Source organism: Mesorhizobium sp. B2-3-11, from assembly GCF_006442215.1.
GTDB classification, from domain to species: domain Bacteria; phylum Pseudomonadota; class Alphaproteobacteria; order Rhizobiales; family Rhizobiaceae; genus Mesorhizobium; species Mesorhizobium salmacidum.
In genome coordinates this window covers 110,216-222,945 of the sequence record NZ_VFVS01000007.1, presented here as the reverse complement: position 1 = coordinate 222,945, position 112,730 = coordinate 110,216, and the positions used below count along the sequence as shown (strand labels likewise).

Genomic DNA, 112,730 nt, shown 5'->3' with positions numbered 1-112,730 from the left:
TCGGCATGGCGCCACGGTAGATGGCGCGCCAGTCGGCCAGCGTCGCATCGCCGGGCTTCAGCGTCAGTTCTGTCATTGTCCTCTCCAGATGCGGGCATGCAGCGGGTTGAAGCCCATACGGTAGACGAGTTCGGCGGGGCGCTCGATGTCCCAGATCGCCAGGTCGGCGGATTTGCCCGGTTCCAGCGTGCCGGTCTCTTCGAGCAGGCCCAGCGCACGCGCGGCTTCGCGGGTGACGCCGGCAAAACATTCGTCGACCGTCATGCCGAACAGGGTCGCCGCCATGTTCATGGTCAGAAGCAGCGAGGTCAGCGGCGAAGTGCCGGGATTGTTGTCGGTGGCCACCGACATTTTGACGCCAAGCTGGCGGAACAGGGCGATCGGCGGCTTCTTGGTCTCGCGGATGAAGTAGTAGGCGCCGGGCAGGATCGTCGCCACTGTCCCCGCCTTGGCCATCGCCATGGCGCCCGCCTCGTCGGTGTATTCGAGATGATCGGCTGACAATGCACCATAGCGGGCGGCGAATTCAGCGCCATGCAGGTTGGACAGCTGGTCGGCGTGGAGTTTTACGGGCAAGCCAGCCGCCTGGGCGACATCGAAAACGCGCGCCATCTGCTCCGGCGAAAAGGCGATGCCTTCACAGAACCCGTCGACGGCATCGGCCAAGCCTTCCTCGACAACGCCGGGAAGGATCGTTTTGGCGACGAGATCAATGAAAGCATCCTTGTCGCCCTTGGCTTCGGGCGGCAGCGCGTGGGCGCCAAGGAAGGTCGTGCGGATGGTCACCGGCCGCTCATCGGCCAACCGACGGGCCGCGCGCAGCGATTTCTTCTCGTTTTCAAGATCGAGACCATAGCCCGACTTTATTTCCACGGTGGTGACGCCTTCGGCCATCAGCGCATCGAGGCGCGGCAGCGTCTGGGCAACCAGGTCGCCCTCACTGGCAGCACGCAAGGATTTGACCGACGAGACGATGCCGCCGCCGGCCCTGGCGACTTCCTCATAGGTGGCGCCGGCCAGCCGCATCTCGAACTCGTTGGCGCGGTTCCCGGCGTGGACGAGATGGGTGTGGCAGTCGATCAGGCCGGGCGTGATCCAGCGGCCATCGCAATCGATGATCTCGCCCTGGGCAAACGCCGACGGCATCTCGGATTGCGAACCCGCATAGACAATGCGGCCATCGCGCGCGGCGAGCGCGCCTTGCTCGACGATACCCAGTCCGGCAGAATTTTCAGCCATGGTTGCCAGACGCGCGTTGCGCCACAGGCGAAGCCCCCCTGCCGGGTTTTTGCTCTCTACGGCCATCATCTTTTCCGTTTCAAATCGGTGGCGATTATGTATATACATATTGAGACGCACTGCAAGTGTCATCATCGCACACGAGACCGGGAAGCGGAGAGAAAAGTGACCGATATCTTTGCGGAACAGGCGCTTCTTCCCAACGGCTGGCACGACAATGTGCGGATCACTTTCGCCAATGGGCGCATTGCGGCCGTAGAGCCTGGGAGCACCGCGTCTCCTGGTGACGAACGCCATGCCGTTCTCCTTCCCGGCATGGCCAATCTGCACAGCCACGCCTTCCAACGCGGCATGGCAGGGCTCGCCGAGTTGCGCGGCCACTCCGCCGACAGTTTCTGGAGCTGGCGCGAGGTGATGTACCGCTTCGCGCTGTGGATGACTCCCGACCAGGTCGAGGCGGTGGCGGCGCAGCTCTACGTCGAAATGCTAGAGGCCGGTTTTTCGCGCGTCGGCGAATTTCATTATCTGCACCATGACCGTGATGGACAACCCTATGCCAACCCAGCCGAGATGGCCGAGCGCATCGCTGCCGCGGCCGGCGAAACGGGTATCGGCCTGACGCTGTTGCCTGTGTTTTACGCACATTCCTCCTTCGGTGGTGCCGCGCCAAACGAGGGCCAGCGCCGATTCATCAACGATGTGAATCGGTTCGCCCGGCTTGTTGAGAAAAGCCGGGAATCTGTTCGCTCTTTGAATCAAGCGATTGTCGGCGTTGCCCCGCACAGTCTACGGGCCGCGACGCCTGAAGAACTCACGGCGATTGCGGCCATGGCGCCAAACGGACCAATCCACATCCATGTCGCCGAGCAGGTGAAAGAAGTCGAAGACTGCCTTGCCTGGTCCGGCGCGCGTCCGGTCGAATTTCTGCTTGGGGCTGCCGATGTCGACCAGCGCTGGTGCCTGATCCATGCCACCCACATGACCGATGCTGAAACCATCGGCATGGCCAGGAGCGGCGCCATTGCCGGCCTTTGCCCGATCACGGAGGCCAATCTCGGCGACGGCACCTTTGCCGCGCCTTTGTTCAGGGAGCATGGCGGCCGCTTCGGTGTCGGCTCCGATTCCAACGTGCTGATCGGCCTGCCCGACGAATTGCGCCAGCTCGAATATTCGCAGCGCCTCGCGCACCGCGCCCGCAATGTGCTGGCCGTGGCCGGCGGCTCGACCGGCCGCGCGCTGTACGACGCAGCGCTTGACGGCGGCAGCGTCGCGCTTGGCGCCGGCGCATCGCAAATCGCGCCTGGTGCATCCGCCGATCTCGTCTCGCTCGACGCCGGCAACCCCTCGCTGGCCGGCAAAACCGGCGATGCAATCCTCGACGCCTGGATTTTCGCCAATGGCAGCAAGGTCGATTGTGTCTGGGTGCATGGCAAGAAACAGGTCAGTGATGGCAGACATGCCAAGCGCGAGGCCATCGCCGAACGGTTTCGCGGCGTGATGACAGCGCTTTCCGAGGGTTCACCCAGATGAGCATGGCTGAACCGACGGAGATAGACGACAGCGAGACCGTCTCGCTGCATCAGCGCATCCTTTCCGATATCCGGGAAAGAATTCTTTCCGGCACCTGGGTGCCCGGCCACCGTATCCCGTTCGAACATGAGCTGACCGCCGAATACCAATGCTCACGCATGACGGTGAACAAGGCTCTGTCCCAGTTGGCCAAGGCAGGTTTGATCGAACGCCGCCGCCGGTCGGGCAGCTTTGTCCGCCAGCCGCAATCGCAGGCAGCCGTGCTGGAACTTCACGACATCAGGATCGAAGTCGAGGCGCTCGGCCTGCCCTATCGCTACAAGCGGCTGGAACGCCTGAAGCGGCGCAGCAATGGGGAGGACAGGACGTTGCTCGAACTGTCCGCCGCAGGTCCAGTGCTATGGCTCGAAGGTCTTCATTTTGCCGGCGAACGGCCATTCGCGCTCGAGCAACGTCTGATCAATCTTTCGGCGGTTTCGGAAGCCGGGGACGAAGAGTTTCTGGAAATCGCTGCCGGGCCTTGGTTGATCGACCGCGTGCCGTGGAGCGAGGCCGAGCATCGGATACGCGCCATGAGCGCTGACGACGCCATCGCCGATGCGCTCGACATCGATCCCGGGGCACCTTGCCTAGTGGTCGAACGCCGCACCTGGAGTGCCGAGCACCCGGTCACCCACGTGCGCTTCATCTATCCGGCGGAAAGCCATACGCTGGTAGCAAGGTTCACGCCGTCGCAGGGGTGAGTGATCTCCCCCTCGTCGTGGGGGAGATCGGCAGTTCTGACGTCGCGCCTTTACAGCGCCGCGGTGATAATAATCTCGACCAGATATTCCGGGCCGGCGAGCTTTGCTTCGCCGGTGGCGCGGGCGGGCGTGTGGCCCTGCGGCACCCACTTGTCCCATTCGGTATTCATCTCGGCGAAGGTGCCCATGTCGGCCAGCCAGATGATCGCCTGGACGATCTTGGTCTTGTCGGTGCCGGCCTTGGCCAGCAATTCATCGATGGTCGCCAGAATATCGCGGGTCTGCGCGGCGACGTTGCCGCCGGGTTCGCCGACCTGGCCGGCCAGGTAGACGGTGTTGCCGTGGATGACGATCTGGCTCATGCGCGGGCCAACATCGATGCGACGAATGCTCATTGCGAGTTCCTTCCGTTGTGGTCGCGCCTCTTTAGAGTCGCCGTCCGCTTCGGGCAAGGCCGGCTGAACCGAAACCGCTTGAGCCAATCGCTCCATCCAGGGCCAGGCGCCTACACGGCGAGTTGACCACCGCGACGCAATTCCGCCGGATTGGCTTGTTGACTAATGTAATAACATCACATATCCAAACGGCCGCACCTTAGCCGGATTTGGTTTCCCACGGAACGATATGACCCAGACCTGCCTGACATTCCGTGACCTGACGTTGGGCTACAACAGCCATCCCGCGATCCATCACCTCGATGGCGCGATCCGCAAGGGCTCGCTGACGGCCGTGGTTGGTGCCAACGGCTCTGGCAAGTCGACGCTGATGAAGGGTATTGTCGGGGTGCTGAAGCCGATGGCAGGCGAGGTCATTCGCGCGCCGGGCGTGCGGGCGGCCTACCTGCCGCAGCAATCGGAACTCGATCGCTCCTTTCCCGCCCGCGTTGTCGATCTGGTCTCGCTCGGCCTGTGGCCGAAGCGCGGCATGCTTGGCCGCTATACCGGGGAAGATCGTGAGGCCGTCAGCCAGGCTTTGATGGCCGTCGGCCTCGGCGGCTTCGAGAAGCGGCCGATCGACACGCTGTCGGGTGGCCAGTTGCAGCGCACGCTGTTTGCCCGCGTGCTGTTGCAGGATGCCGACCTGATCCTGCTCGACGAACCGTTCAACGCCGTCGACGCCAAGACGGTCGGTGACCTCATTGCCTTGATCAAGCGTTGGCACGGCGAAGAGCGCACCATCATGGTGGTGGTCCATGATCTCGATCTGGTGCGCCAGAATTTTCCCGAAACACTGCTGCTTGCCCGTCAGCCGGTTGCCTGGGGCGAGACCCGGGAGACGCTGAAACCGGAGAACCTGCTGCGCGCGCGCCGCTTCCACGAAGCCTGGGAAGAGAACGCGCCCTGGTGCGAGCCTGACGAGCACGCTCATGACCATGGTCATCATGGCCACGACCACGATCGTCACCACGGCGCCGGACCGAGGGCTGCCTGATGGACGCGCTCTACAGTCTTTTCATCGCCCCTTTCGCCGATTTCGGCTTCATGCAGCGGGCGCTGTTCGGCTCGCTGATGCTGTCGCTCGGCGCCTGCCCGATCGGCGTCTTCCTGATGCTGCGGCGCATGAGCCTGTCGGGTGACGCCATGGCGCATGCCATCCTGCCGGGCGCGGCCGCGGGTTTCCTGTTCTACGGGCTGGAAATCCTGCCGATGACCATTGGCGGCCTGATCGCCGGCATCATCGTGGCGCTCGGCGCCGGTGCCGTGTCGCGCTTCACCATCCAGCGCGAGGACGCCTCGATGGCGGCCTTCTACCTGATTTCGCTCGCCATCGGCGTGCTGATGGTGTCGATCCGCGGCTCCAGCGTGGACCTCATGCATGTGCTGTTCGGCACGGTGCTGGCGCTCAACAACGAGGCTTTGACGCTGATTGGCGGCATCGTCGCGGTGACGCTGGTCAGCCTTGCCATCTTCTGGCGGGCGCTGGTGGCCGAATGCCTCGACCCGCTGTTCCTGCGTTCGGTCAGCCGCATGGGCAGCCCGGTGCATTTCATCTTCCTCGGTCTCGTCGTGCTCAACCTCGTCGGCGGCTTCCAGGCGCTCGGAACTTTGCTTTCCGTCGGATTGATGATGCTGCCGGCGGCAGCCGCGCGCTTCTGGACGACGCGCGTCGAACCGATGTGCGTGCTGGCCGTACTGATCGGCTTTGCCTCCTGCATCGCCGGACTGCTCCTGTCCTATCATGCGTCGCTGCCATCCGGCCCTGCCATCATCCTGTCGGCCGGCGTCGTCTATTTCGCCTCGATCCTGTTTGGCACGCGCGGCATCCTGCGCGCCCGCATCATCCATCACCGTCACAGAACGGCCTGATCCCCCGCCCTAAAAGGAGACCCGCTTATGCTCAAATCGATCCGTGCCGCCCTGACGATGAGCGTTATAACATTTGCCGCCTTCAGCGCGTCATCGGCTTTCGCCGCACCGCTGAAAGTGGTCGCCAGCTTCACAGTCATTGCGGATTTCGCCAAGAATGTCGGCGGCGACCGCATCGCGATCACCACGATCGTCGGCCCAGACGGCGACGCCCATGTCTACGAGCCGAGCCCTGCCGACGCGGTGGCCATGGCCAAGGCCGATATCGTGCTGGTCAACGGCCTGCACTTCGAAGGTTTCCTGCAGCGCCTGGTCGATGCCAGCGCCACCAAGGCCTCCATTGTCACCTTGACCAAGGGCGTGACGCCGATCGACTTCAAACCTGAATTCGCCGACGCCGATGCGGCCGAGGGTGCCGGCACCGGCGGCGGCAAGACCGTCGCCGATCCGCACGCCTTCCAGTCGATCGCCAATGCCAAGATTTATGTGAAGAACATCGCCGAGGCCTTCTGCGCGGCCGACAGCGACGGCTGTGTCAGCTACCAGACCAATGCCGCCGCCTACACCAGGAAGCTCGATGCTCTGGAAGGCGAAGTGAAGGCGGCGATCCAGTCGATCCCCGAGGCAAAGCGCGTCGTCATCACCTCGCATGACGCCTTCGGCTATTTCGAACACGAATACGGCCTGACCTTCCTCGCTCCGCAAGGCATCTCGACCGATTCCGAACCGTCGGCCGCCGATGTCGCCAAGCTGGTCGAGCAGGTGAAGCAGGACAAGGCCGCGGCCATCTTCGTCGAGAACATCACCAACCCGCGCCTGATCGAGCAGATCGCCAGCGAGACCGGTATCAAGGTCGGCGGCACGCTCTACTCGGACGCGCTGTCGCAGCCCGACGGCCCGGGCTCGACCTATATCGACATGATGCGCAACAACATCCGTCAGATTAAAGGCGCCATTCTAGGCAGCTGAATTTGATCCGCACCCAACCGGGCCGTATCGGCTTGGTTGGATTTTCTGGCGCGCCATGTCTATTTGGCAGAGAATTCCGTCGATGCGGATTGCCGTGCCCACCGGGCAATGGCAAGACTGCCGCCAAACCAGATTGCGAGGATATGAGCCATGGAATATCGCCAGATCAGCGAGGACTATTCGGTCTCGGGTCAGATCCAGCCCGAAGATGTCGCCACCATCAAGGAAGCCGGCTTCAAGAGCGTGATCTGCAACCGGCCGGACGATGAGCAGCCCGGCCAACCTTCGGCGGACACGCTCAAGGCAACGGTCGAAGCCGCTGGCCTCGCCTTCCGCTACATCCCGGTGATCAGCGGCCAGATGACCGCCGAGAATGTCGAGGACCAGGCAGAGGCGCTCGACGAGCTCCAAGGCCCGGTGTTTGCTTATTGCCGGTCCGGCGCGCGCTGCACCAATCTGTTCCTGGCGATACAGCAGTCGAAGGGTTAAATCGGCAGCGCCCCGGTTTCCTTCAGCGTCTCCAGCACGATCGCCGTCTTCACATGCTGCACGGATTCATGCGGCAGGAGTACGCCGTTGACGAACTCCGACAACGATTTGAGGTCTGGCGTCACGACCTTCAGGATGTAATCCATCTCGCCGGTCAGCGCGTGCGCCTCCTGCACTTCCGGCAGGCGCGCCACCAATTCGCCGAAGCGCCGCGCATTGTCGCGGTTGTGGGTGGCCAGCGTCACTGAAATGACATTGACCAGCGAGAAGCCGAGCCTGTCGCGGTCGAGCACGGCGCGATAGCCCTTGATATAGCCATCCTCCTCCAGCCGCTGCCGGCGGCGCGAGCATTGCGATGCCGACAGGTTCACCCTTTCGGAAAGGTCGTTGTTGGTGAGCCGCGCGTCGCCCTGCAAGAGCGCCATTATCTTGCAGTCAAACTGATCAATACGCCCATTGTCCATGGTTTTCTCCCATATTATGCATGCTTCACGCATGACATCACCATTTCAAGCGTTTGAATGCAAGCACCATGCACAAGCCTCGCGCTATGATGGCGTTGGATGGCCTTTTAGGCCAAGCAGCTTCCGGAGGAATTATCATGGGTCCCTTCCCACACGACGCCCCGCCCGCCACGATCAGCAAGGACAACCCTGCCGGCACCGATGGCTTCGAGTTCGTCGAATTCGCGCATCCGGAGCCCAAGAAGCTAGCCGAACTGTTCACCCGCATGGGTTATATGGCGGTAGCCAGGCATCGCACGAAGGACATCACCGTCTGGCGCCAGGGCGACATCAACTATGTCGTCAATGCCGAGCCCGGCTCGCACGCGATGAAGTTCGCCGACAAGCACGGCCCTTGCGCGGCCTCGATGGCCTGGCGGGTGGTTGATGCCAAACATGCTTTCGAGCATGCGGTGTCGAAGGGCGCCACGCCTTATGAAGGCGACGACAAGGCACTCGACGTGCCGGCCATATCAGGCATCGGCGGTTCGCTGCTCTATTTCATCGAGGCCTATGGCAAAAAGGGCTCGGCCTATGACGCCGAGTTCCAATGGCTGGGCGAACGCGACCCGCGACCGCAGGGCGTCGGCTTCTATTACCTCGACCACCTGACCCACAACGTCTATCGCGGCCAGATGGACAAATGGTGGGACTTCTATCGCAATCTGTTCGGTTTCAAGCAGATCCATTTCTTCGACATCGACGGCAGGATTACCGGCCTGGTCAGCCGCGCCATCACCTCGCCCTGCGGCAAGATCCGCATTCCATTGAATGAGTCCAAGGACGAGACCAGCCAGATCGCCGAATACCTGAAGAAGTACAATGGCGAAGGCATCCAGCACGTCGCTGTCGGCACGGACGACATCTACGCCGCCACCGACAAGCTCGCCGAGAACGGGCTGAAATTCATGCCCGGCCCGCCTGAGACCTATTACGACATGTCTTATGACCGCGTGAACGGCCATGACGAGCCGATCGAGCGGATGAAGAAACACGGCATCCTGATCGACGGCGAAGGCGTGGTCGATGGCGGCACGACCAAGATCCTTCTGCAAATCTTCTCGAAGACCGTTATCGGGCCGATCTTTTTCGAGTTCATCCAGCGCAAGGGCGACGAAGGCTTTGGCGAAGGCAATTTCCGAGCGCTGTTCGAATCGATCGAGCAGGACCAGATCAAGCGCGGCGTCATCAAGGTTGACGGCAAGGCGGCGTAAAAGTGAAAGCTCGTTAGCAGTTCGATCAGCGTTGACCTAAGTTCCGGCCATAAGAGGTCGATCTGTGAACGTCTCCACAACTGCAGCCAGAGCCAAACTGTCGGAACTAGTGAGACGCGCGAAAGCTGGCGAGGAGATCGTGCTCACGCGGCGCGGGAAGGCCGTGACGCGTCTCTTGCCACCGCCGGTGAAGGAAGACCTTTTGCCACGCATCGGCGCTTTGAAGGGCAAATTCGTATCGCCGATGATTTTGACGCCCTCGGCCCTGAATGGGCCGAGTATTCGAGATGACGGCTAGAGCCCCAGCCGCCCGACCTCTTTCTCCCTCAGCTTCATATCATAATCGAGCAGAAACTCGTCCAACTGGGGCGGCGCGACCGAGCTACCCGAGAGCATGGCGTGGACCTGGCCGCGATGATGGATGTCGTGCAGGAAGACGTGCGCCAGGATATCGCCAATGCGTTCTGGGATCATGCCGTCCTCGCGCCGGTCGGTGATGACGCGGCGATCGAGATCGGTCTCCGACAGGCCATCGCAGAAGGCGATCAGCCGCCGGTCGGCCGCCAGCTGAGCCACGCAAAGCTCCGGCGCAGCAGCGAAAGGCGCGAAGTCATCATAGGCAGCGGCACCGACGCCGCCTTCTTCGAGAAAATCGAGATAGAGCTGATCGACCGCGAGGACATGGTTGAGCGTCGCCTTGATCGACGGGAAAAAGCTGGTGCGCTCGGCCTCGAACTCACCGGGCTTCAGCGCAAGCACGGCGCGATAGAGCCGGTCGTTCGACCACAAATTGTTGCGCGCCATGCGGCGAAGATGCTCGAGCAGGGTCATTCTTCCTCCTTGCGCTCACCGCTCGTATTTCTCCACCGTCTGCTCGATGGCGCCGAAAATCGAGGCTCCAGTCTTTGACTTCATCTCGATGCGCACCGTGTCGCCGAAGCGCAGGAACGGCGTCTTTGGTTCGCCTGACGCAATCGTCTCGATCATGCGCAGTTCGGCGATGCAGGAATAGCCGGCGCCGCCCGCCGAGACTGGCTTGCCCGGGCCGCCGTCGAGTTTGTTGGATACCGTACCCGAACCAATGATGGTGCCTGATACCAGTGGCCTTGTGCGGGCGGCATGAGCGATCAGGGCCGGGAAATCGAAGGTCATGTCGGTACCGGCATTGGCGCGGCCGAACGGCTTGCCGTTGATGTCGGCGAGCAGCGGCAGGCTGACCTTGCCGCCATCCCAGGCGTCGCCCAGCTCATCCGGCGTCACCGCGACCGGAGAGAAGGCGGAGGACGGTTTCGATTGGAAGAAGCCGAACCCCTTGGCGAGTTCCGACCCGGTGAGCGCGCGTAGCGTGACATCGTTGACCAGCATGACTAGCCGGATCGCGGCGCGTGCCTGATCGAGGCTGGCGCCCATCGGCACGTCGTCGATGATGACGGCAATTTCGGCCTCCATGTCGATGCCGAAGGCTTCATCCGCCATGCGGATCGGATCACGTGGCGCAACAAAGGAGTCCGAGCCGCCCTGGTAGATCAGCGGGTCGGTCCAGAAACTCGCCGGCATTTCGACGCCACGCGCTTTCCGCACCAGTTCGACATGGTTCACATAGGCGGAGCCGTCGGCCCATTGATAGGCGCGCGGCAGCGGCGAATGCGCATCGTGTTCGTGGAAGCGAGCTGCCGGCATCGCATTGTTCTCCAGCGATTCCGCGATTGTCGCGAGATGCGGCGAGATCCTGCGCCAGTCGTCGAGTGCCGCCTGCAGCGTGCGTGCCAGGAACGAGGCGTCGGTGTATTGCGTCAGGTCGCGCGAAACGACGACGAGTTTCCCGTCGCGCGTTCCGTCCTTCAGCGTGGCAAGCTTCATGTGGTTCCCTCTCCTTGCGCAGCTTTCTCGCTGCTTAGCTCCACAACAAGGCCGTCACGGGCAATCGTCAAGTCGCCGGCCCATGTTTTCCTGACGGCGGCAACCCAGTCCTCCTCGCCGATCCCGACATCATCGGCCGGAATGAGGTGGTTGAGCACCAGCCTTTTGACGCCGGCATCGCTGGCGATACGGCCTGCCTCCTCGGCAAAGCTGTGGCTGGCGAGCAGATGTTCCCTGAGCCGAGCGCCATTGCCGGTCCTGGCAACCAGCCGCTCGATGCCCTCCTCCAGCATGGCTTCATGGACGAGGATATCGGCACTTTCGGCGAAATCGGCGAGCGGTGGGAAGAGGGCCGTGTCGGCCGAGAACACCACGCTTTTTGCGCCATGCTCGAAGCGGAGGGCAAAGCAGTCGGTCACTGGTGGGTGGTCGACGCGCAGCGCCGTCACCTTCAGGCCGCGTTGCTCGACCACAGGGCCCTCGCCGAATTCGTCGATCGAAACCAACTCGCGAATATCGGGCCGGCCCTCATCTACGACGCGGATCTCGATGTCGAATTCCATCGCCTGACAAAAGCGCCGCCAATAGTGCCCGACCCCAGGCGGGCCGAACACGGTGACCGGCGTCGCCAAGCCAGCCATCCAGGCGGTGTGGATCAGCGGCCCCAGCTCCAACACATGGTCGGAATGCAGGTGCGTGATGAAGATCAGGTCGAGCGCCTTCAGGCTGATGCCGGCATCGACCAGGCCGCGCGTCACGCCAAGCCCGCAGTCGACGACGATCGCTCGCCCGCCGATCTCGAGCAGCGACGAACTCGGCCACGGTCCGCCCGGCCGCAGCGCCGGACCGCCTTTCGAGCCCAACAACACCAACCGATCCGGCATTGACTTGCCGCTCAAGACCAGTCGCCCTCGGGCGTGCCATTGAAGCGTTTCTTCAGGTCAGCCCAGCAGTCGATGTAATTGTCCTGCCGGGTTTCGAGTTCGGCGCCGTAGCGGGTCAGCATCTGCGGAAAGCGGGTCTCGAACATGAAAGCCATGGTGTTGTCGAGCTTGACCGGTTTCAGGTCGGCGCGCGAGGCTTTTTCGAAGCCAGGCGCATCCGGGCCATGGGCCAGCATCAGATTGTGCAGGCTAATGCCGCCGGGCACGAAGCCTTCTTCCTTGGCATCGTACTGGCCGTGGATCAGCCCCATGAACTCGCTCATGATGTTGCGGTGATACCAGGGCGGCCGAAACGTATTCTCGGCCACCAGCCAGCGCGGCGGGAAGATGACGAAATCGATATTGGCGGTCCCTTCCTCGCCGCTCGGCGCGGTGAGCACGGTGAAGATCGACGGGTCGGGATGGTCGAACAGCAGCGCGCCGACCGGCGAAAAGGTCGCCAGATCATATTTGTAGGGGGCGTAGTTGCCGTGCCATGCCACCACGTCGAGCGGCGAATGGCCGATCTCGGTGACGTGGAAATTGCCGCACCATTTCACGATCAGCCGGCACGGCGTTTCCTTCTCCTCGAACCACGCGCATGGCGTCTTGAAATCGCGCGGATTGGCCAGGCAATTGGCGCCGATCGGGCCGCGGTCAGGCAGCGTCAGCTTGGCGCCGTAGTTCTCGCAGACATAGCCGCGCACTTCGGTGTCGACCAATTCGACCTTGAAGACGAGGCCGCGCGGCAGCACGCAGATTTCGCCCGGCCGAAGCTCGATGACACCCATCTCGGTGACCAAGCGCAAGCTGCCCACCTGCGGCACGACAAGCAGTTCACCGTCGGCGTTGAAGAGATGGTCGTCGACCATCGAGCGATTGGCGACATAGACATGGGCTGCCATGCCGGTCTGCCCGAGCACGTCACCGGCTGTGGTGATGGTGCGCATGCCCTGGATGAAATCGGTCGGCTCGTTCGGCATCGGCACCGGATTCCAGCGGTACTGGCCAAGCGCCAGCTCGTGATCGCCGACATTGGGGGCAGTCTTCCACAGCGGATAGCTGGCGGCCCTGAACCGGCCCGTGTGCCTGACGCTCGGACGGATGCGATAGAGCCAGGAGCGCTCATTGGTGCCGCGCGGCGCGGTGAAGGGCGAACCGGAAAGCTGTTCGGCATAGAGGCCGTAGGCCGGCCGCTGCGGCGAGTTGCGTCCCTGCGGCAGCGAGCCGGGCAGTGTCTCGGTCTCAAAATCGTTGCCGAAGCCCGGCATGTAGGAAAAGGCCATCGCTTCCTCCCGGATTGACCAAACTTGTTTCATTTGTAACCATTGAAAATGTAACTATCAATCTTCCGTTTTTCCGGATGCGGACAATGGACATTCTCGAACTCGAAAGCTTCCTGCCCTACCGGCTGTATCGCCTCGCCGATGCCATCAGCCGCGAATTCTCGACGGTCTATAAGGACCGCCATGGCCTGACCCGGCCCGAATGGCGCACGTTATCGGGGTTGGGACAGCGCGGCACGATGACCGCGACGGAACTTGGCGAACAATCGGCCATGCACAAGACCAAGGTTTCGCGGGCGGTAGCCGAGTTGGAACGCCGGCGCTGGCTGGTGCGGACGCCTGACGAGAACGACCGCCGCGTCGAGCACCTGACACTGACGAAGGCCGGGCTCGCTGCCTATCGCGAGATGGTGCCGCTGGCGAAGGCGTTTGAGAGAGAGTTGCTGGCGAAGTTTGGCGTGGACGCACGTGCGGCGATTATGAGCGGGATGGCGGCACTGGAGATGGCGTTGGAAGGAAAATAGAGTTGATAGGCTGGCAGGACAGAGGGGGCGCGAAGGAACTCCACGTCTCTGTCGACGCGTCTCACCAGTCCATCACCACCTTGCCCGAACTGCCGCTCCTCATCGCATCGAACCCAAACTGGAAATCATCGACGCCGATGCGATGCGTGATTAGGCCGGTCACATCGAGCGGGCCCTGCACCAGGGCGATCATCTTGTACCAGGTCTCGAACATTTCGCGGCCATAGATGCCCTTCAAGTGCAGCATCTTGAAGATGACCTTGTTCCAGTCGATCTCGAAGCCGGTCGGCGCTATGCCGAGGATGGCGATCTTGCCGCCATTGTTCATGGTATCGATCATGTCGCGGAAGGCGGGCGCGGCGCCCGACATTTCGAGACCGACGTCGAATCCCTCGGTCATGCCGAGCACCGGCATAACATCGCGCAGCTTTTCCTTCGAGGCATCGACGACATGCTGGACGCCGAGCTTTTTCGCCAGCGCCAGCCGCACCGGGTTGATGTCGGTGATGACGACCTTGCGCGCGCCGACGCACTGCGCGACCAATGCGCCCATGATGCCGATCGGTCCGGCGCCGGTGACCAACACATCCTCGCCGACCAGATCGAAGGACAGCGCCGTGTGGACGGCATTGCCCAAGGGGTCAAAGATCGCGGCAATCTCGTCCGGAACATCGTCGGGAATCGGCACGACATTGTGCTGCGGGATCGCCAGATATTCGCCGAAGGCGCCAGGACGGTTGACGCCGACGCCGAGCGTGTTGCGGCACAGATGTCCCCTGCCCGCACGACAGTTGCGGCAGTGGCCGCAGACAATGTGGCCCTCGCCCGACACGCGCTGGCCGACCTTGTATTCGGTAACCGCAGCACCAAAGTCGGCGACCGTGCCGACGAATTCATGGCCGGTGACCATCGGCACCGGCACGGTCTTCTGCGCCCACTGGTCCCAGTTGTAGATATGCACGTCGGTGCCGCAGATCGCCGTCTTCTTGACCTTGATCAACACGTCGTTGGGGCCGATCTCCGGCACCGGCACCTCTTCCATCCAGATGCCCGGCTCGGCCTTGGCCTTCACCAGCGCCTTCATCATGTTCGACATTCTTTTGTCCCTTGAATCTCTTGATCCGGAATCGCTTTTCGGCGCCGGCCGTTCAGGAAATCACACCCAATTCCCTACCGACCGCACCGAATGCCTCCACCGCGCGGTCGATATCAGCGCTGGAATGCGCCGCCGACATTTGGGTGCGGATGCGCGCCTGGCCTTTCGGCACGACCGGGAACGAAAAGCCGATGACATAGATGCCACGCTTCAGCATGCGCGCGGCCATTTCCTGCGCCAGCGTCGCATCACCGAGCATCACCGGTATGATCGGATGATCGGCGCCTGCCAGCGTGAAGCCAAGCTTACGCATCTGGGACCGGAACCGCGCCGCATTGGCATATAGGCGCTCGCGCAAGGCATCGCCATTGCGGATCAGGTCGAACACCTTGATCGAGGCACCGGCGATCGCCGGCATCAGCGTGTTGGAAAAGAGATAGGGCCGCGAGCGCTGGCGCAGCCAGTCGACGACCTGGCTTTTGCCAGAGGTATATCCGCCGGAAGCGCCGCCGAGCGCCTTGCCGAGCGTGCCGGTGATAATGTCCACCCTACCCTCGACGCCGCAATGTTCGGCCGAGCCGCGGCCGTTTGCACCGACGAAACCAACTGCATGGCTGTCGTCGACCATCACCATCGCGTCGTATTTCTCGGCGAGATCGCAGACACCTCGGAGATTGGCGATGATGCCGTCCATGGAAAACACGCCGTCGGTGGCGATCAGCCGGAAGCGGCAATCCTTCGCTTCCTGCAATCGCGCCTCGAGATCGGCCATGTCGTTATTGGCGTAGCGGAAGCGTTTGGCCTTCGACAGCCTGACACCATCGATGATCGAGGCGTGGTTCAACGCATCCGAGATAACAGCATCCTCTTCGCCAAGCAGCGTCTCGAACAGGCCGCCATTGGCGTCGAAGCAGGAGCCGTAGAGGATGGTGTCCTCCAGGCTGAGGAAGGATGAAATTGTCGCCTCGAGTTGTTTATGTTCCTCTTGGGTGCCGCAGATGAAGCGCACCGAGGCCATGCCGTAGCCGTAGCGATCGAGCGCCTGCGTGGCCGCCGCGCGCAGGTCCGCGCTGTCGGCAAGGCCGAGATAATTGTTGGCGCAGAAATTCAATACTTTCTCGCCGCCGACCTCGATTTCGGCCGACTGCATCGAGGAAATCACCCGCTCGGACTTGTAAAGGCCGGCGGATTTCAGCCCTGCAAGCTCGCTGTCGATATGGGAGAGAAATGCTGCGGTCATGATCAGGCCTCGTTTGACGTGGGCAGACTGTCGTCCCGCCGGCGCAAAAAATCCATCGCAAAAGCGACCGGATCAGGTGGCCGGGCAGCATCAGCCGGGATGCAATGGACATTGCTCAAGTGACAGCCCGGGAACGCATGGACTGACGAATGCTCAAATGCGGGCTTGCGGCGAAAGAGCCCGATAACCATTTCGCGATTTCTCCCCGCCTCCCCCTTGCCGGCCGGCCGTCGACTTCCGGTCCTGTTAACGTTTGCAGTTCAATGGTGCTCATACAGAAATCCGTTGGCGAGAGGACCGCCCCCGAACATGTCTCAGCAGCCGGTGCAAACCGTTTCAGGCAAGCTCATACTGCTGATCAAAGCTGGCTACTGGCTGGCGCTGCTGATCATTGCCGCCATGGTGGCGGCCTCCTTCGTCCTGCTGCAGCAGACGATGGCCACGCAGCAGCACAACAACACGCTGCTCGACATCGTCGGCACGCAAAAAACGTTATCGCAGCGCATCGTTTTCCTTGCCAGCGCAACGGGCGCCGCCTCGCGCGACAAGCAGCCAGCGCTGGTTAGCGCGCTGAAGCAGGCCACGGCTGAGTTCGAGACAAGTTATGATCTGCTGCTCAAGCAGACAGGCGCGGATCCGCAATCGCCTGCCAAGCTCGATCCGAAGTCGATCGAGAGCGTGCTTTTCGCCAAACCCTTCCATCTCGACTATTTCTCGGTTGGCCTGATCGCCAATGGCGATCGGCTGGTCTCGGCCTTTGAATCGCAACTCAACCAGCTCGACAATGGGGGCTACAAGGGCGGCGCCGAACGAGTCAACCTCGATGCCTCGGTCGCCAATGCCACGCTGTCGGGCTATGCCGCGCTCGGCCAGCGTATCAGTGCGGATGCCGACGAGCGCTCCGAGAAGCTGCTCACCCTCCATCGCACGCTGTTCTACGCCACCCTCGGTGTCATCCTGCTGGTGGCGCTGTTCATCTTCAGGCCGATGTCCAACGCGATCCTGCGCAAGACACGTGAACTGGTCGATGCGCGCAATTCGATGGCCTTCATCGCGGTGCATGACGGCCTCACTGGCCTGCACAACCGCACCTTCCTGACCGACCATTTCGAGACGCTGATCAAGGGCGCGCATCGCCGGCGCGAACGCCTGGCCGTGGTCCAGCTCGACCTCGACCGCTTCAAGCAGATCAACGATACGCTGGGCCACGCTGCCGGCGACTATGTCCTGGTGGTGACCGCACAGCGCATGCGCGATTCCTGCCGGGCGTCGGATCTGTGCGCGCGGCTTGGTGGCGACGAATTCGTGATGATCCTCAACGGAGCCGGCAACACCGAGGACATCAACATGCTGGCACGGCGCATCCTGGTGCACATCAATGAGCCCATCGTGTTCCAGGGCACCACCATCCTTCCGGGCGCCAGCGGCGGCATCGCCGTCTACCCGATCGATGCCGACAATGCGCAAGACCTGCTCGTCCATGCCGATCTGGCGCTTTACTCCGCCAAAAAAATGGGTGGCGGCAACTTCTCGTTCTTCTCAGAGGAACTGCGTCGCGAGCTCGACTACCGCAAGCAGCTCGAACACGACATCAAGGTCGCCATTTCCGAAAAGGCGTTCCAGGTCTATTTCCAGCCGCAGGTCTCGCTGACCGACGGCACCATCAGCGGCATCGAAGCGCTCGTGCGATGGAACCATGCCGAGCGCGGCATGATCTCGCCGGGCGAGTTCATTCCGGTCGCTGAGAAATGCGGCTTCATGCCGGAGATCGGCCGCATCGTGATCAGCAAGGCGATCAACGAGGCCGCTGAATGGAACCGTGCCGGGATTGCCTTCGGGCGGCTTGCCGTCAATGTCTCGGGCACCGAGTTGCGCGAGCACGATTTCGATGCGTTTCTGTTCGAGACGTTGGAGAAGGCCGGACTACCGCCACAGAAACTGTCGCTGGAAATCGTCGAATCCGTCATTCTCGACGACGAGAAGACAGGCATCGCGGCGAAGCTGCGCCACATCAGGGCGGCCGGCGTCCATCTGGAGCTCGACGATTTCGGCACCGGCTATGCTTCGCTCAGCCACGTCAATCCCAACGAGATCGACCGGCTCAAGATCGACCGCCGCTTCGTCCAGAACATCCATGAGAATGGAGACAACTCCAAGATCGTGCGCGCCATCACGGAGCTTGCCCGGGGGTTGGGCATCTCCATCGTCGCCGAGGGCGCCGAAACCGAGGCGGAACTCGATTCGCTGATGGCAATCGGCTGCGACCAGGTGCAAGGCTATTCGATCGCTTTTCCGATGCCGCATGACAAGGCGCTTGAATGGCTGACCGCCCGCATGCCGAAGAAAGCCAGGCTGACGGTATTGCAGGGAAGCCTGGCGTAGGTGGAGCCCGGCCAGCCTTGACAAGTAGCCGCGAAAATGGCGGCCTGCCCTGATCGCAACGGGATAGCGGCCGCATGACATTCCTTCGGCTTGCCCTGGCAGCCATGTTGATGCCGGCGTTGCCGGCCTATGGCGCGCATCGCACCATCTATCTCACCTTCGACGACGGTCCGCTGAACGGCACGAGCAACATCCTCGATGTCTTGGAGGCGGCGCAGGTGCCGGCAACGCTGTTCATGGTCGGCATGCATGCCGAAGCCAGTGCGTCCAACAAGGCGTTGGTACGCCGCGCCAAGGCGATGCCGCTGGTGACGATCGGCAACCACAGCTACAGTCACGCCTACAATCACTACCGGCACTTCTATGGCGATACGGTAGGCGTGGTTGCCGACATGCTCATGGCCAATGCCGTATTGGGCCTGAAGCCGGCGGTGCACGCCCGCCTGCCGGGACGCGATGTGTTCCGGCTGCCTTCGATGTCGAAGAACGACAATTCGCTTGGACAGGCGCAAGCCGGGCGTGAGGATCCCGACTATGAGTTTGTCGCGGCGTCCGGCTTTTATCTCTATGGCTGGGATCACGAGTGGTGCACAAGGACAGCGGCGAGCCGGTGCAGAGCGTCGACCATCTGGTCAGCGAGATCGATCACTTGTTCGGCTACGGCCATTTCGCCAAACCGGGCAAGTTGATCCTGCTCATGCACGACGAGATGTTTCAGGACGGCTTTGACGGCAAGACGCAATTGACCAAGCTGATCACCGCATTGAAACTGCGCCACTATGCGTTTGGAATAATCAAGAGCTATGACGACTGAGCCATCAGGTCGGCACTGCTAGCTCCCCACATTCTCCCGCAACGCCGCGAGCACCTGTGCAAACTCAGCCAGACGCTCATCGGACAGTCCGGTGCGAAGCCGCTTGTCGAAGACGAGCGCGGCTTGCCGCAACGTCTCGAACAGCGCTTCTCCCGCCTCCGTCAATTCCACCATGTGAACCCGTCGGTTGACGGGGTCGCGCCGCCGCGTCAGCAGGCCCTGCACCTCCATCGCATTGAGATGATGGGTCAGCGTCGCACCCTGGATGCCGATCATGCCGGCAAGTTCGCGTTGATTGGCAAGCTCGCTCGACTTGACCGACAGCAGCGTGAGCCAGACCGGCAAGGTCCCCCCCGCTTCAACCAAGGCAGCGTCGAAGGCCTGGGTAACAAGCTTGGCGGTGCGGCCGAGATTCATGCCGACCGGCGGGCGTTCAAACGGTGTCATGATCTGACAGTAGAGCAAGCAATGGAAACGTGAAACTCGGCTTCATGATTGACATCTAACCGTTAGATATCTAACTTTGTCTTATTGATGGCATCGCGACATGGTTGCGGCGCGCAGGCGGCGGGCGAATGAGAGGAATGCGGTCATGCAATATGTTTATATCGTCGTCATCGGCCTGCACGTCATGGCCGGCGTCTTCTGGGCCGGCACGACCATCGCGGTTGCCCGCGATCCGGACATCCGGGCAGAGCGGTTCTTCCGGCCGCAAATGGGCGCGGCCGGTTTGGCTTTCCTGACCGGTTTGCTGCTCTGGTATTTCTTTCATGAGGGTGCTTTCGGCTCGATGGAGAAGGTACTGGCGCTCGGCATTTTGACGGCGCTGATCGCCGCTGGCGTGCAAGGCGCGCTTGTGGGCTCCTCCAGCAGGCAGCTAGCCGGCGCCGATGCCGCAACCCAAACAGAGCTGCGCGCAAAGATGACCAGGGGCGAACGCATCGCCGGCGGGCTGCTGGTCATCACCGTGCTTTGCATGGCGACCGCCAAGATGTTTTAGAATCGCACGGCCGGTGAAAGCCGACCATGCGCGGCGCGCAAAGGACCAGAGCGGTAGGTGGCTCTCCTTGCAAAGGCCGTTGCGCGCCATCTGGTCGTGATCAAATCCTGATCCCGAACCTTATGCCGTCATAGATGGCGGCGTGGATGTTGCGCGAGGCGACCGCATCCCCGATGCGGAACACGACGAAACCACCTTCCGAATTGCGTGATGGGAAGATATCGCCGCCGCTCACCAGCCGCTCATAATCGATCGCGCCGCCATTCCTCGACAGCGGCTTTAGCGACAGATAGAGGTCGTCAAGCGGCGCCGTGCCGTGCTCGACCACCACCTGGTCGACCCTGCGCTCCCCGCGCCAGCCATCGGCAAAATCCGAAGCGAGTTCCGCGACCAATTGATTGCCCTCGCGCCGCACAGAGCGCAGGCGTGTGTTGATGGTGATGGTGACGCCCCTTTCCTGGAAGGCGCGCATGTACGGCACGTGGTTCATGCCGCCCATTTCGGGGGCGAAGAACCGCTCTGGCGAAACCAGTTCCAATTTCGAGCCGCCGTTGGCAATCAGTTCGGCCGCGCCCATGCCCTGATGGCCGCCATTATCGTCAAAGAGAAGAACATTCTCGGCCGGCTTGACGCTGCCGGCCATGATATCCCAGCTCGAGATGACGAGATTGTCGCCGGAGGCCAGCGGCGGGTTCTGCGGCAGGCCGCCGGTGGCGACGACCACCACGTCAGGGCCCAGGGCCAGGACGTCGTCCTGCTCGGCCCAGGTGTCGTAGCGGATCTCGACGCCGAGCCGTTCGAGCTCGGCCAGACGCCAGTCGATGATGCCGATCAACTCCTTGCGGCGTGGGTTCTGGGTCGCCAGGCGGACCTGGCCACCCGCTTGTGATGATGCTTCCAGGATCGTGACCTGATGGCCGCGCTCGGCCGCGACGCGCGCCGCCTCCAGTCCGCCGGCGCCGGCGCCGACGACCACGACTTTCCGCCTAGGCCCTTCCGTCTTGGCAATGATATGTGGGATATCCGCCTCGCGGCCGGTCGCCGCATTGTGGACGCACAGCGCCTCGCCGCCTTCGTAGATGCGATCCAGACAATAGGTGGCGCCGACACAGGGACGGATCTCGTGCTCGCGGCCCTCCATCACCTTCCTGATGATGTGCGGATCGGCGATGTGGGCGCGGGTCATGCCGACCATGTCGAGCTTGCCGGTGGCGATCGCATGGCGCGCGGTGGCGACATCGGAAATGCGCGCCGCGTGGAAGGTCGGGAATTTCGTCGCCGCCCTCACCTCGCCGGCGAAATCGAGATGCGGCGAAGACCGCATGCCGGTCACCGGGATCACCTTTGTGAGCGCCGCATCGGTCTCGATCGAACCACGGATGATGTTGAGGAAATCGACCTTGCCGGAGCCGGCCAGCCGCCTGGCGATCTCGACGCCCTCCTCCTTCGACAGGCCTTTCTCGAAATCCTCGTCGGCGACCATGCGGATGCCGACGACGAATTTCTCGCCGACCGCCGCTCGCACCGCATCAAGCACCATGTTGGTGAAGCGCAGGCGATTGTCGAGCGAACCGCCATATTCGTCACCGCGATGATTGGTGGCAGGCGACCAGAAGCCGTCCATCAGATGGCCGTAGGATTCGAACTCGATGCCGTCGAGCCCGGCTGCCTGGCAGCGCTGGGCCGCCGATGCATAGTCGGCGACGATGCGCTCGATATCCCACTCCTCGATACTCTTGGGGAAAGCACGATGCGCCGGCTCGCGCACCGGCGAGGCTGACAGCACCGGCAGCCAGTCGGCCTTGTTCCAGCCGGTGCGGCGGCCAAGATGGGTGATCTGGATCATCACCTTGCAATCGTGCTCGTGGCAGGCGTCAGCGAGTTCGGCCAGCCACGGCACGATGCGGTCGTCATAGACATGCAAATTGCCGAAGGCGGCTGGGCTGTCGCGCGAAACGATGGCCGAGCCTGCGGTCATGGTCAGCGCCATGCCGCCCTTGGCCTTTTCGGCATGGTAGAGCCGATAGCGCTGCTTCGGCATGCCGTCCTCCGAGTAGGCCGGCTCGTGGCTGGTCGACATCACCCGATTCTTCAGCGTCAAATGCTTGAGCTGGTAAGGTTGGAGAAGCGGGTCGTTGCTGATCATCGTCTTCCTGCCGTTTTAATTTGTGCTAATGAGCGGCAAATCCAAGGAAACCGCTTATGATCGATACCAAAACCCTCACCCAGCTCGGCACGCACGTCGAGACGCCACAGAGCCCCGAAGCTGCGGTCCTGGAAACCGTGCCGTTTTCTCGCGGCGACGGACCGCCGGCGATCGTGCGCTTCACCTGCCCGGAATTCACCTCGCTCTGCCCGGTGACCGGACAGCCGGATTTCGCTCATATCGTCATCGACTACGCACCCGATGCCGCCCTGGTGGAATCGAAGTCGCTGAAGCTGTTCATGACCTCGTTTCGCAACCATGGCGCTTTCCATGAAGACTGTACGGTGATGATCGGACGTCGCATCGTGGCCGCGACCAAGCCGCTCTGGTTGCGCATAGGCGGCTATTGGTATCCACGCGGCGGCATTCCGATCGACGTGTTCTGGCAAACCGGCTCTCCGCCGGAAGGCGCCTGGCTGCCGGACACCGGCGTCGCCCCCTATCGCGGGCGCGGCTAGTTCGGCCATCATTCGCACTGGTACTGGCTTAACGCCCATTCGCCGGTCACCGACAAAAGGTCCGATATCTTCCATTCGCCGCCGACCTTCTTGAATTTCCATTCGAGGCGGTGCGGGTTGCCGCCGACGACGAAGGCGACGATGACCTTGGCCTGATCGCCATTGATCGCTTCGAGCGTCTTCAGGCTTTTGTCGATCTCGGCCTTGTCGTAGTCCGCATTGTCGAGCGCCATGTTGGGGTCCAGGCACTCGCCCTGCCCGGATTTGCGCAAGGCATCGCTCTTGTCGAGCACGGTTTTAGCCGGGTCGGTGAAATGGCCGCGCTGGGCCGGATCGACCTCCAGGCCGACCTGATCGTAAAACGGCCGCACCACCGCTGTCGGCGATCCCGGCTGGATGGGGGCGGCAGGCTCGCTCGGCGGCCATGCGACGGGCGGCGTCGCCGGCTCCGCGGCTTCGCCAGGCGCGGTTGCCGGCGGTGTCCGGCCGTCATCAGGCGCGGTCCCAGCAGGCGCATTTGCCGGCGGCCCGCCCAACAGGCCCTGAGCGGATGCGCCGTTCAAGCCAGCCGCCAGCAGGCACATGGCCGACAATGACAGGAGCGCGCGACCGGCCATTGCTTCACTCCGGATCTTGGCCCGCCATGCATTCGAGCTGGCTCAGCGTCCAGTCGCTGGTCTTCGATGCAATGTCCGATATCTTCCATTTGCCGTCGACCTTCTTCAGCGACCAGTGCATTTCGCGCGGCGCATCGTCTCCTTCCGGAAAAAGACTGAAGTTCGCCACCACTTGCGCCGTGTCGCCATCCACCGTCTCAGACAGCTTCAGTGTCTTGGAAAAGGTCTTTTGGTCGAAATCCTGCGCATCGAGGCCGGGGTCGAAGTCGATACAGGCGACCTGGTCCGGATTCTTCTTGGTCGCCTGGTCGTTGAGGTCGAACAGTTTCGTCACCGGCTCGGTGAAGCGATCGCGGTATTGTGCGTCGGCCTCGAACTTGACCTGCGGGACATAGAAGAACTTCACGGCGTCGGAAGCCGGACCGGCCACGGCGGCGGCGGGCAAGGCTATCGAAAGGGCGGCAAGGAGCACTGTCAGTCTCATGCAGAATCTCCGGCTTTTCATGGCTTGAAGCAACCAATACCACGCATCCTGCATATCGGCTTTTTTGCGGTTCATGAAGCCCGCCTGCGCACGCATCACGGCTGAAGCGGGTCATCTCGACGGGACGTGCAGGCGAAGCTTGCATTCAGAGGCCGAGCGCTGCCTTGCGTCCGTCATGGATGGCGAATGCCACCTGCCTGGAAGCGGTACAATCACCGATCGAAGTGTGGGCAATCTTGCGCCTTTCGAGTTCAATGGAAAGCATGTTGGCGGCCATATTCGTCGTGGCGAAGACCAGCGCATCGGCTTCGATCTCCTGCTCGGTTTCATCGAGCAGCGAAGCGACCCTGGCCATCCTGCCATCCCAGTGAACGACGGCGCTCTCGGTCACAAACCGCACCTTCAGCTTGGCGAGCGCCCGCCGCAGCGGCGCGTCGACGGCCATTCGCTGAAGCTCTTTGCCAACCAGGGCGTCCGGTGTCACAAGCGTCACATTGTGACCGTCCTCGGCGAGTTTCCAGGCGGTGCCGCAGCCTTTCCAATTGCCGCCATCGTCCAGCAACAGAACATTTTTTCCCGGCCTCGCCTCACGGGCCATCACCGCTTCGGCCGAGAGCGCCGGCCCGCCGCCTGGAATGCTGTCCCACTGTGGCAAGGCGCGCTGGAAAGCGCCGTCTGGCGGCATCGAGCCGGTCGCGACGATGACGTGATCCGCGCCTTCGCGCTCGACATCGTCGGCTTCGACATACTGCCCGTAGCGGATGTCGACCTGAAGCTGGCCGAGCTGGCGCTCGTACCAGTCGATCAGATCCAGAATCTGGGCACGGCGCGGCTGCAGTCCCGCAAGACGGAACTGCCCCCCAAGGCGGTCGGATGCCTCGGCCAGTGTCACCCGGTGTCCGCGCTCGGCCGCGGCGCGCGCCACTTCGAGCCCGGCCGGGCCGCCGCCGACGACCAGCACGCGCTTCGGCTGGGCGGCCGGAGCGAAGCGATCTCCGCCCCACTCCCATTCCCGCCCCGCGGATGGATTGATGACGCAGCTGATCCAGTAATCACGGCTGCGCCGGCCCCAGCACATCTGGTTGCACGACAGGCAGCCGCGAATGTCCTGCGGCCGTCCGGCGGCGGCCTTTGCCGCAAGGTGCGGATCGGCGATCTGCCCGCGCACGATGGAAACGAGATCGGCGCGGCCTTCGCTCAACACGCTCTCGGCGTTCTCGGCGGTGCGGATATGGCTCTCGGCGGTGATCAGCGCATGACGCACGGTGGATTTGAGCACGGACGCCAGGTCGGCACCGAGCTTTTCGGGATAAACAAAGGTCGGCATGATCTTGTAGAAGTCGAAGTAGGAACCCGTTCCGCAAGTCACATAGTCGATCAAGGTATCGCGGTCGTGGAGGTCGATTATCTCGGCCAGCGCTTCGCGCTTCAGCGCCACTTCGACTTCCGGCTCATCACTGATCGCAAGACCGATGATGAAATCATCGCCGCATTCCCGGCGAATCCTGGTCATTACCTCACGGCTCATCCGGGTGCGATTTTCAAGGCTGCCGCCCCATCGGTCGTCGCGGCGGTTCGACCAGGGTGTCCAGAACTGGTCCAGCATCGAATGGTACGCCGCCCAGACCTCGACGCCGTCGAAGCCGGCCTCGCGGCAACGGCGCGCCGCCTGGACAAAGCCGTCGATCGTTTCTTCAATCTCGGCTTCGTACATCCGATGCGAACCGTCGGAATCGTGGTAGCTCGGCAGGCCGGAAGGCGACCAACCGGGGTGAAACGAGTTGTCCGCGTCCGCGTGCTGGCCGACGTGGTAGAGCTGCTGGATGGCGACGGCGCCGTTGCCGCGAATTGCCTCCGTCACCTTGCGAAAATGCGGGATGACGCGGTCATCGGACGGGCTGAAGTTGCCACGGGTAAGCACGGCGGCCTGATGCACGGGCATTGGCTCGACCACGATTATGCCGGCGCCGCCGATGGCGCGTTCCGCGTAATAGCCGACATGCCGCGCGGTCGGCAGCCCCTCCACCGCCATGTTGGCGGTATGGGCTCCGAATACGATCCTGTTGCGTAACGTCTTGCCGCGCAGAGTGGCCGACGTGAACAGCCGGTTGAAGACCCGCCCAGACATGCACCGCTCCTTCAAAGCTTTGGCGGCGGCACCCAGGCGCCAGCGCTCGCAACCAAAGTCGATTCTTGCCGGAAAGCCGGCACCTCGGGGGTGCCGGCTTTGCCGCGATCCTTGAAGCTAGGCGTCCAGCCAGACGTTCTGGAGATCCATTTCGAAGGTCTGGTGGACGCCGTAGTTCTTCACCTTCTTGTTCGTATGGCTGTAGAGCTTCTGCCAGAACGGCTGGATGATGACGCCGGAGTCCTGCAGGATCTGCTCGACATCCTTCATCACCTCCTTGCGCTTGGCGACGTCGATCAGCGAGAGCGCCTGCTTGAGCTTGGCGTCGAAATCGGGATTGGAATAAGCCGATTCATTCCACGCCTCGCCGGTGCGATAGCCCAGCGCCAGCACCTGGACGCCGAGCGGGCGCATGTACCAGATGGTCATCGAATAGGGATATTTCGTCCAGTCATTCCAGAAGGTCGAGCCAGGCAGCACGGTGCGCTTGACCTTGATACCGGCGTCGCGCAGCTGGCCGGCGATCGCATCTCCGGTGTTCTTCTGCCAGTCGTCCTCGATGGTGATCAGCTCGTGCTCGAAGTCGGCTTGGCCGGCGTCCGCCATCAGCTTCTTGGCGCCCGCGGCATCGCGCTCCTTCTTGGGCAGGGCATAATATTCGGGATGGATCGGGCTGACATGGTGGTTCTCGCCGACCGTGCCCCGGCCATTATAGCCGAGTTGCAGCACCGCGTTGTTGTCGACCGCCATCTGCAGGGCATTGCGAACGCGCTGGTCGTCATAAGGCTTGTGCGTGATGTTGGTGCGGGCAACCAGCGTGGTGGCGGTCGCCACCTCTGATTTCTGCAGCCCCATCTTGTCGAGTATGTCGATGAAGTCGGCGGGCGACTCGAAGTTGAGGTCGATTTCACCGGAATCGAATGCATTGACCGTGGCGTTGAAGTCGGTGCCGTAATCGATGAACTCGACGCTGTCGAGCGGGGCTTCGCCACCCCACCACTTGCCGTTCTCGCGGCGCTTGACCACCGCCTTCTGGCCGACGTCGTAAGAGACCAGCTCGAACGCTCCCGTGCCGATCGGCTTCTTGATCGGATCGGCGCCATCGGCATCGAAATTCCGGTGCACGATAAGGGCGGGGTAATCGGTGAAGTTCGGAATGAGCGAAATGTCGGGCTCGCTGAGCTTCAGCTTGACCGTATTGTCGTCGACCTTGGTGATGGCACCGTCCCTGGCCTTGCCGGTCTTGGCATCGATCAGCGCACCGACGCGCGCCGCCATCGAGTTGCCGGCGACGCCCTTCTCGCACCAGCGCGTCACATTGTGCACCACGTCATCGGCGTTGAAGGCATCGCCATTGTTCCAGGTGACGCCCTTGCGCACATGCAGCGTGTATTCGGTGGCGTCGTCGTTGATGTCCCAGCTTTCGAGCAGCACCGGCTCGAAGGTGAATTGTCTGGTGTAGCGAACCAACGGCTCCAGCCAGCTGCGCGAGATGTTGGCCAGTTCCACCCAGTCGTAAGTGCGCGGATCCTTCTGCGCCTTCACCGCCATCGAGACGTGCAGCGTCCCGCCCTTCTTCGGCTCCTCGGCCAGAGCTTGCGTCGGCGCGGCGAGGCCGATCATGCCATAGGCAAACGCCGTCGATGCACCAAGCGCGCTGGCCAGCGCCAGGAACTCGCGCCGGTCCATGCGGCCCGCCCGCGCCTCCGTTGCCATCGCTTCGATGGCCTGCGGCACACGATCGCCATTACTTTTGAAAACCGTCATGTCACTCTCCCCTTGTTGTTCCCGTCAGGTCTTTGTCTGTTGTTTTTCAACTAACGCTGTCGGGCAATTTTTCCTCGCGCCGCGCGATCAGATCCTTGAGGCCGTCGGCGATGCCTTCGTCGAGTTTCGGCTCCTCATAATCGGCGAGCATGTTGCGCGCCTTCTCGCGGCCGCGCGTATCGTGGTCCTTCGCCCCTTCCGCCTTCCATTGTTCGTAGGAGTTGAAATCCATGATGCTCGGCATGAAGAAAGCCTTCTCGAAATGCTCGAGCGTGTGCTGGGTACCGAGGAAATGGCCTTGCGGCCCGACCTCGCGGATCGCCGCCATCGCCTCCTTGAAATCGTCGAAAGGCAGGCCGCCCGCGTATTTGTACCAGCCGACGAGCTGTTCGCAGTCGGTGGCGAATTTCGAGTAACCACAGGTGAGACCTGCTTCCAGCCAGCCGGCCGAATGCCAGATGTAGTTGGCGCCGGCAAGGATGGCGGCATGCATCAGCATGTTCGCCTCGTAGCCGGCCTGGGCATCGTTGAGCTTCGAGCCGACATGGAAGCCTGACGTGCGCCAGGGCAGTTTGTATTTCCGCGCCAGCGCACCCATCAGATACATCATCTGGGCGGCCTCCGGCGTGCCGCCCATCGGAGCGCCGGTCTTCATGTCGACCGTGACCATGAACTGGCCGTAGATCTGGGGTGAACCCGGGCGGATGAGCTGGGTGAAGGCCACCCCGGCAAGCGCCTCGGCGTTGACCTGCGCAACCGCGCCGACGGCCGACGCCGAGGTCGAGGCGCCGCAGAGCGCGAAGGGCGCCAGGATCAGCGGCTGATTGTGGCGCGCATACACCCTCATGGCGTCCAGCATGGTGGCGTCCCAGACCAGCGGCGAATTGCAGTTGGTGATTGCAACCAGCACCGGATTGTCGCGGACGAATTCCTCGCCGAACACGATGCCGGCCATCGCCATCGTATCTTCCGCCCGCTCCTTGGACGTCACAATGCCCATGAACGGTTTGTCGGAATATTTCAGCGCCGAATGGATGATGTGCAGGTGCCGCTTGGGCACGGCAATTTCCATTGGCTCGCAGATGATCGAACTCGACGAGTGCAGCGCCGGCGCCATGTAGGCGAGCTTGTGGAAATTGTTCAGGTCGGCAAGCGTGCCGTAGCGCCTGTTATTGTCGAGGTCGCGCACATAGGGCGCGCCATACATCGGCACGAAGATCGAGTTCTTGCCGCCGACGCGCACCGTGCGCTGGGGATTGCGCGCGTTGAGCGTGAACTCGGAGGGAACCTTGGAGACGAGTTCCATCAGCAGCGCGCGATCGATGCGGACCCGCGTTTCCCGGACATCGGCACCGGCCGCCTTCCACAAGGCGATGGCCTCGTCGTCGCGGAATTCGCAGCCGACCTCTTCCAGGATCGAAAGCGACTCCTCGTGGATCAGTTCCACCGCCTCATCCGGAACCATCTGGTACACCGGGATCTGACGAACCAGGGTTGGGAACGAGGCGATTGGTGCCCCCCGAAGCGCCTTGCGCCCGAGACGGCCACCGCCACGGCGATGGGTCGGTTCGGTCAATTCAGCGGCGGGTGCGTTCATGAGACCTCCTGGCGTCCGTTCCAGCCAAGTTAGCGAGGCGAAACATGGCTGTGACGCTGGAAAATCCTGATCTCTTGTATAAGCTGTGCTTATGCGAAGCCTGCGCCACCTCCTGCCGTCCGCCGGCAGCCTGATCGTCTTCGAGGCGGCGGGCCGGCTGTCGAGCTTCACCGCCGCCGGGCGGGAGCTTGGCATGACGCAGGCGGCCGTCTCCTATGCGGTGCGCGGGCTGGAAGAACAGCTCGGCGCCAAGCTGTTCCAGCGCCGCCACCGGCAAGTCAGCCTGACGGAAGCCGGCGAGCGGTTCCATGCCGACGTCTCGCTGGGCTTGTCGCATATCCGCAAATCCGCCGAGGATCTGCGCCTGCAGGCGACCGGTGGCCATGTGACGCTTGCCGCCTCGACCGCTTTTGGCTCCTTCTGGATGATGCCGCGCCTGCAGCAGTTCCGCGACGAATTGCCGGGCATCGACCTGCGCATCCAGACCGCCGACCGTGATCTCGACATCATCGCCGAAGGTATCCCGCTGGCGGTGCGCGGCGGCGAGCCCAGGGAATGGCCGGACTACCACTCGCTGCCGCTCGCCGATGAGGAGATCTTCCCCGTCGCCGGAACCAGCTACTTGGCCAAGTTCGGCATGCCGGGAACCGTCGAGGAACTGGCCACGCACCGTCTCATTCACCTCGAGGAGCCGTATCGTGAAGCGGCAAGCTGGGACGAATGGTTTCAGTCGGCCGGCGGCAGCCTCAGCAATACCGCGCGAGGCCTGCGCATCAATGATTATGGCCTGGTGATCCAGGGGGTCATGGAGGGGCAAGGCATTGCGCTGGGCTGGCGGCACCTTGCCGAGCGGCTGCTGGCGACGGGCCTGCTGGTACCGGTGACAAACCACGTGCTCAAGACCGGCAAGGCCTTCTATGTCGTGTGGCCGAAGAACCGCGAGCTCTCGGACAATGCCCGCAAGGTAAGAGACTGGCTGGTCGCGCAGGCGTAAAGTAGCCTCGCACGCACCGACCGAATCCGTGTAAGATCTGATCATGCCCATCCGACAGCTTTCCGAAACGATGATCAACCAGATCGCCGCCGGCGAAGTCATCGAGCGTCCGGCGAGCGTGGTCAAGGAACTGGTCGAGAACGCGCTCGACGCCGGTGCGAGCAAGGTAGAGGTCGTCACGTCGGGCGGCGGGCTGAACCTTATCCGCGTCACCGACGACGGCTCCGGCATTCCGGAGCAGGAGTTGGCGCTGGCGATCGCGCGTCACTGCACGTCCAAGCTTGCCGAGGACATCCACGACATCCGCTCGCTTGGTTTTCGCGGCGAGGCGTTGCCGTCGATCGGCTCGGTGTCGCGGCTGTCGATCCGCTCGCGCACGGCTTCGGGCGACAGCGCCGCCGAGATCGGTATCGAGGGCGGCCGCGTCCTGCCCATCAGGCCGGCTGCAGCCAATCGCGGCACCACCGTCGAGGTGCGCGACCTGTTCTTCGCCACGCCGGCACGGCTGAAATTCATGAAAGGCGAACGCGCCGAAAGCTCGGCCATCAGCGACGTGGTCAAGCGCATCGCCATCGCCTTCCCCACAGTGCGTTTCACCCTGGCCGGGTCCGACCGCACGACGCTGGAACTGCCGGCGACCGAGGACAGCGCGGAAGGCAGCCTGCGCCGGATCGCGCAGGTGATGGGCGCCGACTTTCCCGACAATTCCATTGCAATCGACGCGATGCGCGAAGGCGTGCATCTGACCGGCCATGTGTCGATCCCGTCCTTCACCCGCGCCAACGCGCTGCAGCAATACGCCTATATCAATGGCAGGCCGGTGCGCGACAAGCTGATCGCCGGCGCCATTCGCGGCGCCTTCGCCGATGTCCTGCCGCGCGACCGCCACGCCGTGACCGTGCTGTTCCTTTCGCTCGATCCGGCCATCGTCGACGTCAACGTCCATCCGGCCAAAGCCGATGTCCGCTTCCGTGATCCGGGCCTCGTGCGCGGCCTGATCGTCGGCGCGATCCGGCAGGCGTTGGCCGATGCCGGCATCCGCTCCGCCACCACGGGTGCCGCAGGCATGATGGCTGCGTTCCGTCCGGGCGCCGCACCGTATGACCACGGCGGCCCGACAAATGGCCATCGCAGCTACGAAGCAGCTTTCCGCGCGTCCGGCCCCGCGGGTTTCGATCCTTCGCGCTCACCGCAGCGGCCGCTCGATATGCAATTCGCAGGAGCAGCTTTTGAACGCGGCAACGCAAGAACCGGCGGCTTCGGTGAACCCGACCAGGGGGCATTCGATGCCGGCCCGCTCGCCAGCGCCGATGCGCGCGCCGGGCAGAATGAGGCAACCGAGACGCTGCTCGGCGCGGTGCTGGGTGCCGCGCGCGCCCAGGTGCACGAGAACTACATCGTCGCCCAGACCAGGGATTCGCTCGTCATCGTCGACCAGCACGCGGCGCATGAGCGGCTGGTCTATGAAGCGCTGAAGAACGCCCTCCACTCGCGGCCAGTGCCCTCGCAGATGCTGCTTCTGCCCGAGATCATCGACTTGCCGGAAGAGGACGCCGAGAGGCTCGCCATGCATTCCGAAACGCTCGCCCGCTTCGGCCTCGGCATCGAGCGTTTCGGCCCGGGCGCGGTTGCCGTGCGCGAGACGCCGTCGATGCTGGGCGAGACCAATGTCCAGCAATTGGTGCGCGACCTCGCCGACGAGATCGCCGACAACGACACGGTCGAGACGCTCAAAGGTCGGCTGGACAAGATCGCGGCGACCATGGCCTGCCACGGCTCCGTGCGCTCCGGCCGGCTGCTCAAGGCCGAGGAGATGAACGCGCTGCTGCGCCAGATGGAGGCGACGCCGGGCTCAGGCACCTGCAATCATGGCCGCCCCACCTATATCGAGCTGAAGCTGGCGGATATCGAAAGGCTGTTCGGGCGGCGGTGAACCGGCCCCAACGGGCCAGCTCTCATTTCCTCTGCTGATATTTCCTTGTCCGTGAATTGAAGACGTAATCGACCGCGGTTCCGGCGCCGCCGCCTTGAAAATTCACGGAAATGATGTCCTTGCCTTGTTCCACCCATTTCTGGACGTTCATGTAGATGGTCGTCATCAGCATACCGGCACTGCAAACGTCGTCATCGGCGAAGGTAATTTCCTGGACAACCTTGCGGCTGCTCTTTTTGATGACCTGCACTTTTTCCATGCAAAGGCCGGCGCTGGTATTCGTGTAGATTCCCGAAAACCTGTCGGTGGCTGTCTGCGCCCAAAAGGGAATCGCGACAGTGCCGTCGATCTTTGCCTCGCCGGTGTCATCCAGGCTCGCTATTTTCTTGAGGGTGACGGGATATCGGTCCGTGCCTTTGCTCCAGCTTCCTGTCACAGCGTTTCCCTTGAGATCGAGGGAGAATGGGCACCTTGCAGCGTTGATGGGGGGACTCTGATAAAATTCCTCGTCGTTTGAAAACTCGCAAAGCACGAACCTGGTGCCGCTGACCGTGCCATACAGCGCAATCGGGATTTGCTTCGCGTCGTAGAAGTAGCTTCCATCGACCTTCGGCGCGCTGCCTAAGCTGTCATATGTCTGGATGGAGAAATGGATAGGAGATGCCCCGAGGAAACCCTCGTAGTTTTCCACGTGGTACCAACCCGCAACGGCTTTTGCGTTGAGCAGCAACAAGCAAACGACCGTTGAGATAAAACGTCTTCCCATCCCAACCCCGCTGCGCTCCGCGACGGCAATCCGCCAAGACTGCGTGACAGTTGCCTTGCGTCGCGGCAGCCGTCAACTGAAATCCGTGGTTCCTGATAAGTCAGGGAAAGATCGCAACCTTTTGAATTAGCGTTTCAAATTCACCACGATAACGCCGCCGAGCGCCAGCGCGCCGCCGAGAATGCCGAGCAGCGTCGGCACCTCGCCCAGCCAGAAGAAGCCGATCAGTGCCGACATCGGCGACACCAGGTACAAGAAGTTCGAGGCACGCGCCGCCGGCAGACGCGACAGCGCAGTCGCCCAGGCCGCATAAGCGATCAGGCTCGGCACGATGCCGAGATAGATGACGGCGCCGAGGCCGGCGGTGTTCGCGACCGCGGCCTGCTGCAGAGCAGCGGGCAGGAAGGGCGCCAGGCAGAGCGCGCCGAGCACCATGTTGGACGCCGCGATGGTCAGCGGATTGTGGCGGGCAAACAGCGGCTTCTGGACGATGGTGTTGACGGCCGAGCAGAGTGCCGAGCCAAGCACCAGCAGCGCGCCGGCATTGAAATGAAGGCCATGCCCGTCGGCGATGGCGATGATGCCGATGCCGGCGAAGGAAATGACGGTACCGATCCAGGCCAGGCCGGAGAAGCGCTCGCCAAGCAGCGCCATCGCCATGATGGCGGTGAAGATGGGGCTGACATTGATGATGAAGCCGGCTGCTCCGGCAGAGACGGTCAACTCGCCGAAATTGAGCATCGCCGTGTAGAGCGCGACGAAAATGGCGCCGCCGAAGGCGAAGCGCCAGAAATCGCCGATCCTGGGCAGCGCCGGACGCTTGACGGCAAGGAAGATGGCAGCCGGCACGGCGGCTATGGCAAAGCGTAGGGCGCCAAGCTCCAACGGCTGGAAAGCGGCGAGCCCGGCCCGGATCGCCGGGAAGGCAGAGGCCCAGCCGATCACTGTCAGTGCCACGGCGATGGCGGCCGTGGTGTCCATCCGCTGTGTCGAATTCAACGTGCCTGTGGTTGCGCTCATCTCACTGCCCTCGGATTCTTCGGTCTCGGCAGCAGAAAACGCCCTTTCAGGTCAATTGACAAACGACCAAATCAAGGGTCACCTGTGAGCATGGATCACAGCTCGAACAGTATGCTGCCGCTGGAGACATTGCGCGCCTTCGACGCGGCGGCCCGGACGGGAAGCTTTTCGGCCGCCGCTGAAAAACTCAACCTCACCCATGGCGCCGTCAGCCGGCAGATCGCCAAGCTCGAGGACTGGCTTGGCCTGAAGGTTTTCGAACGCGGCGCGCGCGGCGTGTCGCTGACCAACGAAGGCAATCGCCTGCATCTCAGGACCACCGAAGCCTTCGCGCTGATATCGGTCAATTCGGATCGGTGGGTGGAGCCGCGCGGCACCGCCGTGGTGCGCCTGGCCTCCATTCCATCGGTGAGCGGCTTGTGGCTGATGCCGCGCATGGCAACGCTGGAAAACGACCCTACCCGCCTGCGCATCGTGCTCGACGTCGACAACCGCCAGGCCGATCTCGCCGACGAAGGCATCGATCTGTCGGTCCGCTGCGGTCGCGGCCGCATTCCGGGCCGCGTCTCGGTGCAACTGTTCGAAGAACATCTCTTCCCGATCGCCTCGCCGGGCCTTGCAAGAGAGATCGGCGCTGGCGACCCGGCCCGGTTGCTCAAATTCCCGCTGATCAACGATTCCGACGCTTCGGGCTGGCGCGCCTGGTTCGCCGCGCAGGACATGGATTACCGGCCGCGCCCGCAAGACCGCCGCTTCGAAGACTACAATCTGGTGCTCGATGCCGCAGCCCATGGCCTCGGCATCGCGCTGGCGCGGCCGCCGCTCACCGAGCACCAGATAGAATCGGGGCGCCTCGTCGCCGTCGACGATCGCACCGCGCTCAATCCCGTTTCCTACTGGCTGGATCGTCCGGTCGGCCGACCGCGCGCGGCCGCCGCCGATCTCGCCAGGCGCATTGCCGAACAGGCCGGGCTTGCTGCGGCAAGGCTGGAAGCTTTCCTGCAGGATGACGATTAGGCTGCGACACGTCTCGGAGACAATGCGTGGCGGTCCCCTGTCGGAAATCGCGTGATACCTGCTTAACGGAACAGAAAAAGCACAATCATGGTAGTCGCGGCCGAGACGATGGCCGTCACGATCGATATCGTCCACAGCGACGACGGAGCTGACTCGGATCGTGGAGCATGGCCCGCCGGTCGGATGGAGGCGCCGCGCGGTTGCGGCGCGTTGGCGTTGGCCGCGACCAGCACCGCGGCGGAAGCGACCGCGGGCGAAAATGTGGACGAGGCCGAGGCCGGCGCCAGTTTGGGTGTGCTGTCGGTGACCGTTATCTGCGGCGGGGCGAAGCCGCGCGAAGCCTGATCGGTGTCCGTCCCTGTCCCACCCGTCGAGGCTCGTGGCGGCGCATGGTGGGTGGCGGCGTCAAGTTCCATGACGGCCCGGTAAGCATCCTCGATCTCGGAGGATGACAGGCGTTGCGACGTCTGAGCGGCCGGTCGCGGCAGCGAGCCTTGCAGCGCCTGGGCGGCGAACTGCGCCGATTGCACCATCGCGGGCGCCGGCGGCTGGACGAGCGCCTTGACCAGCGCCGCGGTCGCCGGGTCGGCCTTGAGGGAAGGCACCGGCTGGGGCGTGAGTGCTTCTTTCAGCAAAGACGGCATGCTTGCATTGGCGATGTCCATGACGCTTCCTGACAACCATTGTGCCGAAGGGCAATATTACATGAGCATTGCGCCAAGCTTGACCTTGCCCACGATTTATGGCGATTGAATCCCAATGAACTCAAGTACCACCGCATGATGAACCGTTTCGAAGGCCCGGGCGGCAAGGAAGCCCGCATCCGCTACCTCGATGGCGATTTCCAGGTCACCAGCCCCGGCTCGTTCGTGCGCTGCGCCGTGACGGGCGAAAACATCCCACTGGACGAGCTGAAATACTGGAGCGTTGCCAGGCAGGAGCCCTACGTGAACGCGAGCGCATCGCTGCGCCGCGAAATCGAGGTGCATCCGGAACTGCGCAAGCGGGGTTAGCCTCTCAGCTTACGCTGGCGCCAGGCATCGAGCGTTTCCTCGATGATGCGCTCGGGAACGTGATCAAGCTCGAAAATCGTGTCGATTTCCAGCACGTCGAGACGGTCGAGAAAATCCTGCGGGGCGCCATGGCGCAACCGGGCGGCGTCCTTGGCGGTGGTGATCAGGCCAAGGCCTTCGGCCCGCGCCGTCGCGGCCAGTTCGGCGAGCTCGTCCTCGGCGTAGAAGTGATGGTCCGGAAAGGGCCTGGACAGGATCACTTCGCCGCCGGCCTCGCGCACCGTGTCGAAAAACTTTTCGGGATGACCGATGCCGGCAAAGGCCAGAAAGCGCTTTCCGGCAAGCCCCGCCTCGCTGCTCGGCTCCGTGTGGGCCTCGAAGATCGGCCGGCCGGCACGCGCTGCCCGGCGGACCACGGCATCGGCGGCGGTGCCCTCGCCCATCTTCAGCAGCCCGCTGGTGAAGACCAGCTGGTCGACGATTTTGGCCCTGAGCGGACCGCCCGGGATGACGCGGCCATTGCCGATCCCATAACGGGCATCGACCACGACCAGCGCATAATCGATGTGAATGCGCGCGCTCTGGAAGCCGTCGTCCATGATCAGGAAATCACAGCTGTGCTTTTCCAGCAGCAGCCGGGCGCCGGCGGCACGGTTCGGCGTCACTGCAACCGGGGCATGTTCAGCCAACAGAAGCGGCTCGTCGCCGACGTGCTTGGCGCTGTCATGACTGATATCGACGACATGCGGTTCGGCGAAGGAACCGCCATGGCCGCGCGACAGGAAACCGGGCTTCAGCCGCATGCGCTTGGCCTGTTGGGCGAGCGCGATCGCCACCGGCGTCTTGCCGGTGCCGCCAACGGTAAAATTGCCGACGCACAGAACCGGCGCCTGGATCTTCTCGCGTCGGGCCCGCCGCATGCCGCGACCGGCGACCAGCGCATAGACAGCCGACAGCGGCGATAGCGCCAAGACTTTCCAGTCCGGCTCTTCCCACCAGAATGGTGGTGCTTCCGAGGCCACGCTAACGCCCGTTCGCGCCCTTCAGGCGCGCCTTGACCACCAGCGGCTGGATATAGGGTTCGAGCGATTTGAGTGTGCGTGCCAGTGCGCCGCGCATCTCATCGACAGTCGCGATTCCCGCCGCCATCATCTCGTGGCGAGCCACTTCGTTAGTCAGGAGGAAATTGACGGCGCCAGCCAGCATGTCGCGGTCGCGCACCAGCTTGGCGCCGCCGCTGTCGAGCAGGCGTTGATAGGCCTCGCGAAAATTCTGCACGTTGCGACCGGCGAGAACCGCCGTGTCGAGCATGGCCGGCTCGAGCGGGTTCTGGCCGCCTTCGGAGGTCAGCGAACGGCCGACGAAAGCGATTTCGGTCAGGCGGAGATAAAGCCCCATTTCGCCGATCGTATCGCCAAGCAGGATATCGGTGTCGGGACCGATACGGTCACCCTTGCTGCGCCGCGCGACCTTCAGTCCCATGCCGGAAATCTGCGCGGCAAGGGCTTCGGCCCGATCGGGATGGCGCGGGACGACGATTGTCAAAAGGCCGTGGTGACGCTTGTGCAGCGTCGCGTGGACTTCCGCGGCGACCACTTCCTCGCCATCATGGGTCGAGATCGCCGCCCAGGTCGGGCGAGCGCCGATCTGCCGCTGCAAAGTGGCAAGCGCCCGTTGGTCGACCGGCGGCGGGTTGGTGTCGACCTTGAGATTGCCCGACACCGTGACCGGCCGGGCGCCGAGCGCTCGAAAACGCTCGCCGTCGACGTCGGACTGGGCAACGACATGGGCCAGATTCTCGAACAACGCCTCGGCGATGTTGGCCCGCTTCTTCCACGAGGTGAACGAGCGATCGGAAAGCCGGCCATTGACCAGCACCTGCGGCACGTGGCGCGCACCGAGTTCGAGGATGGTCATCGGCCAGATCTCGGATTCGGCGATGATCGCCAGATCAGGTTTCCAGTGATCGAGGAAGCGGCTGACCGCCGGCTTCAGATCGAGCGGCACATATTGGTGGATGATGCGGTCGCCGAGCCGCTCGTCCACGACCTGGGCGGAGGTCACCGTGCCGGTCGTCAGCACGATGTTGACGCCATAGTCGAGGATGCTTTCGACCAGCGGCACGACGGCCAAGGTCTCGCCGACGCTCGCGGCATGGATCCAGATCACCGGCCCCTCGGGGCGCGGGCGGCCGGCGACGCCATAGCGCTCGCGCCTTCGGTTGCGGTCTTCCTTGCCGCGCGAGGTGCGCCAGGCGACGTAAGGCCCGACCAGGGGATAGGCGGCTGCGCCGGCAAAACGGTATGCCGACAGCATGGTGCGTGCCCAGCGGCCGCTCACCGCGGACCATCCACGAGACGGTAGGCCTCGGCGGTCGCGGCGTTGAGGGCGGCCGTCACTTCCTGGCGCTTGCGCTCCATTTCGGCATCGTCGGCATCCGCCGCCACAAAGATCGGCGTGCCGATGGTCACGGCGGAGCGGCCGAAGGGCAGGTTGATGGTGGTTTTGTCCCAGCTCTTTTCCAGCACCTTGCGGCGGCTGGTGGCGATGGCGACGGGCAGCAGCGGCCGGCCGGAGAGGCGAGCCAAAAGAACGATACCGAGCCCTGCATCGCGAGGGGTACCGTGGGGAATGTCTGCGATCATGGCGACGTTCTTGCCTGCGGTGAGCGACTTTTTGAGGGCGATGAGGGCCTTGGCCCCGCCCTTGTCGAGATGCCTGGCATTCTCGCGCCCGCCCGAACCGCGCACTGCCTCGATGCCGAATTTCTCCAGCATCAGGGCGTTGAGTTCGGCATCGGCGCTGCGCGACACCATGGCGACCAGCGGCTTGCGCTTGGGGTAATAGGCCGGCGTCAAAAGATGCTGGCCATGCCACAGAGCAATGATCCCCGGCTCGAACTCGGCATAGGCGCCGCCCGCAAAGCGGGCCGATCCGGCGACCAGGGGGCTGGTCAGGCGAACCAGCCGCACGAACTGCGCGAGCAGGCTGGCAATGGCGTTCTTGACGAATCGGGATTGCGCGAGCGGCTCGCGAATCCTGCGCCAGAAGGCCTTGGTCGTGCGGCTGCCGCCCCTGCCCGTGGGCGCGGCCTCGCTGGCTGGCTCTTTCGCCAGATCACGCTCCATCGAAGTCAACCGGCGGCCTTGCTATCGGGATCCAGCAGACGGTGCAGATGAACGACGAAATAACGCATATGGGCATTGTCCACGCTGGCTTGTGCCTTGGCTTTCCACGCGGTGTGCGCGGATTGATAGTCGGGATAGACACCAACGATGTCCAGCGCGTCGAGATCGCGGAACTCGGTGCCGCCAAGCTTCTTGAGTTCGCCGCCGAACACCAGATGCAAAAGCTGTTTCTTTCCGTCTTCCGCGGCCATGTCGGTCCTTCACATATCGTGAGTTTGTCACAGGTCTAGACCAAAGCCGCCGACTTTGGAACCTTCGAAAATGCTTTCAGCCATCCAGCCCGGCGATGACATCGACAAGCACCGCCAGCAGGTCCCCGCTGCCGGCGGCGAGCGCGCCGTGACGGATCACCTCGCCGGCATAGAGCGGCGCCCGGCCATTCGGGTCGAGCAGCTGGCCGCCCGCTTCGCGCAGGATGAGATCGGCGGCGGCAATGTCCCAGTCATGCGCGTTCGGCTTGACGAACGTTGCGTCGAGCGTCCCGTTGGCGATCATCGCCAGGCGGTAGGCGAGCGAGGGGATGTAGGGTGCCCGCTGCAGCCGCTTCTGCCAGCCGGCAGGCACCATGTCGATCAACTGCTTCAACCCTGAAATTTCAGCCTTGTCCTCAGGCTTGCGTACCGCGATGCGCTTGTCGTTGCGGAAGGCGCCCTGGCCGGGTAGCGCCCAGTAAGTCTCATCCATCGCCGGACATTCGAGCACGCCGGCGAGCGTGCGGCCAAGCTCAACGACGGCAACGCTGACGCACCAAGTGGGCTGGCCTTCGAGGAAGCCGCGCGTCCCGTCGATCGGGTCGACAACGAAGGTGCGGCGCGCCGAAAGCCGTGCCGGATCGTCGGTCGTCTCTTCCGACAGCCAGCCATAATCCGGCCGTGCCGCAAGCAGCGTCTGGCGCAGATACGCATCGGCGGCATGATCGGCTTCACTGACCGGCGAGGTACCGCCCTTCATCCAGACCTGCGGATTGTTGCCGAAGTAGCGCATGGCGATAAGACCGGCCTCGCGGGCGGCGTCGCGCAGCAGCGGCAGGTCCTGATCGGCACCGGCAGTGGTCAGGTCATGCTCCGGCAAGGGTCATGCCTTCGATCAGGAGTGTCGGGGCGGCAGTACCGAAATTGCGGTCGAGGTCATTCGCCGGCACCATGTTGAGGAACATCGTCTTCAGGTTCGAGGCGATGGTGACTTCGGCGACCGGATAGGCAAGAGCGCCATTTTCGATCCAGAAGCCGGAGGCGCCGCGGCTGTATTCGCCGGTGAGCATGTCGACGCCCTGGCCAAACACTTCGGTGACGTAGAAGCCGGTCTTGAGCGAGCCGATCAGGTCTTCCGGCGAGCGCTCGCCCGCCTCGATGGCAAGGTTCGTCGACGACGGCGAGACGGAGGAGCCGCCGCGTGCGCCACGACCGTTGGTGACGAGGCCGAGTTCCCGGGCCACCGATGTCGACAGGAACCAGTGGTTGAGGACACCCTTTTCTATCATCAGGAGCTTCTCGCCCTCAATGCCTTCGCCATCGAATGGGCGCGAGGCCTGGCCACGGCGCCGCAACGGGTCGTCGGTGACGGTGATGGCGGCAGCGGCCACCTGCTTGCCCATCATGTCGCGCAGGAACGAGGTCTTGCGGGCGACGGAAGCGCCGTTGATGGCGCCGGCGATATGGCCGGCAATGCCGCGCGCGACGCGCGGGTCGAACACCACGTCGACCGGTCCGGTCGCCGCCTTGCGCGCGCCAAGGCGGCGCACCGCCCGTTCACCGGCCTTGCGGCCGATGTCCTCGGGTGAGTCGAGATCGGCAAAATGCTGGCGCGAGGAGAATTCATAGTCGCGCTCCATGCCGGTGCCCTCGCCGGCGATCACGCTGGCCGAGCGCGCAAAGCGCGAGCCGACATAGTGGCCGAGAAAACCGTGCGAGGTGGCCAGAACCAGCCCGCCAAGCCCGGCGCTGGCATTGCTGCCGGACGAATTGGTCACGCCCTTGACGGCGAGAGCCGCCGCTTCGGCCGCAAGCGCGGCTTCTTTCAACTGGTCGGCCGACACTTCGGTCGCGTCGAACAGGTCCAGATCGCGCGTCTGCCTGGCGAGCAGCGCAGGGTCGGCAAGACCCTGGTAGGGATCCTCGGGAGACACCTTGGCCATGGCGACGGCACGCTCGGCAAGCGCCTTCGGATCGGACGCGGCGGTCGCCGATACGCTGGCCACACGCTGGCCGACGAAGACCCGCAGCGAAACATCGTCGCCCTCGGAAGCCTCGGTGTTTTCGACCTTGCCAAGCCGCACCGAGACGCCGGTCGAGCGGCCACGCACCGCGACGGCGTCCGCGGCATCGGCGCCGGCGCGTTTAGCGGCCTCGACCAGGGCCGCGACGCGGTCCGTCAATTTCGCGGCGTCCAGCTTGTCGGCCATGCACTTGATCCTGTTTCTTCAGCCTGTCCGGAAGGCAGGTGCTGCCGCACCATCTATTGTTCCAATGCCGCTTGTGCAATGGCAGAAGGGCAATCAGGATGTCGCGACCAACCGCCATCGAAGCGCCCGCAAAGAGCGGACGGCGCGGTTTTTGCCTATCTGGAGCCTTCGCCATGACGCCTTTCCATCTTGCCTTTCCGGTTCGTGATCTCGATGAAACCCGAACTTTCTATGGCGAGGTGCTGGGGTGCGCGATCGGCCGCTCGTCAGCGACCTGGGTCGATTTCGACCTTTACGGTCACCAGATGTCAGCGCATTTGCGCCCCGCGCAAGCCGCCAGTGACGGCAAGGTCGACGGTATCACCGTGCCGATCCCGCATTTTGGCGCTGTGCTCTTGATGGACGACTGGCAGCGCCTTGCCACTCGGCTGGAAGCGCGCGACGACATAGACTGGCTGGAGCGGCCAATGGTGCGTTTCAAGGGGGAGCCCGGCGAACAGGCGACATTGTTTATCCGCGACCCCTCTGGCAACGCCTTGGAATTCAAGGGCTTTCGCTCGCTCGAGCAGGTTTTCGCGCATTGAAGTCAGAGGGGCAGCAGCCTGTCGCTCAAGATGCCGCGACCGGCGTCCAGATCACGTCCTCGATCTTGTGAGCGCCGGTCGCCAGCATCACCAGCCGGTCGAAGCCGAGCGCAATGCCGCTGGCCTGCGGCATGATGGCAAGGGCGGCGAGAAAATCCTCGTCCAGCGGGTAGCGCTCGCCATAGACGCGCTCTTTCTCGTCCATCTCGATGATGAAGCGCCGGCGCTGCTCGGCCGCGTCGGTCAACTCGCCAAAGCCGTTGGCGAGCTCGACGCCGCAGCAATAGAGCTCGAAACGTTCGGCGACGCGTGGATCTCCGGGGCCCGGCCGGGCGAGTGCCGCCTCGGCGACCGGATATTCGCACAGGATGGTCGCCCGCCCCTGCCCGAGAAGCGGCTCGATCTTTTCCACCATCACGCGGCTGAACAAATCCGCCCAACTGTCGTCGGGCGCGGTGCGCAAGCCGGCCTGGATCAGTGCGGCATGAAGCGCGTCCCGGTCCGTGCCGCCATTGACGGCGACCGTGGCCAGCAGATCGATGCCGGCATGGCGGCTGAAGGCATCCGCCACGGTCAACCGCTCCGGTTCGGCAAACGGATCGCAGTCGCGGCCCCGGAAAGAAAAGCGCGCGGCTCCTGCCCTCGTCGCGGCCAACGCCAGCAGCGCGGCGCAATCGCGCATCAGCCTCTCATAGGTCTCGCCCACCCGGTACCATTCGAGCATGGTGAATTCGGGATGATGCAAGGGGCCGCGCTCACGGTTGCGATAGACCGGACCCAGGCTGAAAATGCGCTGTTCGCCTGCAGCGAGCAGCTTCTTGCAGGCGAATTCCGGCGAGGTGTGGAGATAAAGCGGCGATCGGACGCCATCCGGCCCGACCGCCTCCGTCGCGAAAGCCGCCAGATGCGCCTCGTTGCCGGGCGAGACCTGCAGCGCGGCCGTCTCCACCTCGATGAAGTCGTTGCGGGCGAACCAGTCGCGCAAGGCAGCCGTCAGCCCGTTGCGCAGCATCAGGCGCGGACGGCGGTCGGCATGGACATGCGGCGTCCACCAGGGCGACGCGGCGGTCATGAGCGGATTGAAGGCATGCAGGTTCCCCCCATGTCAGTTCGCCCCATGTCAGTTCGCCCCATGTCAGATCGCCCCAGGCCAGTTCGCCCGGGCCAGTTCGCATTGGGGGGCTGGCGGTTCGCGCCAAGATGCGCTAGGCCCCCATCCAGCGCCGCATAAGCCGGCAAACGCCAGTCAAACCTCGCAGGATTTAAAACCGTGGTGAAAGTCATCGCCAGTTCGCTCCGCAAAGGCAATGTCGTCGACAAGGACGGCAAGCTTTATGTGATCCTCTTTGCCGAAAACATCCACCCAGGCAAGGGGACGCCGGTGACGCAGCTCGACATGCGCCGCATCGGCGACGGGGTGAAGGTTTCGGAGCGCTACCGCACCACCGAACAGGTGGAGCGCGCCTATGTCGAGGAGCGTGAGCACACCTTCCTCTACGCCGACGGCGAAGGCTATCACTTCATGAACCCGGAAACCTACGACCAGGTGGCGGTGTCGGAAGCCGTGGTCGGTGACGCGGCGCCCTATCTGAAGGAAGGCATGCCGGTGCAGGTGTCACAGTTCAACGGCATCGCGATCTCCCTGGTGCTACCGCAGCGCGCCACCTTCGAAGTGGTCGAGACCGAGCCGACGACCAAGGGCCAGACGGCATCGTCCTCCTACAAGCCGGCCGTGCTCTCCAACGGCGTGCGCACCACCGTGCCGCCCCACATCGCGCCCGGCACCCGCGTGGTGGTGATGACGGCCGATGGGTCCTATGTGGAGCGGGCGAAGGACTGAGGGGCAGTTTTTGATCAGGTACGGGCGGCCGGCGTTTTCTCAGACCCCTTTTTGCGCCGATTGATTGCTTTGCTTGAAAGTATCTCTGTTGTTCTCGGAACGGGACGGCTGGGATGGATTTATTCCCTGCCGGTTATCAAGGTTTGGCGTTTGCCTTGCGGCCGTTTCTCAAAGACGACAATGCTGTCATAGACACAGATCGAGTCCGTTGAATTGGTGAACGCGTTCGCCGGCAACGCGCCGCGCGAGTGGTGTGCGTTTATCTCGTCGAGCTTCCCCTTGGCGAATTCCATGAACGAACCTGGCCTGCGGAGTCCACCGCCGTAGGCGTCCCAATAACTCGTATGCGTGTCCTCGACCAAGTAGACGCCGTTCGGCTGCACGTGTTGGTAAAGATGCTCGAATGTCGCGATGACGTGATCCATCATATGGCTGCCGTCATCGACCACAATGTCGATAGGTCCATATTTCTCGACTATGCGATCGAGGAGTTCAGGGTCGTCCTGGCTGCCAATGAAAACCTCAACCTGCTCCGACTCGTGCACCTTGCAGGCTGGGTCGATATCGATCCCGACAATTCGCGCGCCCTCGCCGAAATAGGCTCGCCACATTTCGAGCGATCCTCCTTTGTACACGCCGACTTCAACGACGACTGGCTTTCTATTTCTGAATCGCTCGAAGTGGCGTTCGTAAATGTCGAAATAGTGCAGCCATTTGTATATTTCCTTGCCGCTGTTGTTCAAAAAATACTGATGCAAGAACCCGCCCATCGTAGCCTCCTCAGCTTCGCAATCCGCCGGCTGTAGAAATTTTGATTGTGGTTGCCCTCTCCCTTTGCCGCCGAGGTTCGCCTTGAGCCGCGCAAACACCGGCTCCCATTCATTTGCAACAAGGCAAAGCGCTTCGCCAAAGTTTGCCTCGATCTCGGCAAACTCCATGTTTGCAAAACGTCTACCCGCTTCGATGATCCATGAACGATCGTATCCACCACTGCCAAAGCCGGATATTACGGTGAGCCCGGTCCAGGGCGTGGCAATGGTGAACACGTCGAGTTCTGGGCGCATCGCCTTGAGTGCCGGAACCAGCTTCCAGACATCGCCGGTGTGGAATTGCGTCGTCGGCGGAACCTTTTGCGTCGCTTCGTCCAGGGCGGCAGTGTCGTGCACGAGCAGAACCGAGCCGGCATCGCAGTAGCGCTCGAGGTTCGCAAAATCGCGCAACACCTGATCGAACGTGTGCAAGCCGTCGATGAACCCGACACCAACCGGACGGCCGGCGAGCAGCGCACCCGCTCCGCCGCGATCAAAAAAGGCGTCACTCGTCTCTGGAAAAATGTGCGTTTGCGCACTGAGCGCCACGGTGGCGCGTGGATTGGGATCGATGCCTATTGCAAGAGTTGGAGCCTTGACCTTGGAAAGCGATACGCCGTCATAGACCCCTATCTCCACCACGACAGCGGGCTTCAACTCTGCGTAAAGACGCTCCAGCCAGTCGTAGTAGAAAGGCCCCGACATCCGCATGCTGGCGAGGCCGATATGGGCGCCAGTGCTATTGGCGGCTTGCGCCAATGCGTTGCGGTATTGAACCTCAGCCGTTTCGTTCTCGCCGACGACACGGTGCGCATCGCCGATCGCCGTAAAATACGCGGCATCTCGATCCGGACTCCGCCGCGAAAGAATGCCGGCGGATGCAAGGAGGCGGGACCCTGCAAGCTCGGCGGGTGCATGGCTGCTTGCCATGCGGACGATGTCCGCCGCCGCGTTGTAATTCCCGATCTCGAACTGGGCCTTGGCCACGCCGACCAGTGCCGCAGCTGCCGGGTGCGTCGGCACGGGCTCCTCGGGTGGTTTCAATTGCGCTCTGAGGCCCGCGGCCACGGCAGGGCCGACGCCGTGTGGAGTTGCGATCATGGCGCGGGCAAGGTGCGGCACAAGTGCTGGAGGCAACGATCCCACGAACGCTGAGGGGATGTGAAAGATAAAGTCCCCTGCTCCCCGCAAGGCGTCCCTTTCAGCCTTCCAGATTGCCCAGTTCTTGGACTGTTGCTCGAGGGGCGCGTTGGTGGATATCCCTCCGTGCAACTGGTGAAATGTAGCCTCTCCGAGCGTGAGGATGAGTTGTGCCTGCGGCAGCGCCATCGCGCGTTCGAGCGTGTCGAGATTGACGAGGCCGCCTCCAGGATGGTTGAAGCGCTCGTCCATGCCATTGATGGCATGCCAATTCTCGCGATTCAAAAAGAGAGCATTCGCTTCGGCCAATGGCGAGAACCACGGATCGATCGACGACTCATCCATCGTCCCGACCTCGAACAGCCGATACCCATCTTCCGGCCACCGGATCGATTGCAAAAGCGAATCTTCGATGGCCTTTGTGTAGCCGTTCGTCGGCGCATTTGCCTGGATATCGCTTCCAAGATACCAGCCCGGCGCAGCCACGACCGCCGTTGGGGCCATGTCCAGGCCGATGCCGGCGAAACGCACAAATCCCGGCGTCACAATGCGCGCGCCGTCGATCATGACGCCGATCTTGTCACCCTTCGCCTCTCTTATCCCACGATTGACGGCAGCCGCGGGCGAGGGAGACGCGTCATCGATGCGCAGCACGCGAAAATTCGGCCCATATTCTCTGATCAGACTCTCACTCACGGCAGGTGAGGATCCGTTGTCGACGACGATGACCTCGTAATCGTTCGTGGTCACACCTTGCTGGTAGGGCGTAGCTAGCGAAAGTAAGGTTCTAGGCAGTTCAGTAGGGATGTTGAAGACGACAACGACAATGGAGATGCAGTTCTGTTTCATCGCGTTTCCGTAGGCTGGTTGCCGGCAATTAGCTTCTGCCACCAACAACCGGTCCAATCTATGTCGTGTATCGTCGCTCCGATACGGTGACGCGCGCGGTAATCCTCAACCGCCTGCCGGCAAGGCGGAAGCGCAAAGTCGTCGATGATCGCGAAACCGCCCGGCGACAGCCTTGGATAAAGCGCCTCAAGGCTGTCCATGGTCGATTCATACATGTCGCCGTCCAGTCGAATCAGGGCGAATGGACCAGCTTCCAGGCCAGGCAAGGTGTCGCCGAACAAGCCTTTGACGAAGACCACCTGGTCATCCAGGAGATCGTAAGCAGCGAAGTTGGATTCCACCTGAGCCTGGTCGATCGCCAACTGGCGATATTCGTGCAGCGTGTCTCCCCTGTCGGCCGGATAGTTTTCGGCGTCCGGCTGTGGTAAACCGTCAAAGGAGTCGGCGACATAGACTTTCCTGTCGGTGACCTCGTTGGCGGCCAGCACCCCCTTCATGAGAATACAGCAGCCACCGCGCCAGACCCCGGTCTCAATGAAATCCCCAGGCACGTTCTCATCGATGACCCTTTGGACGAGGTCTCGCACATTCGACAAGCGCTTGATGCCTGCCATCGAATGAGCAACCGTCGGCCAATCGCGACCCTGGAGGCGATCCTCGCGATTGAAGGGGGTCGACTCTCCCATTTTCGCGGGATCGATCACCTGCGAACCGGAGCCATAAATTGTGTTGGCAATGATCTTGATCAGGAGATCTGTGTAGAGACGGTTCATGGTCGATCTTTCGAGGCATCAAGGTTTTGAATCGAAACATGCTGTTGCGGATATCGAGCCAAAGAGCAAGGGAACGACCGACATTGTGGGGCACCCGACCAAACGGCGCTGGGCCACCTCAGGGTTTCCGTAGCTAGAGCCAGGTCACCGAAGCTCCCGGAACCAACTCACTCGGCCGCCGGTTTCCTGCTCTTGCGTTTGCCGGCTCGCTCTTCGACCGCCTTTTCCACCTCGCGCTTCAGCTTATCCTTGATGTCGGCCGTCTCGTTCATCAAGGCATCGATCTTCAGGAAATCGAGCACCCGGTATTTGGACACCGCCGGACGGACCAGTATATCGGGCTGGCACTGTTTCAGCTTGTTGGCGATGATCGACTGCATCATCAGCTGCGTGGCGCCGAACATCAGGTCGACGGAGGTCGGCTGTTTTCGGTCGGCCTCTTCCGGCGCGCCGACCACGTCGACGCCGATGATGATGTCGGCATCCTTCTCGATCAGATCGAACGGCACGGGGTTGTAGATGCCGCCGTCGATCAGCAGTCTGCCGTCACGCATCACCGGGCGGAAGACGGCGGGGATGGCGGCCGAGGCGGCAAGGGCCGAGTGCAGGTCGCCATCGTCGAACACGGCGAGCTTGTGGCCGAAATAGTCCGTCGCTGTCACCTTCAGCGGGATTTTCAATTCGGCGAAGGTTTCGGGAATGGCTTCGGGCAAAAAGGCCTTGAGGATGCGCTCGACATTGAACTGGCTGACCCGGATGCCATTTTGCATGGCTTCCGCGATCGTGCCTGGCCGCGCCCGCCACATGCGGCTCGCCACCTGGGCGCGCCGACCGAGGATCGAGCGGGCGTAGTCTTGCATGTCCTTGCCGGTCATGCCCGAGGCCATGCCGGCGCCCATGACGGCGCCGATCGAGGAGCCGGCTATCGCCACCGGCTTGATGCCGAGCTCGTTCAGAGCCTCGATGACATGGATATGCGCCAACCCGCGCGCGCCGCCGCCACCGAAAGCTATGCCGAAAGTCGGGCTCATCCCTTGCCGGCTCCCGCCAGCGGCGGTCCGACCACCATGATGGTCGGCTCGGCGGTCAGCAGCTTCTTCGCCGCCGCCTTGACCTGATCGAGCGTCACCGCGTTGATATAGCCGGTACGGCGCTGCATGTAGTCGATGCCGAGATCGTCGAGCTGCAACTCGACCAGCGTCGCGGCGATGGCACTCGACGAATCCAGATTGCTGATGGCATAGGCGCCGATCAGATATTTCTTGGTCGCCGCCAGTTCGGCCTCCGTCGGGCCGTCCTGCGCTAACCGCTTGACGACGTCGCGTACGATGCCGAGCGTCTCGGCGGCGCGGTCGGAACGCGTTCCGGTCGTGACGATCAGCGCGTCGGCGTGGTCCTGGTTTACTAGCGAGGAATTGACGCTGTAGGCCAGCCCGCGCTTTTCGCGCACCTCCTGGAACAGGCGCGAGGTAAAAGTGCCGCCGCCAAGGATTTCATTCATCAGCGCGGTCGGGAAGAAATCCGCCGACTTGCGCTTCACGCCGGGCCAGGCGAGCTGCAGCGAGGTCTGCGGCAGGTCGTAATTGACCTCGATATGCTGCGCCAGCCTGGGCTCGATATCGGCGACAGGGGCGAGCGTCTGGTTCTGCGGCAGATCGCCGAACACCATGTCGAGCTTCTTCTTCAGCGTCTCGGCGTCGATGGCGCCGACCACGGCGACATGCAGGCCGCCCCGCCCGAACACCGCCTTGTGCAGAGCCTTGAGATCGGCTTGGGTGATGGCGGCGATGCTCTGCCTGGTGCCCTGATCGGAGCGCGAATAGGGGTGGTCGCCATACACGGCGCGCGCCCATCGGTTCTGTGCCACCGTCTCCGGGTCGTTCTCGTTGGCGATGATGCCGGACAGGATCTGGGCGCGGATGCGGTCGATCGGCGCCTGGTCGAAGCGCGGCTCGTTGACCGCCAGCCGCAACAGGTCGAAGGCTTCGTCGCGCTGTTCGGCCAGCAGACGCATGGAGCCGTAAATGCCATCGCGGGTCGCGTCGAAGCTCATTTCGGCGCCGGCATCGTCGAGCTTGATCTGGAAGGCTTCCGAATCGAGCGGGCCAGCGCCCTCGTCGAACAGGCCGGTCATCAGATTGGCCAGGCCTTCCTTCCCCACCGGATCTTGAGTCGAGCCGCCGCCGAAGGCGAAACGGACGGCGACGATCGGCACGGAATAGTCCTCCACCAGCCAGGCCGTGACGCCCTTCGGCGAGGTGACGGACTGGATCTCCATGGCGTGGGCGGCAAGCGCCGGCAGGATCAGGAAGAGGATGGAGAGGAATAGGGTGACAAGTGGCGCGAGGAAGCGAGCCTCCTTCCCTTCTCCCCTTGTTGTGGGAGAAGGTGGCCGAGCGAAGCTCGGTCGGATGAGGGGTGCTCCAGCTTGCCGCCCGCGCTCCGTCCAAGACCCCTCAACCGTCTCGGCGCTACGCGCCGATCCACCTTCTCCCACAGGGAGAGAAGGGAAGACATGGTGGTGCTGGCTCATCATCAATTCCCCGCCTGTTGCTGCGGCAAGAGATAACCGGTGGTCGAGCGGGCCAGCACCAGATAGCGCGCGGCAACGGCCTTGACCTCGTCGGTGGTGACCTTGCGGATGCGGTCCGGCCATTGCTGCACGTCCTGGACATTGCCGCCGGTGGCGAGTGTCGAACCATAGATGTTGGCCATGGAGTCCTGCTTGTCGCGGGCAAAGATCATTGACCTGACATAGCGGTCCTTGGCTTTTTCGAGCTCATCCGGGGTCACGCCGTCGCTGGCGATGCGCGCCACCTCGGCATCGACCGCGACTTCGACGTCGGCCAGCTTGGCGTCGCCGCGCGGCGAGCCGTAGACGGTGAAATTGGTGTCGTCGAGCATGGTGCCCTGGAAATACGCGCCGGCGCTGGAAGCGATGCCCTGCTTGATGACGAGCGCCTGATAAAGCCGGCTGCGGTTGCCGCCGCCAAGGATCTCGGCGAGCAGATCGAGCGCTTCGGCCTCGCCAGGCTTGGCGGTGTGATAGGAGGGCACGACCCATTGTGTCGAGAAACTCGGCACGCTGACGCGGGCGTCGGAGAGCGTCACGGTGCGCCTGGTGTTCTGCTCCGGCTCGACCGGGCGGACGCGCGGCGGCAGATCCGGCCCGCGGGCAACCTTGCCATAGGTCTTTTCGGCCAGCGCCTTCACCGTTTCCGGTTGGATGTCGCCGGCCACGATCAGCACGACGTTGTTGGGCCGGTAATATTTATTGTAGAAGGCGACGGCGTCGGTGCGGTTCAGCTGTTCCATCTCCTGCATCCAGCCAATAACCGGAATGCGATAGGGCTGGTTCTGCCACAGTGTGGCATCGACTTCCTCGTCGAGCACGGCCTGCGGATTGTTGTCGATGCGCGAGCGGCGCTCCTCCAGGATCACATCGCGCTCGGTCTTGATGACGTCGTCGGTGAGGATGAGGTTGCGCATGCGGTCAGCCTCGAAGCTCATCATCAGTTCGAGATCCGACGGCGCCACCGTCTCGTGGAAAGCGGTGTAGTCGTAGGAGGTGAAGGCGTTGTTGGAGCCGCCAATGTCGGAGACGGCGCGGTCGAACTCGCCGGCTTCGTGATGGGCCGTCGCCTTGAACATCAGATGCTCGAAGAAATGAGCGATGCCGGATTTGCCCGGCGGCTCGTCGGCGCTGCCGATCTTGTACCAGACCATATGGGTGACGATCGGCGCGCGATGGTCGGGAATCACGACCACTTCCATGCCGTTGTCGAGCAGGAAGTCCGTGACTTTGAACTCGGCCGGCACAGTGTCTGGCAATACGGCGTTGTCCGCCAGGACAGGGTCGGTCATGAACAAAGCCAGCGACGTCGCCAGCAGCGTTGGCCTCAGCCACTCAGTCCTGGATGTCATCGATGGCTCCGGTTTCATGCAGCGACGATAGGCAAGGCGCTGGCGACAAGCAAAGTGATTTGTTGGTCATGTTGCCGGCAAAGGCGGCGGCAAAGAGGCCACTGCTGAAAGAGGCCTGTCAGGCAGCCTCGATGAAGCGGATGACAGTCTCGCCGTAGCTGCGCTCATCAAGCACGGAAAAGCCCGGGCCTGGCTCGAAGGGAACCGACGCCGTCTCCTCGACCACGCAGAGCGCCCCGGGGCGCAGCCAGCCGCCGGCCATGGCCGACCGCAGAGCGCGCTCGCCAAGGCCCTTGCCATAGGGCGGATCGGCAAAGACGAGACCGAACGGCGCCAGCGTGCCCGCCTCGCCAAGGCCCGTTGCATCGCGGCGGAAGATCTTGGTGCGTCCGGTCAGGCCGAAGGCCTCGACGTTGTCGCGGATCAGGCCACGGCCTTCGGCCGATTCCTCGATGAAGACGCCATAGGATGCGCCGCGCGACAGGGCCTCCAGACCAAGCGCGCCGGTGCCGGCGAACAGGTCGAGCACGCGCGCGCGCTCCAGTTGCCCGGCAAAGCGATGCGCCAGAACGTTGAAGACGGCCTCGCGGGTGCGGTCGGTCGTCGGGCGGATGGCGCCGCTGCGGGGCGTCGCCAACGGACGCCCGCGAAACTCACCGCCGACGATTCTCATCTTGTCCGAGGACCCTTGGGGCCGCGCGGCCGCTCACCGCCACCGGCGCCTCCTGGACGCTCGCCACGCGGCTTGCCGAATGGCCTTGCGTCGCCTGGTTTGCCGGCGGGCTTGCCGTAAGACGGCTTGAACGAGGCCTTGCGCGCCTTGGCCTCGGCCGCCTTGGCCGCATCGGCCTCCGCCCTGCCCTTGCCGATCGGCCGGGCTCCCGGTGCCATCCAGACATTAGCCTTGCGCTGGCCTGGCGGCTCGATCGGCCGCTGCTCGCGTTCGGATTTCTTGCCGCCGCCACGAGGCTTGTCACCGAAACCGCCGCGCGGCTTATCGCCAAAGCCGCCGCGCTCCGGTCGCGGACCGCGATCGCCGAAGCTCTTTTCTGGTCTCTCGCCCCTGTCCGGGCTCGTCGACAGTTTGCCGAGCGCCTCGTCGCGGCTGCCTTCCCGGCGTTTGCGGTTCTTGATCAGCCCGCCCTCGCCGATCGGCCGCCGCTCGCCGTCTCTCGTAAATTTCGGCCGTTCCGGCTCGGCCTCACGGACTTCGGTACGCCGGACCGGCTGGTTGGAAAACGGTTTTGTTATCTCCGCATCGAAATTGGCACCGGATTCCTCGACCAGGCGCTCGCCAAGCTGGTCGCGCAGCACCCGGCCCTTGATTTCCAGCACGTGACCTTCGGCGAGGTCCTCGAGCTGGAACGGACCATAGGAGATGCGGATCAGCCGCGTGACGTCGAGGCCGAGCGCGCCGAGAATGTTCTTGACCTCACGGTTTTTGCCCTCGCGCAGGCCGATCGTCAGCCAGGCGTTGGAGCCCTGCTCGCGATCAAGGCTGGCTTCGATGGCGCCGTAGAAGACGCCGTCGACGGCAATGCCTTCGCGCAGGCCGGCAAGCGCGCTTTCCTCGACCTTGCCGTGGACACGCACACGGTAGCGGCGCAGCCAGCCGGTGGCCGGCAGTTCTAGTACGCGCGACAGGCCGCCATCATTGGTCAGCAGCAGCAGGCCTTCGGTGTTGATATCGAGCCGGCCGATGGTCATCAGCCGCGGCAGTTCGGCCGGCAGCACGTCGAAGACGGTCTTGCGGCCTTCGGGGTCGCGGTTGGTGGTGACGACGCCGGCCGGCTTGTGGAACAGGAATAGGCGCGTGCGTTCGATCGGCGGGATTTCCATTCCGTCGAGATGGATGATGTCATTGGGCATGACGTTGAACGCCGGCGAGGCCAGCACCCGACCATTGACCTTGACGCGGCCGGCGGCGATCAACTCCTCGGCGTCGCGGCGCGAGGCGAGCCCGGCACGTGCCAGACGCTTGGCGATGCGCTCGCCGGCTTCTTCCGTTGCTTCGGTTGTTCGCGGACGTGGCTTGAAGCCGCCGACCGATGCGCCCTGTGGCCGGTCTCCGAAATCACGTTTGGGTCTGTCGCCTCCAAAGTCTCGCTTTGGACGGTCGGCAAAATCCCGCTTCGGACGATCTGCGAAATCACGCTTGGGACGATCGAAGCGCTTTTCGCCGCCCTCCGCCGAGGCAGAAACCGGACGGTCGCCACGTGGCGCGTAGGGCTTGCGCGGCCCTTCGCGCTTTTCATACGGCTTGCGTTCGCCTTCCGCCGCCATCGGCCGGTCGCCGCGTGGCGCGTAGGGCTTGCGCGGCCCTTCGCGCTTTTCATACGGCTTGCGTTCGCCCTCGGCCGCCATCGGGCGGTCGCCACGTGGCGCGTAGGGCTTGCCTTCGGGGCGCGGTCCCTTGCGGAACGGCTTGTCGCCGCTCTTGAAGTCGCGCTTCGGGCGCTCGCCTTCAGCGGCGGCCGGCCGGTCGCCGCGTGGGGCATAGGGCTTTTTCGCACCAAAGGACGGCTTCCCGCCCTTGCTGGCGTCGTGGCCACGTGACCCTGCCGATTTCGGGCCACTCCTGCCTGGGCCGCCTTTGCGCGGAGATTTCTTGTCGCTGTCGTCCATGTGGCCTTTGTCCGTTTGCGCTGCTACAGCGTGGCGCATCCGTTCGGCGCGCAACGAACGCTGTAGCATTTTTGATTTGGCGCATGATCATTCCCGAAAATCGAGTCCGATTTTCAGGTTGATGCGCTCCATAACAGGATCACCGCCGGGTGGCGAGGATATAATGGGAAGGCAAACCGCTTGAAGAGGCCGGATTTCATGGCGCTGGCGCTAAAAGAGGCCGAAGCGGCAGCCTTGCGCGGCGAAGTGCCGGTCGGCGCGGTCATTGCCAATGGCGGCACGGTCATTGCCAGTGCCGGCAACCGCACGCGCGAGCTTGCCGACCCGACGGCGCACGCCGAAATGCTGGTTATCCGTGAAGCCTGCGGCAAACTCTCGAGCGAGCGGCTCACCGGCCACGATCTCTATGTGACGCTGGAGCCCTGCGCCATGTGCGCCGGGGCAATCTCATTCGCCAGGCTGCGCCGTCTCTATTTCGGTGCCGCAGACGAAAAGGGCGGCGCCGTGGTCAACGGTGTGCGCTTCTTCGCTGCACCGACCTGCCACCACACGCCCGACATCTATCCGGGCATGGCCGAGACCGAAGCAGGCCTGCTGCTGAAGGATTTTTTCAGGGGACGTCGAGACTGAGCCAAAGCCGCCGCAAGATCAGCGGCGCGACTGTTCCTACAGCGACGGCAACCAGTCGAACCAGCCGCCCTTCTTGCCCTCGGCCTTTGCCTTGAGGCGGCGCTCCTTCTTGTACTCGTCTTCGCCGAGTTCATTCTGGGGCGCGGCACCGGAGGCGGTGCGGTAGGCCAATGGCGGCTCGCTAAGGTATTTGCGCGTGTTCGGATCGCCCTGCTTGCTGTCGGCAAGGCGGCGTTGGATCTCCGCAGCGCGGCCCTTGTCGGAATCGGCGGGTTTCCACGCCGGCGGATGGCTTGAGCCGGACTCTTCCATTGCCTTCTTCACCGAAGCGGGATCCGTCTGCACATCATCGACGATCTCCGACTGGTAGGCCGGATCGTTCTGGTGGGCGGTGGCGTCGGCGCGCAGACGCGCGCGGCGCTGCTCGGGCGATTCGGGCCACCCGGCGTTTGCCGTCTGGATGCTTTCCTGGGGGGCAGGCAGCGCTTCCTTCTGGCCGGGTGCCGGCTTCACCAGGGTGGGACGCGGCTTGTAGTCGATCGGGTCCTTGCGCTTCGGCGCGAAGGAAACGGCGCCTGTAAGATCGCCGGCCAGCTGTTCGGCGGCGGTCTTGTCGGTGCCATAGGTCGGAGAGCCCATGCAGCCGGATAAAGCGAGGCCCGAAGCGACAAGCGGCGCCAACAGCGCAAGGCGCGCATTATATCTCTCGGTCATGCCAAAAAGTCCCACTCTAGACAGCCTCTCGATCGCACCGGCTTTGTATCCGGCCCCCATCATGCAAGCACTTGCGACGGAAATCCGGCGACAATTTGTCTTCCGGAGTTTCGCGTGTTTACCTCAACCACTCGTCAAGGGCAACGCATGGGCGGATTTGTACCGCCCGGCGTTCTATTTGCGCACTTCTTTGATCTGATGCCGGTCGTTTAAACCGCCACGCACTTTCGGGCGACAGGAACTGGCTTGATCTGGTCCCTGTCGTTTGTCCCAAAACCGCTACGCACTTTTGGGCGACAGGAACTAAAGCCTTCCCAGCGCCTTCAACTCGTGCAGCACGGCTGCGTCACGTGCCGAAACATCCGGGAAGTCCGGATCCTGCCCGACATCGGCCGTGTAGCGCCAGGAACGGGCGCATTTGACCAGCCCTCGGTCCTCGGCTTTCTCGACCACCACGGCGACGCCCTTGACATCGTCGAGGGCAAAGGCGGTTTGCGGCGCCTGGCCACGGGCAATGACGAGATCACTGGTGATCGCCATTTCAGCCATGTCGACGTCCGATATCGCCGCCTCGAGCGCCGCGTCGTTGATTGTGACCACCGGTATAGCCTCCAGCGAGGAGCCGATCACCTTCTGGGCACGGGCGATCTCGAGTGCGCCGGTGACGACCCGGCGCACCTGCCTGACCTTGCGCCACTTCTCCGCCAGCGCCTCGTTCTTCCAATTCGCCGGGATTTGCGGGAACTGGTCGAGATGCACCGAGACCGCGTCGGGATGACGGTCGAGCCAGGCCTCTTCCATGGTGAAGGGCAGCATCGGCGCCAGCCATTTCACCAGGCAGTCGAAGAGATGGCGTACCACCTGGACCGAGGCCTTGCGCTTCACGCTCGACGGGCCGTCGCAGTAGAGCGCGTCCTTGCGGATATCGAAATAGAAGGCCGACAGCTCGACCACCATGAAGTCGAGCAGAGCTCGCGTGATGCGCTTGAACTCGAAGGCGTCGTAGCCCTGGCGCACCACCTCGTCGAGCTCTGCCAACCGGTGCAGCATCAGCTGCTCCAGCTCCGGCATCGTCTCCAGGGGAACGACCTCACCATCGTCATGGGCGAGCGTGCCCAGCATCCAGCGGATGGTGTTGCGCAGCTTGCGATAGGCGTCGATGTTGGTCTGCAGCACGTTCTTGCCGAGCCGCTGGTCTTCCCAATAGTCCGTCGTCACCACCCAGAGCCGCAGGATGTCGGCACCGGACTGCTTGATCACATCCTGCGGCACGACCGTGTTGCCGAGCGATTTCGACATCTTGCGGCCATCCTCGTCCATGGTGAAGCCATGGGTGACGACGGTGTCGTAAGGCGCCCTGCCCCTGGTGCCGCAGCTTTCGAGCAGCGAGGAGTGGAACCAGCCGCGATGCTGGTCGGAGCCTTCGAGATAGACGTCGGCCGGCCACTTCAGGTCGGGCCGGTCCTCCAGGGTGAAGACATGTGTCGAGCCCGAATCGAACCAGACGTCGAGAATGTCCGTCACCTGCTTCCATTTGGAGGCATCGTGATTGCCGAGGAAGCGCTCGCTGGCACCGGGCGCGAACCAGGCGTCGGCGCCCTCCGCCTCGAAGGCGTCCATGATGCGCTGGTTGACCGCCTCGTCCTTCAGCACATTGCCATACTCGTCGGCAAAGACGGCGATCGGCACGCCCCAGGCACGCTGGCGCGACAGCACCCAGTCGGGGCGTTCCTCGATCATGGCGCGGATGCGGTTCTGGCCGGCGGCCGGGACAAAGCGAGTCTCGTCGATCGCCTTCAGAGCGCGGCCACGCAGCGTGGTGCCGTCGCCGAGATCCTTGTCCATGTAGACGAACCATTGCGGCGTGTTGCGGAAGATGACCGGCTTCTTCGAACGCCATGAATGCGGGTAGCTGTGCTTCAGCCGACCGCGCGCGAACAGCGCGTTGCGCTTGATCAGCTCGTCGATGACCGCCTGGTTGGCATTGCCCTTCTTGCCGTTGTCGTCGATGACGCGCGCCGGTCCGCCTTCGCGGTCCGGGCCGAAGCCCGGCGCGTCCTTGGTGAAGAAGCCGCCGTCGTCGACGGCAAACGGGATTTCAGTATCGATGCCGCGTTGACGCAGCGCGGGCGCGGCATCCATCCAGGCATCAAAGTCCTCCCGGCCATGACCGGGAGCCGTGTGCACGAAGCCCGTGCCGGCCTCGTCGGTGACATGGTCGCCGGCAATCATCGGAACCGGGAATTCGTAGCCGCCACCGAGACCCTTGAAGGGATGCGAAAGCACAAGATTTCCAAGCTGTTCGGCGCTGACGCCGTGAAGGCGCTTCAAGATGATCTTGGCTTTGGCCTGGCTTTCCTCGGCCAGCGCATCGGCAAAGATCAGCTTCTCGCCTGGCTGCGGGCCAAATGCGTTCTCGGCCGCCGTCACCTCGTAGAGGCCGTAGCCGACGCGCGGCGAATAGCTGACGGCGCGATTGCCAGGGATGGTCCATGGCGTCGTCGTCCAGATGACGACATGGGCATCCAGCAGGTCAAGCGACCGCCCGCTCAGGTCCGGATCGAGCTCCGCCGGCAGCCCGTCCACGACACTGGCGACGACGAGATTGGCCACCGGAAACTTCGCCCAGATCGTGTCGGACTCGTAATCCTGGTACTCGATCTCGGCCTCGGCGAGCGCCGTGCGCTCAACGACGCTCCACATCACCGGCTTCGAACCGCGGTAGAGCTGGCCGGACATGGCGAATTTCAGCAATTCGCCTGCGATGCGCGACTCGGCGTGGAAGGCCATCGTCGTATAAGGGTTCTTGAAGTCGCCGACGACGCCAAGCCGCTGGAACTCGCCACCTTGCACGGAGATCCAGTGCGCGGCGAATTCACGGCATTCCTGGCGGAATTCGTTGACCGGCACCTCGTCCTTGTTCTTGCCCTTGGCGCGGTACTGCTCCTCGATCTTCCATTCGATGGGCAGACCGTGACAATCCCAGCCGGGCACATAGTTCGAGTCAAAGCCGCGCATCTGGAACGAGCGGGTGATGACATCCTTGAGGATCTTGTTCAGCGCGTGGCCGATGTGGATGTTGCCGTTGGCGTAGGGCGGACCGTCATGCAGCACGTATTTCGTGCGGCCCGCCGCGCTCTCGCGCAGCTTGCGGTAGAGGTCCATGTCCTGCCAGCGCTTGACCAGCACCGGCTCCTTCTCGGGCAAGCCGGCGCGCATCGGAAATTCCGTCTGCGGCAGGTAAAGGGTCTTCGAATAGTCGATCGTTGATTGGTTTTCGTCGTTCATTGGTCTGCCATGTGCATGCCGGGCCACGTGGCTTGCGGCGAATTCTACTTTAGACGCATGCCGTTTTCCCAAACCGGGCCACTTGTGGGCGACATGCTTTGATGATCTGGAAAAGCGCGAGAGGCCGCGCGCGATATTCCCGGCGGCTCCTACAGCCTTCAGGCTGCTGGGAACACCGGGCTGGTAATTCGTATCGTCGGCGCGTGAAGGCGCGAAAAGCTCGTCATTGCTGGGCTTTTAGCGGAGAAGAGCGCAGGAATAAAGCCTCTCCTTCGATTCACTTACATCTTGAAGTCGAAGCGATAGGTGGTCGACACGCCGACCATGAACTGGTTGCGGTCGCCGCGCTCCTTGACCAGGCTGGAATCGGCGGCCGGACCCTCGAGGCGCGAATATTCGCCAAACAGGCTGGCGGTCATCGGATCGGTCACCTTCCAGGTCACGGCGCCGCCGAGGCCGACGGATTTCAGGCCGCCGCCGGGATTGTACTGGCTCAGCCCCGAGGCCACGGCTTCCTGTGCGTTGACGCCATAATAGGCATCGAAATAGTTCGCCGAGGCAAAAGACACGCGCGGACCGCCCGAAATCCTGACGGTTGGCGTCACGTCGTAGAAAGCATCGGCGGCGATGTCGGCGACAAAGCCGTTATGGGCACGAATGCCATGCCGCAATTCGGCACGCGCCCGCATCCAGTCCGTCGGATAGAATTCGAAAAAGCCGCCGACCTCGCCGCCCCAGCGGACCGGGTCCAAGCCCCTGAGTTCGTCGGCATCGCCATCGTCGCGCGAGAACAGGAACTTGCCGGTCAGGCCTGCGCGGACGCTGCCATCGTCGATGAGCGCCAGCGAAATGTTGTCGTTGCGCGAGGTGAAGCGAGCAGCAGGGCCGGCCTTGCCCAGCGAAATGATGGGCTGGGCGCTCAGCATGTACTTCTTGCCGCCCTCGAAATTGGGCGCCACCAGGCCGGTCGCGCCGACCGTCAGATACCAGTCGCCGGACAGCCAGCCGAAAGCGCCATCACCGGCTTCGGCCGCGCCTGACGTCGCCAGCACGACGGTAGCCAAGGCTATAGAAATCTTCCCGACCTGACTCATGGCCACTCCACTAACACGTCAAAGCTGTCCTGCCGCGGCAGCTTTGACGAGGCTTTGGTAAAATTTGATTTAAGGACGAGACATCCAGCGCGTGTTGCTTGCACCATCGCGCCCGCCATCGGCTGGACGCGGGTCGGCGCCGAGGGTAACCTCCCTTGCATTCTGGCGGTCTTCAATGGAGGTGGCGACATGACCTTGGACGGCGATACATTGAAGAACGTGATCGGCCAGACGCGCGACAAATGGGGCTGGTTTGTCGGGCTGGGCGTGGTGCTGCTGGTCCTCGGCGGCATTGCCTTCGGCAATCTGTTCATCGCCACGGTGGCTTCCGTCTATGTCGTGGGATGGCTGATGCTGGTGGCCGGCATCATCGAGATCATGCACGCTTTCGGGGTCAAGACCTGGGGCCGCTTCTTGTATTGGCTGCTCAGCGGACTGCTCTATGCGGTCGCCGGATTCTTCGCTTTCGACAATCCGCTGCTGGCCTCAGCGGTGCTGACCTTCCTGCTGGCCGTCGCGCTCGTCGCTTCGGGCGCCCTGCGGGCCTGGGTCGGCTATAGCCACCGTCCGGAGCGGGGCTGGGGCTGGATTGTCGCGGCTGGCGTCATCAGCGTACTTGCCGGCCTGATCATCGCCATGGGGTGGCCGGTCAACAGTCTGTGGGTGCTCGGACTGTTCCTGGCGATCGACCTGATCTTCCAGGGCTGGACCTTCATCGCCGTCGGTCTTGCGCTAAAGAAATAGGAAACTCGTTCCCCTTCAGAATGCCACAGCGGCGTCCAGACCGGACAGCGGCTTGACGCCGCTAAGCAACGCGCGTGCCTCGGCTTCATCGCGCTTCATCTGCACCACCAGTGCATCGAGCCCGTCGAACTTGATCTCGCTGCGCAGGAAGCCGAAGAACGACACTCCGCAGATTTCGCCATAGAGATCGCCGGAAAAATCGAAGACGAAGGTTTCCAGGAGTGGCGCGCCATTGTCGTCGACGGTCGGGCGGCGGCCAAAACTGGCGACGCCGTCGTGCAGCGTACCGTCCTCGCGCCGGAAGCGAACGGCGTAGATACCTTCCTTGAGCGTGGCTTCCGCGGGAAGCCTCATGTTGGCTGTGGGAAAGCCGAGCGTTCGCCCGAGCTGTTGGCCGCCGACGACCTCGTTTTCCACCGTGAAGCGATAGCCAAGCAGACCGGCTGCCCCGGCCACCCCGCCCTCGCAAAGCAAGGCACGGATGCGGCTCGACGAAACCACCTCGGCGCCTTCGTCGCGAAAGGCGTCGACGAGGGTGACACCGAAGCCATGGCGCTCGCCAGCAGCCATCAGATAGGCCGGCCCGCCCTGGCGGTCCTTGCCGAAATGGAAATCGAAACCGGTCACGGCGTGGCTGATGCCCAGCGTCCTCTCCAGCACGTCGGTGACGAAGGCTTCCGCCGACAGCGAGGCGAAGTCGCGCGTGAAAGGCTGCTCGACGAGCGCGGCAAAGCCCAGAAGCGACAGGAGCCGCGCCTTCATCGGCGGCGGCGTCAGCACGAAAAGCGGCAAATCAGGCCTGAAAACCGTTCGGGGATGCGGTTCGAAGGTCAGCACCAGGGCCGGCACGCCGCGCCGCGTGGCCTCCGCCAATGCCCGTTCGAGCACGGCCTGATGGCCGCGGTGGACGCCATCGAAATTGCCGATCGCCACGACGCCGCCTCGCAGATAGGCGGGCAGCGGCACGGTTGTCGTAAGATGCTGGAACGCGACCATTGTCACCTACTGCAGTCTTGCGATGACGGCCACCGGACGATAGCCGTGCCGTTCCAGGAAGAGCCCGAGCCTGGCCGGATCCGGCCGGGAGGGATCGCCATAGTCGCGGGCATGAATGCCGCCGGAGACATAGAGGACGTCGAAACCATTGTCGGCCGCGCCCTTGACGTCGGTAAACATCCCGTCGCCGATGGCCAGTATTTGCGGACGCCCGACCGGCCGGCCGAGGATCTCGGCCACCTCCTTCATCGCGACCTCGTAGATTGGCGCATAGGGTTTTCCGGCGATCAGCGTGCGACCGCCGAGCTGCGCGTAGTCACGCGCGAGTGCACCGGCGCACCAGATGATCCGTTCGCCGCGTTCAACCATGATATCGGGATTGGCGCAGATGAACGGCAGGTTCCTGGCCCGCAACCGGCGCAGCAGTTCCGTATAGTCCTCGGGTTTTTCGATCTCGTCGTCGAACAACCCGGTGCATACGACGCCGGCGGCCTCGAATTCCTCGACGAGTTCGACATCGAGACCATCATAAAGGGTCAAATCGCGGTCGGCGCCGATGTGGAAGACTTTGCGAGGGCCCTCCGCGATCAGATCACGGGTCACGTCACCCGAGGTCACCACACGGTCATAGGCCGACGGCGGAACGCCGATCACGCTCATCTGCGCCACGACGTCGGCGCTGCGGCGCGGCGAATTGGTGATCAGAACGACAGGAGTGCCGGCCGCCCTTGCCGCCACCAACGCGGCCGCGGCCGCCGGAAAATGCCATTCGCCATTGTGCACCACGCCCCATACGTCGCACAGAATTGCCGAATAGGCTTTCGAGACGTCTTCGAGCGAGCCGACGATTTCAGGCGAATCCGCCATGCCGTTTCCTTCAGTATGATCGTTGCGGGTGCGGCGGCCGACGGTTCGCCGCAGCCGGTTCGAATTATCCGAACCGGCCCATGCTGTCACCAGCTTTCGCCCGCATCGGCACGAATTGCCGCGCAACCGGCGGCTTTGATTGGTTAGCGGTTGGTGAAGCGCCGACCAAGCAATAGAGCGGTTTCCCAAACCCGTCCTTCAGCGTTTTGTGGAAAGCTGGCGCTGACCGAGAATCCGTCGGCGGGGGCCGCTCCAAGCATGTTTGAAATCTGGCGTCAGTTCCGCCGCGACAGGCGTGGCAATTATGCGCTTATGACGGCTGTGGCGATGGTACCGCTGATGGGCGGCCTGGCAATCGCGGTCGACTACACGGAAATGAACCGTGAAAAGCAGATGCTGATGAACGCGCTCGACGCCGCCAACTTCGCCACCGCCCGCCGGCTGACGGAAGGCGCGACCGACGACCAGTTGAGAGCCTATGCGCTCGATTTCTTCAATGCCAATTTGAACGATATCGATCCCGCGAGCACGACGCTCAACGTCACCTTGCCGAGTAACAGCAGCAGCGGCGGCGGCGGCCTGCTGACGATGACCGCCCAGCTCAACTACAAACCCTATTTCTACCCCGCCTTCGCCCAACTCGTCGGCAAATCGGCGACCGATGCGAACCAGAGGCTCAGCTTCAACGTCACCTCGCAGGTGCAGTTGAAGAACACGCTGGAAGTTGCCATGGTGCTCGACAATTCCGGATCGATGACCACGCTCGGTACGGGCTCGGGGCAAAAGCGCATCGATCTTCTCAAGACTGCTTCCAAGCAGCTGGTCGACACACTGGCCCAGCAGGCGGTCATGATCAAGCAGGTCGACAAGCCGGTGCAATTCGGCCTCGTGCCTTTTGCCGCCTCGGTCAATGTCGGCCCCGGGAATGGCAATGCTTCGTGGATGGACACCGAGGGGCTTTCGCCGGTCTCGAATGAGAATTTCGACTGGTCGACGCTGAACGCCGCCAACAAATACGCCCAGCGGACCAACGGCATCTGGTACAAGCGCGGAACTGGCTGGGGAACCGAGGACGGCCAGATGCTGACCCGGTTCTCGCTCTACCGCGACATGAAGGTCGTCACCAACCACGAGCGTGTCGTCAACAGCAAACGGGTCGTGTGCGACCAATACAATTCGAACAACACCTGCAAAAGCAGCCACGACGAATATGACTATATCGATTCCTATGGTCCGTTCGCCAGTTGGCAGGGCTGCGTCGAGGCCCCGGCCCTACCCTTACAATATAAACGACGCCACGCCGTCCGGCGGCTCGGCCAACACCGGCATCGGTGTCGGCGATCCGGCAACGATGTTCGTGCCCATGTTCGCCCCCGACGAACCGGGCAATCATTGGAAGCTCACTCAAGACCCCGACGAGGCCGCGCCGGTAACTTATGGTGCCGTCAACAGCTGGTGGAACGACGATCCGTCGAGCAGCAGCGGCCAACCCCGGCTGCGCAACATGGCCAAGTACTTCCAGCCGCGGCCGATCGATGCGCCGGCGCTGCCCGCCGGCAACGGACCGAATTACAGCTGCACCACCAACCCGATCACGCCGCTGACCGATGTCAGCGTCGCCGAAGGGGTCACCTCGATCAAGGCGGCGATCGACCTGATGCAGCCGAATGGCGGCACCAATGTTCCCGAGGGCATGGCCTGGGGCTGGCGGGTGGTTTCGAGCGGAGAGCCGTTCACGCAAGGGCGCCCGGAAACGGAAAGAGGCAACGACAAGGTGGTGATCGTGCTAACCGACGGCGCCAACACCTATTATACGCCTTCGTCGCTGGGCTACTCGGATCCCGCCAATTCGAAATCGACCTATGCGTCCTACGGCTATCTCAACCCCGGATACAACGGCACCTCGGTCGGCCGCCTGTTCATGGGCACATCGAGCGCCATCGGTCAGCTAGACTATTCGAACGGCAATTACACCAACGCGCTCAACGAGCAGATGGCCACGCTGTGCAACAACGCCAAGACAGCCAACATCATGGTGATGACGGTGGCGCTCGACTTGTCGATGACCAAGGCCAGCGACAAGCTGGCCATCGATGCGCTGAAATCCTGCTCGTCGGAGTCGCGCTTTCGCAAGGATGCCACGGATCCGAGCAAACCGGCGAAGCTGTTCTGGAATGCGACCGGCGCCAGCCTGGCAAACGATTTCAAGGAAATCGGCAACGAGCTGTCGAACCTGCGCGTGGTCGGCTAACCCGGGATCATCCCTCTGGCGCAACGCCTGGCGCCGTCAAGCTCTTGCAGCCACTTGTCGGGATAGGCACAGATTGGCCGCTCACGAGATCGCGAATCCATCGCGGCATGCTGGGGAACGAACAATGCCCGATACCGCCAACCACCTCGCCTTCGCGCTGGTCTGCCTCGGCATGGTGCTGACGCCAGGCCCGAACATGATCTACCTGATCTCCCGCTCGCTCTCGCAAGGGCCGAAGGCCGGACTGATCTCGCTTGGCGGCGTTGCGGTCGGCTTCTTGTTCTACGTGCTGTCGGCCGCGTTCGGCATCACGGCGCTGCTGCTCGCCGTGCCCTATGCCTATGACGTATTGCGCTTTGCCGGCGTGCTTTATCTCCTGTGGTTGGCCTGGCAGGCGGTGAAACCCGGCGGACGCTCGCCGTTCCAGGTGCGCGACCTTCCGAAGGACCGGCCGCGCAAGCTGTTCGCCATGGGATTGATGACCAATCTGCTCAATCCCAAGGTGGCCGTTCTCTACCTGTCGCTGCTGCCGCAATTCATCAGCCCCGGCAAGGGCCATGTCCTGTCACAGCTTCTGGTGCTGGGCGTGACGCAGATATCGATCAGCCTCAGCGTCAATGCCGTCATCGCGCTGACGGCCGGCTCGATCGCCACCTTCCTCGCCGGACGCCCGCTGTGGCTGGTGATCCAGCGCTGGATGATGGGAACCGTGCTGACGGCACTCGCGCTGAAGATGGCGACCGACGCGCAGCGCTGAGTGCTCACATCGGACGGCGCGGGGGCCGGATATGGGCCGGTTCGACCACCTTTCGGTAGAGGTGCCAGGTCGCGTGACCGAGGATCGGCATGACGATGGCCAGTCCGGCAAACAGCGGGATAGAGCCGATCACCAGCAGCACCGCGACGATCAGACCCCAGAGCGCCATCTGCAGCGGATTTGTCATGACCGCGCGCGCCGAGGTCTCTATTGCCGAAACGGCGCCGACATCGCGATCAAGCAAAAGCGGGAAGGCAACGACCGTGGTCGCCAGCACAACCACCGCGAAGACCAAGCCGGCCGCGTTGCCGAGAAGGATCAGCGTCCAGCCCTTGCTGGTCGTCAGCACATCGCGCAGGAAGGCCCCGACCGAAGCGGGCGGCTCGCCGCCAAAAAGGCTGGTGTAAATCGACTGCGCCGTGAACAGCCACAACAGGAACAGGGCGACCAGCATGATGCCGATGACCGCTATCGAGGGTAGCGCCGATGAGCGGCGGACATCGAGTGCGTGCCGCCAGTTGGTGTTCATGCCGAGCTCGCGCCGGCGGCTGATCTCATACAGTCCGAGTGCGGCGAACGGGCCGACCAGGGCAAAGCCCGACATCAAGGGGTAGACGAGCTGGATGGCGTTGGAGCCGGACGTCCACTGCGTCAGGACAAGGCCGACGATCGGATAGATCAGGCACAGGAACACGTAATGCGAGGGCTTGGCCCAGAAGTCCTCGGCGCCAAGCCTGAGCGCGCCCCAGAGGTCTGTCGTGGAAATGCGGCGGACCGCGGGTTGCACATGCATTCCGCGCGCGTCCGCCATGACATGAAAGCCGGCCATAACCTACCTCCGTTTTTCTCGGGGGGCGGTCACCGCCTAGGGTGGCCGCCCGTAGCTGCCACTTCAACAACGCTGGCATCATATCCGATCTTCCCGGAATTGTCGCCGCGTCCTTCGTTTGGAGAACCACTGACTTCATCTTAAAATCTATGCATTTTAGTTATTGCTTAAATTACTCGTAGAGACCCCCGGGCGTATCACCTGAGCTTTACAAACCTTGGCGAGGGACGATGTTCACATTGAAGGGCTTCTGGTCTTCGGAGCGCGGAAATTTTGCCATGGCGACTGCCATAGCGATGCTGCCGATAATGGCTGTCGTCGCTGGCACCCTCGATCTGACGGGCACGAGCGACGACGCGGCGCAATTGCAGAACTCGCTGGACGCGGCTGGGCTTGCCGTCGGCACAAAGTACCTGCCCAGCATGAGCGCGAGCGATGTCCAGGGGCTTGGGCTGACATTCTTTGCTGCCAATATGAACGTCGCCGACCAGCAGGAATATTCAGACAGCATTACCGCCTTTTCGGCCACCGCCAGCGGCGACCCGAGCGCCTATTACATCTCGCTTTCGTCAGGCATAAACCGTCCGAGCTTCATCAATGGCGCTGCCCCCTGGCCGGCTCACAGATCGGCGACGGTCAAGATGCACCCGGGCGCGCAGGCCTGCGTGCTGGCGCTCGATCCGCATGCGTCGTCCGCGGTAAGCCTGCAAGGCTCGACCGATGTCGCCATGAGCAACTGCGTGATCGCGGCAAACTCGGACGCGTCCGATGCCGTCAGCAGAGGCGGTTCCGCGCAGGTTTCGGCGGGCTGCGTCTCGACCGTCGGCGGTACTTCCGGGCTTTCACCGCCCAGTGCCAATCTCACCTGCGGCGCGCCGCTCGAACATCAATATGCGTCTTTCGATCCCCTGGCCGATATCGTGCCTCCCCCCTATACATTCTGCATGCCGGTCCCGAACGGCAAAACCTACACGCTGTCGCCCGGCACCTATTGCGACAAGACATTGTCGGGAAACATCACGCTCAGCCCGGGCGTCTACATCTTGCGCGGCGTCACCCTGAAGCCGGGCGGGAACGGCAGCCTGAGCGGCCAGGGCGTGACCATATTCCTCGTGGAGGGAGCACAGATCATCATAAATGCCAATGAAACGGTGAACCTTTCTCCGCCAACCAGCGGGCCTTACGCCGGCATCACCATCTTCCAGAGCCGTGGGAACATTTCAGCATTGACCCTGAATGGCGGTGCAAATTCCGTGATCAGCGGATTCGTCTATGCGCCTGACGCGGCCGTTTCGTTCGCCGGCAACTCGGATATGAGCGGTCAGGGCGATTGCCTGAGGCTTGTTGGCTTGACCGTGCAGATGACAGGCAACTCATCCATCAAGACCGACTGCACGGCCGTATTCGGAAATCGCGAGATGTACGCCAGCCGCCGCATCACGCTTGTGAGATAGCCGCTAACTGCCGCTTCAATTCGAAAATTTCACCGCCCTGCCCGGCAAAAGCCATGATCGCGATCGAGTCAGGCCTGCATGACCATTTCGAGAATCGATTGCGACCGGACCGCGGACTTGAACAGGCGCACCTGGCTCAAGGCGGCCGGCCTAGCGGCATTGCTCGGGCTTGCCGCCTGCAGCACCGTCTCGCTGCCGACCGCGCAAGGCGCCGGGGTTTCCTCCTCGGCAACCGGCACGCTGGCGAGCCTGCGTGTCACGGCTGGGCTCGGACCGCTGGTCCCCGATACACAGCTGGAGCAAGCAGCACTGCAGCAGGCCGGCTATATGGCGCGGCGTGAAAACATGAGCCACACGACCGGCTGGGGCAAGGATTTCGCCTCGCGCATGAGGGACAATGGTGTACACGGTGCGGCGGCCGAGAACATCGCGGCCGGCCGCTTCGACCAACAGAAGCTGTTCGATATCTGGATGCATTCGCAGGGACACCGGCGCAACATGCTCGATCCGGACTTCAGCCGCTTCGGGCTTGCCTATGTCCGTGACGGCCGCGACCCCAACCTGCGCTACTGGTCGCTGGTGCTCGGGAAATAAGGGCTCCAGCCTATTTCGTCGTTGCCTTGAATTTTGCCATCAGGTAGGGACCGGAGCGCACCGGGCCGTATTTCGGCGGCTCGCCGTCTGCAAGGCAGGCATCCAGCACCTTGATCTCGGCATCCCAGTTCGGCTGGTGGAAGAAGGCCATGGACTGGCGCCTGTCCCGGCCGCCCGCGGCTGGATTGACGACACGATGCACGGTGGACACCCAGCGGTCGTTGGTCCAGCGCGCCATCAGGTCTCCGATGTTGATGACGAAGGCTCCCGCGATCGGCGGCACCTCCGTCCATTCTCCGTCCGGCGTGACGATCTGAAGGCCGCGCGACCCGGCCTGCGGCAGCAGAATGGTCAGGCTGCCATAGTCAGTGTGGGCGCCGGCTCGGATCTGGCCGGGCTTCGGCGCGACATGCTGCTCGGGATAATTGAGCGCCCTCAGCGCGCTGATCGGCGCATCGAGATAAGTGTCGAAATAAGTCTCGGGCAAGCCGAGCGCGGTGGCGAAGACGCGCATGATCCGCAGCGCCAAATCCTCCAGTGCGGCGTAGTAGCCTTTCCAGGCATGGATGAAACCGTCCGGTGCTTCAGGCCAGATCGTCTCGGCATAGCAGAAGGCGAGTGCCTCGGGATCAGACATGCCCGGTGGCACACTGAGCGGTCCGCCGTTGAAGCTCTCCTTGAGGTCCGGCGGCGTGTCGACGTTACGGGACTTGGCCAGCGCTTCGAGTTCGGGGCCGAGATAGCCGTAGGGATAGCCCTTATAGGGCGCCTTGGAGCGCTGCTTCTGTTCCGGCGGCAGGTCGAAGAAGGCGCGGGCTTTCGACCAGGCGGCGTCGATCACCGCCTGCGAAATGCCGTGGTTCTTGACCGCCAGGAAGCCCGTATCGCGGCAGATGCGATCGACCTCGGCGCCGCGCGCGGCCTTCTCCTCAGGGCTCGCTTTCTCGAATTGCCCGAGATCGAATACCGGAAATGTCGGGTTCTGCATCGTCTTTGCACTCGTCCGTCAACTTGCGAAACGATGCCGGCTTGCCCGGCAACCGGCTAGGACCAACCGATGTGGCAGTGTAGTCCATATCGAAGGCAGGCGATGTGCTTGCCGTCGGCCTAGTCCATATGGGCGGCAGGCGCGCCGCCGCCAGCCGGCGCGGTCTTCGGCTTGCGCAGCAGGAAGACGAACGGAATGGCGACCAGCGTCATCACCATCAGGATTTTGAAGTCGTTGACGTAGGAGATCATCATCGCCTGGAGATTGACCATGCGGTCGACCTGCGACAGCGCCGTCGGATCGCCGCCGGCGGCCGCCGGCGAGACCGCCCAGAGATTGGGATTGAACGGGTTGATGAAGGCTGAGAGCTCGGCATGATTGACCTGCGTGTTGCGCACCAGCAGCACCGTCACGACCGATACGCCGATCGACGAGCCAAGGTTGCGCACCAGGCTGAACAACGAGGTTGCATCGGTGCGGTAACGGGCGTCGAGCGTGGCGAAGGCAACCGTCGACAGCGGCACGAACACCATTCCCATTCCCAGGCCCTGGATCACGCCGGAGCTGATGATCAGCCAGTTATCCATCTGCGGCGAGAAGCTGGCCATGGTGTAGAGCGAATGCGCGGTCAGGAGGAAACCGATGACGACGAGAATCCTGGCATCGATCTTGCCCATGATGCGCCCGACGACGAGCATGGAAATCATGGTGCCGACGCCGCGCGGCCCGATGACGATGCCGATGGTGACGGTCGGATAGCCGAAGATGGTCGACAGCATCGGCGGCAGCAGCGACATCGAGGCCAGGATCAGCACGCCCATGACGAAGATGAACGCCAGCCCGGTGACGAAATTGCGATCGAGGAAAATCTTCGGATCGATGAAGGGATGTTCCGACGTCACGGTGTGAATGATGAACACCCAGAAGCCGGTAATCGAAAGGCCAAGCTCGATCCAGATCTCGACCGAGGAAAACCAGTCGACCTCGCCACCGCGATCAAGCATCAGCTGCAGGGCGCCAACGCCGAGCGATATCATGGCAAAGCCGAAGAAATCGAAGCTACGCACCCGCCGGGCAACGGCCGGCAGATAGGCGGCCATGCCCAGGAAGGCGAGGATGCCGACCGGCAGGTTGATGAAGAACACCCAGCGCCAGTTGAAATTCTCGGTCAGCCAACCGCCAAGCGTGGGGCCGAGGATCGGTCCCAGCATGATGCCGGCGCCCCATATGGCCATCGCCTGGCCATGGCGCTCCTTGGGATTGATGTCGAGCAGGAAAGTCTGCGACAGCGGCACGATCGCGGCGCCAAACACACCTTGCATCAGCCGGAAAAGCACGATCGTTTCCAGGCTCCACGCCAGGCCGCACAACATCGAGAAGATGGTGAAGCCGACCACCGCCGTCAGGAACAATTCCTTGCGGCCGAAACGGTCGGCGAGCCAGCCGGTGACAGGCGTCATAATGGCGGCGGCGACGATGTAGGAGGTCAGCACCCAGTTGATGTTGTCGGGCGAGGCGCCGAGGTCGCCGGTCATGGTCGGCAGCGCAACGTTGGCGATCGTGGTGTCGAGCGCCTGCATGATCGTCGCCAGCATGAGCGCGACGGTGATCAAGCCACGATGCGGCACTTCTTTGAATGGTTCGGACGTGCTCATGGCGTAGAACTTCCAGAAGGTACTGAAACATGTACAACGGGTTTCCGGGCGGCAAAGCCTGCCGTTGAGAGGCCTTCATCGCGGTGGGACGCGATTATCGATGTGGGGGTTACATCGACTAAAAGTCTCTGATGAGCGGATGCATGCCGCCCGGAAACCTGAGGACCGACGGGTCCGTGTCGAAGACTTCAGCTTCGGCCTGACCGCGACGCGGCTCTGCCCAAACGCTGATCCTTCCCACCCCCCATCAGTCCAATCCTGCAACTCGCTTCCCCACCTGGTCCCCGCGGGCTTCCGCTGACTTACTGCGCGGGCTCGCCGGCCGTGGCGTGGCCGAAGATCGACGGCCAGCCACGTGCCACGCCGGTGTCGACGGTGACGGAGGCGCTCATGCCGGTACGCAGCGCCATCTTGGCATCGGGATCGGTCAGTTCCAGGCGTACAGGAATACGCTGGGTGACCTTGACCCAGTTGCCCGTGGCGTTCTGGGCCGGCAGCAGCGAGAAGTCCGCGCCGGTGCCGGCACCGATAGCCTTGACGGTCGCCTCGAAGGTCCTGCCCGGATAGGTATCGACCACGATCTCCGCCTTCTGACCCGGCTTCATGTTGGTCAGTTGGGTTTCCTTGAAATTGGCGTCGATCCAGGTATCGCCGGTCTCGACCAGCGCAAACAACGGTGTGCCGGAGCCGACATACTGGCCGACCTTGAAGGACGCGGCTTGATAGACAAGACCATCGGCGGGCGCCTTCACCGTGGTCTGTGCCAGGTCATAGGCAGCCTTGTCGCGCGCGGCGAGTGCCGACATCACGGTCGGATGCTTGTCTGTCTCGATATCGGGATTGCCGCCAAGCGCCGCCTTGGCGCTGACGATGCCCTGTTCGGCAACGGCGAGCTGCTGCTTGGCCTTGTCGAGATCATTCCTGGCTTCATCCAGCGAAGACTTGGCATTGATCCCTTTCTGGGCAAGATCGGCGGCGCGGTCATATTGCGACTGCGCATAGGCAACTTCGCTGCTGGCGGATTTCTCCTGCGCCATCGCCTGGCCGTAGGCGGCGCGCAACTGCTCGACATTGAGGCGCGCGGCAGCCACAGCGGCATCGGCCTGGGCAAGCGCGATGCGGTAGGGCTCTGGATCGATGGCGAACAGGAGATCGCCCTGCTTCACCGTCTGATTGTCCGATATGGCGACCTGGACGATACGACCAGCAGTGTCGGAGGCGATCGACACCTTGGCCTGCTGCAGATTGGCGTTTTCCGTTTCCTGGTAGCGCCCGCCCGTCACCCAGACATAGCCGCCGCCGACGATCAATGCCGCCGGCAAGGCGAACATCAAAAAGAAGCGACCGATGCGGCGCTTCTTCTTCGGCGCCGGCGCCGGCTGCACGAGAGGAGCGACCGCGACAGGGGCAGCCGGCTGGGCCGGCGCTTCCATCTCCACCTTGGGAGCGTTTTCTTCTACTTTAGCTACCGCGTTCATGCTGTCGCACCTTCCGCACTCTTGATCTTTTCAAGCGACGAAGCTTCGCTGTCCGTCAGATTTTGTACGATTACATCCAGCGCCCGGATCAGGACGCGCCGGTCTTCCGGCGAAACGCCGCTGAGCGATTCCTCATAGACTTCGCCAGCAAGGCTCTTGACGTCCGCATAGGCCGCGTTCGCCTTCTCGGTTGGGAATATCATGCGCACGCGCCGGTCCGCCGCGTCGGAGCGGCGTTCGATCCAGCCGCCCTCCTCCATCCGGTCGACCAGGCGTGAGACGCTGATCGGCTCGATTTCGAGCAGTTCGGCGAGCCGCGCCTGTGCAACGCCCGCCTCCTTGGCAACGCGGACCAGAAGCCGCCATTGCGCCGAAGACAGGCCGAGCCCGCTGGCGCGCGCCTCAAAGCGCTTGCGCATCAGGCGCTGCACGTCGTGGATCAAAAATCCCAATCTGTCGATGCCATCTGAAACCATGAGCGGTATATATAATAAGCGTGCTTACTATTCAAGGTGTCAGATCGCGATGAAAGGTGGCAAAAATGCGCATGGCAAGCTTGCAACCCGATCCTGGTTAGCGACAGGTGTACGCATGCCCGTGCGCAACAACGCCCGGAAGGCAACAAGGCGCCGTCTTCAAAGGCGGTTTCGGACAACCATGGTGACAACGAAGAATGCGCCGAGCGAGCTGGTGATGATGCCGATCGGCAGTTCCTGCGGCGGCAGCAGGGTCCGGGCCAGAAGATCGCTTGCCAGCAGGAGCACCGCCCCGAACAGCGCGCAGCTTGCGATCAGGCGCAGATGCAAGGAACCGGCCAGCGGCCGCGACAGATGCGGGATCATCAATCCGACAAAGCCGATGACACCGGCGACCGAGACGAGGATTGCCGTCGAGAAGGCGGCCACGAGAAATGTCGTCCTGCGCATGCGGGCCACCGGCACGCCGAGGCTTTCGGCAGCGCTTTCGCCGGCCAGGAAAGCGTCCAGCTTGCGGTGGTTCCACAGCCCGTAGGCCGCGATCGTGCCAGCGCCCACCGCACTCAGCCACACATTGTCCCAACGCGCCAGCCCGAGCCCGCCCATGGTCCAGAACAGCACCGAATGGGCCGCGCGCTGGTCGCCGGCAAAAACCAGATAATTGGTCAAGGCCGTGAACATGAAGGAGACGGCAAGGCCGGCGAGGATCAGCCGCTCCGGACCTTGCCCCCTCACCCGCGCCACCAGCAAAAGCACGATGGAAGCGGCGAGTATGCCGCCGGTGAACGCAGCCACAGGCAAGGTCCAGATGCCGAAACTGTCGCCGAGGACGGTGATGACGGAAACCGCGCCGGCAGCGGCTCCCGACGACAGGCCGAACAGGAAGGGGTCGGCAAGGTCGTTGCGGGTCACCGTCTGCAAAAGCGCGCCGACGATGCCCAGCCCGCCGCCGACACAGATCGCCAGGATCGTGCGCGGCAGCCGCAGGTCGACGACGATCCTGCCGACCGGACCCGATATCTGAGGTTCATCCAGCCCAATGGAACGGCCCAGTGCGGCGACGACATCGGCTAGAGGTGTCAGCGTCGAGCCGTAGGCGATCGACAGCAGCGCCAGCGCGACGAGCGCCACCGCGCCCGCCGTCATGGCCAGCGTGAAGCCCTTGTGCCCTGAAAGCGCGCCGGATTTGTGCTCCCGGGCGAGAGCCATCAGAACGCTTCCGGATGCATCGCCCTGGCGATCTTGCCGATGGCGTCGATGTTCGCCGGTCCTGGCGTCAGCTCGGCGTAACGAAGCGCCACGAAGCGCTCGTTCCTGACCGCGTCCGTCTCTTTCATCGCCGGGTGCGCCTTCAGGAAATCGAGCAGTTTCCTGTAACCGCCGCCGTCCTGATAATCGAGCAGGATGAGGAATTGCGGATTGCGCGCCGCCACCGTCTCCCAGTCCGCGTTGCCCCAGCTCGTGTCCATGTCGGCCATGATGTTGTCGCCGCCGGCCGCCGATATCATGGCGCTGGGGATGGCGAACTTTCCCGCGGTAAACGGCTTGTCCTCGCCGGAATCGTAAAGGAACACGCGTGTTCCCTTGGCGATGCCGACCCTGGCGATGATATCGGCGAGTTGCGCCTTCCAGCCGGAGACAAGCTTCTCTGCTTCTGCTTCCTTGCCGAAGATCTTGCCCAGCTTTTCGACGTCGCCATAGAGCAGGTCCATGGAGGCGGCCGGGCGGCTCCTGTCGAGATGGACGCAGCTTTCGGTCAGCACCAGCGTCTTGATGCCGTGCGGAGCGAGCGTGTCGGGGGTCACGTCGCCGCCTGGCTTCATGCCGTAGTACCAGCCTGCGAAGAAGAAGTCGGGCTCGACGGCGAGGAGATTCTCCAGCGTCGGATATTTCGGTGCCAGTTCGGGAATGGAACCCTGCTCTGCCTTGAAGTCAGGGCCGACTTTATACCATCCGGTGATACCGGTCAGGCCGACAATCGACGGCTGCAGCTTCAGCGCGAAGACCATCTCGGCCATGTTGAGATCATGGATGACGGCGCGCTTTGGCGGCGCGTCGAAGGTCAGCGGCTTGCCGCAGCTGTCGACGGTCACGGGGAAGGCAAAGGCCGTCGAGGCCAGCAACGAGAAGACTAGGGACAGGGCGAGGCGTTTCACGGACTTTGCTCCTTGGTTGAACCGTGTCGGATAAGGATGGATTTGGTCAGGACGGCGGTGCGGCGCGGTTCGGAAGCTCGAACACCGTCAGTTCGCGGTCCTCGGTGGGATGGCGCAGGCGAAACACGTCGATGCCGAAAATCTCGCGGATCAGCTGTTGCGTCAGCGCCTCGTGCGGCGGCGCCAGCGCATGCAGCCGGGCCTCGTTCATCACCGCCACCTTGGTGGCGAAGGGTGCCACCAGCGTCAGATCGTGCAGCACCGCGATCACGGTCATGCCGAAGCCGGCCACCAGTTCGAGCAGTTCCGCGCGGGCGCGCGGATCGAGGTGGTTGGTCGGCTCGTCGAGGAACAGGATTTTGGGCTTCTGCGCGATGGCGCGTGCAAGCTGGGCGCGTTGGCGTTCGCCACCAGACAGCGAGCCGATAGTCCGGTCGAGCAGCGGCAACAGGCCGGTCCGCCGCAGCGCATCCACGACAATGTCGCGTTCCTCGCCGCGGCGCCTCAGGCCGGCATGCGGGACGCGGCCAAGCTCGACATAATCGATCACCGCCAGCCGTGGGTCCGGCTGGTCTGTCTGGCCCACGACGGCGATATGCAGGGCCCGTTCGGCGGGTGAAATCCTGTCCAGGCGTCGCCCGCCAAGCTTCACCTCCCCCGAGCTTGGCCTGAGCATGCCGGACAACATGCGCAGCAGCGTGGTCTTGCCGGCGCCGTTGGGGCCAATGATGGCGAGGCGGTCGCCTGACGTCACCGACAGGCTGACCGCATGGATCAAATGCCGGCCATTCGCCATCGCGCCCAAGTCGCGCGCATCGAGAAGCGGCGCTGTCACCGATTGCCATCCGCCAGCTTGCCGGGTCCCGGGATGCGAGCCAGCGTCTTGCCGGCCAGGCGCGGCGGACGTTGTCCGGAATTGCACCAGCCGTCGGGAAGCGAGGCGTAGAGCCTGGCAAACCGCACGAGATCGGCAGCGTCTGCCTGCGCGTCGATCGACCCGAAGAGATAGGCGGCCTTGCCTTCCGCCTGGAAAGCCGCCGCCAGGGGACGTGCGCAACCCGCCATGCAAGCCACGCCCTCGACCGTGAAACCAAGCGCCACGTCAGGCTGGGCCGAGAGGCGGGAGCGCAACTCGGTGCACAAACCTTCGCCCGACCTGGCGCCGGTCGGCACGTCGCGGCAAAGGGTGCACACGATGATCTGGTGCATAGGCCCGGGGTGAATACGATCGATTGCGCCGTCCAACTTCCCGTCACTTTCAAAACTGGCGACGGAAGGATGTTGGTCGACCGGCCGACAAGACCGATTTCCACGTTTCCTCCCGGCACACCCCGTCCGGTCAACTCAGTGATGGCAGGTCTCCTGGCTCACGGGTCTCTGCGCAATCCTGCCTTCCCAGCCTTGCCGGCCAGTGGCGTTCCGGATCTTGCTCGCCGCTTACAGTTGCGGGGGCAGCCGCGGCCTCGACCCCAAATCGGATCTCACCGCGTTCCCTTTTCACCCCCCGCCTTTCGGCTCGGGGACCATCACGAGTCGCAGCCTAGGCCGCGCGCGGCGGCGAGGCAAGGCGATCGTTTGTTCTGCTATAACATAACCAACAAATGGTCAATCGCTGTCGCGGGCGATCAGTTCCAGCGGCCAGACCTCCCTGATGGTCTCTGGCCCGGCGGCCCCCGCAAAAGCCGGCAGCGACGCCAGCAGCATTTCGGCGAGCCGCCGTCCCATCGGCTGCAGCGCCGGGCGGAAAGCAGTCAGCGCCGGCGAGAAGTAGCGGCAGAGCGGCGTATCGACGATCACGGTCACCGCCATGTCGTGACCGGGCTTGATGCCCATCTCGGCCAGCGCCTTGCAGCCGCCAAGCGCCATTGCGTCATTGTTGAAGATAATGGCGGTCGGCGGGTCCTTGCGGCGCATCACGTGCGGTGTCACTTCGTAGCCACCGGCCTCATTGATGAAGCCGTCGGCAATCAGGCCGGGATCGACGGCGATGCCATGCCGGCGCAAGGCCTTGCGGTAGCCGTCGAGGAACAGATAGCCGAAATTCAGATCGAGCGATGGGCGGATGGCGGCGATTCGGCGATGGCCGCGTGCCACCAGCCGATCGACCGCGTCGGCGCCTGCTTTTTCGAAATCGAGATCGAGCGAGGGGTAGGCCTTGTCGCCGGAGCGGCTGCGGCCGAGCGTGGCGAAGGGGAAGCCGGCCTGGGTCAGATAGTCGATGCGCTCATCCTCGCGCCGCGTCCAGGCCAGCACAACCGCGTCGGCACGGCGCGTCTCGACGACACGCCGCAGGCGCTCCTGCTGATAGTCGCCCGGCGCGCCCATCACCACGATGAGATCCAGCCCGCTTTCGGCGAGCCGGCCCTGCAATCCAGTCAGGAACGGAATGAAGAAAGGCTCGCCGTATTCCTGGTCGCCCGGATGCGGCTGCAGCATGAAGGCGATCGAGTGGGTAGCGCCTTGCCTGAGACTGCGACCGGACTGGTTCGGCGAATAGTTGAGAGCCCTGGCCGCCTCGAGAACGCGCTGGCGTGTGTCGGCATTGACGTCGGCGCGGCCGTTGAGGGCGCGCGACACCGTGCCGATCGAAATGTTCAGGTGACGGGCAAGGTCGTGAATGCTGGACGCCAAGTGACTGTTCTCCCCCTTGCTTGGCTAGCACCGGTGGCCGCCCGGGCCAAGGCGCAACGACGATTTTCATGGGCGGCCGATTGACATTCTACGCCTTCGGGTGTGTTGTCGTAAACGTTTACGGAAAAACGTTTACGGTCACGCCGTGAACGCCGGGACGATCGGCCTGGAGGGGCCGAGAGGAGGAGCGCTGGATGATCGACGCCGTACTGGTCGGCTGCGGAGCGATGAGCAAGGCCTGGCTCGATGCCGCGCGGCAAATCGACGGGCTCGCCATTGTCGGCCTTGTCGATCTCGATGCCGACAGAGCAAAGGCCAGGGCTCGCGAATACGACCTTGGTAGTGCCGTCATCGGCACCAGTCTCGACGCCGTGCTTGACCAGACCCGACCGCAAGCGGTCTTCGATGTGGTGGTTCCCGCCGCCCGGCGCGACGTTGCGTTTTCCGCCTTTGCCCATCATTGCCATCTGCTGACGGAAAAGCCGCTCGCCGATAGCCCGGAGAATGCCCGCGCCATCGTCGAGGCCGCCCGCCAGGCCGGGCGCATCCATGCCGTCGTCCAAAACCGCCGCTATGTCGCCGATGTCAGGCGCATCCGGAGATTTCTGGACTCCGGCGCCATCGGCAAGCCGACCAGCATCCACGCCGACTTTTTCGTCGCACCACATTTCGGCGGTTTTCGCGAGGAGATGGCCCATGTGCTGCTGCTCGACATGGCGATCCACACATTCGACGCCGCCCGTTACATGGTCAATGGCGAGCCGGCCGGCGTCCATTGCCAGGAATGGGAACCGGCCAATTCCTGGTACCGACAGGGCTCGTCGGCCAGCGCGGTCTTCGATCTCGGCGGCGGCAAGGTCTTCACCTATGCGGGCAGTTGGTGCGCGGTCGGCTTCCGCACCAGTTGGGAGGGCAGCTGGCGCATCGTCGCCGAGCGCGGCAGCCTGATCTGGGACGGCCATGAAGGGTTGAAGGCGGAAATGGTAGTGCCGGGCCGCGACGGCATGTTCGACAAAATTCAGCCAATCGAGGTGCCCGCGCTCGATCCCGCCGACCGCGTCGACGGCCATCTCGGTATCATCAGGGATTTCATGCGCGCCATCGAGACCGGCACCGAGCCGGAAACGCGCGGCGCCGACAATATCAAGAGTCTGGCCATGGTCTTTGGAGCCATCGAGAGCGCCGAAACCGGACGCCGCGTGATGATCGCAAAGGAAGCACAATGATGGCAAACCCGCTCCTCGACATCAGGATCGGCACCATGGTGCGGGCCAATCTCGACGACCCGGCCGCCTATATCAAGGCAATCCTGCCGCTCGGCTTCGAGAGCATCCAGCCCTTCTTCTGGCAGACACTGGGCGGCAAGGACCTGCCCCGGCTGGCGGGCCAGATCCGCGAGGCGATCGGCGATGCCGATGTCACGGTATCGTCGCTCGGCGTGTTCGGCAATCCGCTGGAGGGCGGCGATGTCGACCGTGGCGTGCTCCAGGCCTGGGAGACGGTCATCGACAATGCGCATTTGTTCGGCGCCTCGATGGTCTGCGGCTTTACCGGCCGGCTCCGCGGCAAGCCGCTGACAGACAGCCTGCCGCGCTTTCGCGAGGTGTGGGGGCCGCTGGCCAGGCGCGCCGCCGACAAGGGCGTTCGCATCGCCTTCGAGAACTGTGCGATGGACGGCAACTGGGCTGCTGGTGACTGGAACATCGCCCACAATCCGGACGCCTGGGAGCTGATGTTCAACGAGTTGCCTGACGACAATCTCGGCCTCGAATGGGAGCCTTGCCACCAGCTCGTCTATCTGATCGATCCGATGCCGCAGATCCGCAAATGGGCGCCACGCATCTTCCACGTCCATGGCAAGGACGCGACGGTGCGCTGGGACGTCATTCGCGAGCACGGCGTGTTCGGCCGTCTGCCGTTCGTACAGATGCGCACGCCAGGCTTCGGCGACAGTGACTGGACGCGGGTGATCAGCGAATTGCGGCTGGCCGGATACAAGGGAGCGATCGACATCGAAGGCTGGCACGACCCGGTCTATCGCGGCGACCTCGAGATCACGGGGCAGGCACGCGCGCTGGAGTATCTCAAGCTATGCCGGGGAGGTGCGAGCTACCTGCCAAATCCGGCGTGAGGACCGGTCGGCGGGAGGAGCCGGCCGCAAGTGGTACTGCCAAAGCAATCGTTCAAAGGCCCCTCGGCTGACGAGGGAAACAATGGGAGGAACGTGCATGAGCATCGCGATCAGAACGACACTTCTGCGGACGACCGTGGTGGCGGCCGCCACGGCGCTTACCGCCGCAATCTCCACCTTGCCGGCGCAGGCGCTCGATGGCCAATGGTGCAAGGACGTCCACATCCGCTTCTTCGTCGGCGGCGCCGAGGGCGACGCCTTCGGCACCATCGTCTATAATGGCGCCAAGCAGGCCGCGGCCGATCTCGGGCCGAAGGTCGACTACATCTTCTCGGGCTGGGACATCGAAAAGATGGTGCAGCAATTGCGCGAGGCGGTGGCGGTAAAGCCAAACGGCATTGCCATGATGGGCCATCCCGGCGATTCTGCCATCATGCCGCTCGCTGAACAGGCGCATAAGGACGGCATCAAGATGATGTACCAGAACGTCCCCGTACCGACCGTCGTCGCGGCATTCGGCGGCGGCTATGTCGGCGCCCAGCAGGAGCAGCAGGGCCGCGCACTCGGCGCCGAAGCTTTCAAGCTGGCCAAGCTGAAGGCCGGCGACAAGGCGATCATGATCGGGCCGTTCGACAATGAGAGCCGCGGCGCGCGCGAGCGCGGCACGGTCGCGGCACTGAAGGAGGCCGGCATCGACGTGGTTCAGATCAGTTCGGCGACCGAATGGGCGGCGGATCCCAATCTCGCGATACCGGTGATCACCGCGGCTCTGTTGAACAACCCGGATGTGAAGATGGTTGGTTACCCCGGCGGACAGATGCTCGGCAATGTCCCCACCTACATGCAGGCGGCGGGGCGCAAGCCCGGCGATATCTTCAACTTCGGTTTCGACACCAGCCCGCAGATCGTCGAGGGCTTCAAGGGCGGCTGGGTGCAGCTGACGGCCGACCAACAGCCATTCCTGCAGGGCTATCTGCCGATCCTCAGCCTGTGCCAGCAGGTGGTGCTGGGTCTGGCGCCGATGAATGTCGACACCGGCGCCGGTTTCGTCACGCCCGAAAATTACGAGATCGTCGCAGAACTCGCCAAGCAGGCGCTGCGCTGACCTCCCAAGCCGTCGGCCGGGATCAGGCCCCGGCCGGGGGGACCGCTGGCGAGAAAGCTGGTGCGAGACAATCAAGCGAGGATCCGATGGCCGAACGTCTCATAGAACTGCGCGACATCGCTAAGTCCTACGGCCACGTCTATGCATTGGGCGGGGTCAATCTCAGCGTCGACCGCGGCGAGGTGGTCGGCCTCATCGGCGACAACGGCGCCGGCAAGTCGACGCTGATCAAGATCCTCTCCGGCGTGGTCCAGCCGACCAGCGGAGAGATCCTCATCCGCGGCAAGCCGGTGACCGGATGGAGTGCGGCACGTTCGCGCGAGGCCGGCATCGAAACGGTGTTCCAGGACCGGGCGCTGGCGGTGCAGCAGACGATCGTGCGCAACATCTTCATGGGCCGCGAACTCACCGGTTTTCTTGGCTGGCTGAAGGTCAGCAAGGAAATCGAGGAGGCGAGTCGGCTGATGCGCGAGATCGGCTTCACCTCGAAAGTATTCACGCCGCACTCGATCGTCGGCCAGCTATCGGGCGGCGAGCGCCAGGGCGTGGCCATCGCGCGCGCCATCTACAAGCAGGCTGAACTGATCGTCCTCGACGAGCCGACCACGGCGCTGTCTCTGACCGAGACCGCCAAGGTCTTCCATTTCGTGCGCCAGGTGCGGGCGAGCGGCCGCTCGATCCTGTTTATCGGCCACAACATCCATCATGTCTTCGACATCGCCGATCGCTTCGTGGTGCTGGACCGCGGCAAGGTCGCGCTCACCGCCGACCGGAGCGAGGTCAAGTCGGCCGAAGACCTCATCAATTTCATGGAAGACGTCGCGCATCCGGGCGGGTTGGCCGGACTGCACGACACCGGCGACGCGGAGCAGAGAGCACGATGAGCAAGACCATGGAGCCCGATCTGCACGAGCCGGCGGCCGGCATTTCCCGCCAAGGCAGTTCCCAGAACGAGTGGAAGCACCCGTCCGATCACTGGATGCGCGGCTTCATCCTTGACAACCGTGCATCGCTTGGCACGCTCGGCGTGTTCATCGTCATGATGGCGGTGTTCATGATCGCCAACCCGACCGTCTTCACCACCTGGTATCTCTACAGCTCCGTACTGACGACGCTGCCGGTGGCGCTTTTCGTGGTGGTACCGCTGGTCTTTGTCGTCACCTGCGGGGAGATCGACCTGTCGTTTCCCGCGACGATGGGTTTTGCGTCGTGGGTCTTCGCGCTGGTCGTCCAGGCCGGCTACGATCCGTTCCTCGGCATCATTGCGGCGATCGTCACCGGCATGCTGCTCGGCTTCCTCGTCGGGTCGCTGGTCGTCTATGGCGGGCTGTCCTCGCTCATCGCTACGCTCGGCATGAATTTCCTGCTGCGTGGCCTGATCCAGATCATCAACGAGGGCAAGTCGCTGGCGCTAACCGGGCTTGCAGACAGCTGGGCCTACAGGATCTTCTCCAGCCAGTTCTTGGGCATTCCGGTGCAGATCTTCTGGGCCATCGCCTTCGTCGTGCTGTCGGCGATGCTCTACAACCGCCACCGCTTCGGCGCGCAGGTGAAGGTGGTCGGTGACAATCCCGACAGTGCCCAGCAGATGGGCATCGACGTCAAGCGCGTGCGGGTGAAGGTGTTCGTCTTCGTCGGCATCGGGGCCGCGATCGCCGGCACGTTCTCCGTGATGATCAACTTCACCTGGTGGCCAACCGCCGGCGACGGTTATCTCTTGCCGGTGCTGGCCTCGGTGTTCGTCGGCGGCACGCCCACCTGGGGTGGCATCGGCACCGTGGCCGGCGGCGCGATCGGCGCCGTCACGGTGTCGTTTATCCAAACCGGCGTCGTGGCGGCTGGGCTCAGCGGCTTCTACGTCCAGTTCTTCAACGGGCTGATCATCATCCTTTCGCTGCTTGGCCACAAATGGAACCAGGCGCGCTACCGTTGAACCAGTCTGCTCTTTGAACCAGTCGGCCTTCAAGGCAATTTTCCGGCTATCCGAGCCACCAATAGACGATAGGCCACGCGGACGAGACCGCGCGGCCCGATCGCCCATTTGCGCCATGCGCAATTTCGATCAAACTGGCGCGGCAACGAGGCGCCAGAGTGAGGACGCCACATGCGAGGAACCCATGAACCCGACCGAGAAAGCGCTATGGTTTGTCGAAAGCCATCTGCCGGAAGCTGTTACGCTCGACGACATCGCCCAAAGCAGCGGCGTGTCGCGCTTTCATGTGACGCGCGCCTTCGGCGCCGCCACTGGCCGCTCTGTCATGGGTTACATGCGCTCGCGCCGGCTGACCGAGGCGGCGCGCAGGCTCGCCGGCGGGGCGCCCGACATCCTGTGCGTCGCGCTCGACGCCGGCTACAACTCGCATGAGGCTTTCACCCGTGCCTTCCGCGACCAGTTCGGCACCACGCCGGAACTGGTGCGCGCGCAAGGTTCGACCAAGACCCTTGATCTCGTGGAGCCTATCCTGATGGACCACACCCTGCTCGCCAGCCTCGAACCACCGCGCTTCGAGACCAGCCGCCCCTTCCTCATCGCCGGCTTCGGCGAGCGCTACAGCTGCGAATCGAGCGCCGGCATTCCGATGCAGTGGCAGCGTTTCAGCCCCTACATCGGCAACATACCCGGCGAAGTCGCCGGCGTTTTCTATGGTGTCTGCCTCAATGGCGACGATGCCGGCAATTTCGACTATGTCGTCGGCGTCGAAGTGCGCGACTTCGCGGATCTGCCGAAGGAATTCTACCGGGTGCGGGTTCCGGCGCAGAAATACGCCGTTTTCACGCATCGCGAGCACATCTCGACCATCCGGCGTACGATCAACACGATCTGGAACAGCTGGCTGCCGGCCTCCGGCCACGAAATCGCCGACGCGCCGGAATTCGAGCGCTATGGGCCCGAATTCGATGCACGCACAGGTAATGGCGGGCTGGAGATCTGGGTGCCGGTCAAGGCATGACGCGCCGCTACAGCTCCAGATCCCAGTTCTGTCCAACCAGATCCTTGCCGAAGGAATGGTGAGGCTCTTCCTCGATCAGCTTGAAACCGGCCGCCTGGTAGATGTGCCGGGCCGCGGTCAAAATGTCATTGGTCCATAGGGTCAGCGTCTTGTATCCCCTGGCGCGGGCAAAGCCGATGCACTCGTCGACCAAGCGCTTGCCGATGCCGAGGCCGCGCGCCAAAGGTTCGACATAGAGCAGCCGCAGCTTGGCCACCTGGTCCGACTTGCGCACGACGAAGACCGAGCCGACGACCTCGCCTTCCCGCTCGGCGATCCAGCCTCGCTCCCATTTCGGATCGAAGGATTTCACGAAATTTGCGAGGATTTCGGCGACCAGCGCCTCATAGGTTTCGTCCCAGCCATAGTCCTGCGCGTAGAGCATCCCTTGCCGGCGGATGATCCAGCCAATGTCGCCGACCTGCAACGGCCGCAGCAGATAAGGGATTTTCGGCTCGCCACTGTCATCCAGCAGACGCTGCACCGTGCGCATGGAATTGACCAGCCGGTCCTGCTCCGACGCGGGCAGCCGATCGAGCAGCGCCGCGACCTGGTCGTGCGAATCCTTGTTCAGCGGTGCGAACGCGTTCCTGCCCGCCGGCGTCAGCGCGATCGACGATTGCCGCGCGTCCGAAACCAGGGTGACCCTGGAGATGAGATGAAGGCGCTCGAACTTCTTCAGCAAACGGCTGACATAGCCGGCGTCGAGGCCGAGATCGCGCCCGAGGTCGGTCGCGGTCAGTCCGTCACGATGCGTCAACTCGTAGAGCACGCGCGCCTCGGTCAGCGAGAAGGCGCTCTTCAGCAGCCCTTCGTCGAGCAGTCCGATCTGACGGGTATAGAAGCGGTTGAAGGCCCGCACCGCATCGATCAGGTTTTTGCTGGGTGCAGCCTTGTCGGGTTGATGGTGGATTGTCATCGAGTCATCTCCTGCTGGCACAGGATCAAACATTTACTTGACTAAGTCAACTATCAGGAGATGGCCCGGACACTTACATCATCGGCAGCACCGGCCAGCGGTCGACGATCCTGCCACCGGAAAGCACCGCGATCGGCCCGAGCTGCTGCAGCACGGCTTCGCTCTGCGTCGGTCGCAGGAACGCGTAGTCGCCCGGCCTGACGGCGGCCGCGGCGGGCAAGCCCATGAATTGCTGATTGGAGGACAGGCCAAGCAGGCCGTTCGTCGTCAGGCCTTCGGGAAACACCGGTTCGGCCATCCATTTGCCGCCATAGAGATAGCAGCCCTTGCGCGGAAACCGGCCGAGCGCCTGGAGCAGACGCGAGACCGCAGGTGGGCCGGGCAGCATTGGCTCGACCACTTTCAGGATCGGCGTCGCGATGAAGGCCGCCGGCCGGAAGCCATCGAGGCCTGGCGTGTCGAAATCGCCGGGCAGCACGAAGGCCGACCCGATCGACACTTCATTGGCAGCGCCGCCATGATGAAGCAGCGCGGTCTTGCTGCCACCGATGTTCAAGATGTGGCGCTGGTCCATACCGAGGCGCGCGATGAAAGCGGCGGCCCGTTGCGAGGCTTGCGCCAACGCCTTGGCCGGCCCGCCGAACAGGGCGGGTATGTGCGGCGCATGCGCCTCATAGGCCATGACGCCTTCGCAGCGCAGCCCTTTGTGGGCCGGCAGCGCCTTCAGCGCCCGCGACAGAGCCTCCGGTTCGGCAAAGCCGCCGCGGTGCAGTCCGACATCGATTTCGAAAACAATGCGCAGCTCGACGCCGAGTTCGTCAGCGAGCGCGCCATACTCAGCCAATCTCTCCTGTGTGTCGATCAGCCAAGATACTCGCGACCAGACTGCATCGGCTCTGGAAAGCGCGGCCTTTGCCGCGCCGACCGGCATCGGTTTGCCGTACAGCAGATCCGCATCCGCAAACGCGCTCAGCACCGCCTCGCTGATCGGCGGATGGAAGGTCATGAAGCGTTGGGTTCCAAGCGCCTTGCCGACATGGGAGAGCAGCGGCAGGCAAGCGAGCGACTTGTCGACCAGTCGTACGGCAAGGCTGGCATCAAGCCTCTCCTTCACCAGGGCGATGTTGCCATCCAGCCGGTCGAGGTCGAGCAGCAGGCAGGGTTGGAGGATGCCCGCCTGCTTCAGCGCATCCGAAAGCGTGGCGAAATAAGCCTTCATCGCTAGATGCCAAAAGGACTGAGTTCGATGCCGAACAGGTCGGCCATGTAGGGCGAGACGAAACGGTCCTGCGGATCGATGTCGCGGCGCACCGCCATCGCATCGTCCCAGCGCGGATAGAGCTTTTTCAGGTCGGCCGCTTTCAGGCTGTGCATCTTGCCCCAGTGCGGCCTGCCGCCATGTCTGCGGAAGATCGGCTCGGCCGCACGCATGAACGGCAGCGGATCGTTCGCCGCGTCATGATGGATGGCGATGGAACAGGTGAGCCTTTTGTGAAAGGGCGAGAGCCAGAATTCGTCTGAGGCCACCGACCGCACCTCCATCGGAAAATAGACTTCCGGAAAATGCTTCTCGGTCAGTTCGATGATCTCGGCCAGCGCCTTCGGCCCCTCCTCGAAGGGAAGGTGATATTCCATTTCGTTGAACCTGGTCTGCCGGTCGCTGGCATAGACGTTGAACCAGTCCTGCACATAATCCTCGGCCGGCACCTTGGCGACGGCGCCGATGATCAGCCGGCGGCGCAGCGCCGGCAGCCAGGCAAGCCCGGTGCGCAAGCGGCGCAGCGTGCGCAACGAGCCTTCATCATCGTCGGTCGGGCGCACCGTCGTGGCTTCGGCGCTGAAGTCGCTGGCGATGAACTGGGCGTAGCCGGAGAAGGGAATGTAATAGAATTCAGCCGAACGATGCGCGGCCATCATCGTCTCGAAATCGCGCAGCATGTCGACGATCGGCAGCACCCATTTGCGGCGGCGCAGCCGGTAGCTCGCGATGTTGTTCAGCGTCACTTCGCTGAGCACACCGAAGGCACCGAGGGCGACGCCGATGGCATGGATCGTCTCCTGATCCCCTTCCCGCTTGAATTCGCGGACCTTGCCAAGCCCGTCGACGATCTGCACCGTTTCCAGCTGCGTGTGATAGGCACCGAGCGTCGGCCCCGAGCCATGGGTAGCCGTGCCCAGCGCGCCGCCTATGGCCTGGCGGTCGATGTCGCCCATGTTGGGCAGGCCCTGGCCGATGCCTTGCAGGATGTGCATGAGCGAACCAAGCCGCGTCCCTGCCCGTACGCGCGCCTGATGTTTTTTCGCATCATGCGAGACTAGCCCTTCCAGCTTCTCCAGCGACAGGATGGTGCCTTGCGATTTCACCAGCGGCGTGAAGGAGTGACCGGCGCCGACGACGCGGACCGGGCCGGGTGCGGTGCGAATGAGATCGCAGAGTTCGCCGGGGTCGGCGGGGCTGGCAAGCAGCCGCGGCTCGGCGGTGACAAAGCCCGACCAGTTGCTCCAGCTGTTCGACATGGTGCTCACGCAACAATCCGGCGACGCCGCGCCACGAGGACAAACAGACCGAGCAGCGCCACGCTGGCGACGGCGCTTGCGGCGGCGAATTCCGGAACCGGGCGAAAATCCTTGCCGTCGATGAGCAGCGACGCCGCGACCGGCCCGATCGCAAGGCCGAAAAGCTGGGCAGCCGGTATCAGCAGCACGGCGGTGCGTGTCTCGTCGGCGGTGATCGCCAGCCGGATCTGGTAGGGCACGATGAAGAGCAGGATAAAACCCATGACCAGGGCAGCGACCCAGAATGTCGTGAGGCCAGGTCCACTGGCAAGCACGAGCGAGGCGACGAGCGCGACGATGCCGATCGCCACGATGGCAACGCGATAATCGATGCGCGCCTCGAACACGGTCGCCGTCATCGCGCCCAGAACCTGCGCCGCGAGGCTGGCCGAGACGATCAGGCCGATGGTGCGGCCATCGATGCCGAATTGGGCGCCGAGCGGCTCCAGAAAGGCCCAGACGGCGCCGAAGAACATGAAGTAGCAGAAGACCGACAAGAGCGCGGTGACCGAAGGAACCGTCAGCACATTGGCGAGGTCCTCTTCCTTCGGCAGGTCGGCATAGTCGGCGGGGACAATAAAGGCGACGACGAGCGACAGGACGCAGACGATCGCGAGAACGAGGAAGCCCCCCGCCGATCCGGCGGCGGGGATGACATAGAGCGCCAGCAGCAGGGCAAGAGCGCATTGCGCCAGCGTCTGCATGGTGACGAAATAGCCGCCGATGCGTTCGGCGCGCCGCGAACGGGCGATCAGTTCGGTGGCGACCGCGACAAGGCCGCCTTCGGCAAGACCGGCCAGCGCGCGCGCCGCCATCAGCGTGTTGGCCCCGGCGGCATAGGCCGTCCAGACATTCGCCACCGCCAGCAGCAGCAGGAGGACCGCGCCTTTCCAGCGCATATTGCGGGCGGAAAGCAGCATCGCGACGCTCGCCGAGCCAATAGCGATGGCGATCATCTCGGCTGTGGCGACCAGTGCCAGTTCGTCGCCGCTGACATGGCCCTCGGTGTAGAGGGCACCAAGCAGGACGGGCTGCAGGCCTAGGATGAGCAGGCCGACCGACCCGATCCACAAGGCCGAGGCAAGCTGCCCGCCGGTCGGATTGCCAACCAGCCAGTCGCCATCGCCCTGAAGACCGGTACTTGTCGAAGTCAAAGGCGCCTCCCCAACGTCCTTGCCGCGCGGCAGAAAAGCTGACACTCTGTCAGCATTCAGAACCTGATACTTGATCATATTTCTTGTCAACCGGAATTTGGGAACCCGTGCGAAAGATCGGCGCATGACGGAAGCAAGTCGAACGGCCACCGAGCCAAGGCGCAGGCCCAAGCAGGAGCGCAGCCGCGAGCGCATCGACGCCATCCTGTCGACGACCATGCGGCTGATCGGCGAGAAGGGCATCGATGCCGTCACCATGAAGGAGGTCGGCATGCTGGCGGGCGGGCCGATCGCCACCGTCTATCACTACTTCCCCAACAAGTCGGCGATCCTGGCGATGCTTTATGAGCGGTTTTCGGAGGTCAGCCGGGCGCGCCTGGCGGCGATCATCGCCGATGTGCGCGAAGCCAAGGACGTCATCGTCGCGGCCGACCGGCTGCTTGACGACTATCTCAGCCGTGTCGCCGGCGATCCGGCCATCCAGGATCTGCAGAACGCCATCCAGGCCGACAAGGCGCTCAAGAATCTCGACATCGCCGAAACCCGGCATCAGGCCAAGATGTTCTGCGACCATGTCATCGCCTTGCTCGAGCCGGAGAAGCACGAGCAGTTCGAACGCATGGTCCTGCTGATCTTCCAGCTCGCCGGCGGCGTCGTGCGCCTGGCGCTTGCGCAAGGCGAAGCGGAAAGCCGGCGCACGATCGAGGATTACCGGTCGATCATCCACACCCAGTTGCGGTTGTTTCTCTAACCAATGCCGACCGGAGACTATCTCGCCCGGCGGATGAGGCCTTCGAAACCGTCGGCCAGATCGGCAGCGCCGGCCGCGAACATCTTCACCAGATTTTGCGGACGACCGGGAGTCTTGTTGGCATCGAGGAGGATGGCCCTGCCTTCATGCATGACGAAATCGAATTTCCCGTAGTCGAAGCCGAGTTCACGCCGCCGCTCGCGCAGTTCGTCGGGAACCGGGACAGGTTCGCGTCGGATCGTTTCCGATGCCTTGACCAGGCTGTTGGGCGAGACGTAGCGGGTGCAGCGTTCGCGCTCTCCGCAAAACACCCAGAAACGAACGGCAAAGCCGTCGGGCTCCGGTTCCGGAATGAACTTTTCCACGACGAGATCATCGCAGTCGAAGACGCCATCTGGAACGTCGCCGAGAGTTCCATGGACTTCATAGGACCGCAGGGCCGGCAGATGCGGAAAAGGCAGCGACTTGCCGGCACGCGCTGATCGCCGATTGAGGAAAGTCTCCGGAAGGCCTCGATTGTTGAGGTTGCTCTTGACGATGACGGGGCCTTGCCAGGTGTCCCCCTCGCCTATCAGCGCTCCGCTGATCCGTCGTTTCGATATGTCTCCCGCCCCTACATTGAGGCAGAATGGGAAACTCCTGGCATAAGAGAGATAGTCTGCCGGCATTATCGTTGCATCGACATGCAGAACCGCGATATCGGCATTGTATGTTTTCGACAGGCCTTGTTGAATCCGCACCGAATGGCCGCGCCTTTTCAGGTTCTCCAGAACATCGAAAAGCAAATAGGGGCTGCCCCTGCGCAACATAAGATTGCGCTTGCCAAGGAACCGGTCATGCTCATGCGTTATGACAGTGACCCGCGCCACGGCTATCCCCCTTTGGCTTCCATGCCCGCTTCTATTAAGCGGCTCTAATCAGGCGATGCCAGACCTTCCTGAGCTCCGACGGGTTTGAATGACGAATCATTGGGACAATTATCATCGGCACTGGAAGCTCCTGGACGCCCCGCTGCGGCCAACTCCGGAAACCGTCGGCATATTCGATCGCGAACTTGACCTCGGGAACGCCGATGTCCTCCTCCTCGGCGTAACCCCCGAACTGGCAAGCCTGGGCAGGTCTATCTTGGCGATCGATCAATCGGCAACCATGATTTCCGGCGTATGGGCCGGCGACAGCGTCTCGCGAAGGGCGATGGCCGGCAACTGGCTTGACCTACCCGTCGAGCGGGCAAGTTTCGACGCCGTCATCGGCGACGGATGCCTGTCGGCCGTCGATTCCAAAGTCGCGCGCGGTTCGCTGTTCGGCGAAATCGCAAGGGTGCTGAAACCTGGCAGGCATGCGGCGATCCGCGTTTTCGCGCGGCCGGAAGCAGCGGATGACCTGTGCCGCATCGAAGCGCTGGTCCTGGCTGGCGGGGTCGAGAATTTCCACGCGCTCAAATGGCGGATCGCAATGGCGTGCACGACCGACGACTGCGACAACACCGTCAGTGTGCAGGCAATCCGTACGGCATTCGACGAGCTGTTTCCGGATCGGGAAGCCCTTGCCGCACGCACGGGATGGAGCATGGCATCCATCGACACAATCGACGTCTATGCGGGCTCCGAAACGAGGTACAGTTTCGCGACACTAGCCATGCTGGAGGACGAGGCAGGTGCCTGGTTCGACCAGGTGCGTGTCGTGCCAAGCGGCAGCTATCCCCTGGCGGAGCGTTGCCCGCTTCTGGTGCTCGGTTCGGCCAGGCTTCGATAAGTTCATCGCCATCGTGCCAAGAGGCGTCCGCGTGCCTTGACTCTCGCAGGTCGGCGGCCTATTTCAGCGCCACGTTAGCACTCGCTATTGGTGAGTGCTAACCACGTGTCCGGCACCGCCGGACGGAGGAACTGTTCTCACCGTTCTCATTCGAGGAAGAAAAAATGGCAAAGTCGAAGTTCCGCCCGCTTCATGACCGCGTGGTCGTTCGCCGGGTCGAATCCGAATCCAAGACCGCCGGCGGGATCATCATCCCGGATACGGCAAAGGAAAAGCCGCAGGAAGGCGAGATCATCGCCGTCGGTTCCGGCGCTCGTGACGAAGCTGGCAAGCTGGTCCCGCTGGACGTCAAGGCCGGCGACCGCATCCTGTTCGGCAAGTGGTCGGGCACCGAAGTCAAGCTCAATGGCGAAGACCTTCTGATCATGAAGGAATCCGACATCATGGGCATCATCGGCTGATCATCGGCCTCATCTTCAACTTGAATTTTTCGGGCTCTATCCGAGCCCCTGCCAGGAGCTAAAACATGGCTGCCAAAGACGTAAAATTCTCCCGTGACGCCCGCGAGCGCATGCTGCGCGGCGTCAACATCCTCGCCGACGCGGTGAAGGTCACGCTCGGCCCCAAGGGCCGCAACGTCGTCATCGACAAGTCGTTCGGCGCCCCGCGCATCACCAAGGACGGCGTCACCGTCGCCAAGGAAATCGAGCTTGAAGACAAGTTCGAGAACATGGGCGCGCAGATGGTCCGCGAAGTTGCTTCGAAGACCAACGACATCGCCGGCGACGGCACCACGACCGCGACCGTTCTGGCGCAGTCGATCGTCCAGGAAGGCCACAAGTCGGTTGCCGCCGGCATGAACCCGATGGACCTGAAGCGCGGCATCGATCTGGCCGTCACCGAAGTGGTCGCTGCTCTCGGCAAGGCCGCCAAGAAGATCAAGACCTCCGAGGAAGTTGCCCAGGTCGGCACGATCTCGGCCAATGGTGACGAGTCGGTCGGCAAGATGATCGCGGAAGCGATGCAGAAGGTCGGCAACGAAGGCGTCATCACGGTTGAGGAAGCCAAGACCGCCGAGACCGAACTCGAGGTCGTCGAAGGCATGCAGTTCGACCGCGGCTATCTCTCGCCCTACTTCGTGACCAATGCCGACAAGATGGTTGCCGAGCTGGAAGACGTCTACATCCTCCTGCACGAGAAGAAGCTCTCGAACCTCCAGGCGATGCTGCCGGTCCTCGAAGCCGTCGTGCAGACCTCGAAGCCGCTGCTCATCATCTCGGAAGATGTCGAAGGCGAGGCGCTCGCCACGCTGGTCGTCAACAAGCTGCGTGGCGGCCTGAAGATCGCCGCCGTCAAGGCGCCGGGCTTCGGTGATCGCCGCAAGGCCATGCTGGAAGACATCGCCATCCTCACCGGTGGCCAGGTCATCTCCGAAGATCTCGGCATCAAGCTCGAGAATGTCGGCCTCAACATGCTCGGCCGCGCCAAGAAGGTGTCGATCTCCAAGGAGAACACCACCATCGTCGACGGCGCCGGCAAGAAGGCCGAGATCCAGGGCCGCGTTGCCCAGATCAAGCAGCAGATCGAGGAGACCACCTCGGACTACGACAAGGAGAAGCTGCAGGAACGTCTGGCGAAGCTCGCCGGCGGCGTTGCGGTGATCCGCGTCGGCGGTGCGACGGAAGTCGAAGTCAAGGAAAAGAAGGACCGCGTCGATGACGCCCTCAACGCGACCCGCGCGGCCGTGGAAGAAGGCATCGTTGCCGGCGGTGGCGTTGCCCTGCTGCGCGCTTCGGCCAACATCAAGGTGACCGGCGTCAACGCCGACCAGGCCGCCGGCATCAACATCGTTCGTCGTGCACTGCAGGCTCCGGCCCGCCAGATCGCGGCCAACGCCGGTGCGGAAGCATCGATCGTCGCCGGCAAAATCCTTGAGAACAAGGGCGCGACCTTCGGCTACAACGCCCAGACCGGCGAATATGGCGATATGATCGTCATGGGTATCGTCGATCCGGTCAAGGTCGTGCGCACGGCCCTCCAGGACGCGGCCTCGGTCGCCGGCCTGCTCGTCACCACCGAAGCCATGATCGCCGAAGCTCCTAAGAAGGACTCGGCTGGCGGCGGCATGCCTGGCGGCATGGGCGGCGGCGGCATGGGCGGCATGGGCGGCATGGACTTCTAATCCAGCCACCTTCGCAAATTTTTCGAAAGGGCGGCCGAGAGGTCGCCCTTTTCTTTGCATGTTGAGGCTGGTGCTCCACCGCGGTCGGTTGGACCCAGCGTCAGACAGCAGTCTCCGCACGCTGCGCCACCTTGCCGACGAGCACGGCCTGTTCGATAAGTGCAGCCACTTCATCAGCCACTGCCAGCAGCGGGGCACGGTCGCGGGTGGCGCGGGCAATCACCATCAGGCCTTCCAGCGAAGATTCGACCAGCAGCGCCAGAGCCTGCGCGCGACGCTCCGGGACCCCTGCCCTGATGAAGGCATCCCGCAGCAAGCCTATCCACTGCTCGAAAGCTGAACGGCAGATCTCTTCGAGGTCGGGCACGTCGTTCGGCGCATCCAGCACGACGGGCGCGATCGGGCAGCCGAGCGAAAACTCGTTGTCCTCCAGCATGCGGGCGACGGACTGGTAAATGTGGTGGACGGCGACCGCCGGATCGCTTTCCGCCGCAAGTTGGGCACCCAGCCGCTCGGTCACGTCGGCCACGCTGGCGCGCGTCACCTCGACGACCAGTTGGTCCTTGCCACCCGGGAAATGGAAATAGAGCGAGCCACGCGGCGCGGCGCTGGCATTCAAAATGTCGTTCAGCGAAGTGCCGTGATAGCCGCGCCGCCGCAAAAGCAGTGCCGTCGCCTCGATCATCCGCGTGCGTGTGTCCGTCGCCATGTCAACCTCTGTCAGGAGTGCGCATTATAGGGCTTGCGCGGAATATGACAATTGGTCTACATAATATGTAAATCGGTCTACATATTTCGGAGGCAGTGATGCAAAAATATCGGCTGGAAGGAGAGGACGGCGGCCTCAACAGAGTGGTGATGCGCGAGGAAGCGGTCCTCCAGCCGGGTCCGCATCAGATCCTGATGCGGGTGCGCGCCACCTCGCTCAATCGCCGTGACACGATGATCCTCAGCGGCGCCTATCCGCTGGCGCCGCGGGCCGGCGTCGTGCCGCTGAGTGACGGCGCCGGCGAAGTGGTGGCCATCGGCGATAGTGTCACCCGCCTTTCCGTCGGCGACCGCGTCACCGGCAGCTATTTCGCGCGCTGGATCGACGGCCGTATCAACGCCGAGCTCATCGACCAGCTCGGCTGCACGCTGGACGGCATGCTCGGTGAATATGCCTTGCTCGACGAGCAATGGGCGGTGCGGCTGCCTGAGCATCTCGACTGGCATGAAGCCGCGACCTTCAGCTGCGCGGGGGTGACGGCCTGGAGCGCTTTGACCGGCTCCGAGGTCCCAAAACCGGGGCAATGGGTGCTGGTTATCGGCTCGGGCGGCGTCGCGCTGTTTGCGCTGCAGTTTGCCAAGCTGATGGGCTGCCGCGTGGCGGCTGTCACCTCACGTGTCGAAAAATCCGGCCGGTTGCGCGCGCTCGGCGCCGACCTCGTCATCGCAACGGCCGCGACGCCGGATTGGGGCACCAAGCTGCGCGAGGCGACGGGCGGCATCGATCTGACCGTCGAGACCGGCGGGCCGGCGACCTTTACGCAATCGCTGATCGCAAGCTCCCTCTACGGACACATCGTACTGCTGACGGTCCAGGACCAGAAGGGCAGATCGGTCGAGATCCCGGCCGCCGTCTACCAGCGCAGTCTTGTCACCATCGGCCGCGTCTTCGTCGGCAGCCGCAGCGGCCTGGAGGCGATGCTCGCCGCCGTCGCCGCGCATCGCTTGAAGCCCGTCATCGACAAGGTCTTCCCGTTTACCGAAGCGCGCGAGGCATATCGGCATTTCATGCAGGGCGACGTGTTCGGCAAGGTCGTTATCGACGGCGCGTGAGCCCCTTATTCATCAACCAAAGGAGAGAGCAATGACAATTCGCGACGCATCGGCCGAATGGCACGGCACACTCAAGGAAGGATCCGGCCGGCTAAGGCTGGGCAGCGGCGTGTTCGAGGGCGCCTACTCGTTCCCGTCCCGCTTCGAGAACGGCCCCGGCACCAATCCGGAGGAACTGATCGCGGCCGCCCACGCCGGCTGCTTCTCGATGGCGCTCACCGCCATTCTCGGCAGCGAAGGTCACATCGCAAGCGATATCCACACGATCGCAAAGGTGCATCTGGGCGCCACCGCAGCCGGGCCGACGATTACCCGCATCGAGCTTGAGACGGAGGCGAACGTCGCCGGTCTCGCCGCCGCCGACTTCGAGCGGCTGGCGCAGTCGGCCAAGGCGGGATGCCTCGTCTCGCGGGCGCTGGCCGGCGTCGCCGCGATCACCCTGAAAGCGAACCTCATAACCCAGTAAGAACGGAAGGAGAAAATCCGATGACCCAGGAATCGATCATCGACATCGCCGCGGCCAACCGATCCGGCGAAACGGCTGAAATCATGCGGCGCTATAACGACGTGTTCCAGCGTCACGACCCGTCGGCTCTCGACGAGCTGGTGGCGCAGGACTGCGTGATCGAGAACACCACGCCGGCGCCGGACGGCGCGCGCCGCGCCGGTAAGGCAGCCTGTGTCGAGCTGTGGTCGGCGATCGCCACCGCACCCGGTACGCGCTTCGACCTCGAAGAGACTTTCGTGGCCGGCGACCGCGCCACGATCCGCTGGCGCTACTGGATGGCCGACGGCAATTCGCTGCGCGGCGTCAACCTGATGCGCGTCGCGGGCGGGCGGATCGTCGAGGCCATGGGTTACGTCAAGGGCTAATGTATGTCGCCGGAAGTGTCCTCGGTCCCGGGACGTGCATAAAATGAGAAGCTTACAGCAGGTCGGGCGAACCCTATTTGCCGCGACATGCTGTAAGCCGCGCGATCACCTGTCCGCCAGTGCCAACTTGGCGCCGAGCATGACGAAGGCGCCGGCAAACGTCCGGCGCATCCAGGTCAGCACCATCGGCCTCGACACGACATGGCTGCGGATCGACGCCGCGAAGATGCCGTAGCCGACGAAGACCACGAAGGTCAAAAGCATGAAGACCGAGCTGAGCTCCAGCATCTTCGACAGCGCGTTGGGCTCGGTGGTGCTGACGAATTGCGGTAGGAAGGCGAAGAAGAAGATCGACAGTTTCGGATTGAGCACATTGACGAGGATGCCGGTGGCGATCACCTTGCCGGCCGAGCGTGGGGCGAGATTGTCCTCGACGCTCAGGCCGCCCTTCTCCTTCAGCGTATTCCAGGCCATGTAGAGCAGATAGGCGACGCCGAGATATTTCAGCGTCTCGAAAGCAACCGCACTGGTGTGCAGCAGCGCCGCCAGACCGGTGATGGCAGCGGCCATATGTGGGATGATGCCGAGCGTGCAGCCGAAGGCGGCAATGATCGAGGCCCGCGCACCGCGCGAAAGTCCGGCGCTCAGCGTGTAGAGAACGCCGGTGCCGGGCGAAGCCACGACGATCAGCGATGTCAATAGAAATTCGATGCTCACGATGATCTCCTCCAGCGCCCTGCCCTGACGCAGCCTAGCCAGCAAGCGGGGTGCGCACAAGCCACGGCATCCGCCGCCAGGAGGCGCGCTAAACGGTGGAAAATCCGAGCGCCCGGCGCGCCATCAGGCACTCGTCATCGCCGGGCATGCAGGCGCGGCAGACATCCGGTCGCATTTCGTAGATAGTGCAAGCGGTGGACTTGCCGACTTCGCCGGACAGGGCCGAACAGCGCACGCCGTCACAGCGCATGCCCGACAGGTCGGCCGCCACGTATTTTTCCGGGATGCGGTCGAGCTGCGCGTCATCCTCGGTCGAAAAGCGCGGCCATTCGGCCGAATAGGAACAGCAGGCGCCGCAGCTCTGGCAATCGAACACAGGAGCGATGCCTGCTTGACACGAAGCCAGGGTGGTCGCGGCTACCACGGCAACCGGCTTCAAAGCAGCAAGATTGCGATCGGCGTCCCCAGGCAAGGCGCTACTTCTTCTTGCCGGTCTTGCTCTTCGGTGCGTCCGCTGGCGACTTGAACAGATCGGTCGCCGCCTCGGCCGCCTTTGGCGCGGCAACCGGCTTGGCCGGCTTTGCGGCGGAAGCCGGCGCTGCCGGCTGGTCCTTGGCGGAGAATTTTATGGCCATGTCAGTCCTCGTCGGCGAAACGCGATGATGGTGCGCGCGGATTGCGCAGGCGGCCGATCAGCGCCGAAACCGCCGTGATGTTCATTTCCTCGGGCGACCAGTTCCTGGCTTCCGCGATGTGATGAGCCGCCAGCTCACGATGCGTGCTGCCGCTATAGGCGGCATCCTGATAGGTCACCCGCTCATGGGTCTTGGCGTCTTCGCGGACATATTCGATGAGGTAGTTCGGGCACTCGGCACGGCCGCGCACGCCGATGCGCACCTGGGCATCGCCATGGGCGCGCTTGCAGCGTTCGAGTTTCTCCAGCACGCGACGGACATATTCGACCGGCTTGTCGAGGGTTTCGACCATGTCGGCGATGGTCGCATCGGCGGCGATCGGCGTTGACGGTACGCGCTTGGTGGCCATCAGCGTTTTCCGGCTCGTTTCGGCAGCAACGCGAGTGCTGCGGCGGCCGCCATCTCGTCGGCCTCTTTCTCCAGCCGCAACTCGCGCAAGCGCGCGGTCTTGGCTTCCCGCGCCTGGCTGACGGCATCGCGCTCGGAATTGATGCGATTGAGCGACATCGACTGAGTTTGCATCTTGCTGAACAGCGACACGGCCGTATCGACGGCTGTCTTCGAATGAGCGGTCAAAATCTTTCTCCTGTCAGGAGCCTGGTGCCGATAGGGCGAGACCGGGTCTTCGGTCGGGACCATGCACAAAGCAATGCGGCAGCGGATTCAAATTGCTGGAGCGTCCCTTAGCACGTTCAGCCCAATGCGCAGCGCATTTTCAGCGGCAACAAGCGGAAAATGAAAAAGGCCAGGCACCGCCTGACCTTCCCTGGGAGCGCCGCGCATCCAACTGGATGCACCAGGCTAGCTCCTGATGGGCAGCACAAACCTTGGAAACTCAGATCCCCATGGCCATGCGCCCGAATTCGCCATTCACCGGTGCCAGTACATCCGTGGTCACCGGGACGGCTGAATTCTTTCTTCAGGCCGCCTTCAACTGGTCGGCGGACATCTTGCCCGACTTGTTGTCGCGGACCATCTCGTAGCCGAGCTTCTGGCCCTCGACGATGTCGCGCATGCCGGCGCGTTCCACGGCCGAGATGTGGACAAAAACGTCGGCGGAGCCGTCGTCAGGCTGAATAAAACCAAAACCCTTGGTGGCGTTGAACCACTTAACTGTGCCGGTGCTCATGACGAACCCTTTCCATGGCAAATATTCGTTCGCCGCCGTGCGGATGCACAACGTCGTTTGTCTCGATTTTTGATGTGGGAAGTTCGTCAAAGGCGCGCCCGAAAGCGCGGATAACAAAAGTCAGTCAAACAAATATCGACAGATTTGTTGTATCCGTGTTTCAGCCGCCTGTCAAATATTGCGCTATCGGCCCGAAATCCGCCAGTTGAAAGCACCTCACGCGGCCCGTCCCGATCCCTGGGTAAAACCGCTTCACGGACAGCCCTATTCGTCGGGACCCGGCTCCGGCCATGTCTCCTCGGCGGCTTCGGCATACCATTGGCGCATGGCCGGTATAGCCAGAACCGCGTCCACATAGGCCCTGGTGTCGGGCGCCAGCTCCCCGCCATAAGTGTCGAAACGGGTGACGACAGGCGCATACATGGCATCGGCCGCACTGAAATGACCGAACAGAAACGGGCCGCCCTTGCCGTGTTTCTCACGGCACTCGCGCCACAGCGCCTCGATGCGGGCACGTTGGGCCTCGCCCTCGGCATCGAGCGGCTTGTGCCCCTTTGGCCGGCGCAAATTCATCGGCCAGCCATAGCGGACTTCGCGAAAACCGGAATGCATCTCGGTCGCCGCCGAACGCGCCAGCGCCCGGGCGCCGATATCGGCCGGCCAGAGCTTTTTCCCAGGAAAAAGGTGGGCGAGATATTCAAGGATGGCAAGGGTTTCCCAGACGATCCTGCCATCGCGATTCAAGGGCTTGTGAACCAGGACGGGCACCTGACCGGTCGGCGAAACTTTCGCCAGATTGGCAAAGGTCTCGGGCGTGCGCAGCCGCACGAATCCTTCTTCGAACGGTATCTCCAGGTACCGCATCGCCACCCAGGGCCTGAGCGACCAGGACGAAAAGCATTTGTTGCCGATATAGAGCGTGAATTCAGACATCTGTCCCCCTTGGCGGTGTTGCTCCTTGCGGACTGCGCCGGCCGGCACCCTAGCCTGCCGGCCCAGCCGCCGAAAGGCACTGTTTGCCGACACAGGGAGCGGCTGCTGGAACCGACTCGGTGCCGGCTCGTTTGCTCAAGCGAACAAGATCCGGGAGATGCGGAAATGGTGAACAAGGATCAGGTCGCCGGCGTGGCCAAGCAGGTGAAAGGATCGGTCAAGCAAGCCGCCGGCAAGGCGACCAGCGACAGGCGGACGCAGGCCGAAGGCGTGGCCGACAAGGCCACAGGCAAGGTACAGAAGGCCTATGGCGACGTGAAGGACAAGGTCAAGAAATCTGTTTGATCGCTGTGGAAGGGCCATATCGAGCGGCCCTTTTCACGTCTTCAGCGATTTGCTGAAGGCGTTGGTGAAAATCACGTCGCCATGATCGTCGCTGGCTTGCCCCAACACGACGTCCAGGCTGTCGTCGGTGACACGTGCCAGAGCGAAGCCGCCCATGTAGGCCGCTTTCGGCTTGAAGAGATCGAGGCCGTCGCATTGATAGATCATCGGCACCTCGTGCTGATGACCATGGAAGACGGCAACGACGTTGTAGCCCTTCAGGGCCGCCAGCAATGCCTGGCGGTCCGCATCGCTCCACCAATGCGGCGCTCCCTTGCCGCCGTCGTCGAATACTCTCTTGACGGTATCCCACCGCTCCATCGAAAAACTGTCCCAGCCATAGTGCTGGAACAGGATGACCGGGCGGCCGTCCGCCGCATAGGTCGCCAGATCCTGCTTGAGCCAAGGCAGGCTGTTGTCGGCGCCGTGGCCGGTGTCGCCGGCGAAACGATGGCTCTGCACCAGATGCAGGCCACCCCAATCCCATGAATAGCAGTCGGTGTCGACGTCGTAGCTGGTGGCCGGCACCGGCGGCTTGAAGAACACGCCGGCGCGGTGATTGACCTCGACATAATCGCGCATTTCGCGCCGGTACCAGTCGACATGATGTGGCGGACCGTTCTGATCGAGGTCATGATTGCCGAGGCCGACATAAACCGGAACATGCACGCGGTCGGGCCCCATGCCTTGCTGATAGCGCTGGCTGAACTGCAGGAGTTGGGTGCCTTCGCTGGGCTCGGTGATCTGGCCGCCGCCGTCGTCGGTGATGTCACCACCGACGGCAAGTCCGAGCGGCGTGCCGATGCGGCTGCCGGCCGACCGCAAGCCCGTGGCGACGCCGTTGATCTCGACCGGCCACTTCTTGTCACCGATGGCGTTCAACGCCGCGACATTGCGCAACAGCGCCGCGTCCGTCTTGCCTTCCTGCTGGCAATTGGGGCTCAAACCGCTCGCCATGCGGCAGGCATGGACATCGGCGACGAACAGGAAGGTGGCGTCGACGGGCTGGATGCGCTGCCCGGTCTGACCGAGCGCCGGGCGTGAAAGCGCACTGGCCGCGGCAAGACCGGCGGCCTGCACCAGAAAACCACGCCGCGACAGCAATAGGGACGAAGGGCGATTCATCATCGGGGAATTTCAGCATGGAGAGCGGGCGGCAGTAAAGTTCAGCGGTTACGAGACGATCAAGCCATTGGCCGAGTAGCAACCGGCTTTCCACGCTCGTCGCGGCATCGGCGGCAAGCTCGGCTGTAGCTTGCCCTCAAGTGCTGCCGAACCGCCGCAGCACTCTGCGACGTCGCCTCGCCCCCGGACCGCCCTGCGATGATGCCGCGTGGGCGGCGCTCCGCTCGAACGCCGCAAGGCAAATGCGCAACGGGCCGGCGTGCTGCTCTGTCTTGGCCAGCGACATGGCGCCGGAATAGGTGGCGACGGCAACCAGCGCAAAATGCTCGGGATCCGTGCCTTGCTCCCTGCCCTCCCGCTGGTCGGCCCTGATCTTGTCGGCGATCGCCTGGCGCCATGCCGCAAAAATACCGGCAAGGGCAATCCGGAATTCGGGATCGGAGAGCGAGAGTTCATGCGCCAGATTGTTGAGCGGGCAGCCGCGTACGAAACCTTGCCGTTCCAGTTCGGCTGCCACGGCTTCGAACACCTGACGCACGCCTTCGCGCGCCGAAGCCGCCTGCCGCACCGGCGCTATCCACGTCTCCTCGACCGCCGCCGCCACGCGTTCGTCGATGACCGCCAGCGCCAATGCCTTCTTGGTCGGAAAATGATGATGCAGCGCGCCACCGCTGACGCCTGCCGCCGTCATGAGGTCGCCCAGGCTGGAAGCATGGTAGCCGCGTGCCTGAAACGCGACTTCCGCGACATCGAGCACTTTCCTGCGCATGCCTTCGGGGTCGTTGAAGCGTTTGCCTCGGGCTCGCCTTGGCCGGATGTTTATCTCTGCTGACATTGCCGAAGGATAGCATGTTGACAAAACAGGGCAACCGGTCTGTTTATAAACAGGATGATCAACCTGTTTTGGAGAACGCCCGATGAAGCCGACCCTGAATGCCATGCCGGAGCCCGCTGCACTCGCCTCGCCGATCGTCGAATTGCGCCAGTACACATTGAAACCCGGCCGGCGCGAAACGTTGATCGAGATCTTCGACACGGAGTTCATCGAAAGCCAGGAAGATGCGGGGATGACGATTATTGGCCAATTCCGCGACCTCGATCGTCCCGACATGTTCGTCTGGATGCGCGGCTTCGACAGCATGGATGCCCGAAAGGATGCTCTCGGCGCATTCTATGACGGCCCTGTATGGGCGGCGCACCGTGATGCCGCCAATGCGACGATGATCGATTCCGACGATGTGTTGCTGCTGCGACCGGCCTGGCCGGACGCCGGCTTCGATCTGTCGGGACCGCGCCGGCCAACGGCGCCCAAAGGCACAAGCGATCGGAATTGGTTGCCTGGCCTGGTTGAGATTTCGATTCATCATTTGCGGCCGGGCACCGGCGCCGACTTCGCCGGGCGTTTCCGGGCGGAGATGGTTATGCGAATTGCCCAGAACGGCGCGCGTCTGCTCGGCGCTTTCCTGACGGAGCCGGCCGCAAATACGTTCCCTCGACTTCCCGTGCGCGCCGGAGAAAACGTCTTCGTCGCCGTTACCGCCTTCCACAACGCCGATGCCAGCCATCGCCTCGCCGTTTCGCCGGCGTGGCGGGCGCTCGGCCAGAGCATGCAAGCCGTCAGCACGAAGCCGGCCGAGACGTTGCGGCTGGTGCCCACGGCTCGATCGCTGTTGAGGTGATCAGCGGCCGGACAACATCCCCGAGATCGCGGAGGCGACAAAGGCCGGATCCTCCCAATGCGGATTGTGACCGCAATTTGGCGCCCAGACGAGACGGGATCCGGTCAGCGCCTCGGCCAAAGCCTGCTGGTGCGCTTCGCCGAAAAGCGGGTCGCAGGCGCCGGCGATGATCAGCGCCCTGGCCCGCACGGTCCGCGCCTCGGCTATTAGGTCCGTGATGCGGACTTCCTCCAGAATGGCGCGCCAGCGGGCCACCGGCATGGCGGAAGCTTCCTTCGCCAGGCCAGCGAGAAACGGCCGCGGCACCGAGGACCGGCAGGCATGCCACCAGTCGTAGAACGGGTCGGCCGGCGATAGCGGGTCGCGCAAATCCTGGATGCCGACCGGCAGCGGATGGTCCGGCGTGAAACCGGGCTTCAGCGTGCTGGCCAGCACGACCAGGCCACCGATGAGGTCCGGCTGCCGCGCGGCCAATGCAATCGCCACCATGCCGCCCAGGGAATGACCGACGACGACAGGCTGGTCCAACCGCAGATGCCGGATCAACCCTGCAATATCCTCGGCGAAATCCGCGACGCGGCAGCCGTCGCCCGCCTGCGAGGCACCATGGCCGCGCAGATCGGGCATGATCAGCCGGCGTCCGGCTAGGTGCGGCGCCAGCAGCGAAAAGCTGCGGCTGGTATCCGTGAAACCATGAACCAGCAACAGCGGCGGCCCGGCGCCGGCGATCTCGACATAGGCCATGTCAAGATCGCCGGCATTGATCCATTGCTTGCGGCCAGCCCAGGCGTCCTGTTCCACTCCGGCAATGGGCAAGGCGTCCGGTGGTCTCACAGGCCGAGCTTTTCCTTGACGGTGGCAAGACCAGGTTTGCCATCGAAAGTCGTGACACCGGCGAGCCAGGCATCGAGGCGGTTCTTGTTCAGCGTGATCGCCTTCAGCGCCCCGTCCTCCGGCTTCATGCCGTCATTGATGAGGTAGCCCATGCCGACATTCTCGAAGTCGATGTCGAAGGCGAGATTCCTGAGGAACTGCGCCACGTTCGGACATTCCTGCAGGTAGCCCTTGCGCACCTGCGTCGTCACCGTCGCGGCGCCGAAATTCGGGCCGAAGAACTTGTCGCCGCCGGTCAGGTACTTGAAGTCATACATGGTGTTCATCGGATGTGGCGCCCAGCCCTGGAAGACGATGAACTGCTTCTCCTTGATCTCGTAACCGACCTCCGACAGCATGCCGGCTTCGCTGGACTCGACCACGTGCCAGCCATCGAGGCCGAAGGCCGGATCGGCGATGGCATCCATCATCAGCTGGTTGGAGCCGGGCTCGATGCCATACATCTTTTTGCCGAACTTGTCGGCGAACTTGTGCAGGTCGGAGACGTCCTTGACCCCTGCCTCCCAGACATAGGTCGGCACGGCGAAGGTGTATTTGGCGCCGACGAGATTGACACGCACATTCTCGATCGAGCCGTCCTTCTTGTAGGGCTCGTAATAAGTGACCATCGCCGGGTCCCAGTAACCCAGGAACAGGTCGAGATCCCGGTTCTTCATGCCTTCGTAGATGACGTTGATGCCGAGCACCTCGCTCTGTGGCTGATAGCCGAGCGCTTGCAGGAGCACGTTGCCCACCCCCGTGGTGAAAGCGAGATCGTTCCAGCCAGGCTCGGCCATGCGGACCGCCCGGCATTGCTCGGGGTCCGCCGCCTGGGCCGCCTGCGAGGCCAAGACCAGCGCGGCAAGACAGGCACCACCTGCAAGGATGCGCAACATTTCCGTTCTCCTCATTGCTCGAATTGACCAATCGGTCTTTTTATTATCCCACTGGTCAATGATTGATCTCGCGGGACGAAAATGTCAACGTGGATTCGTGATGCATGGAACAATCTCGTGAAACTGAAGCGGCTTGGCGACATACGCCGCAAGGAATTGCGGCAGGCGGCCTTCGCGGTTCTGGAGCGCGAAGGCATTGCGGGGGCCACGCTGGAAAAGGTCGCTGCCCATGCCGGCGCCTCCAAAGGCATCGTGCTGCACTATTTCCGTAACAAGCAGGAATTGTTCGAGCACGCGATGCGCGAGGCCAACGCGGTCCTGTGCAATGCGGTGGTCGCAAGGCTTCGCCAGGCACGGACGTCGATGGAACGCCTGGATGCGGTGATCGAGGGCAATTTCGAGGAGCATCTCTTCCTGCCGCCTCTTTGCCATGCCTGGCTTTCGCTCTGTGCCGAGGTGCCGCGCGATGAAAAGCTGGCGCGCATCCAGAAGGTGATCCACGGGCGCATGCGCTCGAACCTGTTATCTGGCCTGCGCGGCCTCGCCTCACCCGGCGAGGCCGACGACATCGCGCTTGGCGTCACGGCCTTCATCGACGGACTTTGGCTTCGCCTTGGCCTGCAGCCGGGCAGCGTCTCGCGCGAACAGGCGATCCGGCAGGTCAAGGGCTATGTCGCCGCGCGGCTGGCAACCCAAAAGCGCTCGACCACCCACGGGTGATTTTGCGGTGGATGGCGGTTACACGGCTGGATGAAGCCTAGGTCCGGGAACCGGTCGTTTCATCGCCGTCGAGATCCCTGAAGCCGAGCGCCTCGACAGCTTCGAGGATCTGATTGCGAATCCAGCGGTGCGGCGGCTCATCGTCATGGCGGGCGTGCCAGTACATCCTGACTTCCGGCACCGCAATCGCGAACGGCGGTTGGTAGATCACGACCGGCAAGCTCTTGACCGCTGCTACCGCGAACTGTCTGGGAACGGCGGCAAGGTGGTTTCCGCTGGCTACCGCCAGTGCGACTGCCTGAAAATGCGGTAAGGCGAGGCTCACCCGGCGCTTCAGCCCGATCTTGTCCAGCGCCGCGTCGGTAGAGCCCGACATCAAACCGTCGATGGAGCGAAGAACATGCGGCAATTCGCAGAAAAGCTCTATCGGCAAAGGCTCGCCGTCCGCGATCCCGGCTTGCTTGATCGCGGTATTGTCCCTCGCGGCAATGATTGCGAATGGCGAATCGAACAGTGGCGTGCTGGAGACCCAGTCGGGAATCTCCAGCGGGCGTTCGAGGGCAGCGTCGATTTCATCGTCCTGGAGCAACCTCGAAACGTCGCCGCGCGCGCTGTCCAGAAAGCGAAACGACACGCCGGGCGCCATCGCCGCGATGCGCGCCGCCAGCGGCGGCATCAGCAGCATGGAGAAGAAATCCGCGCCCATGAAGGTGAAGGTTCGCTCCAACCCGGCAGGATCGAAGTCCTTGCCAGTCTGGAAAACGCGTTCGATCTCGCGCAGTGCCGCGCGCACCGGCTCCGTCAGGCTTTCGGCGCGCGGGGTCGGCACCATGTCGTTGCCGCGCCGCACAAACAGCTGGTCGTTGAGGACATGACGCAGGCGATTGAGCGCCGCGCTCATGGCGGGCTGGCTCAGCCCGATCTGCTCGCCGGCGCGCGTCACGCTTCGTTCACGTAAAAGCGCATCGAGCACCCTGACGAGATTGAGGTCGAGCGCATTTAAATTCATGGCATCAATCCGCCCCATACGATCATTCGATTTCCATCGCCCGCCAATCCTTGGTCAGGTAGCCGCAGACGCCGCTCGGTCGGCACCGCAAGCACAAGGGAGAGCCGTCATGACAATGATCAACAGCACGATCGCAGGCAAGGAACTCTTCTGGTTCAACAACACACTGGTTGCCATTCGGCTCTCCTCGGCGGAGGGCGAGGACGGCATCTGTGTCGTCGAGCACCGCATGCCCCATGGCGATTCTCCGCCGCTGCATGTGCATCGGCACGAGGACGAGGTGTTTCATGTCCTGGAGGGACAGCTGCGCTTTCGGATCGACGGCCACGACCAGATCGCCGGTCCTGGCGAAATCATCATCGCGCCGAAAGGCCTACCGCACACATACAGGGTCGAATCCCAGGACGGCGCGCGCACCTTGACCATCACGGGCGGCTCCGATTTCGAGACGATGCTGCGTCAGACCAGCCGTCCCGCCCAACAGCCGCAATTGCCGCCTCTGTCGGAGCCGACGCCGCAGATGATCGAGGCTCTGGTGCGGATCTGCGCGGAAAATGGCATCGACATTGTCGGTCCGCCCTTGAGTTGAGAACGCGAAACTGCCGATCTCTCCTCCAAGGCTTCCAGTGGGGAGATCGGAAGCATCTTCAACCGATTTGCATCTCAGTCGCACACATTCTCCGCTTGAAGCCCGTTGTGCAACGCGATACGCCGTTGCCGGCTTCGACAGGAGAGACCCAGTGAGCGCTGAAAAAACCAGAACCGAAACCGATACGTTCGGCCCCATCGAGGTTGCCGCCGGCCGGTATTGGGGCGCCCAGGCGCAGCGTTCGCTGGGCAATTTCAAGATCGGCTGGGAAAAGCAGCCGGCTTCGATCGTGCGCGCGCTGGGTATCGTCAAGCGGGCGGCGGCGGAAGCCAATATGGAGCTCAAGCGGCTCGATCCGGTCATCGGCAAGGCAATCATCGAGGCCGCGCAAGAGGTCATCGACGGCAAGCTCAACGACCACTTCCCGCTGGTGGTCTGGCAGACCGGTTCGGGCACGCAGTCCAACATGAACGCCAATGAAGTGATCTCGAATCGCGCGATCGAAATGCTGGGCGGCGTCATGGGCTCGAAAAAGCCGGTGCACCCCAACGACCACGTCAATATGAGCCAGTCGTCGAACGACACCTATCCGACGGCGATGCATATCGCCTGCGCCGAGCGGATCGTGCACGACCTCTTGCCGGCGCTGAAGCACCTGCATAAGGCGCTCGCCGCCAAGAGCCGGGACTTCAATCACATCATCAAGATCGGCCGCACCCATACGCAGGATGCCACGCCACTGACGCTGGGCCAGGAATTCTCCGGCTACGCGGCGCAGGTCGCATCGTCGATCAAACGCATCGAATTGACGCTGCCCGGCCTGCAGGAATTGGCGCAAGGCGGCACTGCCGTCGGCACCGGCCTCAATGCGCCGGTCGGTTTCGCCGAGCGGGTGGCCGATCGTATCGCCGCCATATCAGGCATCGCCTTCGTCACCGCGCCGAACAAGTTCGAAGCGCTGGCGGCGCACGATTCCATGGTGTTCTCGCACGGCGCCATCAACGCGGCGGCGGCGGCACTGTTCAAGATCGCCAACGACATCCGCTTTCTCGGCTCCGGCCCGCGCTCGGGCCTCGGCGAATTGTCGCTGCCGGAAAACGAGCCCGGCTCCTCGATCATGCCGGGCAAGGTCAACCCGACGCAGTGCGAGGCGATGACGCAAGTTTGCGTGCAGGTCTTCGGCAACAATGCGGCACTGACCTTCGCCGGCAGCCAGGGCCATTTCGAGCTCAACGTCTACAATCCGCTGATGGCCTACAACTTCCTCCAGTCGGTGCAGTTGCTGGCCGACGCATCAGTCTCCTTCACCGACAATTGCGTAATCGGCATCGAGGCGCGAGAGGACAACATCAAGGCGGCCCTCGACCGTTCACTGATGCTGGTCACGGCGCTTGCTCCCACCATCGGCTACGACAACGCCGCCAAAATCGCCAAAACCGCGCACAAGAACGGCACGACCTTGCGGGAGGAAGCACTGGCAACCGGGCTGGTCAGCGAGGCCGACTATGACCGCCTGGTGCGGCCGGAGGACATGACGCATCCGGGGTGAAGCGATTCCAGGAAAAGTGCAAAGCGGTTTTCCGTCCGGAATTGCGTCGGACCACGGCTGACATTTTTCGGCGCGAGAATTTACTCCCGCCACCACATCGTCCGACACGAATTTCGCGCCTCCTGCCCGATCACGGAAATGTATGTCCCGTGAACAATGTGTCGCCGCATAGCTGTCTTTGGTGAACAGTCGGCATCGTCTATCTGAGTGGCCATTCAAACCAATCGGAGAGCCACCATGTCCATCAACACTTCCGCCGCCGGCACCGCGTCCAACAGTTCTGTCACCATCCTGCTCGGCCGTATCCTGCTCGCAGTCATTTTCCTGCTTTCCGGATTCGGCAAACTATCCGCCATTTCCGGCACGGCCGCCTATTTCGGTGGCCTCGGCCTGCCGGCACCGACGGCGACAGCCGTCATCGTCGGCCTGATCGAGCTGCTTGGCGGCCTTGCCGTCCTCGTCGGTTTCCAGACCAGGATCGCCGCCTGGGTGCTGGCGATCTTCACAATCGCAACCGGTCTGGTCGCCCACACCGGCTGGGCCGACCAGATGCAGATGATCCAGTTTCTCAAGAACGTCGCCATCACCGGCGGCTTCCTGCTGCTGGCCTCCTCGGGTGCAGGCGCGTATTCGATCGACGCCAGGCGCGGCTAAGGCTTCCCCTACCAAGGGCCCGAAACAAGCGGCGCGGAATTTTCCGCGCTGCTTTTTCGTTGTGTGATCATAGGCGTAGACTGCGATGGTCGCCGGTGACCGTGCCGGCAAGGGAGGGTGCCATGGGTCGCAATGCATTGCTTATGGTTTCGCGGCTGCTGTTTGCCGTGCTGTTCGTGCCGTCCGGCTTCCAGGCGCTCGCCAACGTTGCTGGGACCACCAGCTATTTCTCCGGCCTTGGCCTGCCGCTGCCCGCGCTCGCCGCCTGGGCCACCGGCCTGTTCGAACTGATCGCGGGGCTGCTGATCCTCGTTGGCTTCCAGACACGGATCGTGGCGCTGCTGCTGGCCGCCTTCTGCATCGTGGCGGGCTTCATCGGCCATTACGGCCAAGGCGCCGGCGATGCGACGCTCGCCTTCCTGCATCAGCAGATGCTGATGAAGGACATCGCCATCGCGGGCGGCTTGCTGGCGCTTGCCATGGCCGGCGCTGGCGCATGGTCGGCCGACGGGCGAGGCTTCGGCATCGGCGCCGACGCGACTTGACTATTTGACCGACACGCTCTGCCCGCCCTCGATCGCCAGTTCCAAGCGGCGGTTGGTGATGCGCGCCAGCTGCGCCAGCCGGCCGGCCGGGCGCTCGCCGTAGAGGTCGGAAAGCGAAGCCGGCAGCACCAGCGCCAGCGCGCCGTTGGGGCGACTTTCCCATTTCAGCCTCGGCATGATGCCAGGCATCGCGGCCGTCAGCAGGTAGACGACGCGCATCATCGCCGCCAGCACGCGGGCGCGCTCCAACAGGCGCGGCGGCGCCAGCGCCTTGATTTCGGGCGCCACCAATTCATTGAAGACGCCGTCATGACGGTAGGCGTTGGTCAGCGCCAGATAGGCGCGGCCGGGATGATCGACACCGATGAAGGACGCATGCGCGATGATGTTGAGCGACTGCTTGCCGCGATATTCCGGATGAGCGCGCCAGCCGATATCGGCGAGCAGGCAGGCGGCGTGGCGATAGCGCGCTTCGTCTTCCGTCTCGTCGATGCCGAACGCCTTGAAGGCCTTGCCTGTCCATTCGACCAGATCATGCGCGTGATGGACCGAACGCGAGCGCAAAAGCGCAAGCTCCTCGGCGGCCGAGATCAGCGGATCGGCCTTCTGCTCGGCCGCGTCGAGCAGCGAATAGAGAAAACCTTCGCGCACGCCTTGCGCCGAAACGACAATCCTGGACGGCTGCATCGCCGTCATGATTTCCTGCAGCACGAGAGCGCCGTATGGCAGCAGCGAGCGGCGGTTCTTGGACACGCCCTCGATACCCCTCACCTTTTCGACCTCGCCGCTAGCTACCTGCTTGAGGAAGGTTTGAGCACTTTCGGCCGATATCTCGTAGTGGTGCATGACGCCGAGCGGATAGTTGTTCATCTCCATGTGCAGCCTGGCAAGATTTCGCCAGGTGCCGCCGACAGCGTAAAAAGTCCTGCCCTGCCCACCCTTCAAGAGCTTGGCCCGGGCCAATTCCTGGCGCGCGATCTTCTGCGCCTGGACGAGCGAGTTCTTCGCCATGTCCTGCAGGCGCAGGCCGCCAAGCGGCAGCGTGATGCCGTCGCCGATCGCCTCGCCGTCGATGTCGATAAGCTCCAGGCTGCCGCCGCCAAGGTCGCCGGCAATGCCGTTGGCCGGATGGAAACCGGAGATGACGCCAAGCGCGGAGTAATGCGCTTCCTGGCGGCCGGAGAGCACGCGGATTTCGGTCTTGAGCACATCCTCGGCCCGATGGATGAAATCGGGACCGTTGATCGCCTCGCGGGCGGCGGCGGTCGCCAGCACGTACATGTGTTCGGCACCCGCCTGGTCGGAGAGCGCGCGGAAACGGCGAAACTCCTCCATCGAGCGCGCCACCCCCTCGGGGTCGAGCTTCCCCGTCGACACGATGCCGCGGCCGAGGCCCGCCAGCATCTTTTCGTTGAACAGCGTGGTCGGCGAACGCGCCAGCCCCTCATAGACGACAAGACGGACCGAATTGGACCCGATGTCGATGATGGACAGCGGTCGGCGGTCCTGCAGCCGGCCCTGGGAATTGGACAGCATCAGCTGGCGGCGTTCTTCTTGCGGCGCTTGAACTGCGCGATACGCTTGGGCGCATGCGATTTCAGCGCGTCACCCCGTCCCGACAGGCTCGGATTGGTCATGAAATATTCCTGCGCGTTGAACGGTTCCTCGCCCTCCTCCAGCACCACGCGCCGGGAGGTTCCATCAGCCAATACGTCGAAACTTTGCTGATTGTCCATGATGTTGCCGAGCATGATCTGGCCCAGAATCTGTTCATGCACAGTTGGATTGGTGATCGGCACCATGGTCTCGACGCGGCGGTCGAGATTGCGCGGCATCAGGTCCGCCGAGGAGATGTAGACAATCGCCTCGTCCGAGGGAAGGCCATGGCCGTTGCCGAAGCAATAGATGCGGCTGTGCTCGAGGAACCGGCCGACGATCGACTTGACCCTGATGTTCTCCGACAGGCCCGGCACCTGCGGCCGCAGACAGCATATGCCGCGCACGACAAGGTCGATTTCCACACCGACGCGGCTGGCGTCGTAGAGCGCATCGATGATGATGGGATCGACGAGCGCGTTCATCTTCATCCAGATGCGCGCCGGCCGTCCCTCCAACGCATGGGTGACCTCGTCTGAAATGTGCTTGAGGATGCGGCTTCTCAGCGTGAACGGCGAGATCGCCAGCCGCATTTCGGCGGTCGGCTCGGCATAGCCGGTGATGAAATTGAACAGCTGGGCGACGTCGCGGGCGATCGTCGGATCGGTGGTGAAGAAGGAAAGGTCGGTGTAGATGCGCGCGGTCACCGGATGGTAGTTGCCGGTGCCGAGATGGACGTAGTTGCGCAGCTTGCCGTCCTCGCGCCGCACCACCAGCGACATCTTGGCGTGGGTCTTGAGTTCGAGGAAACCGAACACGACCTGCACGCCGGCGCGTTCGAGATCGCGCGCCCAGCGGATGTTGGCCTCCTCGTCGAAACGGGCCTTGAGCTCGACCAGCGCCGTCACCGACTTGCCGGCCTCGGCCGCGTCGACAAGCGCACGCACGATCGGGCTGTCATTGGAGGTGCGATAGAGCGTCTGCTTGATTGCCACCACTTCGGGGTCAGCCATTGCCTGGCGCAGGAACTGCACCACCACGTCGAACGACTCGTAGGGGTGATGGACGACGATGTCCTTCTCGCGGATGGCGGCAAAACAGTCGCCGCCATGCTCGCGGATGCGCTCGGGAAAGCGCGGATTGTAGGGCGTGAATTTCAGGTCGTCGCGGGGAACGGAGACGATCTCGGATATCTGGCTGAGCGCCAGCGGGCCCGTGAGTACGCTGATGCGGCTCGACGAGACGCCAAGCTCGCCGGCGACGAAATCGCGCAATTCTCCCGGCATCAACATGTCGAATTCGATGCGGATGACCGAACCGCGGCGGCGACGCTTCAGCGCGGTTTCGAACAACCGCACCAGGTCTTCCGATTCTTCCTCGACCTCGATGTCGCTGTCGCGGATGATGCGGAACGTGCCGGAGCCCTTGACCTCGTAGCCTGGGAACAGCTTTCCGATGTAAAGGCCGACCGCCTCCTCCAGCGGAATGAAGCGGACATGGTTCTTGCGGTCCGGCAGGCGGATAAAGCGCTTCAACGCCACCGGCAG

Annotated in this window: 113 protein-coding genes, 1 pseudogene and 1 riboswitch (2 of these 115 running past the window's edge); of the genes and pseudogenes, 45 read left to right on the top strand and 69 right to left on the bottom strand. The window is 63.2% G+C overall.

What is annotated here, in order from left to right; all coding sequences use genetic code 11:
- Nucleotides 1-76, bottom strand: partial view of a histidine ammonia-lyase gene (hutH, locus tag FJ960_RS12705; RefSeq protein WP_140714271.1) — the start only. The gene continues 1,460 nt to the left of window position 1, outside the view; only the first 76 of its 1,536 coding nucleotides appear in the window; it begins with the start codon at nt 74-76; its stop codon lies beyond the left edge, outside the window.
- A complete protein-coding gene (hutI, locus tag FJ960_RS12700; protein WP_140714269.1) occupies nt 73-1,305 on the bottom strand; it encodes an imidazolonepropionase in 1,233 nt (410 codons plus the stop codon). Before hutI ends, hutH begins: the two co-directional genes overlap by 4 nt.
- 99 nt (nt 1,306-1,404) lie before the next feature.
- On the opposite strand from hutI, the gene FJ960_RS12695 reads away from it, so the two are divergent.
- Nucleotides 1,405-2,769 carry a formimidoylglutamate deiminase gene (locus FJ960_RS12695; protein ID WP_140714267.1) on the top strand — a complete coding sequence of 455 codons (1,365 nt, stop codon included), beginning with the start codon at nt 1,405-1,407 and terminating at the stop codon, nt 2,767-2,769.
- Between the two features lie 2 nt (nt 2,770-2,771).
- A complete protein-coding gene (gene hutC, locus FJ960_RS12690) occupies nt 2,772-3,512 on the top strand; it encodes a histidine utilization repressor (RefSeq protein ID WP_140714333.1) in 741 nt (246 codons plus the stop codon).
- A 50-nt stretch (nt 3,513-3,562) separates the two neighbouring features.
- Here hutC and FJ960_RS12685 read toward each other — a convergent pair whose 3' ends face one another.
- The gene (locus FJ960_RS12685) at nt 3,563-3,907 is read right to left on the bottom strand and encodes a RidA family protein (RefSeq protein ID WP_027143113.1); all 345 of its coding nucleotides are present in this window, start codon (nt 3,905-3,907) and stop codon (nt 3,563-3,565) included.
- Nucleotides 3,908-4,136: 229 nt separating this feature from the next.
- On the opposite strand from FJ960_RS12685, the gene aztA reads away from it, so the two are divergent.
- The 4 genes from aztA to FJ960_RS12665 all read left to right on the top strand — a co-directional run bounded on the left by aztA (nt 4,137) and on the right by FJ960_RS12665 (nt 7,276).
- Nucleotides 4,137-4,943 (top strand): zinc ABC transporter ATP-binding protein AztA, encoded by an 807-nt coding sequence (gene aztA / locus FJ960_RS12680; RefSeq protein WP_140714265.1) that lies wholly within the window; start codon nt 4,137-4,139, stop codon nt 4,941-4,943.
- Nucleotides 4,943-5,818, top strand: a complete 876-nt coding sequence (gene aztB, locus FJ960_RS12675) for a zinc ABC transporter permease AztB (RefSeq protein ID WP_140714263.1) — start codon at nt 4,943-4,945, stop codon at nt 5,816-5,818. The genes aztA and aztB overlap by 1 nt, the downstream gene beginning before the upstream one ends.
- Nucleotides 5,819-5,845: 27 nt before the next feature.
- Nucleotides 5,846-6,787, top strand: coding sequence for a zinc ABC transporter substrate-binding protein AztC (gene aztC, locus FJ960_RS12670; RefSeq protein WP_140714261.1), 942 nt, complete (start codon nt 5,846-5,848; stop codon nt 6,785-6,787).
- Nucleotides 6,788-6,937: 150 nt separating this feature from the next.
- Entirely contained in the window at nt 6,938-7,276 is a 339-nt protein-coding gene (locus FJ960_RS12665; RefSeq protein WP_027143117.1) for a TIGR01244 family sulfur transferase, read from the top strand.
- On the opposite strand, the gene FJ960_RS12660 is transcribed toward FJ960_RS12665, so the two are convergent.
- Nucleotides 7,273-7,740: an Lrp/AsnC family transcriptional regulator gene (locus FJ960_RS12660; protein ID WP_140714260.1), complete on the bottom strand. Its 468-nt coding sequence runs from the start codon at nt 7,738-7,740 to the stop codon at nt 7,273-7,275. The genes FJ960_RS12665 and FJ960_RS12660 overlap by 4 nt on opposite strands.
- 137 nt (nt 7,741-7,877) lie before the next feature.
- On the opposite strand from FJ960_RS12660, the gene hppD reads away from it, so the two are divergent.
- On the top strand, nt 7,878-8,993 hold the full coding sequence (gene hppD / locus FJ960_RS12655; RefSeq protein WP_140714258.1) for a 4-hydroxyphenylpyruvate dioxygenase: 1,116 nt from the start codon (nt 7,878-7,880) through the stop codon (nt 8,991-8,993).
- 64 nt (nt 8,994-9,057) lie between these two features.
- Nucleotides 9,058-9,291, top strand: coding sequence for a type II toxin-antitoxin system prevent-host-death family antitoxin (locus FJ960_RS12650; protein ID WP_348642356.1), 234 nt, complete (start codon nt 9,058-9,060; stop codon nt 9,289-9,291).
- Here FJ960_RS12650 and FJ960_RS12645 read toward each other — a convergent pair.
- Genes FJ960_RS12645 through hmgA form a run of 4 tightly spaced genes read right to left on the bottom strand, consistent with a single transcriptional unit; the run spans nt 9,288 to nt 13,062 of the window.
- Nucleotides 9,288-9,824: a DinB family protein gene (locus FJ960_RS12645; RefSeq protein WP_140714256.1), complete on the bottom strand. Its 537-nt coding sequence runs from the start codon at nt 9,822-9,824 to the stop codon at nt 9,288-9,290. The genes FJ960_RS12650 and FJ960_RS12645 overlap by 4 nt on opposite strands.
- Before the next feature lie 15 nt (nt 9,825-9,839).
- Entirely contained in the window at nt 9,840-10,853 is a 1,014-nt protein-coding gene (locus tag FJ960_RS12640; protein WP_140714254.1) for a fumarylacetoacetate hydrolase family protein, read from the bottom strand.
- Nucleotides 10,850-11,737, bottom strand: a complete 888-nt coding sequence (locus FJ960_RS12635; RefSeq protein ID WP_181174221.1) for an MBL fold metallo-hydrolase — start codon at nt 11,735-11,737, stop codon at nt 10,850-10,852. Before FJ960_RS12635 ends, FJ960_RS12640 begins: the two co-directional genes overlap by 4 nt.
- A gap of 11 nt (nt 11,738-11,748) precedes the next feature.
- Complete coding sequence (gene hmgA / locus FJ960_RS12630; protein ID WP_140714250.1) at nt 11,749-13,062, bottom strand: homogentisate 1,2-dioxygenase; 1,314 nt, start codon at nt 13,060-13,062, stop codon at nt 11,749-11,751.
- Between the two features lie 86 nt (nt 13,063-13,148).
- Between hmgA and FJ960_RS12625 the strand changes: the two genes are divergently transcribed.
- Nucleotides 13,149-13,586 carry a MarR family transcriptional regulator gene (locus FJ960_RS12625; RefSeq protein ID WP_181174218.1) on the top strand — a complete coding sequence of 146 codons (438 nt, stop codon included), beginning with the start codon at nt 13,149-13,151 and terminating at the stop codon, nt 13,584-13,586.
- A 61-nt stretch (nt 13,587-13,647) separates the two neighbouring features.
- Here FJ960_RS12625 and tdh read toward each other — a convergent pair whose 3' ends face one another.
- The gene (gene tdh / locus FJ960_RS12620; protein ID WP_140714248.1) at nt 13,648-14,682 is read right to left on the bottom strand and encodes an L-threonine 3-dehydrogenase; all 1,035 of its coding nucleotides are present in this window, start codon (nt 14,680-14,682) and stop codon (nt 13,648-13,650) included.
- A 52-nt stretch (nt 14,683-14,734) separates the two neighbouring features.
- Nucleotides 14,735-15,922 carry a glycine C-acetyltransferase gene (locus FJ960_RS12615; RefSeq protein WP_140714246.1) on the bottom strand — a complete coding sequence of 396 codons (1,188 nt, stop codon included), beginning with the start codon at nt 15,920-15,922 and terminating at the stop codon, nt 14,735-14,737.
- A 309-nt stretch (nt 15,923-16,231) separates the two neighbouring features.
- On the opposite strand from FJ960_RS12615, the gene FJ960_RS12610 reads away from it, so the two are divergent.
- On the top strand, nt 16,232-18,304 hold the full coding sequence (locus FJ960_RS12610) for an EAL domain-containing protein (RefSeq protein ID WP_027143127.1): 2,073 nt from the start codon (nt 16,232-16,234) through the stop codon (nt 18,302-18,304).
- Nucleotides 18,305-18,378: 74 nt separating this feature from the next.
- Entirely contained in the window at nt 18,379-18,993 is a 615-nt protein-coding gene (locus tag FJ960_RS12605; protein WP_246672744.1) for a polysaccharide deacetylase family protein, read from the top strand.
- A 143-nt stretch (nt 18,994-19,136) separates the two neighbouring features.
- Here FJ960_RS12605 and FJ960_RS12600 read toward each other — a convergent pair whose 3' ends face one another.
- Nucleotides 19,137-19,565: a MarR family winged helix-turn-helix transcriptional regulator gene (locus FJ960_RS12600; protein ID WP_140714244.1), complete on the bottom strand. Its 429-nt coding sequence runs from the start codon at nt 19,563-19,565 to the stop codon at nt 19,137-19,139.
- Nucleotides 19,566-19,710: 145 nt separating this feature from the next.
- On the opposite strand from FJ960_RS12600, the gene FJ960_RS12595 reads away from it, so the two are divergent.
- Nucleotides 19,711-20,118, top strand: a complete 408-nt coding sequence (locus FJ960_RS12595) for a hypothetical protein (RefSeq protein ID WP_140507285.1) — start codon at nt 19,711-19,713, stop codon at nt 20,116-20,118.
- Nucleotides 20,119-20,218: 100 nt separating this feature from the next.
- Here the strand turns inward: FJ960_RS12595 and FJ960_RS12590 are convergent, their stop codons facing one another.
- Entirely contained in the window at nt 20,219-22,264 is a 2,046-nt protein-coding gene (locus tag FJ960_RS12590; RefSeq protein ID WP_140714242.1) for an NADH:flavin oxidoreductase, read from the bottom strand.
- Between the two features lie 56 nt (nt 22,265-22,320).
- Here FJ960_RS12590 and queF point away from each other — a divergent pair, with 56 nt between their 5' ends.
- Nucleotides 22,321-22,782 (top strand): preQ(1) synthase, encoded by a 462-nt coding sequence (gene queF, locus FJ960_RS12585; RefSeq protein ID WP_140507287.1) that lies wholly within the window; start codon nt 22,321-22,323, stop codon nt 22,780-22,782.
- 8 nt (nt 22,783-22,790) lie between these two features.
- Here queF and FJ960_RS12580 read toward each other — a convergent pair whose 3' ends face one another.
- From FJ960_RS12580 to FJ960_RS12560, 5 genes are all read right to left on the bottom strand, one after another.
- Nucleotides 22,791-23,399 carry a hypothetical protein gene (locus FJ960_RS12580; protein WP_140714240.1) on the bottom strand — a complete coding sequence of 203 codons (609 nt, stop codon included), beginning with the start codon at nt 23,397-23,399 and terminating at the stop codon, nt 22,791-22,793.
- Between the two features lie 4 nt (nt 23,400-23,403).
- Entirely contained in the window at nt 23,404-23,883 is a 480-nt protein-coding gene (locus FJ960_RS12575) for a DUF3828 domain-containing protein (RefSeq protein ID WP_140714238.1), read from the bottom strand.
- Between the two features lie 145 nt (nt 23,884-24,028).
- Nucleotides 24,029-26,011, bottom strand: a complete 1,983-nt coding sequence (locus FJ960_RS12570; RefSeq protein WP_140714236.1) for an FAD-dependent oxidoreductase — start codon at nt 26,009-26,011, stop codon at nt 24,029-24,031.
- A 117-nt stretch (nt 26,012-26,128) separates the two neighbouring features.
- Entirely contained in the window at nt 26,129-27,778 is a 1,650-nt protein-coding gene (locus tag FJ960_RS12565; protein WP_140714234.1) for an ABC transporter substrate-binding protein, read from the bottom strand.
- A 46-nt stretch (nt 27,779-27,824) separates the two neighbouring features.
- Nucleotides 27,825-29,375 (bottom strand): trimethylamine methyltransferase family protein, encoded by a 1,551-nt coding sequence (locus FJ960_RS12560; protein ID WP_140714232.1) that lies wholly within the window; start codon nt 29,373-29,375, stop codon nt 27,825-27,827.
- A 91-nt stretch (nt 29,376-29,466) separates the two neighbouring features.
- Between FJ960_RS12560 and FJ960_RS12555 the strand changes: the two genes are divergently transcribed.
- Entirely contained in the window at nt 29,467-30,369 is a 903-nt protein-coding gene (locus tag FJ960_RS12555; protein ID WP_140507295.1) for a LysR substrate-binding domain-containing protein, read from the top strand.
- A gap of 43 nt (nt 30,370-30,412) precedes the next feature.
- On the top strand, nt 30,413-32,302 hold the full coding sequence (gene mutL, locus FJ960_RS12550) for a DNA mismatch repair endonuclease MutL (RefSeq protein WP_140714230.1): 1,890 nt from the start codon (nt 30,413-30,415) through the stop codon (nt 32,300-32,302).
- 22 nt (nt 32,303-32,324) lie between these two features.
- On the opposite strand, the gene FJ960_RS12545 is transcribed toward mutL, so the two are convergent.
- Together FJ960_RS12545 and FJ960_RS12540 are read right to left on the bottom strand one after the other, a co-directional pair.
- Nucleotides 32,325-33,035, bottom strand: coding sequence for a hypothetical protein (locus FJ960_RS12545; RefSeq protein ID WP_140714228.1), 711 nt, complete (start codon nt 33,033-33,035; stop codon nt 32,325-32,327).
- 159 nt (nt 33,036-33,194) lie between these two features.
- A complete protein-coding gene (locus tag FJ960_RS12540; RefSeq protein WP_140714226.1) occupies nt 33,195-34,088 on the bottom strand; it encodes a DMT family transporter in 894 nt (297 codons plus the stop codon).
- Between the two features lie 90 nt (nt 34,089-34,178).
- On the opposite strand from FJ960_RS12540, the gene FJ960_RS12535 reads away from it, so the two are divergent.
- Entirely contained in the window at nt 34,179-35,105 is a 927-nt protein-coding gene (locus FJ960_RS12535) for a LysR substrate-binding domain-containing protein (RefSeq protein ID WP_140714223.1), read from the top strand.
- Nucleotides 35,106-35,167: 62 nt separating this feature from the next.
- On the opposite strand, the gene FJ960_RS12530 is transcribed toward FJ960_RS12535, so the two are convergent.
- Nucleotides 35,168-35,770 (bottom strand): hypothetical protein, encoded by a 603-nt coding sequence (locus tag FJ960_RS12530; RefSeq protein WP_140714221.1) that lies wholly within the window; start codon nt 35,768-35,770, stop codon nt 35,168-35,170.
- Between the two features lie 114 nt (nt 35,771-35,884).
- Between FJ960_RS12530 and FJ960_RS12525 the strand changes: the two genes are divergently transcribed.
- Nucleotides 35,885-36,118: a DUF2093 domain-containing protein gene (locus tag FJ960_RS12525; protein WP_027143200.1), complete on the top strand. Its 234-nt coding sequence runs from the start codon at nt 35,885-35,887 to the stop codon at nt 36,116-36,118.
- On the opposite strand, the gene lpxK is transcribed toward FJ960_RS12525, so the two are convergent.
- The 6 genes from lpxK to FJ960_RS12495 all read right to left on the bottom strand — a co-directional run bounded on the left by lpxK (nt 36,115) and on the right by FJ960_RS12495 (nt 41,707).
- The gene (gene lpxK, locus FJ960_RS12520; RefSeq protein ID WP_140507305.1) at nt 36,115-37,140 is read right to left on the bottom strand and encodes a tetraacyldisaccharide 4'-kinase; all 1,026 of its coding nucleotides are present in this window, start codon (nt 37,138-37,140) and stop codon (nt 36,115-36,117) included. The two genes, FJ960_RS12525 and lpxK, sit on opposite strands and share 4 nt — an antisense overlap.
- A gap of 1 nt (nt 37,141) precedes the next feature.
- Entirely contained in the window at nt 37,142-38,458 is a 1,317-nt protein-coding gene (waaA, locus tag FJ960_RS12515) for a lipid IV(A) 3-deoxy-D-manno-octulosonic acid transferase (protein ID WP_140714219.1), read from the bottom strand.
- Nucleotides 38,455-39,246 carry a lysophospholipid acyltransferase family protein gene (locus tag FJ960_RS12510; protein ID WP_140714217.1) on the bottom strand — a complete coding sequence of 264 codons (792 nt, stop codon included), beginning with the start codon at nt 39,244-39,246 and terminating at the stop codon, nt 38,455-38,457. The genes waaA and FJ960_RS12510 overlap by 4 nt, the downstream gene beginning before the upstream one ends.
- Nucleotides 39,247-39,251: 5 nt before the next feature.
- Nucleotides 39,252-39,497, bottom strand: coding sequence for a DUF4170 domain-containing protein (locus FJ960_RS12505; RefSeq protein WP_015318348.1), 246 nt, complete (start codon nt 39,495-39,497; stop codon nt 39,252-39,254).
- Nucleotides 39,498-39,573: 76 nt separating this feature from the next.
- Nucleotides 39,574-40,377 carry a 3'(2'),5'-bisphosphate nucleotidase CysQ gene (locus tag FJ960_RS12500; RefSeq protein ID WP_140714215.1) on the bottom strand — a complete coding sequence of 268 codons (804 nt, stop codon included), beginning with the start codon at nt 40,375-40,377 and terminating at the stop codon, nt 39,574-39,576.
- Complete coding sequence (locus FJ960_RS12495) at nt 40,364-41,707, bottom strand: TldD/PmbA family protein (protein WP_140714213.1); 1,344 nt, start codon at nt 41,705-41,707, stop codon at nt 40,364-40,366. Before FJ960_RS12495 ends, FJ960_RS12500 begins: the two co-directional genes overlap by 14 nt.
- Nucleotides 41,708-41,880: 173 nt before the next feature.
- Between FJ960_RS12495 and FJ960_RS12490 the strand changes: the two genes are divergently transcribed.
- Entirely contained in the window at nt 41,881-42,291 is a 411-nt protein-coding gene (locus tag FJ960_RS12490; protein WP_140507312.1) for a VOC family protein, read from the top strand.
- A gap of 25 nt (nt 42,292-42,316) precedes the next feature.
- Here FJ960_RS12490 and epmA read toward each other — a convergent pair whose 3' ends face one another.
- Nucleotides 42,317-43,363 carry an EF-P lysine aminoacylase EpmA gene (epmA, locus tag FJ960_RS12485; protein WP_140714211.1) on the bottom strand — a complete coding sequence of 349 codons (1,047 nt, stop codon included), beginning with the start codon at nt 43,361-43,363 and terminating at the stop codon, nt 42,317-42,319.
- Nucleotides 43,364-43,561: 198 nt separating this feature from the next.
- On the opposite strand from epmA, the gene efp reads away from it, so the two are divergent.
- Nucleotides 43,562-44,131, top strand: coding sequence for an elongation factor P (gene efp, locus FJ960_RS12480; protein WP_084636569.1), 570 nt, complete (start codon nt 43,562-43,564; stop codon nt 44,129-44,131).
- Nucleotides 44,132-44,250: 119 nt separating this feature from the next.
- Here efp and FJ960_RS12475 read toward each other — a convergent pair whose 3' ends face one another.
- From FJ960_RS12475 to FJ960_RS12440, 7 genes are all read right to left on the bottom strand, one after another.
- Complete coding sequence (locus tag FJ960_RS12475) at nt 44,251-46,929, bottom strand: class I SAM-dependent methyltransferase (protein WP_140714209.1); 2,679 nt, start codon at nt 46,927-46,929, stop codon at nt 44,251-44,253.
- Nucleotides 46,926-47,702 carry a TylF/MycF/NovP-related O-methyltransferase gene (locus FJ960_RS12470; protein WP_140714207.1) on the bottom strand — a complete coding sequence of 259 codons (777 nt, stop codon included), beginning with the start codon at nt 47,700-47,702 and terminating at the stop codon, nt 46,926-46,928. Before FJ960_RS12470 ends, FJ960_RS12475 begins: the two co-directional genes overlap by 4 nt.
- A 167-nt stretch (nt 47,703-47,869) precedes the next feature.
- Nucleotides 47,870-48,733: a patatin-like phospholipase family protein gene (locus FJ960_RS12465; RefSeq protein ID WP_140714205.1), complete on the bottom strand. Its 864-nt coding sequence runs from the start codon at nt 48,731-48,733 to the stop codon at nt 47,870-47,872.
- Entirely contained in the window at nt 48,730-50,115 is a 1,386-nt protein-coding gene (locus FJ960_RS12460; protein ID WP_140714330.1) for a pitrilysin family protein, read from the bottom strand. The genes FJ960_RS12465 and FJ960_RS12460 overlap by 4 nt, the downstream gene beginning before the upstream one ends.
- Nucleotides 50,116-50,237: 122 nt before the next feature.
- The gene (locus FJ960_RS12450) at nt 50,238-51,626 is read right to left on the bottom strand and encodes a pitrilysin family protein (protein ID WP_140714203.1); all 1,389 of its coding nucleotides are present in this window, start codon (nt 51,624-51,626) and stop codon (nt 50,238-50,240) included.
- Between the two features lie 118 nt (nt 51,627-51,744).
- Nucleotides 51,745-52,299: a 16S rRNA (guanine(966)-N(2))-methyltransferase RsmD gene (gene rsmD / locus FJ960_RS12445; protein WP_140714201.1), complete on the bottom strand. Its 555-nt coding sequence runs from the start codon at nt 52,297-52,299 to the stop codon at nt 51,745-51,747.
- Nucleotides 52,296-54,251, bottom strand: coding sequence for a pseudouridine synthase (locus FJ960_RS12440; RefSeq protein ID WP_140714199.1), 1,956 nt, complete (start codon nt 54,249-54,251; stop codon nt 52,296-52,298). Before FJ960_RS12440 ends, rsmD begins: the two co-directional genes overlap by 4 nt.
- Before the next feature lie 180 nt (nt 54,252-54,431).
- On the opposite strand from FJ960_RS12440, the gene FJ960_RS12435 reads away from it, so the two are divergent.
- The gene (locus FJ960_RS12435; protein WP_027143214.1) at nt 54,432-54,881 is read left to right on the top strand and encodes a nucleoside deaminase; all 450 of its coding nucleotides are present in this window, start codon (nt 54,432-54,434) and stop codon (nt 54,879-54,881) included.
- A gap of 36 nt (nt 54,882-54,917) precedes the next feature.
- Here FJ960_RS12435 and FJ960_RS12430 read toward each other — a convergent pair whose 3' ends face one another.
- The 3 genes from FJ960_RS12430 to FJ960_RS12420 form a co-directional block, all read right to left on the bottom strand.
- Nucleotides 54,918-55,595, bottom strand: a complete 678-nt coding sequence (locus FJ960_RS12430; RefSeq protein ID WP_140507330.1) for a hypothetical protein — start codon at nt 55,593-55,595, stop codon at nt 54,918-54,920.
- 303 nt (nt 55,596-55,898) lie between these two features.
- Nucleotides 55,899-58,883 carry an isoleucine--tRNA ligase gene (ileS, locus tag FJ960_RS12425; RefSeq protein ID WP_140714197.1) on the bottom strand — a complete coding sequence of 995 codons (2,985 nt, stop codon included), beginning with the start codon at nt 58,881-58,883 and terminating at the stop codon, nt 55,899-55,901.
- Between the two features lie 281 nt (nt 58,884-59,164).
- A complete protein-coding gene (locus FJ960_RS12420; RefSeq protein ID WP_140714195.1) occupies nt 59,165-59,977 on the bottom strand; it encodes a MipA/OmpV family protein in 813 nt (270 codons plus the stop codon).
- Between the two features lie 189 nt (nt 59,978-60,166).
- Here FJ960_RS12420 and FJ960_RS12415 point away from each other — a divergent pair, with 189 nt between their 5' ends.
- Complete coding sequence (locus tag FJ960_RS12415) at nt 60,167-60,721, top strand: HdeD family acid-resistance protein (protein ID WP_140507336.1); 555 nt, start codon at nt 60,167-60,169, stop codon at nt 60,719-60,721.
- A gap of 15 nt (nt 60,722-60,736) precedes the next feature.
- Here FJ960_RS12415 and FJ960_RS12410 read toward each other — a convergent pair whose 3' ends face one another.
- Nucleotides 60,737-61,717 (bottom strand): bifunctional riboflavin kinase/FAD synthetase, encoded by a 981-nt coding sequence (locus FJ960_RS12410; protein WP_140714328.1) that lies wholly within the window; start codon nt 61,715-61,717, stop codon nt 60,737-60,739.
- Nucleotides 61,718-61,723: 6 nt separating this feature from the next.
- Nucleotides 61,724-62,584, bottom strand: a complete 861-nt coding sequence (locus tag FJ960_RS12405; protein ID WP_140507338.1) for a TIGR01459 family HAD-type hydrolase — start codon at nt 62,582-62,584, stop codon at nt 61,724-61,726.
- A 258-nt stretch (nt 62,585-62,842) separates the two neighbouring features.
- Between FJ960_RS12405 and FJ960_RS12400 the strand changes: the two are divergent.
- Nucleotides 62,843-64,835, top strand: a pseudogene (locus FJ960_RS12400) (TadE/TadG family type IV pilus assembly protein).
- A 124-nt stretch (nt 64,836-64,959) separates the two neighbouring features.
- Nucleotides 64,960-65,592: a LysE family translocator gene (locus tag FJ960_RS12395; protein WP_140714193.1), complete on the top strand. Its 633-nt coding sequence runs from the start codon at nt 64,960-64,962 to the stop codon at nt 65,590-65,592.
- A gap of 4 nt (nt 65,593-65,596) precedes the next feature.
- Here FJ960_RS12395 and FJ960_RS12390 read toward each other — a convergent pair whose 3' ends face one another.
- A complete protein-coding gene (locus tag FJ960_RS12390; protein WP_140714191.1) occupies nt 65,597-66,421 on the bottom strand; it encodes a DUF2189 domain-containing protein in 825 nt (274 codons plus the stop codon).
- Nucleotides 66,422-66,651: 230 nt separating this feature from the next.
- Here FJ960_RS12390 and FJ960_RS12385 point away from each other — a divergent pair, with 230 nt between their 5' ends.
- Both FJ960_RS12385 and FJ960_RS12380 read left to right on the top strand, forming a co-directional pair.
- Nucleotides 66,652-67,875: a TadE/TadG family type IV pilus assembly protein gene (locus FJ960_RS12385; protein ID WP_140507344.1), complete on the top strand. Its 1,224-nt coding sequence runs from the start codon at nt 66,652-66,654 to the stop codon at nt 67,873-67,875.
- A 78-nt stretch (nt 67,876-67,953) separates the two neighbouring features.
- Nucleotides 67,954-68,469, top strand: a complete 516-nt coding sequence (locus FJ960_RS12380; protein ID WP_140714189.1) for a CAP domain-containing protein — start codon at nt 67,954-67,956, stop codon at nt 68,467-68,469.
- Nucleotides 68,470-68,479: 10 nt separating this feature from the next.
- On the opposite strand, the gene FJ960_RS12375 is transcribed toward FJ960_RS12380, so the two are convergent.
- The 9 genes from FJ960_RS12375 to FJ960_RS12335 all read right to left on the bottom strand — a co-directional run bounded on the left by FJ960_RS12375 (nt 68,480) and on the right by FJ960_RS12335 (nt 77,853).
- Nucleotides 68,480-69,457, bottom strand: a complete 978-nt coding sequence (locus FJ960_RS12375) for a 2OG-Fe(II) oxygenase family protein (protein WP_140714187.1) — start codon at nt 69,455-69,457, stop codon at nt 68,480-68,482.
- A 119-nt stretch (nt 69,458-69,576) separates the two neighbouring features.
- The gene (locus FJ960_RS12370; protein WP_027143226.1) at nt 69,577-71,112 is read right to left on the bottom strand and encodes a DHA2 family efflux MFS transporter permease subunit; all 1,536 of its coding nucleotides are present in this window, start codon (nt 71,110-71,112) and stop codon (nt 69,577-69,579) included.
- A gap of 302 nt (nt 71,113-71,414) precedes the next feature.
- The gene (locus FJ960_RS12365; protein ID WP_140714185.1) at nt 71,415-72,590 is read right to left on the bottom strand and encodes an HlyD family secretion protein; all 1,176 of its coding nucleotides are present in this window, start codon (nt 72,588-72,590) and stop codon (nt 71,415-71,417) included.
- Nucleotides 72,587-73,066, bottom strand: a complete 480-nt coding sequence (locus FJ960_RS12360; RefSeq protein WP_140507352.1) for a MarR family transcriptional regulator — start codon at nt 73,064-73,066, stop codon at nt 72,587-72,589. Before FJ960_RS12360 ends, FJ960_RS12365 begins: the two co-directional genes overlap by 4 nt.
- A gap of 159 nt (nt 73,067-73,225) precedes the next feature.
- Nucleotides 73,226-74,275: an iron ABC transporter permease gene (locus FJ960_RS12355; protein WP_181174217.1), complete on the bottom strand. Its 1,050-nt coding sequence runs from the start codon at nt 74,273-74,275 to the stop codon at nt 73,226-73,228.
- A complete protein-coding gene (locus FJ960_RS12350) occupies nt 74,275-75,222 on the bottom strand; it encodes an ABC transporter substrate-binding protein (protein WP_140714183.1) in 948 nt (315 codons plus the stop codon). The genes FJ960_RS12355 and FJ960_RS12350 overlap by 1 nt, the downstream gene beginning before the upstream one ends.
- A 46-nt stretch (nt 75,223-75,268) precedes the next feature.
- Entirely contained in the window at nt 75,269-76,057 is a 789-nt protein-coding gene (locus FJ960_RS12345) for an ABC transporter ATP-binding protein (protein WP_140714182.1), read from the bottom strand.
- Nucleotides 76,054-76,431 (bottom strand): DUF1636 family protein, encoded by a 378-nt coding sequence (locus FJ960_RS12340; RefSeq protein ID WP_140714324.1) that lies wholly within the window; start codon nt 76,429-76,431, stop codon nt 76,054-76,056. The genes FJ960_RS12345 and FJ960_RS12340 overlap by 4 nt, the downstream gene beginning before the upstream one ends.
- Before the next feature lie 125 nt (nt 76,432-76,556).
- A riboswitch (cobalamin riboswitch) is annotated at nt 76,557-76,765 on the bottom strand.
- 62 nt (nt 76,766-76,827) lie between these two features.
- Nucleotides 76,828-77,853 (bottom strand): LacI family DNA-binding transcriptional regulator, encoded by a 1,026-nt coding sequence (locus FJ960_RS12335; protein WP_140714180.1) that lies wholly within the window; start codon nt 77,851-77,853, stop codon nt 76,828-76,830.
- A gap of 194 nt (nt 77,854-78,047) precedes the next feature.
- Here FJ960_RS12335 and FJ960_RS12330 point away from each other — a divergent pair, with 194 nt between their 5' ends.
- The 6 genes from FJ960_RS12330 (at nt 78,048) to FJ960_RS12305 (ending at nt 84,040) form a co-directional block, all read left to right on the top strand.
- Nucleotides 78,048-79,079, top strand: a complete 1,032-nt coding sequence (locus tag FJ960_RS12330; RefSeq protein WP_140714178.1) for a Gfo/Idh/MocA family oxidoreductase — start codon at nt 78,048-78,050, stop codon at nt 79,077-79,079.
- A complete protein-coding gene (locus FJ960_RS12325; protein ID WP_140714176.1) occupies nt 79,076-79,984 on the top strand; it encodes a sugar phosphate isomerase/epimerase in 909 nt (302 codons plus the stop codon). Before FJ960_RS12330 ends, FJ960_RS12325 begins: the two co-directional genes overlap by 4 nt.
- Nucleotides 79,985-80,081: 97 nt before the next feature.
- Nucleotides 80,082-81,089, top strand: coding sequence for a substrate-binding domain-containing protein (locus tag FJ960_RS12320; protein WP_140714174.1), 1,008 nt, complete (start codon nt 80,082-80,084; stop codon nt 81,087-81,089).
- An 86-nt stretch (nt 81,090-81,175) separates the two neighbouring features.
- Nucleotides 81,176-81,973: an ATP-binding cassette domain-containing protein gene (locus tag FJ960_RS12315; protein WP_140507362.1), complete on the top strand. Its 798-nt coding sequence runs from the start codon at nt 81,176-81,178 to the stop codon at nt 81,971-81,973.
- Nucleotides 81,970-83,022, top strand: coding sequence for an ABC transporter permease (locus tag FJ960_RS12310; RefSeq protein WP_140507364.1), 1,053 nt, complete (start codon nt 81,970-81,972; stop codon nt 83,020-83,022). The genes FJ960_RS12315 and FJ960_RS12310 overlap by 4 nt, the downstream gene beginning before the upstream one ends.
- Before the next feature lie 184 nt (nt 83,023-83,206).
- A complete protein-coding gene (locus FJ960_RS12305; RefSeq protein ID WP_140714172.1) occupies nt 83,207-84,040 on the top strand; it encodes an AraC family transcriptional regulator in 834 nt (277 codons plus the stop codon).
- Nucleotides 84,041-84,047: 7 nt separating this feature from the next.
- On the opposite strand, the gene FJ960_RS12300 is transcribed toward FJ960_RS12305, so the two are convergent.
- From FJ960_RS12300 to FJ960_RS12285, 4 genes are all read right to left on the bottom strand, one after another.
- Entirely contained in the window at nt 84,048-84,998 is a 951-nt protein-coding gene (locus tag FJ960_RS12300) for a helix-turn-helix domain-containing GNAT family N-acetyltransferase (RefSeq protein WP_140714170.1), read from the bottom strand.
- Between the two features lie 73 nt (nt 84,999-85,071).
- A complete protein-coding gene (locus tag FJ960_RS12295) occupies nt 85,072-86,217 on the bottom strand; it encodes an alanine racemase (protein WP_140714168.1) in 1,146 nt (381 codons plus the stop codon).
- Between the two features lie 2 nt (nt 86,218-86,219).
- Nucleotides 86,220-87,515: a D-arabinono-1,4-lactone oxidase gene (locus FJ960_RS12290; RefSeq protein WP_140714322.1), complete on the bottom strand. Its 1,296-nt coding sequence runs from the start codon at nt 87,513-87,515 to the stop codon at nt 86,220-86,222.
- 5 nt (nt 87,516-87,520) lie between these two features.
- Nucleotides 87,521-88,708: an MFS transporter gene (locus tag FJ960_RS12285; RefSeq protein ID WP_140714166.1), complete on the bottom strand. Its 1,188-nt coding sequence runs from the start codon at nt 88,706-88,708 to the stop codon at nt 87,521-87,523.
- 124 nt (nt 88,709-88,832) lie between these two features.
- Here FJ960_RS12285 and FJ960_RS12280 point away from each other — a divergent pair, with 124 nt between their 5' ends.
- On the top strand, nt 88,833-89,459 hold the full coding sequence (locus tag FJ960_RS12280; RefSeq protein ID WP_140714164.1) for a TetR family transcriptional regulator: 627 nt from the start codon (nt 88,833-88,835) through the stop codon (nt 89,457-89,459).
- Nucleotides 89,460-89,476: 17 nt separating this feature from the next.
- Here FJ960_RS12280 and FJ960_RS12275 read toward each other — a convergent pair whose 3' ends face one another.
- On the bottom strand, nt 89,477-90,328 hold the full coding sequence (locus FJ960_RS12275; RefSeq protein WP_140714162.1) for a hypothetical protein: 852 nt from the start codon (nt 90,326-90,328) through the stop codon (nt 89,477-89,479).
- A gap of 88 nt (nt 90,329-90,416) precedes the next feature.
- Between FJ960_RS12275 and FJ960_RS12270 the strand changes: the two genes are divergently transcribed.
- From FJ960_RS12270 to groL, 3 genes are all read left to right on the top strand, one after another.
- Complete coding sequence (locus tag FJ960_RS12270) at nt 90,417-91,214, top strand: class I SAM-dependent methyltransferase (protein ID WP_140714160.1); 798 nt, start codon at nt 90,417-90,419, stop codon at nt 91,212-91,214.
- A 164-nt stretch (nt 91,215-91,378) separates the two neighbouring features.
- Nucleotides 91,379-91,675: a co-chaperone GroES gene (gene groES / locus FJ960_RS12265; protein ID WP_006203049.1), complete on the top strand. Its 297-nt coding sequence runs from the start codon at nt 91,379-91,381 to the stop codon at nt 91,673-91,675.
- A gap of 65 nt (nt 91,676-91,740) precedes the next feature.
- Entirely contained in the window at nt 91,741-93,396 is a 1,656-nt protein-coding gene (groL, locus tag FJ960_RS12260; protein ID WP_015318388.1) for a chaperonin GroEL, read from the top strand.
- Nucleotides 93,397-93,496: 100 nt separating this feature from the next.
- On the opposite strand, the gene FJ960_RS12255 is transcribed toward groL, so the two are convergent.
- Entirely contained in the window at nt 93,497-94,105 is a 609-nt protein-coding gene (locus FJ960_RS12255; RefSeq protein ID WP_140714158.1) for a TetR/AcrR family transcriptional regulator, read from the bottom strand.
- A gap of 98 nt (nt 94,106-94,203) precedes the next feature.
- On the opposite strand from FJ960_RS12255, the gene FJ960_RS12250 reads away from it, so the two are divergent.
- From FJ960_RS12250 to FJ960_RS12240, 3 genes are read left to right on the top strand one after another with little or no spacing between them, the layout of a single operon-like run.
- Nucleotides 94,204-95,217, top strand: a complete 1,014-nt coding sequence (locus FJ960_RS12250; protein ID WP_140714156.1) for an NAD(P)-dependent alcohol dehydrogenase — start codon at nt 94,204-94,206, stop codon at nt 95,215-95,217.
- A 31-nt stretch (nt 95,218-95,248) separates the two neighbouring features.
- Complete coding sequence (locus FJ960_RS12245; RefSeq protein WP_140714154.1) at nt 95,249-95,683, top strand: OsmC family protein; 435 nt, start codon at nt 95,249-95,251, stop codon at nt 95,681-95,683.
- 20 nt (nt 95,684-95,703) lie between these two features.
- A complete protein-coding gene (locus FJ960_RS12240; protein ID WP_140714152.1) occupies nt 95,704-96,090 on the top strand; it encodes a nuclear transport factor 2 family protein in 387 nt (128 codons plus the stop codon).
- Nucleotides 96,091-96,195: 105 nt separating this feature from the next.
- Here FJ960_RS12240 and FJ960_RS12235 read toward each other — a convergent pair whose 3' ends face one another.
- From FJ960_RS12235 to FJ960_RS12205, 7 genes are all read right to left on the bottom strand, one after another.
- On the bottom strand, nt 96,196-96,807 hold the full coding sequence (locus FJ960_RS12235) for a LysE family translocator (RefSeq protein WP_140714150.1): 612 nt from the start codon (nt 96,805-96,807) through the stop codon (nt 96,196-96,198).
- Between the two features lie 88 nt (nt 96,808-96,895).
- Nucleotides 96,896-97,231 carry a YkgJ family cysteine cluster protein gene (locus FJ960_RS12230; protein WP_246672747.1) on the bottom strand — a complete coding sequence of 112 codons (336 nt, stop codon included), beginning with the start codon at nt 97,229-97,231 and terminating at the stop codon, nt 96,896-96,898.
- A gap of 52 nt (nt 97,232-97,283) precedes the next feature.
- A complete protein-coding gene (locus tag FJ960_RS12225; RefSeq protein ID WP_140714146.1) occupies nt 97,284-97,442 on the bottom strand; it encodes a hypothetical protein in 159 nt (52 codons plus the stop codon).
- 1 nt (nt 97,443) lies between these two features.
- Nucleotides 97,444-97,851 (bottom strand): hypothetical protein, encoded by a 408-nt coding sequence (locus FJ960_RS12220; RefSeq protein WP_140507394.1) that lies wholly within the window; start codon nt 97,849-97,851, stop codon nt 97,444-97,446.
- Nucleotides 97,851-98,078, bottom strand: coding sequence for a hypothetical protein (locus FJ960_RS12215; protein ID WP_140714144.1), 228 nt, complete (start codon nt 98,076-98,078; stop codon nt 97,851-97,853). The genes FJ960_RS12220 and FJ960_RS12215 overlap by 1 nt, the downstream gene beginning before the upstream one ends.
- Before the next feature lie 343 nt (nt 98,079-98,421).
- A complete protein-coding gene (locus tag FJ960_RS12210) occupies nt 98,422-98,631 on the bottom strand; it encodes a cold-shock protein (protein ID WP_010915421.1) in 210 nt (69 codons plus the stop codon).
- A gap of 264 nt (nt 98,632-98,895) precedes the next feature.
- On the bottom strand, nt 98,896-99,564 hold the full coding sequence (locus FJ960_RS12205; protein WP_140507398.1) for a glutathione S-transferase family protein: 669 nt from the start codon (nt 99,562-99,564) through the stop codon (nt 98,896-98,898).
- Between the two features lie 165 nt (nt 99,565-99,729).
- On the opposite strand from FJ960_RS12205, the gene FJ960_RS12200 reads away from it, so the two are divergent.
- Nucleotides 99,730-99,909 (top strand): CsbD family protein, encoded by a 180-nt coding sequence (locus FJ960_RS12200; RefSeq protein WP_140714142.1) that lies wholly within the window; start codon nt 99,730-99,732, stop codon nt 99,907-99,909.
- Nucleotides 99,910-99,942: 33 nt separating this feature from the next.
- Here FJ960_RS12200 and FJ960_RS12195 read toward each other — a convergent pair whose 3' ends face one another.
- Nucleotides 99,943-101,076, bottom strand: coding sequence for a metallophosphoesterase (locus tag FJ960_RS12195; protein ID WP_140714140.1), 1,134 nt, complete (start codon nt 101,074-101,076; stop codon nt 99,943-99,945).
- Between the two features lie 133 nt (nt 101,077-101,209).
- Nucleotides 101,210-101,842 carry a TetR/AcrR family transcriptional regulator gene (locus tag FJ960_RS12190; protein WP_181174216.1) on the bottom strand — a complete coding sequence of 211 codons (633 nt, stop codon included), beginning with the start codon at nt 101,840-101,842 and terminating at the stop codon, nt 101,210-101,212.
- A gap of 148 nt (nt 101,843-101,990) precedes the next feature.
- Between FJ960_RS12190 and FJ960_RS12185 the strand changes: the two genes are divergently transcribed.
- Entirely contained in the window at nt 101,991-102,752 is a 762-nt protein-coding gene (locus FJ960_RS12185) for an NIPSNAP family protein (RefSeq protein ID WP_140714136.1), read from the top strand.
- On the opposite strand, the gene FJ960_RS12180 is transcribed toward FJ960_RS12185, so the two are convergent.
- Together FJ960_RS12180 and choX are read right to left on the bottom strand one after the other, a co-directional pair.
- Nucleotides 102,753-103,586 (bottom strand): alpha/beta hydrolase, encoded by an 834-nt coding sequence (locus FJ960_RS12180; protein WP_246672738.1) that lies wholly within the window; start codon nt 103,584-103,586, stop codon nt 102,753-102,755.
- The gene (choX, locus tag FJ960_RS12175) at nt 103,583-104,521 is read right to left on the bottom strand and encodes a choline ABC transporter substrate-binding protein (RefSeq protein ID WP_140714134.1); all 939 of its coding nucleotides are present in this window, start codon (nt 104,519-104,521) and stop codon (nt 103,583-103,585) included. The genes FJ960_RS12180 and choX overlap by 4 nt, the downstream gene beginning before the upstream one ends.
- An 81-nt stretch (nt 104,522-104,602) precedes the next feature.
- Between choX and betI the strand changes: the two genes are divergently transcribed.
- On the top strand, nt 104,603-105,241 hold the full coding sequence (betI, locus tag FJ960_RS12170) for a transcriptional regulator BetI (protein WP_140714132.1): 639 nt from the start codon (nt 104,603-104,605) through the stop codon (nt 105,239-105,241).
- A gap of 37 nt (nt 105,242-105,278) precedes the next feature.
- On the opposite strand, the gene FJ960_RS12165 is transcribed toward betI, so the two are convergent.
- On the bottom strand, nt 105,279-106,268 hold the full coding sequence (locus tag FJ960_RS12165) for a LysR family transcriptional regulator (protein WP_246672736.1): 990 nt from the start codon (nt 106,266-106,268) through the stop codon (nt 105,279-105,281).
- 91 nt (nt 106,269-106,359) lie between these two features.
- Between FJ960_RS12165 and FJ960_RS12160 the strand changes: the two genes are divergently transcribed.
- The 4 genes from FJ960_RS12160 (at nt 106,360) to FJ960_RS12145 (ending at nt 109,587) form a co-directional block, all read left to right on the top strand.
- Nucleotides 106,360-106,839 (top strand): cupin domain-containing protein, encoded by a 480-nt coding sequence (locus FJ960_RS12160; protein ID WP_140714130.1) that lies wholly within the window; start codon nt 106,360-106,362, stop codon nt 106,837-106,839.
- 151 nt (nt 106,840-106,990) lie between these two features.
- Nucleotides 106,991-108,388 carry a class II fumarate hydratase gene (fumC, locus tag FJ960_RS12155; RefSeq protein WP_140714128.1) on the top strand — a complete coding sequence of 466 codons (1,398 nt, stop codon included), beginning with the start codon at nt 106,991-106,993 and terminating at the stop codon, nt 108,386-108,388.
- A 237-nt stretch (nt 108,389-108,625) separates the two neighbouring features.
- On the top strand, nt 108,626-109,042 hold the full coding sequence (locus FJ960_RS12150) for a DoxX family protein (RefSeq protein ID WP_140507418.1): 417 nt from the start codon (nt 108,626-108,628) through the stop codon (nt 109,040-109,042).
- Between the two features lie 122 nt (nt 109,043-109,164).
- Nucleotides 109,165-109,587: a DoxX family protein gene (locus FJ960_RS12145; protein ID WP_140714126.1), complete on the top strand. Its 423-nt coding sequence runs from the start codon at nt 109,165-109,167 to the stop codon at nt 109,585-109,587.
- Here the strand turns inward: FJ960_RS12145 and ppx are convergent, their stop codons facing one another.
- Nucleotides 109,588-111,123 carry an exopolyphosphatase gene (gene ppx, locus FJ960_RS12140; protein WP_140714124.1) on the bottom strand — a complete coding sequence of 512 codons (1,536 nt, stop codon included), beginning with the start codon at nt 111,121-111,123 and terminating at the stop codon, nt 109,588-109,590.
- Nucleotides 111,123-112,730 carry the 3' portion of an RNA degradosome polyphosphate kinase gene (locus tag FJ960_RS12135; RefSeq protein WP_140507424.1) on the bottom strand. Its footprint extends 585 nt past the window's final position, so only the last 1,608 of its 2,193 coding nucleotides appear in the window; its start codon lies off the right edge, out of view; the stop codon is at nt 111,123-111,125. Before FJ960_RS12135 ends, ppx begins: the two co-directional genes overlap by 1 nt.

Coding starts and splice junctions, on each gene's coding strand:
- hutI (WP_140714269.1), bottom strand. CDS start 1,305: ATGGCCGTAGAGAGCAAAAACCCGGCAGGGGGGCTTCGCCTGTGGCGC.
- hutC (WP_140714333.1), top strand. CDS start 2,772: ATGGCTGAACCGACGGAGATAGACGACAGCGAGACCGTCTCGCTGCAT.
- FJ960_RS12685 (WP_027143113.1), bottom strand. CDS start 3,907: ATGAGCATTCGTCGCATCGATGTTGGCCCGCGCATGAGCCAGATCGTC.
- aztA (WP_140714265.1), top strand. CDS start 4,137: ATGACCCAGACCTGCCTGACATTCCGTGACCTGACGTTGGGCTACAAC.
- aztB (WP_140714263.1), top strand. CDS start 4,943: ATGGACGCGCTCTACAGTCTTTTCATCGCCCCTTTCGCCGATTTCGGC.
- aztC (WP_140714261.1), top strand. CDS start 5,846: ATGCTCAAATCGATCCGTGCCGCCCTGACGATGAGCGTTATAACATTT.
- FJ960_RS12665 (WP_027143117.1), top strand. CDS start 6,938: ATGGAATATCGCCAGATCAGCGAGGACTATTCGGTCTCGGGTCAGATC.
- FJ960_RS12660 (WP_140714260.1), bottom strand. CDS start 7,740: ATGGACAATGGGCGTATTGATCAGTTTGACTGCAAGATAATGGCGCTC.
- hppD (WP_140714258.1), top strand. CDS start 7,878: ATGGGTCCCTTCCCACACGACGCCCCGCCCGCCACGATCAGCAAGGAC.
- FJ960_RS12645 (WP_140714256.1), bottom strand. CDS start 9,824: ATGACCCTGCTCGAGCATCTTCGCCGCATGGCGCGCAACAATTTGTGG.
- FJ960_RS12640 (WP_140714254.1), bottom strand. CDS start 10,853: ATGAAGCTTGCCACGCTGAAGGACGGAACGCGCGACGGGAAACTCGTC.
- FJ960_RS12635 (WP_181174221.1), bottom strand. CDS start 11,737: ATGCCGGATCGGTTGGTGTTGTTGGGCTCGAAAGGCGGTCCGGCGCTG.
- hmgA (WP_140714250.1), bottom strand. CDS start 13,062: ATGGCCTTTTCCTACATGCCGGGCTTCGGCAACGATTTTGAGACCGAG.
- FJ960_RS12625 (WP_181174218.1), top strand. CDS start 13,149: ATGGACATTCTCGAACTCGAAAGCTTCCTGCCCTACCGGCTGTATCGC.
- tdh (WP_140714248.1), bottom strand. CDS start 14,682: ATGTCGAACATGATGAAGGCGCTGGTGAAGGCCAAGGCCGAGCCGGGC.
- FJ960_RS12615 (WP_140714246.1), bottom strand. CDS start 15,922: ATGACCGCAGCATTTCTCTCCCATATCGACAGCGAGCTTGCAGGGCTG.
- FJ960_RS12610 (WP_027143127.1), top strand. CDS start 16,232: ATGTCTCAGCAGCCGGTGCAAACCGTTTCAGGCAAGCTCATACTGCTG.
- FJ960_RS12605 (WP_246672744.1), top strand. CDS start 18,379: ATGACATTCCTTCGGCTTGCCCTGGCAGCCATGTTGATGCCGGCGTTG.
- FJ960_RS12600 (WP_140714244.1), bottom strand. CDS start 19,565: ATGACACCGTTTGAACGCCCGCCGGTCGGCATGAATCTCGGCCGCACC.
- FJ960_RS12595 (WP_140507285.1), top strand. CDS start 19,711: ATGCAATATGTTTATATCGTCGTCATCGGCCTGCACGTCATGGCCGGC.
- FJ960_RS12590 (WP_140714242.1), bottom strand. CDS start 22,264: ATGATCAGCAACGACCCGCTTCTCCAACCTTACCAGCTCAAGCATTTG.
- queF (WP_140507287.1), top strand. CDS start 22,321: ATGATCGATACCAAAACCCTCACCCAGCTCGGCACGCACGTCGAGACG.
- FJ960_RS12580 (WP_140714240.1), bottom strand. CDS start 23,399: ATGGCCGGTCGCGCGCTCCTGTCATTGTCGGCCATGTGCCTGCTGGCG.
- FJ960_RS12575 (WP_140714238.1), bottom strand. CDS start 23,883: ATGAGACTGACAGTGCTCCTTGCCGCCCTTTCGATAGCCTTGCCCGCC.
- FJ960_RS12570 (WP_140714236.1), bottom strand. CDS start 26,011: ATGTCTGGGCGGGTCTTCAACCGGCTGTTCACGTCGGCCACTCTGCGC.
- FJ960_RS12565 (WP_140714234.1), bottom strand. CDS start 27,778: ATGACGGTTTTCAAAAGTAATGGCGATCGTGTGCCGCAGGCCATCGAA.
- FJ960_RS12560 (WP_140714232.1), bottom strand. CDS start 29,375: ATGAACGCACCCGCCGCTGAATTGACCGAACCGACCCATCGCCGTGGC.
- FJ960_RS12555 (WP_140507295.1), top strand. CDS start 29,467: ATGCGAAGCCTGCGCCACCTCCTGCCGTCCGCCGGCAGCCTGATCGTC.
- mutL (WP_140714230.1), top strand. CDS start 30,413: ATGCCCATCCGACAGCTTTCCGAAACGATGATCAACCAGATCGCCGCC.
- FJ960_RS12540 (WP_140714226.1), bottom strand. CDS start 34,088: ATGAGCGCAACCACAGGCACGTTGAATTCGACACAGCGGATGGACACC.
- FJ960_RS12535 (WP_140714223.1), top strand. CDS start 34,179: ATGGATCACAGCTCGAACAGTATGCTGCCGCTGGAGACATTGCGCGCC.
- FJ960_RS12530 (WP_140714221.1), bottom strand. CDS start 35,770: ATGGACATCGCCAATGCAAGCATGCCGTCTTTGCTGAAAGAAGCACTC.
- FJ960_RS12525 (WP_027143200.1), top strand. CDS start 35,885: ATGATGAACCGTTTCGAAGGCCCGGGCGGCAAGGAAGCCCGCATCCGC.
- FJ960_RS12510 (WP_140714217.1), bottom strand. CDS start 39,246: ATGGAGCGTGATCTGGCGAAAGAGCCAGCCAGCGAGGCCGCGCCCACG.
- FJ960_RS12505 (WP_015318348.1), bottom strand. CDS start 39,497: ATGGCCGCGGAAGACGGAAAGAAACAGCTTTTGCATCTGGTGTTCGGC.
- FJ960_RS12495 (WP_140714213.1), bottom strand. CDS start 41,707: ATGGCCGACAAGCTGGACGCCGCGAAATTGACGGACCGCGTCGCGGCC.
- FJ960_RS12490 (WP_140507312.1), top strand. CDS start 41,881: ATGACGCCTTTCCATCTTGCCTTTCCGGTTCGTGATCTCGATGAAACC.
- epmA (WP_140714211.1), bottom strand. CDS start 43,363: ATGACCGCCGCGTCGCCCTGGTGGACGCCGCATGTCCATGCCGACCGC.
- FJ960_RS12475 (WP_140714209.1), bottom strand. CDS start 46,929: ATGAAACAGAACTGCATCTCCATTGTCGTTGTCGTCTTCAACATCCCT.
- FJ960_RS12470 (WP_140714207.1), bottom strand. CDS start 47,702: ATGAACCGTCTCTACACAGATCTCCTGATCAAGATCATTGCCAACACA.
- FJ960_RS12465 (WP_140714205.1), bottom strand. CDS start 48,733: ATGAGCCCGACTTTCGGCATAGCTTTCGGTGGCGGCGGCGCGCGCGGG.
- FJ960_RS12450 (WP_140714203.1), bottom strand. CDS start 51,626: ATGACATCCAGGACTGAGTGGCTGAGGCCAACGCTGCTGGCGACGTCG.
- rsmD (WP_140714201.1), bottom strand. CDS start 52,299: ATGAGAATCGTCGGCGGTGAGTTTCGCGGGCGTCCGTTGGCGACGCCC.
- FJ960_RS12440 (WP_140714199.1), bottom strand. CDS start 54,251: ATGGACGACAGCGACAAGAAATCTCCGCGCAAAGGCGGCCCAGGCAGG.
- FJ960_RS12430 (WP_140507330.1), bottom strand. CDS start 55,595: ATGACCGAGAGATATAATGCGCGCCTTGCGCTGTTGGCGCCGCTTGTC.
- ileS (WP_140714197.1), bottom strand. CDS start 58,883: ATGAACGACGAAAACCAATCAACGATCGACTATTCGAAGACCCTTTAC.
- FJ960_RS12420 (WP_140714195.1), bottom strand. CDS start 59,977: ATGAGTCAGGTCGGGAAGATTTCTATAGCCTTGGCTACCGTCGTGCTG.
- FJ960_RS12415 (WP_140507336.1), top strand. CDS start 60,167: ATGACCTTGGACGGCGATACATTGAAGAACGTGATCGGCCAGACGCGC.
- FJ960_RS12410 (WP_140714328.1), bottom strand. CDS start 61,717: ATGGTCGCGTTCCAGCATCTTACGACAACCGTGCCGCTGCCCGCCTAT.
- FJ960_RS12405 (WP_140507338.1), bottom strand. CDS start 62,584: ATGGCGGATTCGCCTGAAATCGTCGGCTCGCTCGAAGACGTCTCGAAA.
- FJ960_RS12395 (WP_140714193.1), top strand. CDS start 64,960: ATGCCCGATACCGCCAACCACCTCGCCTTCGCGCTGGTCTGCCTCGGC.
- FJ960_RS12390 (WP_140714191.1), bottom strand. CDS start 66,421: ATGGCCGGCTTTCATGTCATGGCGGACGCGCGCGGAATGCATGTGCAA.
- FJ960_RS12385 (WP_140507344.1), top strand. CDS start 66,652: ATGTTCACATTGAAGGGCTTCTGGTCTTCGGAGCGCGGAAATTTTGCC.
- FJ960_RS12380 (WP_140714189.1), top strand. CDS start 67,954: ATGACCATTTCGAGAATCGATTGCGACCGGACCGCGGACTTGAACAGG.
- FJ960_RS12375 (WP_140714187.1), bottom strand. CDS start 69,457: ATGCAGAACCCGACATTTCCGGTATTCGATCTCGGGCAATTCGAGAAA.
- FJ960_RS12370 (WP_027143226.1), bottom strand. CDS start 71,112: ATGAGCACGTCCGAACCATTCAAAGAAGTGCCGCATCGTGGCTTGATC.
- FJ960_RS12365 (WP_140714185.1), bottom strand. CDS start 72,590: ATGAACGCGGTAGCTAAAGTAGAAGAAAACGCTCCCAAGGTGGAGATG.
- FJ960_RS12360 (WP_140507352.1), bottom strand. CDS start 73,066: ATGGTTTCAGATGGCATCGACAGATTGGGATTTTTGATCCACGACGTG.
- FJ960_RS12355 (WP_181174217.1), bottom strand. CDS start 74,275: ATGGCTCTCGCCCGGGAGCACAAATCCGGCGCGCTTTCAGGGCACAAG.
- FJ960_RS12340 (WP_140714324.1), bottom strand. CDS start 76,431: ATGCACCAGATCATCGTGTGCACCCTTTGCCGCGACGTGCCGACCGGC.
- FJ960_RS12330 (WP_140714178.1), top strand. CDS start 78,048: ATGATCGACGCCGTACTGGTCGGCTGCGGAGCGATGAGCAAGGCCTGG.
- FJ960_RS12325 (WP_140714176.1), top strand. CDS start 79,076: ATGATGGCAAACCCGCTCCTCGACATCAGGATCGGCACCATGGTGCGG.
- FJ960_RS12320 (WP_140714174.1), top strand. CDS start 80,082: ATGAGCATCGCGATCAGAACGACACTTCTGCGGACGACCGTGGTGGCG.
- FJ960_RS12315 (WP_140507362.1), top strand. CDS start 81,176: ATGGCCGAACGTCTCATAGAACTGCGCGACATCGCTAAGTCCTACGGC.
- FJ960_RS12310 (WP_140507364.1), top strand. CDS start 81,970: ATGAGCAAGACCATGGAGCCCGATCTGCACGAGCCGGCGGCCGGCATT.
- FJ960_RS12305 (WP_140714172.1), top strand. CDS start 83,207: ATGAACCCGACCGAGAAAGCGCTATGGTTTGTCGAAAGCCATCTGCCG.
- FJ960_RS12300 (WP_140714170.1), bottom strand. CDS start 84,998: ATGACAATCCACCATCAACCCGACAAGGCTGCACCCAGCAAAAACCTG.
- FJ960_RS12295 (WP_140714168.1), bottom strand. CDS start 86,217: ATGAAGGCTTATTTCGCCACGCTTTCGGATGCGCTGAAGCAGGCGGGC.
- FJ960_RS12290 (WP_140714322.1), bottom strand. CDS start 87,515: ATGTCGAACAGCTGGAGCAACTGGTCGGGCTTTGTCACCGCCGAGCCG.
- FJ960_RS12280 (WP_140714164.1), top strand. CDS start 88,833: ATGACGGAAGCAAGTCGAACGGCCACCGAGCCAAGGCGCAGGCCCAAG.
- FJ960_RS12270 (WP_140714160.1), top strand. CDS start 90,417: ATGACGAATCATTGGGACAATTATCATCGGCACTGGAAGCTCCTGGAC.
- groES (WP_006203049.1), top strand. CDS start 91,379: ATGGCAAAGTCGAAGTTCCGCCCGCTTCATGACCGCGTGGTCGTTCGC.
- groL (WP_015318388.1), top strand. CDS start 91,741: ATGGCTGCCAAAGACGTAAAATTCTCCCGTGACGCCCGCGAGCGCATG.
- FJ960_RS12255 (WP_140714158.1), bottom strand. CDS start 94,105: ATGGCGACGGACACACGCACGCGGATGATCGAGGCGACGGCACTGCTT.
- FJ960_RS12250 (WP_140714156.1), top strand. CDS start 94,204: ATGCAAAAATATCGGCTGGAAGGAGAGGACGGCGGCCTCAACAGAGTG.
- FJ960_RS12245 (WP_140714154.1), top strand. CDS start 95,249: ATGACAATTCGCGACGCATCGGCCGAATGGCACGGCACACTCAAGGAA.
- FJ960_RS12240 (WP_140714152.1), top strand. CDS start 95,704: ATGACCCAGGAATCGATCATCGACATCGCCGCGGCCAACCGATCCGGC.
- FJ960_RS12225 (WP_140714146.1), bottom strand. CDS start 97,442: ATGGCCATAAAATTCTCCGCCAAGGACCAGCCGGCAGCGCCGGCTTCC.
- FJ960_RS12220 (WP_140507394.1), bottom strand. CDS start 97,851: ATGGCCACCAAGCGCGTACCGTCAACGCCGATCGCCGCCGATGCGACC.
- FJ960_RS12210 (WP_010915421.1), bottom strand. CDS start 98,631: ATGAGCACCGGCACAGTTAAGTGGTTCAACGCCACCAAGGGTTTTGGT.
- FJ960_RS12205 (WP_140507398.1), bottom strand. CDS start 99,564: ATGTCTGAATTCACGCTCTATATCGGCAACAAATGCTTTTCGTCCTGG.
- FJ960_RS12200 (WP_140714142.1), top strand. CDS start 99,730: ATGGTGAACAAGGATCAGGTCGCCGGCGTGGCCAAGCAGGTGAAAGGA.
- FJ960_RS12195 (WP_140714140.1), bottom strand. CDS start 101,076: ATGATGAATCGCCCTTCGTCCCTATTGCTGTCGCGGCGTGGTTTTCTG.
- FJ960_RS12190 (WP_181174216.1), bottom strand. CDS start 101,842: ATGCGCAGGAAAGTGCTCGATGTCGCGGAAGTCGCGTTTCAGGCACGC.
- FJ960_RS12185 (WP_140714136.1), top strand. CDS start 101,991: ATGAAGCCGACCCTGAATGCCATGCCGGAGCCCGCTGCACTCGCCTCG.
- choX (WP_140714134.1), bottom strand. CDS start 104,521: ATGTTGCGCATCCTTGCAGGTGGTGCCTGTCTTGCCGCGCTGGTCTTG.
- betI (WP_140714132.1), top strand. CDS start 104,603: ATGTCAACGTGGATTCGTGATGCATGGAACAATCTCGTGAAACTGAAG.
- FJ960_RS12165 (WP_246672736.1), bottom strand. CDS start 106,268: ATGGGGCGGATTGATGCCATGAATTTAAATGCGCTCGACCTCAATCTC.
- FJ960_RS12160 (WP_140714130.1), top strand. CDS start 106,360: ATGACAATGATCAACAGCACGATCGCAGGCAAGGAACTCTTCTGGTTC.
- FJ960_RS12150 (WP_140507418.1), top strand. CDS start 108,626: ATGTCCATCAACACTTCCGCCGCCGGCACCGCGTCCAACAGTTCTGTC.
- FJ960_RS12145 (WP_140714126.1), top strand. CDS start 109,165: ATGGGTCGCAATGCATTGCTTATGGTTTCGCGGCTGCTGTTTGCCGTG.
- ppx (WP_140714124.1), bottom strand. CDS start 111,123: ATGCTGTCCAATTCCCAGGGCCGGCTGCAGGACCGCCGACCGCTGTCC.